Annotated in this window: 101 protein-coding genes (1 of these 101 only partly in view); 56 read left to right on the top strand and 45 right to left on the bottom strand. The window is 73.5% G+C overall.

Translation table 11 applies throughout. From position 1 onward, the window contains the following. Positions 1-396: the 3' end of a bifunctional NAD(P)/FAD-dependent oxidoreductase/class I SAM-dependent methyltransferase gene (locus MTP10_RS35710; RefSeq protein ID WP_310715435.1), read on the top strand. The gene continues 1,185 nt to the left of window position 1, outside the view; only the last 396 of its 1,581 coding nucleotides appear in the window; the start codon falls outside the window, past its left edge; its stop codon occupies positions 394-396. A gap of 14 nt (positions 397-410) precedes the next feature. On the opposite strand, the gene MTP10_RS35705 is transcribed toward MTP10_RS35710, so the two are convergent. The 3 genes from MTP10_RS35705 to MTP10_RS35695 all read right to left on the bottom strand — a co-directional run bounded on the left by MTP10_RS35705 (position 411) and on the right by MTP10_RS35695 (position 2,993). After that, on the bottom strand, positions 411-1,004 hold the full coding sequence (locus MTP10_RS35705) for a TetR family transcriptional regulator (RefSeq protein ID WP_310715433.1): 594 nt from the start codon (positions 1,002-1,004) through the stop codon (positions 411-413). Between the two features lie 26 nt (positions 1,005-1,030). Further along, on the bottom strand, positions 1,031-2,035 hold the full coding sequence (locus MTP10_RS35700) for an aldo/keto reductase (RefSeq protein WP_310715430.1): 1,005 nt from the start codon (positions 2,033-2,035) through the stop codon (positions 1,031-1,033). 67 nt (positions 2,036-2,102) lie between these two features. Then, complete coding sequence (locus MTP10_RS35695; RefSeq protein ID WP_310715428.1) at positions 2,103-2,993, bottom strand: MurR/RpiR family transcriptional regulator; 891 nt, start codon at positions 2,991-2,993, stop codon at positions 2,103-2,105. A gap of 122 nt (positions 2,994-3,115) precedes the next feature. Here MTP10_RS35695 and MTP10_RS35690 point away from each other — a divergent pair, with 122 nt between their 5' ends. Genes MTP10_RS35690 through MTP10_RS35680 form a run of 3 tightly spaced genes read left to right on the top strand, consistent with a single transcriptional unit; the run spans position 3,116 to position 6,173 of the window. Then, complete coding sequence (locus tag MTP10_RS35690) at positions 3,116-4,510, top strand: MFS transporter (RefSeq protein ID WP_310715426.1); 1,395 nt, start codon at positions 3,116-3,118, stop codon at positions 4,508-4,510. Beyond that, on the top strand, positions 4,507-4,962 hold the full coding sequence (locus MTP10_RS35685) for a GAF domain-containing protein (protein WP_310715424.1): 456 nt from the start codon (positions 4,507-4,509) through the stop codon (positions 4,960-4,962). The genes MTP10_RS35690 and MTP10_RS35685 overlap by 4 nt, the downstream gene beginning before the upstream one ends. Continuing rightward, on the top strand, positions 4,959-6,173 hold the full coding sequence (locus MTP10_RS35680) for an amidohydrolase family protein (protein WP_310715422.1): 1,215 nt from the start codon (positions 4,959-4,961) through the stop codon (positions 6,171-6,173). Before MTP10_RS35685 ends, MTP10_RS35680 begins: the two co-directional genes overlap by 4 nt. A gap of 39 nt (positions 6,174-6,212) precedes the next feature. On the opposite strand, the gene MTP10_RS35675 is transcribed toward MTP10_RS35680, so the two are convergent. After that, positions 6,213-7,688: a PLP-dependent aminotransferase family protein gene (locus tag MTP10_RS35675; RefSeq protein ID WP_310715419.1), complete on the bottom strand. Its 1,476-nt coding sequence runs from the start codon at positions 7,686-7,688 to the stop codon at positions 6,213-6,215. A gap of 97 nt (positions 7,689-7,785) precedes the next feature. On the opposite strand from MTP10_RS35675, the gene MTP10_RS35670 reads away from it, so the two are divergent. Both MTP10_RS35670 and MTP10_RS35665 read left to right on the top strand, forming a co-directional pair. Continuing rightward, a complete protein-coding gene (locus MTP10_RS35670; protein WP_310715416.1) occupies positions 7,786-8,676 on the top strand; it encodes a DMT family transporter in 891 nt (296 codons plus the stop codon). Between the two features lie 203 nt (positions 8,677-8,879). Further along, the gene (locus MTP10_RS35665) at positions 8,880-9,167 is read left to right on the top strand and encodes a YciI family protein (RefSeq protein ID WP_310715414.1); all 288 of its coding nucleotides are present in this window, start codon (positions 8,880-8,882) and stop codon (positions 9,165-9,167) included. A 673-nt stretch (positions 9,168-9,840) separates the two neighbouring features. On the opposite strand, the gene MTP10_RS35660 is transcribed toward MTP10_RS35665, so the two are convergent. From MTP10_RS35660 to MTP10_RS35650, 3 genes are read right to left on the bottom strand one after another with little or no spacing between them, the layout of a single operon-like run. Continuing rightward, positions 9,841-10,338 carry an SMI1/KNR4 family protein gene (locus MTP10_RS35660; protein WP_310715411.1) on the bottom strand — a complete coding sequence of 166 codons (498 nt, stop codon included), beginning with the start codon at positions 10,336-10,338 and terminating at the stop codon, positions 9,841-9,843. A 28-nt stretch (positions 10,339-10,366) separates the two neighbouring features. Beyond that, the gene (locus MTP10_RS35655; RefSeq protein ID WP_310715409.1) at positions 10,367-16,795 is read right to left on the bottom strand and encodes an RHS repeat-associated core domain-containing protein; all 6,429 of its coding nucleotides are present in this window, start codon (positions 16,793-16,795) and stop codon (positions 10,367-10,369) included. Positions 16,796-16,829: 34 nt separating this feature from the next. Next, positions 16,830-20,297 carry a LamG-like jellyroll fold domain-containing protein gene (locus tag MTP10_RS35650; protein WP_310715407.1) on the bottom strand — a complete coding sequence of 1,156 codons (3,468 nt, stop codon included), beginning with the start codon at positions 20,295-20,297 and terminating at the stop codon, positions 16,830-16,832. A 235-nt stretch (positions 20,298-20,532) separates the two neighbouring features. On the opposite strand from MTP10_RS35650, the gene MTP10_RS35645 reads away from it, so the two are divergent. Next, complete coding sequence (locus MTP10_RS35645) at positions 20,533-21,738, top strand: sensor histidine kinase (RefSeq protein ID WP_310715405.1); 1,206 nt, start codon at positions 20,533-20,535, stop codon at positions 21,736-21,738. Further along, on the top strand, positions 21,735-22,418 hold the full coding sequence (locus tag MTP10_RS35640; RefSeq protein ID WP_310715404.1) for a response regulator transcription factor: 684 nt from the start codon (positions 21,735-21,737) through the stop codon (positions 22,416-22,418). The genes MTP10_RS35645 and MTP10_RS35640 overlap by 4 nt, the downstream gene beginning before the upstream one ends. Positions 22,419-22,422: 4 nt before the next feature. Here the strand turns inward: MTP10_RS35640 and MTP10_RS35635 are convergent, their stop codons facing one another. Further along, a complete protein-coding gene (locus MTP10_RS35635; RefSeq protein ID WP_310715402.1) occupies positions 22,423-22,920 on the bottom strand; it encodes a MarR family transcriptional regulator in 498 nt (165 codons plus the stop codon). Positions 22,921-23,059: 139 nt separating this feature from the next. Here MTP10_RS35635 and MTP10_RS35630 point away from each other — a divergent pair, with 139 nt between their 5' ends. Then, positions 23,060-24,253, top strand: a complete 1,194-nt coding sequence (locus tag MTP10_RS35630; protein ID WP_310715399.1) for an FAD-dependent monooxygenase — start codon at positions 23,060-23,062, stop codon at positions 24,251-24,253. A gap of 14 nt (positions 24,254-24,267) precedes the next feature. Here MTP10_RS35630 and MTP10_RS35625 read toward each other — a convergent pair whose 3' ends face one another. Beyond that, complete coding sequence (locus tag MTP10_RS35625) at positions 24,268-24,870, bottom strand: TetR/AcrR family transcriptional regulator (protein WP_310715396.1); 603 nt, start codon at positions 24,868-24,870, stop codon at positions 24,268-24,270. Positions 24,871-25,022: 152 nt separating this feature from the next. Here MTP10_RS35625 and MTP10_RS35620 point away from each other — a divergent pair, with 152 nt between their 5' ends. After that, entirely contained in the window at positions 25,023-25,898 is an 876-nt protein-coding gene (locus MTP10_RS35620; protein ID WP_310715393.1) for an NAD(P)-dependent oxidoreductase, read from the top strand. On the opposite strand, the gene MTP10_RS35615 is transcribed toward MTP10_RS35620, so the two are convergent. Further along, complete coding sequence (locus MTP10_RS35615; protein ID WP_310715390.1) at positions 25,895-26,485, bottom strand: PadR family transcriptional regulator; 591 nt, start codon at positions 26,483-26,485, stop codon at positions 25,895-25,897. The two genes, MTP10_RS35620 and MTP10_RS35615, sit on opposite strands and share 4 nt — an antisense overlap. Before the next feature lie 92 nt (positions 26,486-26,577). Between MTP10_RS35615 and MTP10_RS35610 the strand changes: the two genes are divergently transcribed. Both MTP10_RS35610 and MTP10_RS35605 read left to right on the top strand, forming a co-directional pair. After that, positions 26,578-27,171, top strand: coding sequence for a hypothetical protein (locus MTP10_RS35610; protein WP_310715387.1), 594 nt, complete (start codon positions 26,578-26,580; stop codon positions 27,169-27,171). 11 nt (positions 27,172-27,182) lie between these two features. Next, positions 27,183-28,556 (top strand): carotenoid oxygenase family protein, encoded by a 1,374-nt coding sequence (locus tag MTP10_RS35605; protein WP_310715385.1) that lies wholly within the window; start codon positions 27,183-27,185, stop codon positions 28,554-28,556. 22 nt (positions 28,557-28,578) lie between these two features. Here the strand turns inward: MTP10_RS35605 and MTP10_RS35600 are convergent, their stop codons facing one another. The 5 genes from MTP10_RS35600 to MTP10_RS35580 form a co-directional block, all read right to left on the bottom strand. Beyond that, positions 28,579-29,184: a response regulator transcription factor gene (locus tag MTP10_RS35600; RefSeq protein WP_310715382.1), complete on the bottom strand. Its 606-nt coding sequence runs from the start codon at positions 29,182-29,184 to the stop codon at positions 28,579-28,581. 44 nt (positions 29,185-29,228) lie between these two features. Beyond that, a complete protein-coding gene (locus MTP10_RS35595; protein ID WP_310715379.1) occupies positions 29,229-30,359 on the bottom strand; it encodes a histidine kinase in 1,131 nt (376 codons plus the stop codon). A gap of 23 nt (positions 30,360-30,382) precedes the next feature. Then, complete coding sequence (locus tag MTP10_RS35590) at positions 30,383-31,105, bottom strand: ABC transporter permease (protein ID WP_310715376.1); 723 nt, start codon at positions 31,103-31,105, stop codon at positions 30,383-30,385. Further along, on the bottom strand, positions 31,105-32,091 hold the full coding sequence (locus MTP10_RS35585; protein WP_310715375.1) for an ABC transporter ATP-binding protein: 987 nt from the start codon (positions 32,089-32,091) through the stop codon (positions 31,105-31,107). The genes MTP10_RS35590 and MTP10_RS35585 overlap by 1 nt, the downstream gene beginning before the upstream one ends. 68 nt (positions 32,092-32,159) lie before the next feature. After that, positions 32,160-32,813, bottom strand: a complete 654-nt coding sequence (locus MTP10_RS35580) for a TetR/AcrR family transcriptional regulator C-terminal domain-containing protein (RefSeq protein WP_310715372.1) — start codon at positions 32,811-32,813, stop codon at positions 32,160-32,162. An 80-nt stretch (positions 32,814-32,893) separates the two neighbouring features. Between MTP10_RS35580 and MTP10_RS35575 the strand changes: the two genes are divergently transcribed. Beyond that, the gene (locus tag MTP10_RS35575) at positions 32,894-34,402 is read left to right on the top strand and encodes an FAD-dependent monooxygenase (protein WP_310715370.1); all 1,509 of its coding nucleotides are present in this window, start codon (positions 32,894-32,896) and stop codon (positions 34,400-34,402) included. An 84-nt stretch (positions 34,403-34,486) separates the two neighbouring features. Here the strand turns inward: MTP10_RS35575 and MTP10_RS35570 are convergent, their stop codons facing one another. Then, positions 34,487-35,608, bottom strand: coding sequence for an FAD-dependent monooxygenase (locus MTP10_RS35570; RefSeq protein WP_310715368.1), 1,122 nt, complete (start codon positions 35,606-35,608; stop codon positions 34,487-34,489). A gap of 63 nt (positions 35,609-35,671) precedes the next feature. Here MTP10_RS35570 and MTP10_RS35565 point away from each other — a divergent pair, with 63 nt between their 5' ends. From MTP10_RS35565 to MTP10_RS35555, 3 genes are all read left to right on the top strand, one after another. Then, positions 35,672-36,124, top strand: a complete 453-nt coding sequence (locus tag MTP10_RS35565) for a MarR family transcriptional regulator (protein WP_310715366.1) — start codon at positions 35,672-35,674, stop codon at positions 36,122-36,124. A 307-nt stretch (positions 36,125-36,431) separates the two neighbouring features. Then, entirely contained in the window at positions 36,432-37,637 is a 1,206-nt protein-coding gene (locus MTP10_RS35560) for a cytochrome P450 (protein ID WP_310715364.1), read from the top strand. After that, complete coding sequence (locus tag MTP10_RS35555) at positions 37,634-38,323, top strand: TetR family transcriptional regulator (RefSeq protein ID WP_310715362.1); 690 nt, start codon at positions 37,634-37,636, stop codon at positions 38,321-38,323. Before MTP10_RS35560 ends, MTP10_RS35555 begins: the two co-directional genes overlap by 4 nt. 23 nt (positions 38,324-38,346) lie before the next feature. Here MTP10_RS35555 and MTP10_RS35550 read toward each other — a convergent pair whose 3' ends face one another. Beyond that, entirely contained in the window at positions 38,347-38,715 is a 369-nt protein-coding gene (locus MTP10_RS35550) for a DUF4180 domain-containing protein (RefSeq protein WP_310715359.1), read from the bottom strand. A 5-nt stretch (positions 38,716-38,720) separates the two neighbouring features. Beyond that, entirely contained in the window at positions 38,721-39,182 is a 462-nt protein-coding gene (locus tag MTP10_RS35545) for a helix-turn-helix domain-containing protein (RefSeq protein ID WP_310715355.1), read from the bottom strand. Between the two features lie 89 nt (positions 39,183-39,271). On the opposite strand from MTP10_RS35545, the gene MTP10_RS35540 reads away from it, so the two are divergent. The 3 genes from MTP10_RS35540 to MTP10_RS35530 are packed head-to-tail and all read left to right on the top strand — an operon-like array spanning position 39,272 to position 41,159. Then, positions 39,272-40,156 (top strand): NAD-dependent protein deacetylase, encoded by an 885-nt coding sequence (locus MTP10_RS35540; protein ID WP_310715353.1) that lies wholly within the window; start codon positions 39,272-39,274, stop codon positions 40,154-40,156. A 5-nt stretch (positions 40,157-40,161) separates the two neighbouring features. Continuing rightward, positions 40,162-40,575 carry a YchJ family metal-binding protein gene (locus tag MTP10_RS35535; RefSeq protein ID WP_310715351.1) on the top strand — a complete coding sequence of 138 codons (414 nt, stop codon included), beginning with the start codon at positions 40,162-40,164 and terminating at the stop codon, positions 40,573-40,575. 8 nt (positions 40,576-40,583) lie between these two features. Then, positions 40,584-41,159: a TetR/AcrR family transcriptional regulator gene (locus MTP10_RS35530; protein ID WP_310715348.1), complete on the top strand. Its 576-nt coding sequence runs from the start codon at positions 40,584-40,586 to the stop codon at positions 41,157-41,159. A 35-nt stretch (positions 41,160-41,194) separates the two neighbouring features. Here the strand turns inward: MTP10_RS35530 and MTP10_RS35525 are convergent, their stop codons facing one another. From MTP10_RS35525 to MTP10_RS35515, 3 genes are all read right to left on the bottom strand, one after another. Continuing rightward, positions 41,195-41,971 carry an ABC transporter permease gene (locus MTP10_RS35525; RefSeq protein WP_310715346.1) on the bottom strand — a complete coding sequence of 259 codons (777 nt, stop codon included), beginning with the start codon at positions 41,969-41,971 and terminating at the stop codon, positions 41,195-41,197. Between the two features lie 29 nt (positions 41,972-42,000). Continuing rightward, positions 42,001-43,551, bottom strand: coding sequence for an ABC transporter permease subunit (locus MTP10_RS35520; protein ID WP_310715343.1), 1,551 nt, complete (start codon positions 43,549-43,551; stop codon positions 42,001-42,003). Positions 43,552-43,637: 86 nt separating this feature from the next. Beyond that, positions 43,638-44,567: an ATP-binding cassette domain-containing protein gene (locus tag MTP10_RS35515; protein WP_310715341.1), complete on the bottom strand. Its 930-nt coding sequence runs from the start codon at positions 44,565-44,567 to the stop codon at positions 43,638-43,640. Positions 44,568-44,688: 121 nt separating this feature from the next. Between MTP10_RS35515 and MTP10_RS35510 the strand changes: the two genes are divergently transcribed. After that, positions 44,689-46,248, top strand: coding sequence for a sensor histidine kinase (locus MTP10_RS35510; protein WP_310715338.1), 1,560 nt, complete (start codon positions 44,689-44,691; stop codon positions 46,246-46,248). Further along, complete coding sequence (locus MTP10_RS35505) at positions 46,245-46,955, top strand: response regulator transcription factor (protein ID WP_310715336.1); 711 nt, start codon at positions 46,245-46,247, stop codon at positions 46,953-46,955. The genes MTP10_RS35510 and MTP10_RS35505 overlap by 4 nt, the downstream gene beginning before the upstream one ends. On the opposite strand, the gene MTP10_RS35500 is transcribed toward MTP10_RS35505, so the two are convergent. Beyond that, positions 46,932-47,330, bottom strand: a complete 399-nt coding sequence (locus MTP10_RS35500; RefSeq protein WP_310715333.1) for a DUF6069 family protein — start codon at positions 47,328-47,330, stop codon at positions 46,932-46,934. The genes MTP10_RS35505 and MTP10_RS35500 overlap by 24 nt on opposite strands. 131 nt (positions 47,331-47,461) lie before the next feature. On the opposite strand from MTP10_RS35500, the gene MTP10_RS35495 reads away from it, so the two are divergent. Further along, positions 47,462-48,601, top strand: coding sequence for a histidine kinase (locus tag MTP10_RS35495; RefSeq protein ID WP_310715332.1), 1,140 nt, complete (start codon positions 47,462-47,464; stop codon positions 48,599-48,601). Next, positions 48,589-49,242 carry a response regulator transcription factor gene (locus MTP10_RS35490; protein WP_310715331.1) on the top strand — a complete coding sequence of 218 codons (654 nt, stop codon included), beginning with the start codon at positions 48,589-48,591 and terminating at the stop codon, positions 49,240-49,242. Before MTP10_RS35495 ends, MTP10_RS35490 begins: the two co-directional genes overlap by 13 nt. A 108-nt stretch (positions 49,243-49,350) precedes the next feature. Here the strand turns inward: MTP10_RS35490 and MTP10_RS35485 are convergent, their stop codons facing one another. Further along, complete coding sequence (locus tag MTP10_RS35485) at positions 49,351-50,655, bottom strand: aminotransferase class III-fold pyridoxal phosphate-dependent enzyme (protein WP_310715330.1); 1,305 nt, start codon at positions 50,653-50,655, stop codon at positions 49,351-49,353. 115 nt (positions 50,656-50,770) lie between these two features. On the opposite strand from MTP10_RS35485, the gene MTP10_RS35480 reads away from it, so the two are divergent. Genes MTP10_RS35480 through MTP10_RS35460 form a run of 5 tightly spaced genes read left to right on the top strand, consistent with a single transcriptional unit; the run spans position 50,771 to position 55,655 of the window. After that, complete coding sequence (locus MTP10_RS35480; RefSeq protein WP_310715328.1) at positions 50,771-51,664, top strand: fumarylacetoacetate hydrolase family protein; 894 nt, start codon at positions 50,771-50,773, stop codon at positions 51,662-51,664. 9 nt (positions 51,665-51,673) lie between these two features. Then, positions 51,674-52,768, top strand: coding sequence for an AraC family transcriptional regulator (locus MTP10_RS35475; protein WP_310715326.1), 1,095 nt, complete (start codon positions 51,674-51,676; stop codon positions 52,766-52,768). 36 nt (positions 52,769-52,804) lie between these two features. After that, positions 52,805-53,686, top strand: a complete 882-nt coding sequence (locus tag MTP10_RS35470; RefSeq protein WP_310715325.1) for a BadF/BadG/BcrA/BcrD ATPase family protein — start codon at positions 52,805-52,807, stop codon at positions 53,684-53,686. Beyond that, positions 53,683-54,918: a hypothetical protein gene (locus MTP10_RS35465; protein ID WP_310715324.1), complete on the top strand. Its 1,236-nt coding sequence runs from the start codon at positions 53,683-53,685 to the stop codon at positions 54,916-54,918. The genes MTP10_RS35470 and MTP10_RS35465 overlap by 4 nt, the downstream gene beginning before the upstream one ends. Continuing rightward, on the top strand, positions 54,915-55,655 hold the full coding sequence (locus MTP10_RS35460) for an SIS domain-containing protein (protein ID WP_310715323.1): 741 nt from the start codon (positions 54,915-54,917) through the stop codon (positions 55,653-55,655). The genes MTP10_RS35465 and MTP10_RS35460 overlap by 4 nt, the downstream gene beginning before the upstream one ends. Here the strand turns inward: MTP10_RS35460 and MTP10_RS35455 are convergent. From MTP10_RS35455 to MTP10_RS35430, 6 genes are read right to left on the bottom strand one after another with little or no spacing between them, the layout of a single operon-like run. Beyond that, a complete protein-coding gene (locus tag MTP10_RS35455) occupies positions 55,652-56,965 on the bottom strand; it encodes a transcriptional regulator (RefSeq protein ID WP_310715321.1) in 1,314 nt (437 codons plus the stop codon). The two genes, MTP10_RS35460 and MTP10_RS35455, sit on opposite strands and share 4 nt — an antisense overlap. 8 nt (positions 56,966-56,973) lie before the next feature. After that, complete coding sequence (locus MTP10_RS35450) at positions 56,974-57,780, bottom strand: amidohydrolase family protein (RefSeq protein ID WP_310715320.1); 807 nt, start codon at positions 57,778-57,780, stop codon at positions 56,974-56,976. Then, positions 57,777-58,514 (bottom strand): amidohydrolase family protein, encoded by a 738-nt coding sequence (locus MTP10_RS35445; protein ID WP_310715319.1) that lies wholly within the window; start codon positions 58,512-58,514, stop codon positions 57,777-57,779. Before MTP10_RS35445 ends, MTP10_RS35450 begins: the two co-directional genes overlap by 4 nt. Continuing rightward, positions 58,498-60,105 (bottom strand): heparinase II/III family protein, encoded by a 1,608-nt coding sequence (locus tag MTP10_RS35440; protein WP_310715318.1) that lies wholly within the window; start codon positions 60,103-60,105, stop codon positions 58,498-58,500. The genes MTP10_RS35445 and MTP10_RS35440 overlap by 17 nt, the downstream gene beginning before the upstream one ends. Further along, positions 60,105-61,103 (bottom strand): Gfo/Idh/MocA family oxidoreductase, encoded by a 999-nt coding sequence (locus tag MTP10_RS35435; protein WP_310715315.1) that lies wholly within the window; start codon positions 61,101-61,103, stop codon positions 60,105-60,107. Before MTP10_RS35435 ends, MTP10_RS35440 begins: the two co-directional genes overlap by 1 nt. Then, positions 61,087-62,379 (bottom strand): extracellular solute-binding protein, encoded by a 1,293-nt coding sequence (locus MTP10_RS35430; RefSeq protein ID WP_310715314.1) that lies wholly within the window; start codon positions 62,377-62,379, stop codon positions 61,087-61,089. Before MTP10_RS35430 ends, MTP10_RS35435 begins: the two co-directional genes overlap by 17 nt. A 197-nt stretch (positions 62,380-62,576) precedes the next feature. Between MTP10_RS35430 and MTP10_RS35425 the strand changes: the two genes are divergently transcribed. The 3 genes from MTP10_RS35425 to MTP10_RS35415 are packed head-to-tail and all read left to right on the top strand — an operon-like array spanning position 62,577 to position 65,848. Continuing rightward, entirely contained in the window at positions 62,577-63,464 is an 888-nt protein-coding gene (locus MTP10_RS35425; RefSeq protein WP_310715312.1) for a sugar ABC transporter permease, read from the top strand. Further along, the gene (locus tag MTP10_RS35420) at positions 63,461-64,294 is read left to right on the top strand and encodes a carbohydrate ABC transporter permease (RefSeq protein ID WP_310715309.1); all 834 of its coding nucleotides are present in this window, start codon (positions 63,461-63,463) and stop codon (positions 64,292-64,294) included. The genes MTP10_RS35425 and MTP10_RS35420 overlap by 4 nt, the downstream gene beginning before the upstream one ends. A gap of 30 nt (positions 64,295-64,324) precedes the next feature. Continuing rightward, positions 64,325-65,848 carry a hypothetical protein gene (locus MTP10_RS35415; protein ID WP_310715308.1) on the top strand — a complete coding sequence of 508 codons (1,524 nt, stop codon included), beginning with the start codon at positions 64,325-64,327 and terminating at the stop codon, positions 65,846-65,848. A gap of 58 nt (positions 65,849-65,906) precedes the next feature. Here the strand turns inward: MTP10_RS35415 and MTP10_RS35410 are convergent, their stop codons facing one another. After that, positions 65,907-66,314, bottom strand: a complete 408-nt coding sequence (locus tag MTP10_RS35410) for an ester cyclase (RefSeq protein ID WP_310715306.1) — start codon at positions 66,312-66,314, stop codon at positions 65,907-65,909. A gap of 132 nt (positions 66,315-66,446) precedes the next feature. Here MTP10_RS35410 and MTP10_RS35405 point away from each other — a divergent pair, with 132 nt between their 5' ends. Further along, positions 66,447-67,109 carry a LysE family translocator gene (locus tag MTP10_RS35405; RefSeq protein ID WP_310715304.1) on the top strand — a complete coding sequence of 221 codons (663 nt, stop codon included), beginning with the start codon at positions 66,447-66,449 and terminating at the stop codon, positions 67,107-67,109. Between the two features lie 116 nt (positions 67,110-67,225). Continuing rightward, positions 67,226-67,891, top strand: coding sequence for an alpha/beta fold hydrolase (locus tag MTP10_RS35400; protein WP_310715303.1), 666 nt, complete (start codon positions 67,226-67,228; stop codon positions 67,889-67,891). A gap of 133 nt (positions 67,892-68,024) precedes the next feature. Here the strand turns inward: MTP10_RS35400 and MTP10_RS35395 are convergent, their stop codons facing one another. Further along, entirely contained in the window at positions 68,025-68,666 is a 642-nt protein-coding gene (locus tag MTP10_RS35395; protein ID WP_310715302.1) for a LysE family translocator, read from the bottom strand. Positions 68,667-68,771: 105 nt separating this feature from the next. On the opposite strand from MTP10_RS35395, the gene MTP10_RS35390 reads away from it, so the two are divergent. From MTP10_RS35390 to MTP10_RS35345, 10 genes are all read left to right on the top strand, one after another. Beyond that, positions 68,772-69,761 carry a pirin family protein gene (locus MTP10_RS35390; RefSeq protein WP_310715301.1) on the top strand — a complete coding sequence of 330 codons (990 nt, stop codon included), beginning with the start codon at positions 68,772-68,774 and terminating at the stop codon, positions 69,759-69,761. A 2-nt stretch (positions 69,762-69,763) separates the two neighbouring features. Then, entirely contained in the window at positions 69,764-70,084 is a 321-nt protein-coding gene (locus tag MTP10_RS35385) for a tetratricopeptide repeat protein (RefSeq protein WP_310715300.1), read from the top strand. A 181-nt stretch (positions 70,085-70,265) separates the two neighbouring features. After that, complete coding sequence (locus MTP10_RS35380; RefSeq protein WP_310715299.1) at positions 70,266-71,507, top strand: hypothetical protein; 1,242 nt, start codon at positions 70,266-70,268, stop codon at positions 71,505-71,507. Positions 71,508-71,574: 67 nt separating this feature from the next. Continuing rightward, positions 71,575-72,978: a diaminobutyrate--2-oxoglutarate transaminase family protein gene (locus tag MTP10_RS35375; protein ID WP_310715297.1), complete on the top strand. Its 1,404-nt coding sequence runs from the start codon at positions 71,575-71,577 to the stop codon at positions 72,976-72,978. Further along, complete coding sequence (locus MTP10_RS35370) at positions 72,975-74,531, top strand: pyridoxal-dependent decarboxylase (RefSeq protein ID WP_310715296.1); 1,557 nt, start codon at positions 72,975-72,977, stop codon at positions 74,529-74,531. The genes MTP10_RS35375 and MTP10_RS35370 overlap by 4 nt, the downstream gene beginning before the upstream one ends. Continuing rightward, positions 74,528-76,390 carry an IucA/IucC family protein gene (locus MTP10_RS35365; RefSeq protein WP_310715295.1) on the top strand — a complete coding sequence of 621 codons (1,863 nt, stop codon included), beginning with the start codon at positions 74,528-74,530 and terminating at the stop codon, positions 76,388-76,390. Before MTP10_RS35370 ends, MTP10_RS35365 begins: the two co-directional genes overlap by 4 nt. After that, positions 76,387-77,763 carry a SidA/IucD/PvdA family monooxygenase gene (locus MTP10_RS35360; protein WP_310715294.1) on the top strand — a complete coding sequence of 459 codons (1,377 nt, stop codon included), beginning with the start codon at positions 76,387-76,389 and terminating at the stop codon, positions 77,761-77,763. The genes MTP10_RS35365 and MTP10_RS35360 overlap by 4 nt, the downstream gene beginning before the upstream one ends. After that, positions 77,760-79,565, top strand: coding sequence for an IucA/IucC family protein (locus tag MTP10_RS35355; protein WP_310715293.1), 1,806 nt, complete (start codon positions 77,760-77,762; stop codon positions 79,563-79,565). Before MTP10_RS35360 ends, MTP10_RS35355 begins: the two co-directional genes overlap by 4 nt. Then, a complete protein-coding gene (locus tag MTP10_RS35350; RefSeq protein ID WP_310715291.1) occupies positions 79,562-80,923 on the top strand; it encodes a glutamine synthetase family protein in 1,362 nt (453 codons plus the stop codon). Before MTP10_RS35355 ends, MTP10_RS35350 begins: the two co-directional genes overlap by 4 nt. 65 nt (positions 80,924-80,988) lie before the next feature. Continuing rightward, on the top strand, positions 80,989-81,492 hold the full coding sequence (locus MTP10_RS35345; RefSeq protein WP_310715290.1) for a GNAT family N-acetyltransferase: 504 nt from the start codon (positions 80,989-80,991) through the stop codon (positions 81,490-81,492). 64 nt (positions 81,493-81,556) lie between these two features. Here MTP10_RS35345 and MTP10_RS35340 read toward each other — a convergent pair whose 3' ends face one another. The 3 genes from MTP10_RS35340 to MTP10_RS35330 all read right to left on the bottom strand — a co-directional run bounded on the left by MTP10_RS35340 (position 81,557) and on the right by MTP10_RS35330 (position 84,394). Further along, positions 81,557-82,294 carry a VOC family protein gene (locus tag MTP10_RS35340; RefSeq protein WP_310715289.1) on the bottom strand — a complete coding sequence of 246 codons (738 nt, stop codon included), beginning with the start codon at positions 82,292-82,294 and terminating at the stop codon, positions 81,557-81,559. Between the two features lie 63 nt (positions 82,295-82,357). Next, positions 82,358-83,479 (bottom strand): virginiamycin B lyase, encoded by a 1,122-nt coding sequence (locus MTP10_RS35335; RefSeq protein WP_310715288.1) that lies wholly within the window; start codon positions 83,477-83,479, stop codon positions 82,358-82,360. A 327-nt stretch (positions 83,480-83,806) separates the two neighbouring features. Next, complete coding sequence (locus MTP10_RS35330) at positions 83,807-84,394, bottom strand: hypothetical protein (protein ID WP_310715287.1); 588 nt, start codon at positions 84,392-84,394, stop codon at positions 83,807-83,809. A 425-nt stretch (positions 84,395-84,819) separates the two neighbouring features. On the opposite strand from MTP10_RS35330, the gene MTP10_RS35325 reads away from it, so the two are divergent. The 3 genes from MTP10_RS35325 (at position 84,820) to MTP10_RS35315 (ending at position 87,045) form a co-directional block, all read left to right on the top strand. Continuing rightward, a complete protein-coding gene (locus MTP10_RS35325; RefSeq protein WP_310715285.1) occupies positions 84,820-85,401 on the top strand; it encodes a hypothetical protein in 582 nt (193 codons plus the stop codon). A gap of 5 nt (positions 85,402-85,406) precedes the next feature. Next, positions 85,407-86,468 carry a hypothetical protein gene (locus MTP10_RS35320; RefSeq protein WP_310715284.1) on the top strand — a complete coding sequence of 354 codons (1,062 nt, stop codon included), beginning with the start codon at positions 85,407-85,409 and terminating at the stop codon, positions 86,466-86,468. A gap of 154 nt (positions 86,469-86,622) precedes the next feature. Next, positions 86,623-87,045: a spore-associated protein A gene (locus MTP10_RS35315; protein WP_310715283.1), complete on the top strand. Its 423-nt coding sequence runs from the start codon at positions 86,623-86,625 to the stop codon at positions 87,043-87,045. On the opposite strand, the gene MTP10_RS35310 is transcribed toward MTP10_RS35315, so the two are convergent. Next, positions 87,023-87,319 (bottom strand): hypothetical protein, encoded by a 297-nt coding sequence (locus tag MTP10_RS35310; protein WP_310715281.1) that lies wholly within the window; start codon positions 87,317-87,319, stop codon positions 87,023-87,025. The genes MTP10_RS35315 and MTP10_RS35310 overlap by 23 nt on opposite strands. A gap of 66 nt (positions 87,320-87,385) precedes the next feature. Beyond that, a complete protein-coding gene (locus tag MTP10_RS35305) occupies positions 87,386-87,931 on the bottom strand; it encodes an XRE family transcriptional regulator (RefSeq protein WP_310715280.1) in 546 nt (181 codons plus the stop codon). Between the two features lie 58 nt (positions 87,932-87,989). On the opposite strand from MTP10_RS35305, the gene MTP10_RS35300 reads away from it, so the two are divergent. Further along, on the top strand, positions 87,990-89,150 hold the full coding sequence (locus MTP10_RS35300; RefSeq protein ID WP_310715279.1) for a pyridoxal phosphate-dependent aminotransferase: 1,161 nt from the start codon (positions 87,990-87,992) through the stop codon (positions 89,148-89,150). Between the two features lie 38 nt (positions 89,151-89,188). Here the strand turns inward: MTP10_RS35300 and MTP10_RS35295 are convergent, their stop codons facing one another. The 3 genes from MTP10_RS35295 to MTP10_RS35285 are packed head-to-tail and all read right to left on the bottom strand — an operon-like array spanning position 89,189 to position 90,542. Further along, the gene (locus MTP10_RS35295; protein WP_310715277.1) at positions 89,189-89,683 is read right to left on the bottom strand and encodes a VOC family protein; all 495 of its coding nucleotides are present in this window, start codon (positions 89,681-89,683) and stop codon (positions 89,189-89,191) included. Then, entirely contained in the window at positions 89,683-90,189 is a 507-nt protein-coding gene (locus tag MTP10_RS35290) for an SRPBCC family protein (RefSeq protein ID WP_310715276.1), read from the bottom strand. The genes MTP10_RS35295 and MTP10_RS35290 overlap by 1 nt, the downstream gene beginning before the upstream one ends. Next, entirely contained in the window at positions 90,186-90,542 is a 357-nt protein-coding gene (locus MTP10_RS35285) for a metalloregulator ArsR/SmtB family transcription factor (RefSeq protein WP_310715275.1), read from the bottom strand. Before MTP10_RS35285 ends, MTP10_RS35290 begins: the two co-directional genes overlap by 4 nt. A gap of 274 nt (positions 90,543-90,816) precedes the next feature. On the opposite strand from MTP10_RS35285, the gene MTP10_RS35280 reads away from it, so the two are divergent. Continuing rightward, a complete protein-coding gene (locus MTP10_RS35280; protein ID WP_310715273.1) occupies positions 90,817-94,218 on the top strand; it encodes a BTAD domain-containing putative transcriptional regulator in 3,402 nt (1,133 codons plus the stop codon). Between the two features lie 2 nt (positions 94,219-94,220). Here the strand turns inward: MTP10_RS35280 and MTP10_RS35275 are convergent, their stop codons facing one another. Further along, positions 94,221-96,551 carry a DPP IV N-terminal domain-containing protein gene (locus tag MTP10_RS35275; protein ID WP_310715272.1) on the bottom strand — a complete coding sequence of 777 codons (2,331 nt, stop codon included), beginning with the start codon at positions 96,549-96,551 and terminating at the stop codon, positions 94,221-94,223. A 246-nt stretch (positions 96,552-96,797) separates the two neighbouring features. On the opposite strand from MTP10_RS35275, the gene MTP10_RS35270 reads away from it, so the two are divergent. Together MTP10_RS35270 and MTP10_RS35265 are read left to right on the top strand one after the other, a co-directional pair. Beyond that, the gene (locus MTP10_RS35270; protein WP_310715270.1) at positions 96,798-97,259 is read left to right on the top strand and encodes a pyridoxamine 5'-phosphate oxidase family protein; all 462 of its coding nucleotides are present in this window, start codon (positions 96,798-96,800) and stop codon (positions 97,257-97,259) included. A gap of 48 nt (positions 97,260-97,307) precedes the next feature. Next, positions 97,308-98,159 carry an alpha/beta hydrolase gene (locus MTP10_RS35265; protein ID WP_310715269.1) on the top strand — a complete coding sequence of 284 codons (852 nt, stop codon included), beginning with the start codon at positions 97,308-97,310 and terminating at the stop codon, positions 98,157-98,159. Here MTP10_RS35265 and MTP10_RS35260 read toward each other — a convergent pair. Next, the gene (locus MTP10_RS35260; RefSeq protein ID WP_310715267.1) at positions 98,141-99,457 is read right to left on the bottom strand and encodes an NAD(P)/FAD-dependent oxidoreductase; all 1,317 of its coding nucleotides are present in this window, start codon (positions 99,455-99,457) and stop codon (positions 98,141-98,143) included. The two genes, MTP10_RS35265 and MTP10_RS35260, sit on opposite strands and share 19 nt — an antisense overlap. Before the next feature lie 97 nt (positions 99,458-99,554). Here MTP10_RS35260 and MTP10_RS35255 point away from each other — a divergent pair, with 97 nt between their 5' ends. After that, a complete protein-coding gene (locus MTP10_RS35255; RefSeq protein ID WP_310715265.1) occupies positions 99,555-100,046 on the top strand; it encodes a MarR family transcriptional regulator in 492 nt (163 codons plus the stop codon). Between the two features lie 62 nt (positions 100,047-100,108). Here the strand turns inward: MTP10_RS35255 and MTP10_RS35250 are convergent, their stop codons facing one another. Further along, positions 100,109-100,618, bottom strand: coding sequence for a MarR family transcriptional regulator (locus tag MTP10_RS35250; protein ID WP_310715264.1), 510 nt, complete (start codon positions 100,616-100,618; stop codon positions 100,109-100,111). Between the two features lie 56 nt (positions 100,619-100,674). On the opposite strand from MTP10_RS35250, the gene MTP10_RS35245 reads away from it, so the two are divergent. Next, positions 100,675-101,394: an SDR family oxidoreductase gene (locus tag MTP10_RS35245; protein ID WP_310715263.1), complete on the top strand. Its 720-nt coding sequence runs from the start codon at positions 100,675-100,677 to the stop codon at positions 101,392-101,394. Between the two features lie 30 nt (positions 101,395-101,424). Here the strand turns inward: MTP10_RS35245 and MTP10_RS35240 are convergent, their stop codons facing one another. From MTP10_RS35240 to MTP10_RS35230, 3 genes are all read right to left on the bottom strand, one after another. Further along, a complete protein-coding gene (locus MTP10_RS35240; protein WP_310715262.1) occupies positions 101,425-103,701 on the bottom strand; it encodes an excinuclease ABC subunit UvrA in 2,277 nt (758 codons plus the stop codon). Between the two features lie 99 nt (positions 103,702-103,800). After that, complete coding sequence (locus tag MTP10_RS35235) at positions 103,801-104,262, bottom strand: MarR family transcriptional regulator (protein WP_310715260.1); 462 nt, start codon at positions 104,260-104,262, stop codon at positions 103,801-103,803. 41 nt (positions 104,263-104,303) lie between these two features. Next, positions 104,304-105,647, bottom strand: coding sequence for an NAD(P)/FAD-dependent oxidoreductase (locus MTP10_RS35230; protein ID WP_310715259.1), 1,344 nt, complete (start codon positions 105,645-105,647; stop codon positions 104,304-104,306). Between the two features lie 195 nt (positions 105,648-105,842). On the opposite strand from MTP10_RS35230, the gene MTP10_RS35225 reads away from it, so the two are divergent. From MTP10_RS35225 to MTP10_RS35210, 4 genes are all read left to right on the top strand, one after another. Then, on the top strand, positions 105,843-107,915 hold the full coding sequence (locus MTP10_RS35225; protein WP_310715258.1) for an AAA family ATPase: 2,073 nt from the start codon (positions 105,843-105,845) through the stop codon (positions 107,913-107,915). Further along, entirely contained in the window at positions 107,912-110,500 is a 2,589-nt protein-coding gene (locus MTP10_RS35220) for a LuxR C-terminal-related transcriptional regulator (protein WP_310715257.1), read from the top strand. Before MTP10_RS35225 ends, MTP10_RS35220 begins: the two co-directional genes overlap by 4 nt. Positions 110,501-110,596: 96 nt before the next feature. Further along, positions 110,597-112,114, top strand: coding sequence for a sugar ABC transporter ATP-binding protein (locus MTP10_RS35215; protein WP_310715256.1), 1,518 nt, complete (start codon positions 110,597-110,599; stop codon positions 112,112-112,114). Then, entirely contained in the window at positions 112,114-113,136 is a 1,023-nt protein-coding gene (locus tag MTP10_RS35210; protein WP_310715254.1) for an ABC transporter permease, read from the top strand. Before MTP10_RS35215 ends, MTP10_RS35210 begins: the two co-directional genes overlap by 1 nt. Positions 113,137-113,229 lie beyond the last annotated feature (93 nt).

Here is a 113,229-nt window from a genome sequence, read left to right as displayed (position 1 = left end):
CACGCCGCCGCCGCGGGCGTCGCCGACCGCGTCGAATGGGTCCAGGCGGACCTGCGCGAGCACGAGCCCGCGGAGGGGGCGTACGACCTGGTGTCGTCGCAGTTCATGCATCTGCCGGGCGAGATGCGGCGGCGGCTGTTCGCCCGGCTGGCCGCCGCGGTCGCGCCGGGCGGGACGCTGCTGATCGTCGGGCACCACCCGAGAGACCTGCGGACCACGGCGAACCGCATGCACTTCCCGGACATGATGTTCACGGCCGAGGAGGTGGCGTCGTCGCTGGACCCGGCCGCGTGGGAGGTGCTGGCCGCCGAGGCCCGCCCGCGCCCCGCGGTGGACCCGGAGGGGCGTGACATCACCCTCCACGACGCCGTCCTCGTGGCCCGCCGCCGCCCCTGAGCGCCGCCCCGGGGTCAGGGGGCCCGCAGGCCGCGGATCACCAGGTCGACCAGGGCCGTGAACTCGGCGTCGATGCCGGGCCGGTCCCACTCGCGGGCGTAGGCCGGGTCGTGGAAGCGGCCCGAGGCGTCGAAGACCGCGCGTGCCAGCACCTCCGGCGTCGCGCCCGCCGCCGCGAAGTCCCCCCGGTCGAGCCCCTCGCGAATGATCTCCGCGAGCTGTCCCGTGAGGTCGGCGCAGTGGCGGTCCACCACCGCGCTGCTCTCCCCCACCAGCACCATGTACGTCGCGAACAGCTCGGGATCGTCGCCGACCTTGCGGCGCTTGGCCGAGAACAGCTCGGCCAGCCAGCGCCGCAGCCGCTCCTCCGGGGCCCCGGAGCCGGCCGCGACGCCCGACAGCGACGCGGACGTCCGGTCGAGCCAGCGCTGGGTGACGGCCTCGCGCAGCGCCGTCTTGGTGCGGAAATGGCGGTAGACGCTGCCGTGGCTGACCCCGAGCGCGCGGGCCACGTCGACCACGGTCGCCTTGGCGGGGCCGTGGCGGCGCAGCACCTCCTCGGTGGCTTCGAGGATGCGCTCGGCGGTGAGGACGTCGATCGTGGCCATGGTGACGACCGTACCTGGTGCGGGCGTCAGCGCTCGCTGTCGAGGAAGGCCATCTGCGTCTCCGGGTAGCGCTCGCCGGCGGCGGCGTCGGCGGGCACGGCCCGCTCGACGGCGGCGAGGTCGGCCTCCTCCAGCGTGATGTCCAGCGCGCCGAGCGCCTCGGCCAGCCGCTCGCGGGTGCGGGAGCCGACGAGCGGCACGATGTCCTCGCCGCGCGAGAGCACCCAGGCGATGGCGATCTGCGCGACCGTGACGCCCTTGCGCTCGGCGATCTCGCGCAGGGCCTCGACCAGGCCGAGGTTGTGGCGCAGGTTCTCGCCCTGGAAGCGGGGCGAGTGCGCCCGGAAGTCCCCGGCGGACAGCGTCCGGTCCGGCGTGAAGTGGCCGGAGATCAGCCCCCGCGACAGCACGCCGTACGCGGTGACGCCGATGCCCAGCTCGCGCGTGGTGGGCAGGATCCGCTCCTCGATGCCGCGGGAGATGAGCGAGTACTCGATCTGCAGGTCGGCGATGGGCGCGGTGGCGGCGGCCCGGCGGACGGTGTCGGCGCCGGCCTCGGACAGCCCGATGTGGCGGACGTACCCGGCCTGGACGAGCTCGGCGATGGCGCCGACGGTCTCCTCGATGGGGACGTCCGGGTCGACGCGCGCGATCCGGTAGACGTCGATGTGGTCCACGCCGAGCCGCTGGAGCGAGTACGCGGCGAAGTTCCGCACCGCGGCGGGGCGGCCGTCGTAGCCGAGCCACGCGCCGTCCGGGGCGCGCAGCGCGCCGAACTTGACGCTGATCAGGGCCTGATCACGCAGCCCGGCCGGAGCCGTGCGCAGCGCCTCGCCGATCAGCATCTCGTTGTGGCCCATGCCGTAGAAGTCGCCGGTGTCGAGCAGGGTGACTCCGGCGTCGAGGGCGGCGTGGATCGTGGCGATGGACTCGCCGCGGTCGGCCTCGCCGTACAGGGCGGACATGCCCATGCAGCCGAGCCCGAGGGCGGAGACACGTGGTCCGGTCGATCCGAGTGTACGAGTGAGCATGAGGACTCCTTGCGGATGTGCTGCCGTCGTCAGTCCCTACCCACTATGGCATTACAGATGACAGATTTCAATTTTTGTCAGTTGGTGGTGGAGCGGGCCGGCGATGCAGCAGCCCGAACCTCGACCACATGGCCTCGGCCGCCTCGATGGAGGCGCCCGTGTGCGCCGGGTCCACGGCGGCGAGCTGCGTGACCAGCGCCTGCGCCACCGCGATGCCCGCGGTCAGCGACGGGAAGAACGCCTCGCCCTCCGCCGGCACCATCACCACCTCCTCGGCCGCCGCCGCCAGGGCCGGGCTCGCCGCGTCGGTCAGCGCGAAGACCCGCGTCCCGCGCGAGCGGGCCTCGTGGGCGGCCAGCACGGTGCTCTCGTACAGCCGCCAGAAGCTGATCGCGATCAGCACGTCCTCCGGGCCGAGGGCCGCCACGGCGTTGGCCGGCCCGGCGTCTCCCGCCGTGACGGCCGCGACCGGGTAGCCGGCCAGCCGGGCGTTGTGCGCGAGCGCCAGGCCCACGGCCGCATAGCTGCCGTCGGCCACCACGACGGTGCGGCGGGCGGCGGCGACGGCCTCGGCGATCGTCAGCAGCACCCTCTCGTCCAGCCGCCGGGCGAGCAGGGCCAGCCCGTCGAGGTCGCGGCGCAGCGAGCGGGAGCTGGGCGAGCCGGCGCCGGCGTGCTCGGCGGCGACCTGGCCGGCGCTCAGCGACGACAGGTAGCGGGCGCGCAGCTCCTGCTGGAGCGCGGGCCAGCCGGCGAACCCGAGCGCCTGCGCCGTGCGGGTCACGGTCGCCACGTTGACCCCGGCGAGCTGGGCCAGCTCGGCCGCCGAGCCGTAGGAGGCGCGGCGCGGCTGCGACACCAGCACGTCGAGCACCGCCGCCGCCTTGGGCCGCAGGCCGCGCCCCGGCACCCGGGCGCGCAGCCACTCGTCGTAGGTGTCGGTGCTGGGGTCCGTCACATGATCCTCCCTCGGCAGGGAGTCATGGTACGCGTTCGTAACAGCGAAAAAATGCAACAGACATTGCATACATGGAGATTTGCACTATACGTTGCCATAAATCACCGACCAGGGAAGGTGCCATGACCCTGCTCACCCGGCTGGACCGGCTCCCGCTGAGCCGTCCCCACTATCTCCTGCTGCTGATAGGCGGCCTCGGCTACACCTTCGACGGCATGGACTCCGCGGTGGTGGCGTTCCTGCTGCCCAGCGCGCAGCAGGAGTGGGGCCTCGACAACGGCCACCTCGGCCTCATCGGATCGGCCACGCCGTTCGGGTTCCTGTTCGGCGCGACCGTGGCGGGGCTGCTCGGCGACCGCATAGGCCGCAAGAAGGTCATGATGTACGCGTTGGCGTTCTACGCGGTCTTCTCCGTGATCGCCGCCGCCTCGCCCAGCTACGAGGTGTTCCTGGGGGCCAGGGTGCTGGCCGGCGCGGGGGCGGGGGCCGAGAGCGCGATCATCGCGCCGTTCCTGTCCGAGTTCGTGCCCGCCAAGCGGCGCGGCTGGTTCATCGGGGCCCTGGCCGGCTTCTTCTCGTTCGGGTTCGTGATGGCGGCGCTGATCGGCCGGTTCGTGGTGCCCACGATGGACAGCGGCTGGCGGATCGCCCAGGTGCTCACCGCGGTGCCGATCCTGATGCTGCTGTGGTGGCGGCGCTCGCTGCCCGAGTCACCGCGCTTCCTCCTCCAGCAGGGCCGCCACGACGAGGCCGAGACGGTGGTCGCCGACCTCGAACGGCGCGTCGAGCGGGCCACCGGCCGGCCGCTCCCGCCGGTGCCCGAGGACGACGGCACGCCTCCGGCGTCCGAGACGCCGAAGGTCAACCTGATCAGCGCCCTGCGCTTCCTGTGGAGCCCGGCCATGGCCCGGCGGACCGCCGTGATCTGGCTGATCTGGTTCGTGATCACGTTCTCGTACTACGGGTTCTTCTCCTGGATCCCGACGCTGCTCGTCCAGCGCGGCATCACCGTCACCAAGAGCTTCGAATTCTCGATCATCATCTACCTGGCGCAGATCCCCGGCTACTTCTCCGCCGCCTGGCTGTCGGAGCGGCTCGACCGCAAGAACACCATCGCGATCTACCTGGCCGGCTCCGCGGTCAGCGCGTTCTGGCTGTCGCAGATGGACAGCCCGGCCGCCATCACGCTGGCGGGCGCGGTCCTGTCGTTCTTCCTGAACGGGACGTACGCGGGCGTCTACTCCTACACCCCCGAGGTCTTCCCCACCTGGATCCGCGCCACCGGCACCGGCCTGTCCAGCGCGTTCGGCCGCGTGGGCAGCATCCTCGCCCCCACGATCATCGGCCTGTCGGCGGCGAGCCTCGGCTTCGCGGGCGTGTTCGGACTCACCACCGCCGTCCTGGTGGTCGGGGTCGTCTGCGTGGTCGTCTTCGGCCTGGCCACCGCCGGCCGTTCCCTCGAAGACTTGACCGAGCGGGGCGAACCCGCCGAAACCGCCAAGGAGGTGCGGTCATGACGGACCTGCGGGACGTGGAGGACCGGGTGCGGGAGGAGGTGGGCGTGCGGCTGTTCACCGTGCTGGCCTGGATCCCCGAGCGAAGCGCGCTGCGCCGCGTCCACAGCAGCCACCCGGAGGAGTATCCGGTGGGCGGCGAGAAGACCGTCGAGGTCGCGCGGGGCTGGCTGGCCCGGTGCGTCGAGGCGCGGCTGCCCTACCTCGGCCCGGACCGGGCCGCGGTGCGGGAGATCTTCGCCGACCACGAGCTGATCGAGAGCCTCGGCTGCGGCTCCGTCATCAACGTGCCCGTCGTGGACGGGGGAAGGGTTCTGGGTGTGCTGAACATCCTCGACGCCGAGGGCAGCTACGACGAGGAGTCGGTCGCGGCGGCCGAGTCGCTCGCGCCGCTGGCCGTGCCCGCCCTGCGCGCCGTCGCCGGAGCCGGCGGGCCCGCCGGAGGTGCCGCGTGAGCCTGCTGCTGCGCGACGCGCTCCTCCTCGACGTGGCCACCGGCGAGTACGCCGAAGGCGACCTGCGCTGCGAGGACGGCCGGATCGCCGAGACCGGGCGGGGCCTGCGGGTGCCCGACGGCACGCGGGTCGTCGACCTCGCCGGCGCCCCGGTCGTGCCCGGCCTCATCGACGCGCACGTCCATGTCACCGCCTCCACCGCCGACCTCGGGGCGCTGCCGTCCATGGCCCCGTCGTACGTGGCCGCGCACAGCGCCCGCATCATGGGCGGGATGCTCGACCGCGGCTTCACCACGGTCCGCGACGCCTCCGGCGCCGACTACGGCCTGGCCGACGCGCAGGCCGAGGGGCTGATCCGGGGGCCGCGGCTGCTGTTCTGCGGCCGGGCGCTGAGCCAGACCGGCGGCCACGGCGACCTGCGCGGCCGCGGCCGCAACGACCGGGACGACCAGCCGTGCTGCGCGGGCGTCGGCCGGATCGCCGACGGCGTGGACGCCGTCCGCGCCGCCGCGCGCGACGAGCTGCGCAAGGGCGCCCACCACATCAAGGTCATGGCCTCCGGCGGCGTCGCCTCCCCCACCGACCGGATCGACTCCACGCAGTACTCCATGGACGAGCTGCGCGCGATCGTCGAGGAGGCCGAGGCCGCCAACCGCTACGTCGCCGCGCACGCCTACACCGCCCGCGCCGTCAACCGGGCCCTGGAGGCCGGGGTGCGCTCCGTCGAGCACGGCAACCTGATCGACGACCGCAGCGTCGAGCTGTTCCTGCGGCACGACGCCTTCCTCGTGCCGACGCTGGTCACGTACTGGGCGCTCAAGCAGGAGGGCAGGGCGTTCGGCCTGTCGGAGGGGAGCTGGCGCAAGGTGGACGAGGTGCTGGACGCCGGCCTGCGAGCTCTGGAGCGGGCCGCCCGCGGCGGGGTCCGGCTGGCGTTCGGCACGGACCTGCTGGGCGGCATGCACCGGCACCAGAGCCACGAGTTCCGGCTGCGGGGCGAGGTGCAGCGGCCCCTCGACGTGCTGCGGGCCGCCACGGCCGGGGCGGCGGAGCTGGTGGGCATGGCCGGCGAGATCGGCACCCTCTCCGTGGGCGCGCACGCGGACCTGCTGGTCCTGGACGGCGACCCGCTGCGCGAGCTGGGCGTCCTCGCCGAGCCGAAGCACCTGCGGTACGTGGTCCAGGGCGGCGAGGTGGTCGCCTCAGCCTGACCGCCGAAGGCGAGGGCGTCCCCGTTGTCGCGGCTTGTCTCAGCGGCCGGTGAGGAGGTCGGCGATCGCGGCGACGCCCCGCCCGATGGCGTCCTCGCGGACGTTGCCGAAGCCGATGACCAGCTCGGGAGGCCCGGCCCGCGGCGAAGGCGCCGGAGCCGCCCGGTAGCCGCTCATCCCGTACAGGCCGACCGAGCGCTCCCGCGCCGCGCAGACGACCGCCTCCTCCGTCACCGTCTCCGGCAGCCGCGCCACCGCGTGGAACCCGGCCGCCAGCCCGCGCAGCTCGACGCCCGGGGCGTGGCGGGCGAGCGCCGCCACCAGCGCGTCACGGCGGCGGGCGTAGACCGCGCGCACGCGGCGCAGGTGCCGGTCGTAGCGGCCCGAGCGCATGAGGAGGGCGAGGGCGAGCTGGTCGAGGCCGGGAGAGCCGCGGTCGGCGAGGTGCTTCTCGGCGGCGACCGCGGGAGCCAGGTGCGGCGGGCACAGGATCCAGCCGAGCCGCAGCACGGGCACCAGCGCCTTGCTGACCGAGCCGAGCGCGACCACGTGGCCGGGGGCCAGCCCCTGCAGGGACCCCACGGGATCCCGGTCGTAGCGGAACTCGGCGTCGTAGTCGTCCTCGATGATCGTCGCCTCGCACTCCCTGGCCCACGCGACCAGCTCCAGGCGCCGGGCCGGGGCCAGGGCGACGCCGGTGGGGCACTGGTGCGCGGGGGTGAGCACCACCGCGCGGGCGCCCGTCGCGGCCAGGGCCCGGACGTCCACGCCGTCCTCGTCGACCGGCACGGCCACGGTCTCCAGGCCCGCCCGCGCGGCGAGGAGCCGCTGGTCGGGGTCGCCCGGGTCCTCGACGGCGACGAGCCGCACCCCCCGGTCCGCCAGCACGCGCAGCACGAGGCCGTAGCCCTGCGCGAACCCGGAGCAGATCACCAGCCGCTCCGGCGCGGCGACCGCGCCGCGCACCCGGCCCAAGTACGCCGCCAGCACAGCCCGCAGGTCCGCGTCGCCGTAGGAGGCCACGGGCGTCTCCCCGGACGCCTCCGCAGATGTCGCTCCGTAGGGCGCGCCGTAGCCGAGCCCGGAGTCCGGCATGATCCGGGTGGCCTCGCGCAGCGCCCACAGCCAGTCCTGCCGGGGGAAGCTCGCCAGGTCCGGCACGCCGGGACGGAAGTCGACGGCCGGCCGCGGCGGTGGTCCCGGAGCGGACGCCGGTCCCTTCGCCGCCGGGGGCGGGATCGGGGCGCACGCGGCCACCCGCGTGGCTGAGCCGGCCCGCGTGACCAGGTACCCCTCGGCCTGGAGCTGGGCGAAGCAGTCCACGACGAGCCCGCGCGAGACGCCGAGCCCACGGGCCAGGACGCGGGAGGAGGGCAGCCGCTCCCCCGCCGCCAGCCGGCCCGCCCGGATCGCCTCGCGCAGCTCGCGTTCGAGCTGGGCGCGCAGCGGCTCGGCGCTGTCACGGTCGAGGCGCAGGAGTAGTTCGGGTCCCGAACCGGTCCACTCCACAGACATGGAACTGGAGCTTATCCGCGTACCGGTTGCCCGCCTAGCGTTCGGCTGGAGGCCGGGGTCAGAAGGCCCTCCGCTGACTGACGTGAGGTGGTGTCGCGTGAACGCACGTGCGTGGGTGGCCTTCGCGGCCGTGTCGCTCCTGTGGGGCATGCCGTACCTGCTGCTGAAGGTGGGGATGGACGGCGGGATGCCGCCGGGGTTCCTCGCGTGGGCGCGGGTGGTGCTGGGCGCGGTGACGCTGCTGGTGCTGGTGCCGGTGAAGGAGGTGCGGGCGGCGTTCCGCGGGCGGCTGCGATGGCTGGCCGCGTTCGCCCTGGCGGAGGTCGTGGTGCCGTACCCGCTGATCGCGGTGGGCGAGCGGCACGTCTCCTCCTCGCTCGCCGCGACGCTGATCGCGGCGGCGCCGCTGTTCGTGGCGCTGCTCGCCCTGCGCTTCGACGCGGCCGAGCGGGTGGGCGGGCGGCGGCTGGCCGGGCTGCTCGCGGGCCTGGGCGGGGTCGCGGCCCTGGTGGGGGTGGATGTCACGGGACGTCCGGACGAGTTGCTCGGCGCCGCGGCACTCCTGGGCGCGGCGTTCAGCTACGCCGCCGGACCGATGATCTTCAAGCGCCGGCTGTCCGACCTGGACCCGCGCGCGTCGATGGCCGCGGTGCTGGTGCTGTCGTCGGTGCTCCTCGCCCCGGTGGCGGTCCTGGACCCGCCGCGGGCGATGCCGTCCGGGCCGGTGGTCGTCGCCGTGGTGGTCCTCGGCGTGCTGTGCACGGCGGTGGGCATGGTCTGGTACGGCGTCCTGGTCGCCGAGGCGGGCCCGGCGCGGGCCCTGGTCATCACGTACGTGAACCCGGTCGTGGCGGTGGTGCTCGGCGTGGTCGTCCTCGGCGAGCAGCCGGGCGCCGGGATGGCGATGGGCCTGCCGCTCATCCTGCTGGGCTCGTGGCTGTCGACGTCCGGGCCGCGGCGGGTCCCCGTGACGGCCGCCCGGACGTGACGGCCACCCGGACGTGACGGCCACCCGGACGTGACGGCCACCCGGACGTGACGGCCTCCTCCACGCCGGCCACGCGACCCGGCGCCGCACCGTCAGGAGCGGCGGCCATCGGTACGCCGCCCCCATCCGCGACCACCGCCGCAGGACCCACCTGCCGGCCGGGTCATGATCTTCCGACGTCCCCCGTCTGTCACACTTTGATCATGTTCGTTGTCACAGTGACCTACACCGCGCCCCTGGCTGAAGTGGACCAGTGGCGGCCGGCCCACGGCGACTGGCTGAAGGACCTCATCGCCCGACGGCTGCTTCTCGTGGCCGGGCGCCGGGTTCCGCTGACGGGCGGCGTCTATCTCGTCCCCGACATGACCGCCGAAGAACTCGACCGCATCCTCGCCACCGATCCCTATGTCGTCAACGACGTCGCGACCCACGGTGTCGTGGAGTTCACGCCCCTGCTGGCCGCGGCCGGCCTGGAGAGCCTGAAGGTCTGAGGACCCGGCCGGGAATTGTCGGTGGCGTCCGGCATCATGGCTTCCGGACCGAGATGTTCCTCAGTACTGTCCGGCCAGGCGCATGAGGACCGTCTTCCCGGGTAGGTCATCCCGGCTCACAGCGCGTGCATCACCGCTCGCGCCAAGATCTTGAAAGGGCTCCCATGACAGCCGACCAGTCGCTCATCTGCCCTAGCTGCCAGGGCGTGGTCGTCGCCGCGCAATCCGCCTCCTACACGCCCGCTCGCGGACGGCTGATCGTCACCAATGGTTACTGCCGAGGCGACTGCTCCGACGCCACGCAGGCCCCCGAGCACGACAAGCCCGCCCAGCCCACGGCAGGCTCCCACCGGTCGACGCCCGCCGAAACGGTTTCAGCGCCGCTGTAGCCCGGCGACCGGCCCGCGCTTCGAGCGCGCCAAGAGACCACCAGAAGACCTCGGCCGCCGGTGCGGCCGAGGTCTTCACGTATGCCCTGAAACGAATATCTGCTGCGCCGCTAAAGGATCCGCCTTGGCTGCGGCCTCACGCCGATGCCCATCTCCCTGGCCTGCTCCCCCGGGTCGCTTGTCGCCCTCGAACGAAGGCTGTGACAGGCTGCCGCGACCTTCTTTCCTGGCCGCTGACGAAACCGTCGACGTAGGCGCACCTGCCACGTCGAGGACTCGTGTGATCATTGATGCAGGGACCGCAGCCAAGACGAATACCAATCGCAGAAGCCCGGTCCCGGGACAAGTGTGTCGTCGACCATGAGATGGTCGAACCACACCTGGCCGGGCCTCGCGCCGGTGACGACGAGACGGGCGAACGAACCGCAGCCCATATCAGAGAGGATCATAGAGCCGGTTACGACGCGATCCTCGTCGTAGTCCTCGCCGAGCTCGTCCCGGCCGACGGCTGTCGTGTGGGGGAACGGGGTGGCCAGGAAGCCGGGCCTCCAGGCCTCGTCTTTCGGCCCGTACGAGCGCTCCAGCTCCCACAAGCCATGGAATGGCCCCGCTCCTCCGTTCCCGACCTCGGTGACGAACGTTCGATAGGACTCCGGCAACGTGACGGCGAACTCACGCTCGAAAGCGACGACCCGTTCCAGGGGAAGCGCCGGACGGATCTCATGTCCCAGGGCCGTGAGTCGGGCGCGGATCTGTTCGCCGTCCCAGCGTGAACTGGCCATGTCTTCCCTTCCCGGGCATTTCTCTCGGCTAACGGAAGAAGGTGATTCTGAGTTTATTGGCGATCACCTCGCAACTGTTGCACGGCCCGATGGGCTCCCCGTGCTTGGGATGGTCCGCGGCCGACCTCACGACCACCGCGGCGGCGTCCGCTCCTGTGGGATCCTCTCCGTCCTCGATGGCCTTGGAGACGCAGATGGCGAACCCGCAGCTCCCATGTCCTCTTCCCCGCGCCCCTGGAGGCACCGAGTCCAGTATCCGCTTCACCGCGCCGTTCAGCGTAGGCGACTCACCACGGGCGCTGAGGGCCGAATAGACCTTTCCGTTACGGAGCACGATCGCCTCCGCGACGGCTCCCCGTTGACTGTTGGAGAGCACCGTCGCCCCATCGGCGCTGGCGCGGGCCGCAGCCCTGACCCTCGCCGCCCTGCCTGTCGTGGTGAGGCCGTTGCCACCGGTGGCCGCGCCGCCGCCGCGTCCCAGGGCGCTCCTGGCTCTGCTGGCTGCCTTGCTCGCCGCTCCGGCGACTACTCTGCCGGTCGCGGTGGTGGCGAGTTTGCCTAGTGCAGCGCCCACTCCCTTGCCGACGACGCCGCCTGCCGCGCCCGAGATGGCGCCGACCGCTGCCGACTTGAACGCTCCTCCGGCGGTCCATTCGTCGCGCGGTGTCGAGACCAGGTAGCCCGCCAGGTTGCCTGCCGCTCCGCCCGCGGCGGCGCAGCCGATGCTGCCGGCACCGAACGTGGCCGCTTCGCAGCCGGCGGTGACGACGATGGCGACGGTGACGTTGACGATGGTGGCCTTGTGCTCGTGCCAGATCTTCTTGGCCTTGCAGCCGAAGCTCCACCGGCCGCAGTGGGGCGGGTTGCTCGGCGGGGGAGGTGGCGAGTAGGACCCCCCGCCGCCGCCACCGCCACCACCGCCGCCACCGCCACCGCCACCGCCGGAGGGCCGGTTGCACGGGTTGGAGGCGATGATCCCGCACTGGGTGCCGCCGTCGTACATCAGGCCGGTGGGGTCGGAGCCAGTCACCGGGTTGTTGTCGGCGTAGGCGTAGCCGTTCCAGCTCTGCGGGTCCGAGGCGTCGAAGACGGGGTCGACGGAGATGAAGCGGCCCGTCTCGGCGTCGTACTCGCGGGCGCCGAGGTGGGTCAGGGCGGTGGCCTCGTCGATGACGCCGCCCACGAAGCCCTTCTGACCGGGCCAGGACGCCGGTGCGACGCCGCGTTGCTGCCCGAACGGGGTGAAGCGGCGGCGGGTCGTCGCCTGCGTGGCGGTGTCGTCGACGGAGGAGTCGGCGGTGCCGTGGTGGTCGGCGCCGAGCCAGGTGACGCCCTTGCCGGTACGGGCGGCGATGGCCTGCCCGGCGAAGTCGTAGTAGCGGGTCGCGCTCTTGGCACCGGTCTTGGTGTCGAGCCGGATCTCCATGCCGGCGACGTACAGGGTGGTGGAGGTGGGGTCGCGGCGGATGAGCCGTTCACCGCCGGCGTCGTAGACGAAGGTGCTGACGCCGGAGGGATCGGTCGACTTCGCGAGGTGGCCTTCGACGTCCCATTCCAGCAGGCGGCCCGAGCCGCGTTCGGTGGTGTTGCCGGACTTGTCGTAGGTGTAGGTGTCGATCTGGCCGTCGCGCGGACCGCCGTCGTACGCGACGGAGCTCAGCGTGTGCGGTTGCGGTTTGCCGGGTCCGGCATAGGTGTAGGTCTTGGTGATGTCCCCGGTCGCCTGGTGGTCGATCTCCTTGGTGCGGTTGCCGACGCTGTCGTAGGCGAAGGACTGCCAGTAGGGCGCGGGTCCCCCGACGATGCTCTGCGAGGGTGCGGTGGCGCAGTCGTCGGTGGAGGTCCAGGCGTCGGTGAGGCGTTGCAGCCAGTCCTGACGGAAGCACTGCACGTCTGGTGTCTGGCCGGAGGGCGTGTCGGCGATCTTGGTGATGTTGCCGGACGGGTCGTAGGTGTAGTGGGTGTCGGCCACCGAGATCGGAGCGGTCTCCCGCTCGAACACCGAACGCGCGAGCCGGTTGGTGCCCTCCTCGTAGAAGTTGGTCTGCTTGACGCGCTTCAGGCCGGTGCTCATCGTCATGTCGAGGACCTGGCCGAGCTTGCCGTAGGTCGTCGAGGTGACGTAGTTGGTCAGGCCCCGCATCGTGGTCGGGTTGCCGAGCTGGTCGTAGTCGTACAGGATCGTCTCGCCGAGCAGGCCACCCGCGGCCGGCAGCACGGTGCGGTGGACGGTGCCGTCGGGGTTGTAGTCGGTCGTGGTCTTGTACGTGTCGGCCAACCCGCCTTCGGCGGCGGGTATGACGGTCTGGGTTCCGGTGGGCCGGTAGGCGTTGTCGTAGCCGGTGACCGAGCTGGTGTAAGCGTCCATGGCGCCGGTGGCCGCGTTCTTGACGTAGCGGGTGGAGCCGGTGGGCTGGCCCTTGACCACGGTGCCGTCGGGCAGCTTGTCGAACGTCCACTCGGCGAGCTTGGTGCCCGCGGCGGAGGTGCCGGCGTATTCGGCGGTCTTGCGGCCGAGTGCGTCGTAGGTGAGGAACAGACTGGAGCCGCGGGCGTCGGTGACCGTCGTGAGCAGGTCGTTCTTGTCGTCGTAGGTGAGCTTGGCGGTGCCCTTGTCGGGGTCGTCGACCTGGACCATCCGGCCGCGCAGGTCGTAGTGGTAGGTCCAGACGTTGCCCGCGGTGTCGGTGACGGTGGCGGGCTGTCCGGCGCGGGTGTAGGTGTACTTGGCGGCGTCGTAGTCGCCGGTCGGGGCGTCGCCCTTGTACTGGCGGACCTCGGTCGTCTCGCCCTGCCCATTCATGATCTTCGTGATGGGGGTGGAGCCGGCGGGCGGGTCGACGCTGATGCGGTCGCCGCCGTACGTGGTGGTGGTGCGCCACTGCTCGGTGCCGCGCTTGCGGAAGATCTGCGCGGTCGGCCACTCCATGCCGTTGAAGACCGTGACGTTCTGTCCGGGGACGTCGTCGTCACTGGCCGGAGTCCAGAGCGTGCTGCCCGGGTCGCCTTCGGTGTAGTAGTCGGCGTTGGTCTTGTAGACCAGGCCACGGGTGTCGTAGAGGGTGTCGTTGATCAGCCGGCCGCCGCCCGGCGCGGGCTCCTGCTTCTGCCTGGGGCGCAGGAGTCCGTCGTAAAGGGCGTATCCGGTGGTGTAGGTGGCGCCGTCGGCGCGCAGCGTCGAGGTGGAGACGGTGGTCGGACCGTCGGCTCGGATCTGGTAGCCGAACTTCATGTTCGGGGTCGAGGCGTAGCCGGTCCTGGCGTGGCCGGGCAGCCAGACGCCGGTCAGCCGGCCGAGCGGGTCGTAGGCCAGGTCGGCGCGCTTGCCGTTGGCGTCGGTGGTCGCGGTGGCCAGGCCCCAGGCGGGCTCGATCTCGGTGGTGGTGACGTGACCGAGGGCGTTGGTCTCCTGCTTGGCGGTGACCAGGCCGGTGGCCGGGGTGTAGGAGGTCTTCGTGGTGGTGCCGTTGGGGTCGGTGACCACCAGCGGGCGGCCGTAGACGTCGAAGGTGGTCGAGCCGGCGGTGACGTACTGCGGTCCGCCGTTCCAGGAGCCGAGCTTCTCGGTCCTCGTGACATCGCCCTTGGACGGTGCCGCGCCGAAGGTACCGCCGTCGTAGTACTTGCGGACGTCGGAGGTCACGTCGGCCGGCCGGTCGGGAGTGACGGTGCACGCCTTCGTGACGGTCTCGACGCGGACGGCGTAGGAGATCATCCAGCGGGCGGCGTCGCGGGCGTAGGTGGTGCGGACGCAGCTGTCGTCGTCGGCGGTGGCCTGGTCGCCGAGGTCGTCGACCTGGGTGGGCAGGCCGTCGCCGTTGTAGTCGGTGTCGGTCGTGTTGTACCGCCAGCCACCCGACGCCAGCGCGGTGCGGGTGCGCTCCTTGTCCTCGCGCACCATGCTCGCCGTGGTGGTCCCCCACGAACGCACCCGCTTGGCGGTCTGCTTCGTCCAGTAGCCGGTGATCGTCCCCGTCATGGCTGGCCCGGTGGGGCCGTCGTAGCGGATCTCCTCGCGGACGCGGCCCTGCAGCGGCTCGGCGTCGTCGACGGCTGTCCCCGTGGAGTCGGTGACCTTGACGTCGCGGGTGCCGCCGCCGGACTGCTCGTCGCCGTCCATGCCGCGGAAGTAGGTGAACTCGGCCTTGGAGCGCTGCTCCCCGGGGGCGCCGCGCAGCACCCGCACCTTGCCGTAGCCGCGCCACTGCGACCAGGTCTTGTACTTCTCCTTGGTCAGTCCGTCGTCGTCGTCGTGGTGCCAGGCGCCGCCGCCCAGGTACTCGTACGTCTCCAGCGTGTCGGGGGCGCCGCCGGTGCGGTCGATCTGCTGGACCTGGGTGACGACGTACTTGTGGAACCAGTCGAGCTTGGGCGAGGTGGCGCCCTCGGGCGACCAGTACTGCGGGTAGCAGCGGCGGGTGTTGGAGTCCGGGTCGGGGGTGTTGCCGGCGGTGCAGTCCTCGTCGGAGTAGGTGACGGACAGGGCGCCGCCGGTCTCGTTGTCGATCGCCGAGATCCGCCACTTGGTCAGCGGCGGGCGTCCTTCGAGCGCGTCGACCCGGTTGGGTCGCTGGACGCCGGCGAACTTCACCGGCGGCAGGGACGCGGTCCCGCCGACCTTGCCGGTGTGCTGGATCCCGGCCAGCCACAGCGCCGGCGCCGTGCCGTCGCCGGGCGCGCGCATCTGCTGGTCGAGGGTCCAGGTGTCGACGTCCTTGTACGCGCTGCCGGACAGCACCTGCGTGGTGACGGCGGCCAGCCGCTTGCGGGTCCAGAACGTGGGCGAGTACCGGTCGAGGCACTTGTCGCCGGAGTCGCAGTTCTGGTCGTAGGGGACGTCGGGCCAGTACTTGGCGTTGTCCTTGGTGAACTTGCTCTCCGCGCAGTCGAAGCTCGACGTCGCGATGCACCGCTCCTTGGCGTCGAAGACCACCCTGGCCGGGGCCGAGGAGGAGAAGATCGCGTCCGAGCGCTGCCCGTAGTCGATGCGCTTGAGGTAGCCGCTCCGGTCGTAGGCGGTGGGGGTGCCGTTCGGGACGCCGTCGGTCAGGGTGGTGACGTCGCGGCGGTAGTAGTTGGTCTCGCGGCCGTACCAGAAGGTGCTCACCGTGCCGTGCGGGTCGACGACGTAGTCGAGGTTCCACCGCCACGCCTGCTGACACCAGGAGTCGGAGAAGGAGTCCTGGTGGCAGGGCTCGCCGGAGTCGTCGCCGAACACCGGGACGGTCCACGTGGACTGTGTCTCGGCGCCGCCCTTGGTCCAGCCCGGCAGGTGGTTGCGGCCGAAGTAGTACTGGGTGCCGTCGGGGGTGGTGACGCGCCAGTACTCGCCGTCCTTGTCGCCGTTGTCGGCGCCCGACAGCTTCTCGATCTTGGAGCCGTCGTCGTCCTTCGGCTGCCAGGTGCCGGTCGCGTCGTCCAGCACCAGCTCGGTGGCCTGGCCGTTCAGTGACAGGGTGGCGTTGTCGTTGCCCCAGCACTGGTCGTTGCGCTTGGGGGTCACGCCGTCGTCGGCGCACGCCTTGTACCGGCGCTCGACGAAACCGGGCCAGTAGTCGAAGCCCTCGCCGATCCAGGACGCCTGGTTGTTGGTGGCGACCGTACGGCCGTCGATGCTGCCCGAGGAGTAGACGAAGCCGATGTTCGGGGTCGGGCCGCCCGGTGTCGGGGGCAGGCGCAGCGGATAGGACCAGGAGAACGCGCCGCTCTGGTTGCTCACGTTCCACGTCGCCGACGGCGACAGCGACGTCGCCTCGTACGTGCCCGCGGAGCCGGACGGCGCGGCCTCCGCCGCCAGCGTGGTCGCGCCCGCCGCGAGGTCGACGTCGGCCGCCAGCCGGCCCGTCTTGACGTCGTTGCGCGTGGGCAGCGGCGTCCGGGTCTGGCACTCGGGCCGCTCCGGAGTGGTGGCCGCGCACGCGGGCAGCTCGACCAGGCGTAACCGCGAGCCCCAGTCGCCGCCGTAGGCGTACCGGAAGCCGGAGTAGTCCACCTCGACCGCCATCCGGGCCGGAGCGGACGGCCTCAGCCGGAGGCCGAGCCCGTCGATGCGGGACCTGGCCGCGGTGGGCGCGTCCAGCGTCCGTACCTCGACGGCGGGGGCGGCGCCGGCGGTGGCCGGCGCCTTGCCGTTCTTCTGGACGGCGGCCGGTCCCAGCCAGATCGGGAGCTGCCCTGCCCGCGCCTTCGCGGAGCCGCCACCGGCCGCGGTCACCGCCGTACCCGGCCGCGGCCAGGTCACCGCGGGCGCGCCCTTGAGGTCGTACGCGGCGCCCGGATCCGTCAAGAGCCCCTGTGCCTTGACGGCATGACCGGGTACGGCATGCTGCTCCTGGACCTGGTGCCATGCCGGGTCGTCGTCGCTCGCCTGGGCGGCGATCGGGCTGAGCAGCGTGGCGGGCACCACGACGGCCAGGAGTGCGGCGATCTGGGTCCAGCCTCGCCTCGAACCGAGCACGGCTTTCCTCCGGTTTGTGATCATGGGAACGTGGTCAGCCGTCGATGGGCAGGTTCATCGCGATGTTGACGACCTGCCGGTCGGTCAGGGTGCCGGTGTAGACGCGGACGTCGTCGATGTCGCCGCCGAAGTAGTCCACGGCGGCGCTGTTGTACCTGGCGCGGCCGATCTGCAGCGCGCCCGCCGCCCAGCCGCCGGTGACGGGGCGCTGGTCGTTGAGCTGACCGTTGACGTAGAGGCGGATCTGCTGGGCCTGCTCGTCGTACACGCCGGCCAGATGGGTCCAGGTGTTGAGCACCGAGCAGTCGACGGGCTCGGCCGAGCTGGCGCGCGTCAGGGTGCCGCTGGAGGCGCTGGAGCCCGTCGCGAACGACCAGCGCGGCACCGCGACGCCGTTCTCGGGGATGAGCCGGTAGCCGAGGTAGAAGGAGCTGTAGGCGGCTCCGTCCTGGGCGAGGACGGTCATCGCGCGGCTCGGCAGCGCGCAGGTGTCGTCGCCGGCCAGCCGCACCCAGGCTGTGACCGCGTAGCTGTGGTCGGTGCGCAGCGGCGCCGACGGGGTGGCGGCGTAGCCGGTGGTGCCGTTCAGGCTGAGCGCGCCGCCGCCGTCGAAGCCGTCGCCGGCCCACGTGGCGCCGCCGGCGAGGGCCGCGGGCCAGCGGCTGTCGGTCGTGTTGACCGCGGTGGTGCCGGTGGTCTCGTCGAGCTTCCACCAGCCGCGCTGGATGGGCGGCTGCTTGGCCATCGCGGCGATCTCGTTGCCGAGGGCGGGGTCGTTGACGGTGCGCGGGTCGTCGGACAGCTCCCGCTTCCAGATCTTCACCTCGTCGATGTCGCCGGCGAAGTTCTCGATGTAGGCGCCGCGCGACTTCACCCGGCCGAGTTGCAGCGGGCCGGTCGCGTCCCACGGTTTGTACGGGAAGGCGCCCGTCGTCGTCTGCGGGATGCCGTTGACGTACAGGCGCAGCTGCCGCTCCGGCGCGTCCCACACCCCGGTCAGATGCGTCCAGATCCCGGTCGTCGGCTCGGTGTCGCCGATCGCCCGCACGATGGTCTTGTCGTCGACGTCGGCGTCGAACTTGCTGAAGATCCACCGCTTGGAGCCGGAGGAGTAGTAGAGCTGGAAGCCCGTGCCGCGCACGGCGTCCTGGCTGACCACCGTGGAGTTCTTGCTCTTGTCGTTCAGCAGCACCCAGGCCGAGACGCTCATGCTCCGGTCGGTGTGCACCACCGGGCCGTCCGTGCTGCCGTAGCCGGTGCCGCCGTCCAGGTGCAGGCCTCCGGCCACCCGCCCACCGGCCCAGTTCGTGCCGCCGGCCAGCGTCGCGGGGTGTGTCGTCGCTCCGGAGTCGGCCGCCGTGGAGCCCGCGGTCTCGTCCAGCCGCCAGTGCCCCTCGGGGCCGAACCCGGCGTTGACGTAGAAGCTGTAGACGGCGGGGGTCTTGCCGACGTTGCCCGCCCGGTCGACCGGGTAGACGTACAGGGCGTTGAGCCAGTCGTGGCGGGGCGCGAGCCGCACGTTGACGCTCGTCTGCCCGGCGGGGATCGCGATCTGGGTGGCGGGGGTGGCCAGTGCCGGGTCGTCGAGCGCCCATCGGAAGGCCGTCACGTCGCTCTCACCGTCGCCGGGGGCCAGCGTGAATCCGCCCGCCCAGCCCACGCTGCCCTGCCAGGAGTCCGGGGTGTCGGCCGGGTAGTCGAGGGAGCTGACCTTGGGCAGGGTGGCCGGGTCGATCGTGTCCACGGTGAACTCGCACCACTTGCTCCACGCGCTGGAGTCCGTGCCGTCGTAGGCCCTGACCTTGTAGCCGTAGGTGTGGCCGGTGGTGAGCCCGGCCAGCTTGACCGAGTGGTCGGTGGCCGAGGTGGTGTACTTGTAGGCGGTCTTGCCGTCGCCGGGCATGGTCGAGGTGATGTCGTCCCACGCGCCGGTCGCGGTGTTGTAGTGGTGCAGGACGAACTCGGCCCGTACGCCGTCGTTGGCCTTGTCCGGGTCGTAGATCTTGGCCTTGAGCTGGAGCGGGTTGGCGGCGTCGCCGGCGTTGACCGCCGGGCGGGCGGATCCGGTGGCACAGGGGGTGGCCGGGTAGGTGCCGATGCCCGAGGGCGCGGCCGGCGGGGTGTTGTAGTCGATGACGAGCTTGGGAGAGGTGCCGAAGCCCTTCCACCCCCACACGCCGCTGCTGGTGTCGTTGGAGTCCCGCAGCCCGAACGTCGTGTTCGACCAGCCGGCCTTGGCGGCCTTGACGATCGCGCCGGTCACGTTGAACTCGATGCCCTTGTCCGGGCAGGAGGAGCTGTAACCGGCGTCGGAGGCCACGCTGTCCTGGTGGTCGATCCAGGACGGCTGATGGCTCCAGTTCGTCGAGCTGGCGATGCCGCCGGTGAGCCAGAGCTGCACGGCCTGCGGGCTGGAGGTGCAGCCCCAGGACTTGACCTGCGTGATGCGGAACGTGGCCTTGAGGATGTGCTTGCCGTTGACGTTGTCGGAGTCCATCCGGAAGAACGACCGCTTCAGGCCGCTGCCGTAGTTGCCCGCCTCCGGCATGTGGCTGGAGTTCCAGTACTCCTGGGACGGGTAGGCCTGGTCCACGTACGTCCAGGCCAGCTTCGACCCCGACCACTGCGGATCGATGTACACCGGGAAGGTGGTGTCGGGAGCGGTCAGCAGCTTCTTGTCCGGCGTGAGCGCGATACGGTCCTGCGCCACGTCGAGGCCCATGACCGCCTGCCTGCCCTCGCGACGCGGCCCCGCCACCAGCGACGACGGCGCGGCCGCCGTCCCGGAGGAGTCCCACATGCGCGGCGGCGGCGCGTGGAAGAGCTCCGATCCCGCCGGCGTCACGGCGCTCAGGCCGCCGGTCGCCGTCCTGCGCACCGTCAGCCCGTTCGCGCGCATGCCGAAGTCGAGCCTGTCCAGCGCGGGGTTGGCGGCGGCGTCCCGGTTCTTGACCACGAGCACCTCGGAGAAGCCGAGCACCGACGCGGTCACCTTCAGGTCGACGCCGGGAAGGACCTCGCCGTACGTCGCCGTGTCGCCGTCCAGCGCCGGCTTCGGCAGGCTTCCCGGCCACGTCATCGCCACCGAACGGCCGCCCTCGCCGAGGGCGGCCAGGGCGGTCGTCCCGCCACCGGAGAAGGTGAGATCCAGCGGGGTCGCCGTGGTGTGGACGGTTCCGTCCGCCGCGAAGACCAGTGTCGTGTCGACGTCGGCCCAGCCGCCTCCCCGCCGTACCCGCTCGGGCAGTGCCGAGGTCTGTGAGGTGAAGGAGCCGTCGGGATTGGCGAACACCTGACGGTTCTCCGTACGCAGCGACAGCACCTCCACCCGCTGCTTGCTGCTGCGTGCCTGGTCCAGGGCCTCCGCCTCGGTCCGTGGCGGCGGGTCCGCCGTCGCGGCCAGCGCGGCGGGTGCGGCGTGCAGGACGCCACCGGCGGCCAGGCTGCCGGCCCACAACGACATGACCACGGCGAGGAGCGCGCGGGGGGTGCGGCGGCGCATGAAGTCTCCTGAGGATCTGCGTCCGGTGATGATCTCGGCTCGCACCATCTAAGGAAATTTCGGATTTGAGAGCGTCAACCTGAGACATGAAGATCACTGAAACGTCCGCCGTACGGCCAGGCCGGAAAGGTCAACCGGCTGCGGTACGGCGCCCGCTCGGCTACCGCCCAGGTTGTAGCGGCTGTCAGCCGGGCGACTGATGAGGAACCCGGTCGACGGCGGCTACCATGCGCTGATGCGCGCAAAGGTGGTGTCGTCCCTCAGACGGCTCGCCATGGCGAACCCCTTCCTCACCGACCTGATCTTCAGCGTCATCGTGGCCGGCATCACCGTGGCCTTCGGGTTCGTCCTGTCCGGGGATGCGGCCGAGCTGGGCTACGCGCAGCGCCCGCTGGACGCCGTCGGCGTCGGGTTGACGCTGGTGACCAACCTCGCGCTGGCGTGGCGACGGCGCACGCCGCTCACGGTGCTGGGGATCTGCTGCGCCACGGCGATCGTCCTGCACGCGGCCGGCTACGATTCCAGGCTGAACGAGGCGCCGCCGCTGCTGGCCCTCTACACCGTGGCGAGCCGGTCGCGCCCGCTCGTGTCGATCCCGTGCACGCTGCCCGTGGCCGTCTCCTGGTGGCACGCGGCGTTCCTCGCCCCGCCCGAGTTCACGGGAATGAACATCGCGCAGGCGAGCCTCCTCATCGCCGTCGCCTGGACGTTCGGCAACAGCACCAGGATGCTGGTCGAGCGCAACAGGCGGCTCGGCTACCTCACCGAACGGCTGCACCACGAGCAGGACGAGAAGGCGCGCCGCGCCGTCACCGAGGAACGGGTGCACATCGCCCGCGAGCTGCACGACGTGGTCGCCCACCACATGTCGGTCATCGTCATCCAGGCGGGGCTCGCCCGCTACGTCTTCGCCTCCGACCCCGCGACCGCGCGTGGCGCGCTCACCACCATCGCCGACACCGGCAGCGAGGTCATGGGCGAGATGAGACGGCTGCTGTCCGTCCTGCGCATCGACCCCGACGACGAGGCCGACGGCTACGACCCGGCACCCGGCCTGCAACGGCTCGGACCTCTGGTCGAACGGGTGCGCTCGGCGGGTGTGCCGGTCCAGGTCTCGATCACCGGCGCCGTGCGCCCGCTGCCGTCCGGCATCGACCTGTGCGCGTACCGGGTCGTTCAGGAATGCCTCACCAACGTGCTCAAACACGCGGGCCCCGCAACGGCGCGGGTCTCACTGACGTACGGCGCCGAGCTGGAGTTACGAGTCTCCGACGACGGGGGCGGGACGGCCGTCAAGGCCAAGGAGGGCGGTCACGGCTTGATCGGCATGCGCGAACGCGTCAAGCTCTACAAGGGAACGATCACAGCCGGAGCCGGGCCGTCGGGCGGATTCGAGGTCGTGGTCACCCTGCCCCTGTCCTCCACGGAACCGGACACATGATCAAGGTAATGGTCGTCGACGATCAGATTCTCGTCCGTGCCGGACTGACGGCGCTGCTGCGTGCCGTGCCCGAGCTCGACGTCGTCGGCGAGGCGGCCGGCGGCGAGGAAGCCGTCTCCCTGGCGGCGGAGACCCGCCCCGACGTGATCCTCATGGACATCAGGATGCCGGGCATGAACGGCGTCACGGCGACCGAGCGCATCCTGTCCGCGGACGGCGACCACCGGCCGCGGGTGCTCATCCTGACCACGTTCGACCTCGACAAGTACGTCTACAACGCCCTGCGCGTCGGCGCCTCGGGCTTCCTGCTCAAGGACACCCCGCCGGAACGGCTCATCGCCGCCATCCAGACGATCGCCTCCGGCGACATGCTCTTCTCGCCCAGCGTCACCCGCCGCCTCATCGAGGCCTACACCCATCGGACCGTCCCGGCCGCCGCCCCGCCCTCTCCCGCGCTGGACCTGCTCACCGCCCGCGAGAGCGAGGTGCTCAAACTGGTCGGGCACGCTCTGTCCAACGCCGAGATCGCCGCCCTCCTGAGCGTCAGCGAGGCCACCGTCAAGACGCACCTCAACCGCGCCATGGCCAAGCTCGGCCTCGGCAGCCGCGCCCAGGCCGTGGCCCTGGCCTACGAGTCCGGCCTCGTCGTCCCCGGCCAGGAGACGCCCTCCCCAGGGTGACGGCTCAGGTGTCGTCAAGGGTGGCCAGGTGGGCCGTGACGTCGTCGGCGAAGCGGGCCAGCAGGCGGCCGAGGTCCTTGCGGTCCTGCTCGGGCCAGTGGGCGATGGCGCCGGTGAACCAGCCGATGAGCGTGCGCGCGTAGCGGTCGGCGGCCGCCCTGCCCTCGTCGGTCGGCTCGATGAAGCTGACCCGGCGGTCATGCGGGTCGCCGATGCGGCGGACCAGGCCGCGCCGCTCCAGCTGCTGGACCTGCCGCGTGACGTGCGGCTGGACGAGCTGCATCTTCTCCGCGATCTCGCTGATCCGCAGCGGAGCGCCGGCCAGGTGCACGGAGACGAGGACGGAGAAGGCCGGCCGATCGGCCTCGATCCCGGCCGCGTCCATGGCGTGCTCGGTCAGGCGGCCGCGGCTGATCGCGGTGCTGAGCTGCGCCAGGCGGGGCATCACGGCCAGCACCTGGTCGTCGTCCCCGCCGACGGGGTCTTGGGGTCCGGCGTTCATCGCAGCTCCCAGTTGCATACTTAAAACATGTATCTATATGGTGGTCCGTGGTGGTGCTCACGGCCGCACCGCGCTCGCAACAAGGATACCTAAAGCATGCATCTATCGCTGCCGCAGGCCGAACAGGAAGGATCCCCCCATGAAGCGCAAGATCCTCATCTCCGGGGCCAGCATCGCCGGCCCGTCGCTCGCGTACTGGCTGGACCGCTACGGCTTCGAGGTCACCGTCGTGGAGAAGGCCTCCCACCTGCGCGGTGGCGGGTACGCCATCGACATCCGCGGGACCGCCCGCGACGTCGTCGAGCGCATGGGCCTGCTGCCACGTCTGCGCCCGCTGCACGTGAACACCCGCCAGATCACCTTCCTCGACCCCGGCGGCGCCGTCCTCACCAGCCTGCGCCCGGAGGCGCTCACCGGCGGCGCCGAGGGCCTCGACCTGGAAGTACGCAGGGGGGACCTGGCCGACTGCCTCTACGGCCTGGTCAGGGACAAGGTCGAGTTCCTGTTCGGCGACTCCGTCGCCACCCTCGACGACCGCGGCGGCCACGTGGAGGTCACCTTCGACAGCGGCCTCCGGCGCACGTTCGACCTGGTGATCGGCGCCGACGGGCTGCACTCCAATACCCGCGGCCTGGCCTTCGGCCCGGAGGAGCGCTACCACCGCTACCTCGGCTTCTGCTTCGCCGGTTTCACCATGCCCAACGACTTCGGTCTCGAGCGTGAGGGAGTGCTGTGGAACGTTCCGGGCCGGGCCGCCGCCCTCTACGCGCACGAACCCGGCGAGCCGATGCACGGCTTCCTGACCTTCGCGCGGGACGAGCCGCCCTTCACGGCCTTCCGCACCCCGCAGGCGCAGCGCGACCTCGTGGCTGCGACGTTCTCCCACACGGTGTGGGAGATTCCGCGGATGGTGACGGCGATGCGCGCGGCCGACGACCTGTTCTTCGACGTCGTCAGCCAGATCCACATGCCCGCCTGGTCCACCGGCCGCGTCGCCCTCGTCGGCGACGCCGCCTACGCGACGTCGTTCATGTCGGGTCAGGGGTCGAGCGTGTCGCTCGTGGGCGCCTACGTCCTGGCCGGCGAGCTGGCCACCCACGGTGACCACGTCACCGCCTTCGCGGCGTACGAGAAGACGGTCCGCGACTTCGTGGAGCGGAACCAGGCCCTCGCGACGGAGGGCGGCGGCGTGGTCGCCCCGCGCACCCGGCAGCGCCTCGACGAGCGGAACGCGGTGCTGCGCGGCCGGACGGCGCTGCCGTCCGGCGCCGCAGGCGGCGCCGCGCACACCGCCGTCGTCCTGCCGGACTACGAGCGCGCCCTCGGGGGCTGAGCCGGCCCGGCAGGTCAGGCGTGTGGCGGGATCGTGGCGGCGTCCAGGAGGGGGGCCAGTTCGCGGGTCACGGTCGTCAGGGCGCGCACGTCCCGCTCCGCCCGCGCGATGAGGATCGCCCCCTCCAGCGCGCTGATCATCAGGGTGGCGAGCGGCTCGGCCCGCTCCTCCGGCACGCCCATGCCGGCCAGGGCCCGCGCCACCGGCCCGGTCCAGCGGGCGAACGCGGCCGCGGCGGCGGCCCGGGTCGACTCGGCCGCGTCCGCGCAGTCCACGGTGGCCGCGGCGACGGGGCAGCCGCCCGCCTCGAACCCGGCGGAGCCGTACTCGTCGATCCACTGGGCGGCCATCGCGGCGAACAGCCGGCTCGGCGACGGCTCCGGCATGGCGGCGAGGAACCGGGCGACGCGGCCGGCGGCGTAGCGGCCCGCCCAGTCCACGGCCTCGTTGACGAGTTGCTCCTTGCCGCCCGGGAAGTAGTGGCGGAGCGAGCCCCGGGGCGCCCGCGCGTGGGCGGCCACGTCCCGCATTCCGGTGGCGGCCACCCCGTCACGGCGGATGAGCTGCGCCGCGCTGAACACCATCCGCTCCCGCGGCCCCCGCTCCGCACGCGCCATCCCGGCCTCCCGCCTCGGCCAAGCGTTCCGGAACCGGCCCACCTCTGGGCAGCCCCTGGGAGCACAGCCTACCGGTCCCGCCCTATGACGCTTGTCATAGGCGGTCTATTATGACAACTGTCATATACCGAGAGGTCAGGCGGTGGTGCTGCGTGGACGTCGGGTTCATCGGCCTCGGGGTCATGGGGCAGCCCATGGCGCTCAACCTGGCCCGCGCCGGGACTCCCCTCGTGGTGTGGAACCGCACCCCGGCCAGGGCCGAGCCGCTGCGCGCGGCCGGCGCGGACGTCGCGTCAGGGGCCGCCGAGGTGTTCGGACGGGCGCGGGCCGTGATCCTCATGCTGTCGGACGAGGCCGCCGTGGACGCGGTGCTGTGCCGGGGCACGCCGGACTTCGCCGCCCGGGTCGCGGGACGCGTCGTCGTCCACATGGGAACGACGTCGCCCGGCTACTCCCGCGACCTGGAGGGGGACGTGCGGGCGGCGGGCGGCGGCTACGTCGAGGCGCCGGTCTCCGGCTCCCGCGAGCCCGCCGCGGCCGGGCGGCTGGTGGCCATGCTCAGCGGGGAGCGCGCCGACGTGGAGGAGGTGGCGCCGCTGCTGGGGCCGATGTGCCGGGAGACGTTCGCCTGCGGGCCGGTGCCGAACGCGCTGCTGACGAAGCTGGCGGTGAACCTCTTCCTCATCACCATGGTCACCGGCCTCACGGAGGCGTTCCACTTCGCCGACCGGCACGGGCTGGACCGGCGGCGGTTCGCCGACATCCTGGACGCCGGTCCCATGGCCAGCGCCGTGTCCCGGATGAAGGCGCCCAAGCTGCTGGCCCGGGACTTCGGGGTGCAGGCGGCGGCGCTGGACGTGCTGAAGAACAACCGGCTGATCGCCGAGGCGGCCCGGGCGTCAGGTCTGGCCTCGCCGCTGCTGGACGTGTGCCACGACCTGTTCCGCGAGACCGTGGACCTGGGACACGGCGGGGGCGACATGGTGGCGGTGCTGCACGCGATCGAGGCCCGTACCAAGGCGGTCTAGGGCTGCGCGCGGTCCGTGGCAGGCGGCGCGTCAGTGTCGCCCCGCCCGGAGCGATCGCCGGGAGCGGGCAGCCGGGCCAGCTCGGCCGCGGCCCACTCGGCCCACTCCTTGCGCATGGCGAAGAAGCGCCGGCCGTACTCCATGGTCAGCCGCCCGTAGAACGACAGGTTGTCCTCGCCCCACGTCACCTGCTCCTGGAGCGCGGCCAGCTCGTTACGTCGCTCCCCCATCAGGGCGGCGCGGTCGCGCAGGTACGCGCGGGCCTGCTCGGGTTCGAGCTGACCGAGGAAGAACACGCGCAGAAGCGTGCCGTCACGCTGCGCCGGCTTGGGCGTCTCCTCGACCAGCCACCGGCGCAACTCCTCGCGGCCGGCGGCGGTCGCCCGGTACTCCTTGCGGCCGCGGGGCCCCTCGGCGGCGACCTCGATCAGGCCGTCGGCCGTGAGCTTGGCCAGCTCGCCGTACAACTGGCTCTGGGTCGCCGACCACACGTTGGCGAGCGAGATCTCGAAAAGCTTCATCAGGTCGTACCCGCTCGCGCCGTCAAGCTCCACGATCAGGCCGAGCACCGCATGCCGCAGACTCATACCTCGAACCATACCGTTCTAGGTTGACATGTCAAAAGTGGAAGGTCTAAGTTCGACGTGTCTAAGTTGGAATGTCACCGAGAGGCGGCGTCATGCTGAAGTACTACGGCCGGACCTTCCTGCCCTGGATCGCCCTGGCGATCGTGAGCGATTTCGGCGCCCTCGCAGGAGCGATCGCGGGCCTCGTCGCCGCGGTCGTCCTGCTCGCCCTCGACCGGCTGCGCTCCGGGATCGCCTGGGACGCGCTCATCCTGGAGACTTCGACCACCGTCTACATGGCGCTGCTGACCGCGCTCTCCTTCGCGGCCCCCGGCTCGCCGGTGCTGGGCTACGGGGCGTCGCTGGCCATCGCGTGGCTCGCCGTCACCGCGTGGGGCACCCTGGCCGCCGGCCGCCCGTTCACCGCGGGCATCGCCCGCCGCCAGGTCGCCCCCGAGATCGCCGCCATGGAGGGGTTCCGCCGGGTCAACGTGGTCATCACCACGGCCTGGGCCGCCGGCTTCACCGTCACCGCGATCGCGCTGGCCTGCGTGCAGCACTGGGCGCCGCACTCCACCGCCGTGCTGGTGGCCTGCAAGATCGCCGGCTTCACCCTGCCCGCCGTGTTCACCGCGCGCTACTCCGCCAAGGCCCGCGAGCGCGCCACGGCCGCCGCCACCACCGCCGCCGCCCAGCCGAGCCTGTGAGGAGCCCCGAGATGTCCGAGTCGAACGAAACCTCCCCGTCCGCGTGGCTGGACGGCCACCTGGCCCCCGTCCCCGACGAGATCGACGCGACCGGGCTGCCGGTCGAGGGCGCGCTGCCGCCCGAGCTGACCGGCCGCTACTTCCGCAACGGCCCGAACCCGCTGCCGGGCACGCCGTCGGCCCACTGGTTCACCGGGGCCGGCATGGTCCACGGCGTGCGGCTGCGCGACGGCCGCGCCGAGTGGTACCGCAACCGCTGGGTGCGCACCACCGAGCTGACGGACGGCGCGCCGTTCGTGCGCGCCGACGGCAGCTTCGACCACGCGGCCGTCCCGGCCAACACCCACGTCGTCCCGCACGCCGGGCGGATCCTCGCACTGGTCGAGACCGGCCTGCCGTACGAGCTGACGCCCGAGCTGGACACGGTCGGCCCGTGCGACTTCGGCGGGCTGCTGACCGGCGGGATGACCGCCCACCCCAAGGAGGACCCGGTCACCGGGGAGCTGCTGTTCTTCGGGTACGGGCTCGTCCCGCCGTACCTCACCTACCACCGGCTGTCGGCGGACGGCCGGCTGGTGGAGAGCCGCGAGGTCGAGGTGCCCGGCCCGACGATGATGCACGACTTCGCCATCACCGCGAACCACGTGGTCTGGCTGGACCTGCCGGTGGTCTTCGACATGGCGCTGGCGCGCCGGGGCGGGGGCATGCCGTTCCGCTGGGACGACGGCTACGGGGCGCGGCTCGGCGTGATGCCGCGCGCCGGCGGCCCGGCGCGCTGGTTCGAGGTGGACCCCTGTTACGTCTTCCACGTGGGCAACGCCTACGAGGACGAGGCGGGGCGGGTCGTCGTGGACGGGGTCCGCTACCGGCCGGAGGAGTTCACCGCGTTCTGGCCGAGCATCGGCGGGCCCTCCGCCGGCACGCCGGCCACCGGAGGCGCCCCGGTCGCGGCGGCGGCCACGGGGCATGCCCGGCTGCACCGCTGGACCCTCGACCCGGCCACCGGCGCCGTCAAGGAGGAGCCGATCGACGACCGGGCCGTGGAGTTCCCCACCCACGACGAGACCCGCACCGGCCGCCCCCACCGCTACCTCTACACCGTCGCCCGGGACGCGATCGTCAAGCACGACCTGCGCTCCGGCTCCTCGACCGCGCTCGATCTGGGCGCGGACCTGGCGCCGGGGGAGGCGGTGTTCGTGCCGGCCGAGGGCGCCCGCGCGGAGGACGAGGGCTGGCTGCTGTCGATCGTGTCCGACCGGGCCGGGCACAGCTCCGAGCTGCTGGTCCTGGACGCCGCCGACCTGTCCCGTACGGCCTCGGTACGGCTGCCGCGCCGCGTCCCGGCCGGCTTCCACGGAAGCTGGATCCCCGACCCCGCGACGTAGCCGCCGGGAAGCCCGGCGCGCGTCAGAGCCAGCCGCGCTCCTCGGCGATCAGCGCCGCCTCCGCCCTGGTGGCGGCGCCGGTCTTGCCGATGGCCGCCGACAGGTGGTTGCGCACGGTCCCGTTGGACAGGTGCAGCGCCCTGGCGATCTCCGACACCGTGCCGCCCTGCCTGGCCTCGCGCAGGACGTCGCGTTCCCGGGCGGTCAGCGGGCTGGCGCCGCTGGCCAGCGACTCGGCGGCCAGCGCCGGATCGACCACGCGCAGTCCCGCGTGGACCCGGCGGACGGTGTCCACCAGGTGCTCCGGTGAGGAGTCCTTCACCACGAAGCCCGACGCGCCGTTGCGCATGGCGCGGGCGAAGTAGCCGGGCCGCCCGAAGGTCGTGCAGATCACCACCCGGCACGACGGCACCAGCGCGCGCACCCGCTCGGTGACGTCCAGGCCGTCCATGCCGGGCATCTGCACGTCGATCAGCGCGACGTCGGGGCGGGTGCGCGCGACGGCCTCCAGCGCCTCCTCGCCCGAGCCGGCCTGCGCCACCACCTCGATGTCCGGCTCCAGGCCGAGCATCGAGGCCAGCGCGCCGCGCACCAGCGCCTGGTCGTCGGCCAGCACCACCCTGATCACGCCCGCTCCTCCCGCCGGCCCCGGATCACGCCCGGGAAACCCGCTCACGGACGGCTCGCCCGCAGCCGGAAGCCGCCCTGCGGCAGCGGGCCCGCCTCCAGGCTCCCACCGACGGCCCGCAGCCGCTCGCCGAGCCCGGCCAGGCCGCTGCCCGCCGTCCCCGCCTCGGTGCCGCCCCCGTGGCCGTCGTCGCGGATCTCCAGGCTGGAGGCGTCCAGGCGCACCTCGCAGCGGGTCGCGCCGCTGTGCCGGATGACGTTGGTGACGCCCTCCCGCAGCACGTACGCGAACGGCTCCCGGAGGTCCTCGGCCACCTCCTCCACGCTCGACGGCAGGACGGCCGCGATGTCCGCGGCGCGCAGCGCCACCCGCACCCCGCTCAGCTCCGCCATCAACGAGGGCCTGCGCACGCCCGACACGGTGGCGCGGATCTCCGCGTGCGCCTGCCGGGAGAGCCGCTCGACGTCGCGCAGCTCGGCCAGCGCCTGATCCGGGTCGGCGCCGCGCTCCAGCAGGCGGCGGGCCAGCCCCGCCTTGGCGGTGATCGCGGTGAGGCTGTGGCCCAGCACGTCGTGCAGGTCGCGGGCCAGCCGGGCCCGCTCGGCGGCGGTCGCCAGCGCCTCGATCTCCTCGTTCGCCTGGCGGAGCTGCACGAGCAGCCGGACGAGCAGCACCACGGCCACGGGCGCGAGCGTGTCGGCGAGCACGGACGGCACGGCGCCCCACACCGCCTCGCCCGCCGTGGCGTACAGGATCAGCAGCCGCGCCGCCGCGGCGGCCACCGCCAGCAGCAGCCCCCAGAGGGCGGGCAGCAGCCACACCGCCGCCGCCAGCGCGTACGCGAGCGCGCCGAGCGGGGCGTGACCGGCCGGGTCCTGCCGGACGAATGTCAGGGCGACGGCGAGGGCCAGCAGCCAGGCGAGCACCGCGACCCGCTCCCTGGGCGGCCGGCCGACGCCGTACGCCATGGTCGTCACCCAGCTCGCCCCGTACACCAGCATGAGGGCGAGCGCGAGCGGCCCGCCGTGCCCACGCCCGCGCAGCAGGTCCCACAAGGGCCAGACCAGGAACGCGACCAGCACGAGCAGGCCGCGCGCCTCTCTCCATCCCCGGCCGGGGCGGCGCGGCGACCACGCGGGCCACGCCGCGAGCCCGAAGGGTCGCTGCCGGAGCATGATGTCCACCTCGCCGGGGGTCGTCAGGAGCGTGCGCTGTCGCGACGGTACCGGGCCGCCACGGCGACGCCCAGCACCACCGTGTACGCCGCCAGGACGGCCGTCGCCTCCCCCACCCGGCCGCCGCCGGACAGGGCCGCCCCGTGACTGATCTCGGCCAGCCAGTAGCTCGGCAGCACCCTGGCCACGGCCGCCAGGCTCTCGGGGAAGGCGCTCACCGGCACCAGCAGCCCGCCGACGAAGCTGAGCAGCAGCAGGACGCCGCCCTGGTAGGCCTGCAGGCCGCGCGGCGTGGACAGCTGTCCGACGAGCAGCCCGAGCAGCGCGAACGGCACGGTGCCCAGCCACACGCCGAGCACGGCCAGCGCCCAGCCCGCGGCGGACAGCCTCACCCCGGCGGTCAGCGCCGCCGCCAGCGAGACCCCGGCCACGGGCGGCAACGCCACCAGCATGGCCACGGTCCCCTTCGCCAGGAGGTAGCCGACGCCCGACAGCGGGGTCAGCCGGAGCTGGCGCTGCCAGCCGGCGCCGCGCTCGACGGCGGTGCGGGCGCCGGTGTCCAGCGCCGCCTTGAACGCGCCGAACGCGGTCAGCCCGCCCATCAGGTACGCCGCCGGGATCTGCTGGGACCGGTAGACGTACGAGAGGAGGAGGAACAGGCCGACCGGCAGCCCGACCGAGAAGGCCAGGAACCGGGGGTCGCGCAGGACGCGCCTGGCCTCGAAACGCAGGTATCCCGCCTTCATCACACCGCTCCTCTCACGCGCGCCCGCTGCGGCGCCGGTTCCTCGGTCAGCAGGACGAACGCCTCCTCCAGGCCCGGGGCGCGCACCTCGATGTCGCGGGCGGCGGGGAAGCGGGCCAGCAGCGCCCGCAGCGCCGCGTCGGAGTCGGAGCAGCTCAGCGTGGCGCGTTCGCCGTCCAGCTCGGCGGAGGCGACGCCCGGCAGACCGGACAGCAAGCCGGCCAGGTCCTGCCGCCCGGTGGCGGACCCGGTGGCGGGAACGGTGGCGGGAACGGTGGCGGGGGCTGTGAGGGGCACGGTGGCGCGCAGGATGCGCCCGCCGACGCGTGCCATGACCGCGGTCACCGGCCCGTCGGCCACGATCGCGCCCGCGCGCATGAGCACGACGCGGTCCGCGTGCGTCTCGGCCTCTTCCAGGTAGTGGGTGGCGAACAGCACGGTGCGCCCGGTCCGCGCGTACTCCCGCATGGAGTGCCAGAACCCGCGCCGGGCGGACACGTCCATCGCGGAGGTGGGCTCGTCGAGCACGAGCAGGCCGGGGTCGGGGGCCAGCGCCATCGCGAGCCGCACCCGCTGCCGCTGCCCGCCGGACAGCGCCGCCGCGCGCCGCCCGGCCAGGTCCTCGACCCCGGCGAGCCGCAGCGCCCGCTCCACCGGCATCGGGGCGCGGTGCAGCGAGCAGATCATCGCCACCGTCTCGTGGACGGTGGCGTCGTCCGGCAGCGCCGCCTCCTGGAGCATCACGCCGACGGCGCCGCCGGCGACGGCCTCGCGCGGCGGCCGGCCGAACAGGGAGACCTCGCCCGCGTCGGGGGTGGTGAGGCCGAGCAGCATGTCGACGGTCGTGGACTTGCCGGCGCCGTTCGGGCCGAGAAGGGCGACCATCTCGCCGGGCGCCACGAGCAGGTCGACCCCGGCGACGGCCGGCCGTCCGGCGTAGGACTTGCGGAGGCCGGACGCGGCCACCGCGTGGGGAATGGATGTCATGCGGCCAGCCTGGCCGGTGACGCGCCGTACTCCCTGTGCCACCTGTCAGGGTTCGCCCGTGACAGGTGTCACCCCTCCCCCGCGCCGCCGCGGGATTTCGCGGAATGCAGCGTGCGCAGGCCGGTCAGCATGATGGTCAGGCTGTAGCCGAAGTCCTCGTCCGGGGTGGCGCCGGCCGTGTGGCGCTCGCGCAGGGCGCGGGCCAGCACGGGGAAGGGGAAGCTCTCACTCGTCACCGCCCGCGCCTCGTCCGCGGGCTCCGGCCGCGACTGCTCCTCCAGGGTCCGCCCGACGACGAAGTGGACGAGCGCCCCCGCGGCCCGGGAGGCGTCCGCCAGCCCGAAGCCGGCCTCGTGCAGCACCTCGGTGATCCGCTCGACGAACGTCCCCAGCGCGACGGCGCGCGTGACCACCGCGCCGGCCGCCACGCGCGCGCCGTCGCGATGGGCGAGCAGCGCCTGGCGCAGCGCTCCCAGGGACTCCTCCAGCCACCGCCACCACGGCTCGCCGGGGCCCGGGCGGCCGAGCCCGGCGGCGGCGGGAGCGAGCATGACGTCCACGATCTGGTCGAGCAGCGCCCGCTTGTCGGCGAAGTGCCAGTACAGCGCCGGGGCCCGCACGTCGAGCACCGACGCGACCCGCCGCACGGTCAGCTTCTCCAGCCCGTCCTCGTCCAGCAGCCGCAGCGCGGCCCGGGCCGCGGTGTCCTTGTCGATCGGCACGCGCGCCGGCCTCCCTCCCGTCGTCCGGCTTGACACTTTAACAAGTTAAAGGCACGGTGATTCTTTAACAAGTTAAGGAGGTGGCGTCGTGGACGGCCGAGGTGATCGTGGTGGGAGCCGGGCCGGTCGGCCTGAGCCTGGCGGCTGAGCTGCGCCTGGCCGGCGCCGAGCCGCTGGTGCTGGAGCGGCTGGCCGAGCCGTCCGGGCAGCGCAAGTCCCGCGGGATCGGGCCGCTGGCCGCGGAGGCCCTGCGGCGGCGTGGGCTGGGCGCGCGGCTGAGCGCGTACCAGCCCGAGCGCGGCGCCCAGAAGAAGCGCGAGCACGGCAGCGAGAAGGACCACTTCGCGTGGATCCACAAGATCGACCCGTCGCTCCAGGAGGAGCCCGGCCGGCGCGGCATCCTGATCTGGCAGCCGGACCTGGAGGCGGTCCTCGGCGGTCACGCCGCGGGGCTCGGCGTGACCGTGCGCCGGGGGCACACCGTGACCGGGCTCGCCCAGGACGAGGACGGCGTGACCGGCACCGTCGCCACCCCGGACGGCGGGCGGCGGCTCAGGGCGGCCTACGTGGTGGGATGCGACGGCGGGCGCAGCACCGTGCGCAAGCTGGCCGGGTTCGCCTTCCCCGGCACGCCGCCGCTCATGACGGCCCGCCAGGCGCACGCCGGGGTCGGCGACCTCGGCGCGCTGCCGCCCCCGGGCCGCCTGCCGGGCGGCATGCTCCTCCACGGCCCGGGCGGCATCGGCACGTTCGACTTCGGTGACACCCACGAGCGTCACGAGGGGCCCGTGACGGTGGAGGAGCTGCGGGCCAGTGTCCGGCGCGTGGCCGGCGCGGAGGTGACCATCACCCGGATGGACGGCGCCCTGCGCTTCACCGACCAGGCCCGCCAGGCGGAGACGTACCGGCTGGACCGGGTCCTGCTGGCCGGCGACGCCGCCCACGTCCACAGCCCGAACGGCGGCCAGGGGCTGAACCTCGGCCTCATGGACGCGGTCAACCTCGGCTGGAAGCTGGCCGCCCAGGTGCGCGGGACCGCTCCGGAGGGGCTGCTCGACAGTTACACCTCCGAGCGGCATCCCGCCGGGGCCGCCGTGCTGCACAACACGCGCGCGCAATCGGCGCTGATGCTGCCGGGGCCGCACACGGACGCGTTGCGCGACATCGTCGCGGACCTGATGGACATCCCGGACGTCAACCGCTACTTCGGCCAGCTGCTGTCGGGACTCGCGACGCGGTACGCCTTCCCGTACGCGACGCCGGACGCCCACCCGCTGACCGGCACGCACGTCCCGGACCTCCTGCTCACCCTGGAGACGGACGTCGGACGGGAGGTGCCCCTCAGCGGGCTGACCACCGGCGGGAGGCCACTGCTGGCCGCTCCGGCGGGCGACCCGGCGGTCGGCGTGGCGGCCCGCTGGCGGGACCGGGTGGAGGTGGCCGAGGTCACCTCCGTCGGCCATCCGTCGCTGGCGGCCGCGCTGGTCCGTCCCGACGGAGCCGTGGCTTGGGCCCGCGTCCCCGGCAGGCCGTCCGACATCGCCCTTCTGGAGGCGGCCCTGCGCACCTGGTTCGGCGGCCCGTCGTGAGACGGCCCGCTGTGAGATCGTCGTCGTCACCGCCGGTACGGCGTCATACCGGCGGATCGTCCAGCCGTCTTCTGACGCCCGCTCTCAGGGGGAAAGGGCGGTGAGGCGGTTGCTGAAGCGGGCGAGCATCCCGCTCTGGGACGTCTCGGAGAACATCCGGCCGATGAACGGCGGGATCCGCCAGTTGGCGGGGCTGCGCCTGGCCAGCCTGGACACCAGATTGACGTGCGGGTAGCGGGCCCGCTCGTAGGCGCGCAGCCGTTGCGCCGGGTCGCCGCCCTTGGCGAGCTCGCGCCCGAGCACCCACACGTCCTCCAGGGTCTGGTTGGCGCCCTGTCCGAGGGTGGGCGGCATGAGGTGGGCGGCGTCGCCGAGCAGGGTGACGCGGCCCTTGCCCCACTCCCGGCGTACCTTCTGCCAGTGGTGGCCGAAGAAGTCGAGGTCGTCCTCGTTCGCCTGGGCGAGCAACTCGGGGACGGGGGACGCCCAGCGGCCGAAGCGGCGCCTCAGCTCGTCCAGAGGCGCGGCGGGGCGCGGGTCGCCGGAGGACCAGCGCACGTCGAACCACCACTGGAGCTTGCCGTCCCCGGCGGGGATCATTCCGCACGCCCCCTCCTTTCCGGTGATCATGAGGTGGAGGTGCGTACGGGTGAGGTCGATGTCGATCCGGCTCAGGGCCTGCCAGGTGCCGAAGGTGGCCGTCCGGATGGGCACGTCGCCCCACAGCTCGCGCCGGACGACCGAGTGGTGGCCGTCGGCTCCGATGAGCAGGTCCCCTGTGATCGTCGAGCCGTCGTCGAAGGTCGCCGTGACCCCATCGCCGTCCTGGGTCACTTCTCGGCAGCCCCTGCTGTAGCTGATCAGGTCGCCGGGCAGCCCCTCGGACAGCCGCTCCAGCAGCAGACGGCGGGAGACCGACTTGTTCGGGAAACCGTAGAGCGTGGCCGCATGGGCCATGTCGGAGCTGAGCCGCAAGCGGCCGTCGGCTGTCAACGCGTCGATCCGGTCGAACCGGCCACCGACGCCGTCGAGGCCGACACCGAGGTCGTGCAGCACGGCCGCGCCGTTGCTGAAGATGCTCAGCCCCGCGCCGCCCGTCCGCAGGGCCGGCGCCTGCTCGAAGATCCGCACCCGGTGCCCGGCGGCCAGCAGGCTCCGCGCGACAGCCAGGCCGCCCACCCCGGCGCCGATGACAAGAACGTCCATTTCATCTCCATATCGAAGTAACTTCGATTCGAAGATACATCGATATGAAATACATTGGGTCGAGTGACCGACAAGCACCCAGAAGAGGATGTCTTCCGCGAGTTCCTGATCGCGGTCATGCTGCACATCGAGGCGATCGCCGACCGGCTCGGCGTCCACCATGTGGACGTGGCCGCCCTCATCCTGCTGGAGATGCGCGGCCCGCTCCCCGTGGGGGCCATCTCCGAGGAGCTGGGGCTGCCGTCCGCCTCCGCGACCCGGCTCATCGACCGCCTGGAGAAGGCCGGCTATGTGCGGCGGGTACGCGGCGAGCGCGACCGGCGCATGGTCACCGTGGAGCTGATACAAGACGGCATGGCCGACTACCACGCCACCCGCATCACTTCCGAGCGGCACCTGGCGGAGATCCGCGAGCACTACACGCCGGAGCAGGTGCCGTTGATGCTGGGCATGCTCACCGGCGTCGCCCGGGCCTACCGCTCGGCGACCAGGGAACTGCGCGAGCAGTCCGGCTGAAGCGCGCGGCCCTTCACTCCCGTGGGGACCTGCCTTCCTCACATAGGGGGGCCAAGACGGCGGTTGGCCGGTGCGGTCGATCTCGTCGACGAAGGCGAGGACCCGGGCGTTGACGCGCTCGGGGAACTCGCCGTTGAAGGCGTGGGAGGCGTCCGGCCACCGTTCGACGACGCCTCGGGCGAGGCAAGCGGCGGGCACGCAGGGCGGCCTTGCCCGGATCGTGGATGATGCTGCGCCCGGCGATGTCGGTTGACGGAGTTAAGTCACATGGCTTAGATGAAAGGGTCGGCCCGAGCGAGGAGAACCCGTGAGCGACGTCGTCCCGGACTACCCCTTCCGCAACCCCTCCGCGCTGGAGCCGCCGCCCGAGTGGGCGAGCCTGCGCGACGGCTGCCCGGTCGCGCCGATCCGGCTGGCCAGCGGCGACCAGGCGCTGCTGCTGACCCGCTACGACGACGTCCGCCAGGTGCTGTCCGACCCGCGCTTCACCCGGCAGCTCGACGCCGGCGACGCCGCCCGCGTGACGGCCAACGAGTCCGGCGGCGTGTTCGGCCGCTCGGACACGGCCTCCTCGGCCGGCGGCGAGGCGCACATGCAGTGGCGGCGCCTCGTGGGCAGGGCGTTCACGGCCAAGCGCGTGCTGGCGATGCGGCCGCGCATGGAGGAGATGGCCGGGCACCTCGTCGACGCCATGGTGGCGCAGGGGTCGCCGGCCGACCTGGTCGCGGCGCTGGGGTTCCCGCTGCCGGTGTGGGTGATCTGCGACCTGCTGGGCGTGCCCGACTCCGACCGCGACCGGTTCTCGTACTGGTCGGACACCATGCTCAGCATGACCCGGTACGGGCAGGAGGAGATCGACGCGGCGCAGGCGGAGTTCGACGCGTACCTGTCGGCGCACGTCGCCGCCAAGCGGGCCGAGCCGGGCGGCGACCTGCTCAGCGAGCTCATCGGGATCGTGGACGCGGCCGACGGGCGGCTGACCGAGCCGCTGCTCGTGGGCACCGCCCGCGGCCTGCTGGTGGCCGGCCACGAGACCACCGCGAACATGATCGGCAAGATGGCCGCGATGCTCCTGTCCGACCGGTCCCGCTGGGAGGCGCTGCTGGCCGAGCCGTCGCTCGTCCACCCGGCGGTGGAGGAGGTGCTGCGCTTCGACGCCAACCCCGGCTTCGGGATGCCGCGCTACCTGACCGAGGAGGTGGAGGTGGCCGACCGCAAGCTGCCCGCGGGCACGACGGTGATCTGCAGCATGGCCTCGGCCAACCGCGACGAGCGGGCCTTCGAGCGCGCCGGCGAGATGGACCTGCGCCGCTCCCCCAACACGCATCTCGCCTTCGGTGTCGGCCCCCACTCGTGCCTCGGGCAGGCGCTGGCCCGCACCGAGCTGCAGACCGTTCTCGACGTGCTGCTGCGGCGGCTGCCGGGCCTGGAGCTCGCGGTCCCGGCGGCCGAGCTGGCGCCCCGCGAGGGGCTGCTGGTCGGCGGGTTGCGGGCGGTCCCGGTCCGGTGGTGAGCACTGCGGGCACGGCGAGCACCGGCGGCCCCGCCCGTACGCGCGGCAGGCCCGAGCGCGGGGCGGGCACCCGCGAGCGGATCCTGGCGGCGGCCGAGCGGCTGTTCGCCGAGCACGGCATCGCGGCGGTCTCCAACCGGCAGATCGGCGAGGCCGCCGGCCAGTCCAACAACTACGCCGTCGGCTACCACTTCGGCACCAAGACCGACCTGGTGCGGGCCGTCCTGCGCCGCCACAACGGCGGCATGGAGGAGCGACGGGCGCGCATGCTGGAGTCCGTCGGCGACGACTCCGGCGTGCGGGAGTGGGCGGCCTGCCTGGTACGGCCGGCCACCGACCACCTGGCCTCGCTGCCGGCCCCCACCTGGTACGCCCGCTTCCTGGCGCAGGCCGACACGGAGCCGACGATGCGGGCGGTGGTCATCGAGGAGGCGGTCGCCACGCCGTCGGTGGGGCGGATCGTGGAGCACCTGTTCCGGCTGGTGCCGGGGGTGCCGGAAGCCGTCCACCGGCAGCGGACCGACATGTGCCGGGTGCTGGTCGTCCACATGCTGGCCGAGCGGGAGCGCGCCCTGCACGAGGACCCGGCGGCCGACCCGGTGACCGTGTGGCGGGACACGGCGACCGCCCTGGTGGACGCGCTGACCGGCCTGCTGGCCGCTCCGGTCACGCCCTCCGCCGCCTAGATCCGCCGGGACCGCGCCCGGCTCTACGCCTGGCCCAGCCGTTCGCGCAGGGCTTCGAGGTCGGGGACGAACCAGACGTGCCCGCCGCGGTTGCTCTCCACCACGAAGTCGCGCAGCGCGGTGCTGGCCTCGACGTGCCGGGTGATGTCGCCGACGACGGCCACGCCCAGCCGGTAGTTCGCGAACTTCTGCAGGATCTCCCCGGCGACGCGGGTGCGCAGCCGGAAGAAGCCCTCCCCGAGCCGCTCGGCCGGGATCGCCACCCAGGCGGCCTGGCAGGAGAACGCCTCCCCGAGGAGGTCCACCGCCTCGCGCTCGCCGCGCAGGGGCTCGCCGTCGGCGGCGCACACGAGAACGGGCGTGCCGGCGACATGCTGGAGGGTGTCAGGCAACGGGATCAGGGCTCCTCGTCCACGAGCAGGTTGATGATTTTGAGGAGTTCGGCGGTGCCGTCGAGGCCGCCCAGGACGATGACCTTGAGGCTGGCCCGTTCCTCGTCGTAGACGGTCTCGACGCGCAGCGGACCGCCGTCGCGGGGACGGCTCCCGGCCGCCGCCATGACGGTGTTGGCCAGCCGGATGACCGCCTCGCGGCCGATGCCGTCGATCCGCACGATGGCGGACGTCTCGGCGTGGGGTCCGCCGCGGGCGGGAGTCGTGGCCGGGCGCCCGGTGAACGCCTCCAGGTCCTCCGCGGCGATCCGGTACTGCCGGCCGATGCGGGTGGCCCTGAGCCGTCCGTCGCGGACGTAGCCGCGCACGGTCTTGACGTGCAGCCCGAGCACCTCGGCCACCCGCTCCACCGAGTAGTACCGCTCCGCCATCGCCACCCTTCCCTCGAACTCCCTATCGCTCCCCAATTTAGCACCTTTGAGGGAGTTGCAAGGCCGAAGATCGGCTGCGCAGAGCCGCCGTCGAGGCACTCCCCCGCATCGGGCACCATGGACCGGTGACCGTGAGCGCAGAGGACCGCGAGACGGCGCCGCTCGCCGCCCTGGCCGAACTCGTCGCCGGGGGCGGCCTGGTGGTGCTGAGCGGGGCGGGGCTGTCGACCGAGTCGGGCATCCCCGACTACCGCGGGCCGACCGGCCGGGCTCAGCGGGCCGACCCCATGACGTACCAGCGGTTCGTGGGCAGCGCCGAGGCGCGGCGCCGCTACTGGGCGCGCAGCCACGTCGGCTGGCGGCGGATCGGCGAGGCCGCCCCCAACTCCGGCCACCGGGCGGTGGCCGACCTCGAACGGCGCGGCCTGGTCGACGCCGTCATCACCCAGAACGTCGACGGCCTGCACCAGGCGGCCGGCGCACGGCGGGTCGTCGAGCTGCACGGCGGCCTCGACCGGGTGGTGTGCCTGTCGTGCCGGCAGCGCACGCCCCGCATGGAGCTCGACCGGCGCCTGCGCCGCGCCAATCCCGGCTGGGCGGCCGCCGCGACGGCGATCAAGCCCGACGGCGACGCGGACCTCACCGACGAGCAGGTCGCGGGCTTCCAGGTGGTGGACTGCACGGGCTGCGGCGGGCTCCTCAAGCCGGACGTGGTGTTCTTCGGCGAGAACGTGCCGAAGCCGCGGGTGGACGAGTGCTTCGCGCTGGTGGCGGGGGCGCGGGCGCTGCTGGTGCTCGGGTCGTCGCTGGCGGTGCGGTCGGGGCTGCGGTTCGTCGGCCGGGCCGCCGAGCTGGGCATCCCGATCGCCATCGTCAACCAGGGGCCGACGCGCGGCGACGCCGAGGCCGCGGTGCGGCTGGACGCGCCGCTCGGCGCCACGCTCACGGCGCTGACGACTTGCCTGCCCCCCTCGGACGGCGCTCTCGTCCCTGCCGTCCCGGCACAATAGGGGTCATGTCCCGTCGCGAACCCGCCGGCTGCCCGTGCGGCCTGCCGGCCCCCTACCGTGACTGCTGCGGCCGCTTCCACCGGGGCGAGGGCTCGGCGCCCACGGCCGAGCTGCTCATGCGGTCGCGGTTCGCCGCGTTCGCCGTGGGCGACGAGGCGTACCTGCTGCGCACCTGGCACCCGGCCACCCGGCCGGCGCGCCTCGACCTGGACCGCGGGGTTCGGTGGGTGCGGCTGGAGATCCTGGAGACCGTCCGGGGCACGGTCCTGCACACCGAGGGGGCCGTCCGCTTCCGCGCCCACTACGTGCGGCGCGGGCGCGAGGGCTCCATGGAGGAGCACAGCCTGTTCGTCCGGCTCGACGGGCAGTGGGTGTACGAGGGACCGCGCGACGACGGTCCGCCGGCGCGGCGACTATAATAAGTCAGGTGACCAACTCAGTTAAGGGCGCCGGGGGCGGCAAGCGGGAGCGCCTGGCGACCGCGGCGGCCAAGGTGCTGCACGAGCAGGGTGTCGAGAAGACGACGCTGGCCGACATCGCGCGCGAGGCGGATGTGCCCGTCGGCAACGTCTACTACTACTTCAAGACCAAGGACCAGCTCGTCGAGGCCGCCATCGACGAGCACGCCGGGGCGCTGCGCGGCCTGCTCGACCGGCTCGACGGGATGCCCGGCCCGGCGGAGCGGCTCAAGGCGCTCGTGCGCGGCTGGGTGGACCAGCGCGACGTCGCCGCCCGCTACGGCTGCCCCACCGGGACGCTGGCCTCCGAGCTGGACAAGCGGGCCGACGGGCTGGACCAGGCGGTGGCCGCGCTGATGCGGGAGCTGCTGGACTGGATGGAGCGCCAGTTCGCCGCCCTGGGCCGCGCCGACGCGCGCGAGCTGGCCGTCGCCCTGCTCTCCTCCTACCAGGGGATCTCGCTGCTCACCAACACCCTGCGCGACCCGGCGCTGATGAAGGCCGAGGGCGACCGGCTGGAGCGCTGGATCGACGGTCTCGCCTGACGGCGCCGCACCCCGCCGGAGGCCCCCTGGGCGCGTCAGGCGTCTCGTACGCGCAGCAGCACGCCGCCGCCCGCGAGCGCCGCGACGGCCCACGCGGCGAGCACGCCGAGGCCCGCCCACGGACTGAGCGGCAGACTCGCCAGGTTCGTGGTGGCCTGGATGGACATGCCCGCGTTCGACGGCGACAGCCGCCACAGCGCCAGCTGCCAGTCCGGGTCGGCGACCATGAGCGGCAGGATCGCCGACACGTACAACAGCCCGAGCACCACCCCGATGGCCGCCGCCGAGTCCCGCACGGCGAGCGCGATCCCCAGGCTCAGCAGCGCGACCAGCGCCAGGTACAGGACCGACCCGGCGGCGGCCCGCAGCGTCGGCCCGTCGGCGAGCGACAGCGGCGGGTGGCCGTTGGCGGCGGTGAAGCCGCGCCCGGGCAGGATGAGCCGCCCGGCCAGCAGCGAGGCCAGCACGGCGAGGGCTCCGGCCGGCACAGTCACGCCGATCAGCACGGCCGCCTTGGCGGCCAGCACGGCGCCCCGGCGCGGCATCGCGGTGAGGGTGGTGCGGATCATGCCGGTGCCGTACTCGCCCCCGACGACGAGGACGGCCAGCACGGCGACGACCGCCTGCCCCACCTGCACCCCGGCGAGCGCCAGCTTGACCGTGTCGTGGCCGCAGCCCGCGGCGCCGCAGGTCACGCTCGCGCTCACCCCGGCGGCCGCCGCCGCCGTCAGCGCGACCAGCGCCGGCAGCAGCCGGCCGACGCCCGTCTCGGTGCGCAGCTTCGTCCACTCGGCCCGCAGTTCGCGCCTCATCCACCCTCCTCGGCCCGCCGGCCCGCGGCTCATGCGTCCCTACTGTTCAGGCGGTGGGCGGCCAGGGCGAGCGCGAGCACGGCGTAACCGCACAGCACCGCCAGGCCGGCCCACGGCGCGAGCGGGTAGTAGCCCGCCGACGGCACGTAGTTGGCCAGGACCTGCGGGTAGGCCGGGATGCTCTGCTGGATCGCGAACCCGGCCGCCGGAGTCAGCCGCAGCAGCCACCGCGCGGCCTCGTCCGGCAGGATCGACGCGGTCGCCAGGAGATGCGGCACCACGACGACCACGACGGCGGCCGTGATCGCCGCCGTGCCGCGCCGGAACAGCGCGCCCAGCGCGAGCGCCAGGACCGCGGCGGCGGCCATCAGCAGTGCCACACCCGCCACCACCCGGACCTGCGTCAGCCAGGACACCGGCAGGACGATGTTGCCGTTGTCGCGCAGGATGCCCGTGCCCAGCGGCACCGTGACGGCGGTGGCCGCCAGACCGGCGGCGAAGGTCACCCCGGCGATCACGACGGCCTTGGCCGCCAGCGCCCGTCCACGCCGCGGGACCGCCAGCAGCGTGGTCCGGATGAGCCCGCGCCGGTACTCCGACGTGACGGACGTGACCGCCACGACGATCACCACGATGAGCGCGGTCACCACACCGGTCAGGGTGTTCTCGACGCTCTGCCCGTCGGTGGCCGGCGCGATGTCACCGACGCCGACCACGGTGTACGTGCCGCCGGACTGCCGGAAGCCACCCGGATGGTGGATCGCCCCGCCGGGCTCCCGGACGGCGCCGATGTCGTCGCCGCTCCACGCCTCGCCCGTGACGCGGCCCGACAGGCCGACCCGGTCGAAGACGGCGGTGGTCTCGGAGAAGCGGACCTGCTCGATGCTGCCGCCGAAGTCGGCCCGCTGCACGGTCAGGTCGCCGGGCGAGGCGGCGAACATCCCGATCTCGGCCGTGGCCGGCAGCCCGGCGAGCCGTGCCGTCCCCACCTTGGTCCACCGCTCGCCGTCGGCGGACTCGTACCCGGTGACGTCCTCGCCCGAGCGGACCAGCCGCAGCCAGCGCGGCGACGACGCCGACACTCCGCCCGGCCGGCCGGCCGTGTCGTGGGTGAAGTCGTCCTGCATCCGCACGCCGTGACCGCCCGTCGCCATGACGGCCGCGTACGTCGAGCCCTGCCGGACGCCGTCCTTGATGATGAGCCCGGCCTTGGCCCACGGCACGACCCGGTTCTCGACCCGCCGGACGCCCTGGACGAGGTCCGGCAGCCGTACCTGGCCCGTCATGGACGTGAGGCGGGCGGTGACGGAGCCGTCGCCGGTCAGCGTCCGATGGGCGAAGAAGAAGTGGTCGGTCACCGCCTCGCCGCCCGGTCCGACCGGCGGGGCGGGGCAGGCGTCGTCGGGACCGCCGCACGACGTGTGGCTGCCGGTCGCCGTCATCAGCCCGAGCAGCACGGTGACCAGGGCGGCGGCGGCCATGCCGGCCACCCAGCCGCGGACCGTGCGGAACTTCGTCCATTCGGCCAGCACCGCCCGCCCGAACCCGCCACCCCGAGCGGAGTCTCTGCCCGCCCTCATCGCGCCGCTCCCGCGACCTGCCGGAGAGCCTGTCGCGGCGCTCACCGCGTCGCTTCCGCGACCTGCCGGGGAGTGTGTGCCCGCGCTCATCGCGCGGCTCCGCCGGCCGACGCGCGGAACTCGACCGCGTCGCGGGTCAGCTCCATGTACGCCTCCTCCAGCGTCGCCCGGTGCGCCGACACCTCCGAGAACGGCACCCCGCCGGCGTTGAGCAGTCCCACGACGCGCTCGGCCGGCACCCCCGAGACCGTCACCGTGTCCTGGCCGGACACGGCCACGACGGCGCCCGCCCCGGCCAGCACCGTCATCGCCGCGGTCCGGTCGGAGGTGCGCAGCGTGACCCGGCCGTGGGAGGCGGCGCCGACCAGATCGGCCACGGCGGCGTCCGCCACCACCCGGCCACGGCCCACCACCACCACGTGCCCGGCGGTGTCCTCCAGCTCGCTCATCAGATGGCTCGACACCAGCACGGCCCGGCCCTCGCCGGCCAGCGAGCGCAGCAGCCCCCTGATCCAGACCATGCCCTCGGGGTCCAGCCCGTTGAACGGCTCGTCCAGCATCAGCGTCGGCGGGTCGCCCAGCAGCGCCGCCGCGATGCCCAGCCGCTGGCGCATCCCGAGCGAGTACCCGCCGGCCCTGCGCCGCGCCGCCGGACCCAGCCCGACCAGGTCGATCACCTCGTCCACCCGCCGGGCGCCCAGCCCCTGCGAGTGGGCCAGCCACAGCAGGTGGTGGCGGCCGGTGCGGCTCGGCTGCAACGCGCCCGCGTCCAGCAGCGCGCCGACGTGCCGCAGCGGCTCACGCAGGCTCCGGTACGGCCGGCCGCCGACCAGCGCGCTGCCCTCGTCGGCGGCGTCCAGACCGAGCACCACCCGCATGGTGGTGGACTTGCCCGCGCCGTTGGGGCCGACGAACCCGGTGACCCGTCCCGGTGACACGGTGAACGTCATGCCGTCCAGCGCCAGGGTCGTGCCGTACCGCTTGCGCAGGCCGGCGACCTCGATGATGGTTTCCATGGCACCGCAGGCTAGGCGGCGGCGCCGGGCGGGCGCGTCACGCGGGGGAGCCATCATCACCGGTGTGGCATCCCTCGATCGAGGGATGCCACGAACCTGGACGACCAGGACAATGACCAGGGTGGACGGAACGCATGACCAGCCGAAGCGACTCCCCCGGCCGGGAGCCGCGGCCCCGCCGGGCGCCGCCGCCTCGCCGGACGCCGCGGCCTCACCCGCCGTGAACGGACCGGACGCGGACCGGCCGGACGGTGGCCGCGTGGTCGAGGACCGGTCCGCGGCACGGGGGTCGTGGGCAGGGCGGTCGTGGGTAGCGTGGTTGTGGGCAGGGCGGTCGTGGGGGGAGCGTCTCAGCGGGCCGTACGGGCCGGTCGTGGTGGGGGCGTTCCTGATGACCGGGGCGCTGGTGGAGTCGACGGCACACGCCGTGAGCCCGGCGCTCGCGCTGACCACCGACCGGCCGCTGTTCCTCATCGTGTACGGGCTGCTGGCCCTGGCCACGACGCTGCCGGTGGTGGCGCTGCGGGGGCAGCCGGTGGCGGCCGGGCTGGCCGTCTCGGCGGCGGGCGTGCTGTCCCTGACGGCGTTCCAGACCATGACCGTCGCGGGCGCGGTCGCCCAGCTCCTCACCGGTTACCGCCTCGGCCGGGCGGCGCCGCGGCTCGTGGCGGTCGCGCCGGCGGTGCCGTTCCCGCTGCTGGCGCTGATGGGCCAGGCCCAGGGCGAGGCGCGGCTGCTCACGCTGGTGCTGGCCTCTCTGGCACCGGCCGCGGCGCTGGCCGGCATCGCGCGGCGGGCACGCGGCGAGGCGCGTGAGAGCGCGGCGGCCCGCCAGGTCGCCACCGAAGGGCTGCTGGAGCACGTGGCGCGGGGCGAGCGGGCCCGCATCGCCCGCGACCTGCACGACGTGGTGGCCCACCACATCTCGATGGTGGCCGTGCAGGCCGAGACGGCCCGGCTGGCCACACCCGGCATGCCTCCCGCGGGCGCGGAGCGGCTGACGGCCATCGGCGACACCGCCCGCGCCGCGCTGACCGAGATGAGGCGCCTGCTCGGCGTGCTGCGGGAGGACGCGGGCGCCGCCCCGGGGGTTCGCAGTCCGCAGCCCGGCCTGGGGCTGGGCGAGCTGAACGAGCTGCTCGACGCGGCCCGCGACGCCTCCGGAACGGGGACGCGCCTGATCCTGCGGGGCCGTCCCGTCCGGCTGGATCCGGGTGTGGAGCTGACGGCGTACCGGATCGTCCAGGAGGCGCTCACCAACGCCCGCCGGCACGCGCCGGGGGCCGCCGTGGACGTCGAGCTGCACTACACGGGCGAGGTGCTGCGGGTCCGGGTCCGCGACAACGGGCCCGGACCGGCACACCATCCCCCGCCGCCGAATGTCGGGCACGGCGCGCCGACCGGCCAGGGACCGAGCGGGCACGGACCCGGCGGGCATGGGCCGGCTCGTCATGGGCCGGCCGGGCATGGGCTCGCCGGGCATGGGCTCGCCGGGATGCGGGAGCGGGCGGCGGCCGTGGGCGGGCGGCTCACGACCGGGCCCGCGCCCGGCGGCGGCTTCCTCATCGAAGCCACTCTCCCCGGCGCGGCCCCGGACCCGGGCGAGCCTCGAGGAGGCGTGGGCAGGCGGGCGGGGACAGGTGCCGGCGTGGTGGTCGGGAACTGGGGTGCGGGCGGATGACGGATGCCGGCCTCTCCCCCGCCGTGCGCGTCGTCGTCGCCGACGACCATCTCGTCGTCCGCACCGGGTTCGCCGAACTGCTCGCCACCCAGCCGGACTTCGAGGTGGTCGGGACCGCCGCCGACGGCGCCCAGGCCGTGCGGCTGTGCCGTGACCTGCGCCCCGACGTGGTTCTCATGGACGTCCGGATGCCGGGCATGGACGGCATCGAGGCCACCCGCCGCCTGGCCGCGGCCCCCGGTGAAGGGCCGCGGGTGCTGATCCTGACGACGTTCGACCTGGACGAGTACGTCTACGACGCGCTGCGCGCCGGGGCCAGCGGGTTCCTGCTGAAGGACGTCACCGCCGAGCGGCTGTTCGACGCGGTCCGGGTGATCGCCGCGGGCGAGGCGCTGCTGGCCCCGGCGGTGACCCGGCGGCTGATCGGCGAGTTCGCCCGGCTCCAGCAGGGGCCCGACGCCGGGTCGGCGGCGGTGCTGGCCACGCTCACGCCGCGCGAGACGCAGGTGCTGCGGCTCATCGCCGAGGGCCTGTCGAACCCGGAGATCGCCGCCCGGCTGACCGTCACGGAGGAGACGGTGAAGACGCACGTGAGCCGGGTCCTCGGCAAGCTCGGGCTGCGCGACCGGACGCAGGCGGTGGTCGCCGCGTACGAGACGGGCCTGGTGGTCCCGGGGGCGCGGTCACGTCCCCAGGGAAGTGGTTGATCGGCGCCCCAGCCCCGGGAAGAGCACGGCGGCGACGGCCAGGTGCAGAAGGACCAGCGTCAGTGTCGCGGCCGGGCCCACGGCGCCGCCGAGCGGCCCGAGAAGGGAGACGATCAGCACGACCAGGGCCGTGATCGTCCAGAGGCGGCCGGGCCTGGCCGAGAACCGCTCCAGGGCGGCCAGCAGCGCCCAGCCCGCCAGACCGGCCAGCAGGCTCGCCAGGGCGATGGTCACCGGGCCGACCGTCTGGGTGACGCCGCCCTGCCGCACCGTCAGCACGACGCCGGCCAGAGGTACCGCCAGGCACCACACGGCCAGGGCGGCGGCGGGTGCGCCGATCACGGTGACAAGGAGTCTCTTGGTGAAGGTGTTCACGCCGTTCAGCGTGGCCGGGGGTGCCGTGCCGCCGCATCGGGCCCGCGGTCGCGCCATGTCCTTCTCCGGAGGGGAGCGCCTCCTCCTTTGGTAGGTGCCGGCGGTGCCGTACCGGGGGCTAGCCTGACCCGATGACCGAGCGCCGGCTCCACAGAATTGTCACTGCGGCGATCGTGGTCGCCGGGATCGGCGGACTCGCGGCCTTGACGCTCCGGGGGCAGGCCGGCACGTCCTCGGCCATGCACGTTCTGGACATCGCGGTCGCGGCCGTGAGCGTGGCCGCGGCGGTCGCCCAGCTGTGGTGGCCGATGGCCGGCGCGCTGGTCGCCACCCTCCTCGCGGTCGCCTCGCCGGTGGCCACCCCGGCGGCGACCCTGGGGGCGTTGCAGGTGGCCCAATGCCGGCGCTTGCCCGTCGCGGGCGCGGTGGCGGCGGCCGGCGTCGCGATGCACCTGGCGCAGGGGCTGTGGCGGCCGAACACCGGCATCTCCCTCGGCTGGTGGCTGCTGCTGATCTCCGCCGCGTACGGCGCGATGCTCGGCTGGGGCGCCCTGGCCCGTTCCCGCCGCGCGTTGCTGATCTCGCTGCGCCAGCGAGCCCGCCGTGCCGAGGCCGAGCAGGGCAGGCGGGTGGCCGAGGCGCGGATGGCCGAGCGCCGCAAGCTCGCCGGGGAGATGCACGACGTGCTGGCCCATCGACTGTCTCTGGTGGCCACCCACGCCGGCGCGCTGGAGTACCGCCCGGACTCCTCGCCGGAGCAGCTCGCCCGTGCCGCCGGGGTGGTTCGGGCGGGAGTCCACCAGGCGCTGGAGGAACTGCGCCAGGTGATCAACCTGCTGCGCGAGGACGGCGAGGGGGAGGACGGCGGCCCGGAGCCTCAACCCACGCTGGCCGACCTGCCGCGCCTGGTCACCGAGGCACGCGAGGCCGGAGAACAGGTCCGGCTGCGCGATGAGGTCGCCGATGCCCCCGCCCTCCCGGCCGCCACCGGCCGGACCGCCTACCGCGTCGTGCAGGAAGCGCTGACCAACGCCCGCAAGCACGCCGCCGGACAGCCGGTCGAGGTGCTGCTGCGGGGCGGTCCCGGGGCGCGGTTGCTGATCGACGTTCACAACCCGATGCCCGAGGCCGGTGCGGCGCCGACCTCTCCGGGCAGCGGCACGGGTCTGGTCGGGCTGACCGAACGCGTACGGCTGGCCGGGGGGCGGCTGGACCACCAGGTCGTCGACGGGCGGTTCCGGCTGCGGGCCTCGTTACCATGGCCTGCGTGATCCGCGTTCTCCTGGTGGACGACGACGCCCTGGTCCGTGCCGGGCTGTCCATGATGCTGGACGGCGCCGCCGGCATCACCGTAGTCGGCGAGGCCGCCGACGGCCGGGAGGCCGTCGCGGCGACCGACGCCCACGCCCCCGACGTCGTCCTGATGGACCTGCGGATGCCGCACGTGAACGGCATCACCGCCACCCGCCGTTTACGCGAGCGCGCCCGCCCGCCGGAGGTGATCGTGCTGACCACCTTCGACACCGACGAGAACATCCTGCACGCGCTGCGCGCCGGCGCCAGCGGCTTCCTGCTCAAGGACACCCCGCCCGCGCAGATCGTGGAGGCGGTCACGCGGGTCGCCGGGGGCGATCCGATCCTGTCCCCGCGGATCACCCGCAGGCTGATGGACCGCACCATCACGCAGGCCGGAGCCTACGAGCAGGCCCGCGCCGCGCTGGCCGCGCTCACTCCACGCGAGTTGGAGGTGGCCCTCGCGATCGCACACGGCCGGACGAACGCGGAGATCGCCGCCGAGCTGTTCATGGGCATCACCACGGTGAAGGCCCACGTCTCCAGCATGCTCACCAAGCTCGGCCTGGACAACCGCACGCAGATCGCCCTGCTCGCGCACGACGCCGGCCTGGCCTGACGCGCTCACCCCGCGCCGGCCATGCCGACGCGCTGGGGACCGCCCTGACTCAGGTCACCGCCGCGCCGAAGCCGCCCGTCCGGCACCCTCAGCCGGAGGGGCACGCACTCAGCCGAGCGCGATCGACCGGAGCGCGTCCTCGAAGACGTCGACGGTGGCGGCGACGTCGGCCTCGGTGTGCGCGGTGGACAGGAACCACAGCCCCCGCGGCACCATGTTGACCCCGCGGTCGAGCAGCGCGGCGTGCAGGCGGCCCATCATGGCGCGGTCGGTCCTGGCGAAGTCACGATAGTCGCGCACCGCGGGCCGGTCCGTGAAGTACGTCTGGAAGACCGGGCCCGGCCCGTCCACCAGCATCGGGACTCCCACCTTGGCGGCGGCCTCGCGCAGGCCCGTCATGAGCTGCCGGCCCCGGGCGTGAAGGGTGCCGTAGACCTCCTCGCGCTGCTCGTCCAGGATGCGCAGGGTGGCCTCGGCGGCGGCGATGCCGACGGGCTGCGAGTTGAACGTCCCCGCGTGCGCGACCTTGCCCGAGGAGATGGCGTCCATCACGAACGCCCGCCCGGCCAGCGCGGACACCTGCATGCCGCCCGCCATCGCCTTGCCGAAGACCGACAGGTCGGGGCTGACGCCGAGGTACTCCTGGGCGCCCCCGGGGGCGAGCCGGAAGCCGGTGATGATCTCGTCGAAGATCAGCAGGCTGCCGTGACGGTCGCACAGCTCGCGCACCGCCTGGAGGTAGCCGGGGTCCGGCTCGATGGCGCCGGTGTTGCAGAGCACCGGCTCGGTGACGACGGCGGCGATCTGCCCCGCGTGCAGGTCCATGAGCCGGGTCAGCGACTCCAGGTCGTTCCAGGGACAGATCACCAGGTCGGCGGCGGGCGGCTGGCCCGCGGTCCCGGGCACGGCGCGGGGCCGGTCGTGCGGCCCGGCGTCGTCCAGGGGCGGGTGCACGCTGTAGAGGACCGGGTCGAGCCAGCCGTGGTAGTGGCCCTCGAACTTGAGGATCTTGGGGCGTCCCGTGAAACCCCGCGCCAGCCGCCAGGCGGCGTGTACGGCCTCGGAGCCGACGGTGTTGAAGCGGACGCGCTCGGCCGAGGGCACCATCGCGCACAGCCGCTCGGCGACGCGGGCCTCGGCCGCGTGCTGGGCGGAGTACACGATGCCGCGGGCCACCTGCGCGGTGACGGCGTCGACCACCGCGGGCGGGCAGTGGCCGAGCAGCGCCGGGCCCTGGCCGAGCACGTAGTCGAGGTAGACGTTGCCGTCGACGTCCCAGAGCCTGGCTCCCGACGCCCTGTCCACGTAGAGCGGCACGCCCGCGGTCCGGCGGGCGTCGCTGGAGACGCCGCCGGCGATGTAGTGCTGGGCGGTGGTGTAGAGGTCGCGGCTGACGTCCAGAATCCGGGTCATGCCGACCATCAAACGGTGCCAGATCGCCCGGCGACAAGAAAGACAGCAAGAAGCGGGTCGTAAGCGCAAATTTCGATGCTTGTGGAGGTCGTGGGCCCTTGATGGGCTTACGGACATGTTTCTTGGACGCATTCGGCGTACCCCCTCCAGCCCGGTCGAGCTGGTGGCCCGGCGCGCGCCCGGCGAGCTGGTGAGCCTGGCCGGCCTCGCGCCAGAGCTCGACCCGGCGCCCGGCCCGGCGCCCAGCCGGGAGCTCGGAGCGGACCCGGTGGCCGCCCTGGACCTGTTCGGGCTCGACCGCCTGAGCGAGCTGGCGGCCGGCCGCGGCGGCCCCCTCCTGGACGAGAGCGCGGTGCTCTTCGAGCCGCCCGTGGCCACCTGCACGAAGATCTGCTGCCTGGCGCTGAACTACCAGGAGCACGCGGACGAGAGCGGGCTGGAGGTTCCGCCGGAGCCGGTGCTGTTCTTCAAGCCGCCGTCCGCGCTCGTGGGCCACAACCACCCGGTGCTCCCCCCGGCCCGCACCCGCCATCTGGAGCACGAGGTGGAGCTGGCCGTGGTCATCGGCAAGGTGACCAGGGACCTGCCGGCCGAGCGGTGGCGCGAGGCCGTCGCCGGGTACACGGTGATCAACGACATGACGGCGCGCGACCTGCAACTGGCCAACATCGCCCGCAACGTGCCCTGGGACCAGTCCAAGGGCTTCGACACCTTCGCGCCCGTGGGCCCGTACCTGGCGACGGTGGACGAGGTGCCCGACCCGCAGGCGCTGGAGCTCACCCTGGAGGTGGACGGCCAGGTCAGGCAGCGGGCCAACACCAGGCAGATGGTCTTCGGCCTGCCCCGGCTCATCGCCGACCTGTCCGACGGGATGACCCTGATGCCGGGCGACCTCATCGCGACCGGCACCATCGCCGGCATCGCCCCGCTCAAGGACGGCGACACCATGCGCGCCACCGTGGAGGGAATCGGCACACTGATAAATACGGTCAAATTCCGGTCAGCCTAAAATGGGGGCATGACATACGCTATGGCCGCCCTGGTGGACATCGACGACTTCATGGTCTCGGAGCAGGTCCGAGGGCGGCCATGGGCACAGCGCCAGCTCCGGCACGCCGACCAGGCGGTGCGCGCCGCCGCCCGGGGCCGTCCGGGGGCGACCTGCCACCCCCGGCCGCCCGAGGAGTGGCTCGTCATGCTGACCGGGGCCGATCCCGCCACGCTGATGTCCGACGCGGCCGCGCTGGCGGAGGACGTCCGCGCCGCGATCGTCCGGGAGACCGAGTGGACCGCCACCGTCAGCCTGGGCTTCCCCAGCGTGGGCTCGGTCGCGGCCGAGCGGGACGCCCGGCGGGTCAACGGCTACAAGCTCGTGCTCGGCGGCGACCGGGTGATCGAGCCGCCGTCCGCCGGCCCGGTGGCCGCCGCACCTCCCGTGCGGATAGAGCGGGAGCTGACCAGGCGTGTGCGCGCGGGCGACCGCAACGGCGCGGCGGGGCTGCTGGCGAGCTGGGTCGACAGGTGCGCCCGCGACGCCGACCCCGAGACGCTGCGCAACTGGCTGATCGGCCAGTTGCTGTTCGTCGTGGACGTGGCCAACCGCGCCACGCTGGCCGACGGCTCGACCGACTGGGTCATGACGTGCGCCCGGCTGCCCATCGAGGACATCGTCACGGTCGGCGACATCCACGAGCGCTCCTACCTGCACATGTGGCTGCGTGACACGCTCGGGCGGCTGGTGCCCGAGCCGCCGCGCAGGGACGTGCTCGCGCTGGCGGAGGCGTACATGGACGAGCACTACACCGATCCGGAGCTGCGCCTGGCGACGGTGGCGGAGGCGGTCAGCGCGAGCCCGTTCTACATCTCGCACCTGTTCGCGGAGAAGCGCAGGACGACGTTCCTGCGCCACCTGACGGGGCTGCGCCTGCGGCACGCGCGCCGGCTGCTGTCCACCTCCGGCCTGCCGGTGGACGTGATCGCCACGCGCACCGGCTACCCGACCGCGAAAGCGCTGCGTGGCGCGTTCCGGCGGCACGTCGGCTGCTCCCCCACGGAATACCGCAGGGCCGGGTTCCGGCCCGACCGTGACAGGCCCGACCGTGACCACGCCTGACCGTGACCAGGCCCGATCGTGACCAGGATGGTGCTGATGGACTTGGCGATAGACGGCGGACAGACGGGCCTGCGGCTCGGCCTGGCCGAGCGGGGCAGGATCAAGGAGATCCGCGAGCTGCCCGGCCTGTCGTACGCGGAGGGCTCCCCGGTCAAGGCCGTGCTGGAGCGCATCGGGACGGGATGGGGCGAGCTCGGCACCGTCTGCCTCGGGCTGACCACGATCCTCGACGACGCCGGCGAGCTGGCCGGCCACCTGCTCCGCATCGCCCGCCGCGTGCTGATCACCACCGATGTGGTCACCTCGCACGCGGGCGCGTTCGCGGGCGGCAAGGGCGTGGTGCTGGCCGCGGGCACCGGAGCCATCGCCCTGGGCGTGGGGGACGGCATCCGGCAGGTGGACGGCTGGGGCTACCTCTACGGCGACGCGGGCAGCGGCTTCTGGATCGGCCGCCGCGGCCTCGACGCCGCCTACCGGGGCTTCGACGGTCGCGCGGAGCCCGGCCCGCTAACCGAGCGCGCGCAGGACGTGTTCGGCGACCTGGCGGGACTGCCCGAGCGCCTCTACCTCGCCCCGGACGCGGTGGCGCGCATCGCGCGCTTCGCCGTCCACGTCCTGGAGCTCGCGGAAGACCGTACGGCCCGCGCCATCGCCGAGGAGGCGGCCCGCGAGCTGGCGGGCACGGTGGCGGCGGCGGCCCGCTGCTTCCCGGAGGGCGCGGCGGTGCCCGTCGCGTGGACCGGCCGCCTGCTGCGCGACGCGGGGCTGCGCGCCGGCTTCGAGACGGAGCTGACCCGGCTGCTTCCCCGGGCGGCGCTCCGGCCCCCCGCGGGGGACAGCCTCGCGGGCGCCGCCCTGCTGGCCGCCTCAGCCGTACCCGGCCACTACCAGACGATGATCAGAACGGCGGAACGATGAGAGTGGGTCACGGCACCACCGATCTGCCCGTGCCGGACGGCACGCCGATGGGCGGTTACCTCGACCGGCCAGGGCCGTCAGCGGGCCTGGCCGATCCGCTGACCGTGAGCGCGGTGACCTGGTCGGACGGCGAGCGGCGGTTCGCGCTGGCCACCGCCGACGTCATCTGCGTCAACGAGGACCTGGCCAGGCGGGCCAGGTCGGCGGCCGGATGCGAGCTGTGGCTGGCGGCGAGCCACACCCACTCCGGGCCCGAGACCGGCTGCGTGCCGGGCGGCGGGCCGACGCCCGAGCCGTGGCTCGACCGGATCACCGAGGCGGTCCGCACGGCCGTACGGCGGGCGATCGACGGGGAGAGGCCGTGCGAGGGCACGGTGCACCGCGGCGAGCTGCACGGCGTCGGCGCCGACCGGAGCAGGCCACGGGCGCCGGCCGTGGTGCCGCTGGACCTGGTCGCCGTGCGCGACGGCGGGCTCGCCGGGGTTCTGGTGGTGCTTCCCGTGCACCCCACCGTGCTGCCCGCGACGAGCCGCCTGGTCAGCGCCGACCTCGTCGGAGCCGTACGCAGGAGTCTGCGGGAGCGGCTCGGCGGGAAAGGCTGGGTGACGGGCGCCACCGGCGCGGGCGGCGGCATCAGCCCCCGCCACACCAGGCGCGGCCAGGACGCGGCGGAGCTGGAGCGCCTGGGCGCGCTCGTCGCGGACCGGTGCGCCGAGCTGCTGGCCGGTCCGGGGACCCCGCTCTGGGGAGCCGGACCGGCCGGCGGGCGGATCTCCTGGGCCACGCGGCGCCTGACGCTCGAACCCGCCGCCACGACGGCCGACGAGGGCGCGCTGACCGCCGGGTACGAGCGGGCCGTGGCGTCGGGCGATCCGGTCGCCACGCGCCTGGCCCGCAGCCGGCTCGAAGGGGTGCGCGCCCGGACCTCGCCACCCGCCCGCACGGGCGTGGACGTGAACGTCGCCCGCCTGGGCGTGCTCGCCCTCGCCGGGCTGCCCGGCGAGCCGTTCCTCGCCGTCGCCGGGCGCATCGCCGGGCGCGACGCCGGGCGCGTCCCCGACGGTCCAGGCGAGCCCACCGTGGTCCTGGGCTACGTCAACGGCTATCCCGGATACCTGCCGACCGCCGGCGCCTACCGGCGCGCCGAGTACGAGGTGCTGGCCAGCCACGTGGCCGCGGGCAGCGCCGAGCTCATCGCCGACACCGCACGACACCTGCTGGAGGAAGTGTGATCGACCAGGGCGCGTACGCGCTGATCGCCCGATCGGCCGTGGACCGGCTGCTCACCGCGGAGCGCGACGCGATCGAACGAGCCGGCGCGCTCGTCCACGCCGCGTTGCGGGCGGGCGGGGTGCTCCAGGCGTTCGGCACCGGCCATTCGAGGTCCGTCGCCCTCGAACTCACCGGCCGGGCGGGCGGCCTGGTGCCGGCCAACCAGCTCGGCATCCGCGACCTCGCCTACTACGGCGACGCCTCACCGCGGGACATCCTCGACCCGAAGATCGAGCGCGAGCCCGGCCTGGCCGCGCGCGTCTGGGCGCTGGCCGACATCCGGCCCGAGGACATCTTCGTGATCATCTCGAACTCCGGCGGCAACGCGGCGATCGTCGAGATGGCCCGCCTCGCCGTACGGCACGGGCACCAGGTGATCGCCATCACCTCCCGCGCGCACACCGCCGAGGTGGCCGTCGAGGAGCGGCTGGCGGACCTGGCCCAGGTGGTCATCGACAACGGCGCGCCGTACGGCGACGCCGCGATGCCGCTGCCGGGCGGCGGCACGGCCTGCGGCGTCTCGACCCTCACCGGCGTGCTGGCCGCGCAGCTCCTGGTCGCCGACGTCGCCGGCCGCTTCGTCGCCGCCGGGGAGCCGCCGCCCGTCTTCCGGTCGGCCAACACCCCGGGCGGGGACGCGCACAACGACCGGCTGCTGGAGAGGTACGGCTCCCGCGTGCGCCTCGGCGACGCCTAACCCCGCACGAGCCGGTACGGCTGGCGGGGCCGGCCGGCCTGGGTGCCCTTGACCGGGGGCAGCGGCCAGGCCAGCCCCTCCTCCGCGAGGCTCTGCAGGACCCTGCGGGCGCTGCGCGGGGACAGCGACAGCACCTCGGCCACGATCTCGGCGTCGACCACCATCGTGTCGCCGTCGTCGAGGCTCTCCACCAGGCGGTCGAGCAGTTTGGCCGCCTTGGTGGCGACGACGGGCCCGCTCTCCTGCGGCCTGCGCCGGCGTACCGGCAGCGACAGCACGGTGCCGTCCGCCCCGACCAGGTACGCGGCGGCGGCCCCCGCCTGGCGCGCCTTCTCGACGGCCGCCAGCGCGTTGGCGTCGGCGTCGCGAGCGGTGCTGCCGAGCCCGATGCCCACCTCGACGGCCACCCCGGCGTCGGAGTGGATCCGGTCCATGAACGGCGCCACCCTGAACCCGTCGGTGGCCTGGCCGAGGGCGCCGACGGTGGCGGTGACCACGTAGCCGTTCTCGTCCCGGGGCACGACGGTGGCGCCCATCAGCCGCGCGTCGGCGAGCAGCGAGCGGTGCAGGGACAGCTTCAGCTCCTGCTGCCAGTAGTTGCCCGGCCCGGAGTAGGCGGGCTTGGCGGAGGCGGCCAGCTCGACGACCACGATGGCGATCTGCGCGTCCTCCAGCCTGCTGCCGGTGCCGAGCAGGGCGGCGGTGTTGAGCGCGAGGCGCAACGTGTGGGAGGTCGGCAGCAGGCGCAGCACGGGCACCCCGGCGGCGGTCAGCCGGTTGGAGACGCTCCTTATCGTGGTGAGCGCCGCGGTGGTCTCCCCCTGGCGGTAGAGCTGCTCGTGGAAGGCGCTGAAGCCGCGCGCCGACTCCGGCCGGTCGTACTCGGACAGGTGCACGCCGCCGGTGCTCACCCCGATCTCGGCGTACGCCTCGTCCACGTCCGCGGCGGGCAGCGAGTCGATGCTCACCCGGGCAGGGTCGATGCCGTGGGTGAGCACCCCGCGCAGCAGGCTGGCGTACAGGCTGGCGCCGCTCATCGGCACGAACGTGGCGGGGATGGGCAGCTCGCCCGCCTTCCTGGCCAGGTCGTGCTGGAGCGGCCCGGTGAACAGCACCACGTCGATGCTGTCGGCGATCTTCGAGAACTTCTCGAAGGTCTCCTGCTCCTCGGCGTGCGGGGCGCCGACCAGCCGCCAGTCGGTCGCGGCCGGGAGCTCGGCGCCGATCATCATGATCTGCTCGACGAGATCGTGCGGTCCCACGACCCCGATCGCCACCCGTGACCGCGTTTCGGAACGCAGCCGATCCATGATCTTGATCACCCCAGTCCGGATCTCCACTGCAGCAAGCGGGTCATCGTCGCACCGAGCACCGCGGCCTGGTCCCCCTCCGCAAGACCACTGAAGATTACCCTCCCCAGCGATATCCGAAGATCGATGAAGGGGAAGTCGGACCCGTAGACCACCCGGCCGGTCCCGACCTCCCGCACCATCCTGGCGATGTCGGGACCGGTGTTGTAGGACCCGCACACCTCCAGGATCACCCCTGGACGCCGCTGCGCCACCTCGATGGCCCGCTCGAAACCGAGCGGGGTGGCGCCCGCGTGCCCCGCGATGATCACCGCGTCGGGGTGCTCCGCCGCGACGGCGTCCACCTGGTCCAGGTCGTTGTACGGGGAGCCGTCGTAGGTGTGGGTGAGCACCGGGCAGCCGGTGCGCTGCGCGAACTCCCACACGCCGGCGTAGCGCCTGCCGGTGAGCGGGTAGTCGTGCAGGTCGGGGTGGAGCTTGATGCCGCCGAAGCGCGGGTCGTCGCCCCACCTGGCCAGCTCGCCCGCGGGATCCTGCCAGGGGTTGACCGTCAGGTATCCGGTGAAACGGCCCGGCGCGCGGTCCACCGCCTCGGCGGTCGCGGCGTTCCCCGCCGCCGCGTCGAGCTGGATCGCCAGGTGGCTGGAGAGGACCGCGTGGGCCACTCCGCACCTGTCCATCACCCTGACCATCGCCTCGGGGGTCGGCTCGGGGATGAAGAACAGGCTGTAGGGGCCGGTGTGCGCGTGCGCGTCGACGATCCGGACGCCGCTCTGCGGGCGCCGCCGCCACAGCGCGGTGGTGATCGCGTTCACGCCGCCCCCACGGGCAGCAGCCCCAGCAGGGTGCCGGCGGCGATCGCCGCCACGGCCCCGTCGTCGAGCTCCGCCCACAGCAGGCGGGTGACCGCCTCGGCGGGGTCCCTGAGCGGCGCCCCGGTGCCGAAGACGAGGCGGCGCTCGCCGTACCTCTCGACGAGCCATTCGAGGCCGCAGTGCGAGGACAGGTTGGCCAGCCCCAGGTACACGTTGCCGGTGCGCGACAGCACCCCCGCCACCTGCCTGAGCTGGCGGTAGCCGAGCGCGCCGACCACGATCCGCAGCTCCGGGTGCGCGGCGGCGACGGACTCCACGGCGGGCCACGCGGTCTGGGCCGCGTCCACGAGCAGCGGCAGCCCGGCCTCGGCGATCGCGCCGAGCATGGTCGCGCAGTCGGCGCCCGCGAGGTCGTAGCCGTGGTCGGCGGGGTAGGCGCGGACGGCGCACACCCCGCCCTCCAGCGCGGCGCTCACGAACTCGGCCGGGGTGCCGGTCTCCCCGCAGGTGTCGGGCAGCATCACCCAGCAGGGACGCAGCCGGGGCTGCCCGGCGACCAGGCCGAGCAGCTCCCTGTTGCCCGTCGCCGGGTCGTGCAGCCACGACAGGGTGTGGCTGACCACGGCCTCGGCGATGCCGAAGCGGTCCATCCTGTCCAGCGCCTCCGTGATCGAGCCCGTGCCCGTGTCCCTGCGGGGGTGGCGGCCGAGCATCGCGTCAGCGTCGATCAGCATGAACCGTCCAATCGTCGGGGACGGAGGGTGGCTCGTCCCGGTAGGGGAAGATGCCGACGGTGAACCTGCCGTCGGCGCGCCTCAGGCCGAGCGAGTGGATCTCGCCGTACTCGGCGGTCCTGGTGGCGGGGTCGGGGATCCTGGCCGGGCCCGTCCCGTACAGCACCTCGTCGGGCGGCTCCAGGGGGACCACGAGGATTCCCGGGCCGCGGGTGCCCGCGAACCCGCCGTCCCGCTCCGTCCACGGTGACAGGCCGTGGATCTGCCAGACCGCACCGGCGCCGAACCCGTCGGCGTCGATCCGGTCGGTGACGACCCAGTACGGGGCGTCGCCCTTGACGAAGACGATCTCGCGATCGTGCCGCGCGCCGTAGCCGTGGTGGTGCCCGGCGAAGACGTCGGCCCGCGCGGAGACGGAGAACCGGTCGCAGGCGGCGCGGCGGTCCTCGGTGTACTCCTCGCCCGGCACGAGCAACGTGTTGTGCGCCCTGGTCGCCTGGTACCAGTCGTGGTAGCCGGGGTCGTCGTAGGACGGCGGGCCGCCCCCCTCCCAGGCCAGCGGCACGCCCCAGCCCGTCAGCACGAAGTCGAGCGCCGCGTGGTGGCTGTGCGGTTCGAGCTCGTGGCCGACGTACGGGCCGTAGTTGACGACGGTGTGGAAGTCGCCGTGGCGGAAGGTCGCGTAGCCGCTGGCCTCCAGGTTGTGGGAGCCCTCGACCGGCTCGACGCCCTCGGGCCAGATCAGGCCGCTGTCCTGCAGGTGCGGCACCCAGCCGCCGGAGGTCGTCAGCACGCTCAGCCAGTGGTACATGGCCCGGCGGCGCGGGTGGGCGGCCAGCGAGGGCTCGACGGCCACGGCCCGTTCCAGGTTGTCCAGGCACATGAGGTGGTAGCTGGGCGAGCGCTCGTGGTGGCCGCCGTCGGGGCGCACGTCCCGGTCGAGATGCTCCAGGATGCGGGCCATGGCGACCTCGGCCCACCGCCCCGCCTCGGGGAGGTCGGCGAAGACCCTGGCGGTGTGCAGCAGCTCGCACGCGGCGACGAACTGCCAGTTGCCGTGGCGGAACGCGTCGTGCTCCTCCGCGGTCCACCTGGCGCCGCCGACGACCGTCTTCATCATCCGCAGCCAGCACCCGTCGCTCAGCGCCGGCTCGCCCGCGAAGACGGCCAGCGCCTCGGTGACGTACATGGCGCGGGCGCGGACGCCGAGGGAGTACCAGATCACGTCGAGCCCCGGCCAGTCGCCCTTGACCCGGTCGCGGTCGTCGTACCACTGGCGGAACAGCCGGTCCCACTCGGCGGCGTAGCGGGGGTCCCCGGTCTCGGCGTAGGCCGTGATCAGCGGGGACATCCAGCGCAGGTAGTGGAAGCCGTACAGCAGCGAGCGGCCGTGGCCCCTGTCCAGGAAGTCGACCTCGACGCCGAGCAGGGCGTCCGCCCCTTCCGCGCCCAGGGCCGCCGGGGCCGGCCGCCGCCACCGCCAGGCCCTGGCCTCGGCGACGCCGCCCGTCCCGAGCGCGTCGAGGAGCGCCTCGTCGGTGATGTGCCGCATGCGCGTGGGGTGCACGTGCGGCGCCTTCTCCACCGACATCACAGCCGCACCGGCCGTCCGGTACGGGCTGATTCGTGCGCCGCGGCGAGCACGGCCGTCACGTCCCGTGAGCTCTCCACGCTGACCAGCGGCTCGGCGCCGGTGCGGGCGCAGTCCACGAAGTGGTGGATGGCGTCGCGGTAGGCCCCCGCGGGGATGCCGTGCACGACCCGCTGGAGCATGTTGCGCGGGTAGGAGTAGGACTTCTCGGTGGCGAGCTGGATGTTCTCCTTCTGCCGGTCGAGCTGGATGACGCCGGACTCGCCGGCCACGGTGACGTAGCTGTCGACCATGGTCGGGAAGGTGTTCGGGTAGATCCAGGCCGACTCGAAGGTGGCGACGGCGCCCCGGCTGAAGCGGGCCTGGATCTGCATCGCGTCGGGGGTGTCGATGCCCATGCCGCGCAGCCTGCCGTGGCGGGCGGTGGCGAACACCTCCGCCACGCGGTCGTCGTAGAGCCAGGTGACCAGGTCGATGTCGTGGCTGGACAGGAACCAGGCGCAGGTCGTCCGGTCGGCCCAGCCGATCATCTCGGTGGGCACGTGGATGGTGTCGTTCTTGCGGGCGTAGCCCACGACCGGCTCGCCGATCAGCTCCATCTGCTGCTTGGCCTGCGCGTACGCGGGCACCCAGCGGTGGTTGAACAGGCACATCGCGGTGACGCCGGCCTGCCGGATCGCGGCCACGGAGCGGTCCGCGTCCTCGACCGTGGTCGTGAAGGGCTTCTCGACCAGGATGTGCACGCCGGCCTCCGCCGCCGCCACCATCACGTCCGCGTGCAGGTGGTCGGGGGTGGTGATCGACACGGCGTCGACCGTGCCGGAGGCGAGCAGCTCCCGGTAGCCGGGGTAGACGGCCGCGTGGGGTGCGGCGTCGAGGGCGCGGCGGGCGACGGCGGTGATCTCGGCGTCCGGGTGGGCGGACAGGACCTCGGCGTGGCCGCGCCCCATGATCCCGGCGCCGACGATCCCGACTCTGAGCTTAGGCAAGTGCGTCATCCCATTGCTTCTCTGCTGCGTCGAGCGCCTCCTTGGCGCTCTTGGATCCCTGGAGGAAGGCCCTGACCGCCTCGGCCAGCGACTCCGCCAGCTCGCCGTCCTTGGAGGTGCCCAGCGGGACGTACTCCAGCTTCGGCAGGCCCGCGACGATCACCCGCCGGGCCACGGCCATCGGGTCGTCGCCGCCGGTGCCGGCGAAGAAGGCGTCCTTGGTGGAGGAGACCGTCGAGGGGTAGATCGGCACCAGCTTGCAGAAGGCGAGCTGGTTGGCGCCGTTGGTGAAGAACTTGACGAACTCGGCCGCCGCCCGCTGGTGCTTCGACGCCTTGGGGATGGCCACGGTCTGCTGGGCGAGCAGCAGGTATCCGCCGGTCTTCGTCTGGACGGGCTCGGTGACGACCAGGTCCTCGTAGACGTCGGGGGCGTTCTTCTGGATGTTGACCAGCGTCGCCGCCGTCGCGCTCGCCCCCATCGCGAGCTGGCCGTTCTCCAGGGTCTGCGGGTAGTTCCTGACGTCCTTGGAGACCGTTCCCGGCGCGAGGCCGTGCTTGTCGTAGCTCTTCTTGAACGACTCCAGCAGCTCGGCGACCTCGGGGGTGTTGAACGCCGCCTTCTTCTTGTCGGCGCTCAGCAGCTCGACGCCGTAGTAGCGCAGCACGGCGGCCGCGTTGGGGCCGGGGACGTCGTTGCTGCCGTAGACCTTGGTCTCGGCGTAGACCTTGTCGGCCAGCTCCAGGGCCTCGGCGTAGGACTTCGGCGGGGCCTGCTCGTCGAAGCCGGCCTTGCTGACGACGGACCTGCGGTAGATGCCCACGGGCGTGCCGCCGTTGTACCAGGGCACGGCGTACAGCTTGCCCGACACGCGGAGCGGCTCGATCAGGTTCGGCTGGAAGTCGGCCAGGTCGGCGGGCTTGAACAGCCCGTCGAGCGGGGCCAGCGACGGGGCGAACCTGCCGAGGTCGGACGAGGCGAGGTTGACCGCGTCGGGGACGTCGCCGCTGGCGACCGCCCCGAGCAGCTTGGTGGCGATGTCCTGCCCGGGCACGTCGACCCACTTGACGGTGACCTTGGGGTGGTCCTTCTGGTACTGGGCGATCAGCCCGTCGACGTAGGCGCCGAAGTTCTTCTTCAGGTTGATCGTCCAGAACTCGACCTCGCCCTCGAACGGCTGGTCGTCCACCGCGGTGGACGTGCCGCCCGACGTTCCGGCGACGCAACCGGACGACATGAGAGCCAGCGCCAGCGCGCCCGCCCCTAAGGTTCTTCTCCTCGACACCGGGACCCTCCTGACAACTTATGGCCGTCCCTAATCATTCTTTTCGGCACCTTGTCATCCGAGAGCTGGGACGTCAAGAGGGGCATTTGTGTGCTCTTGACGGTCCAGAGGGGCGTATATAGGCTGCGGTCCAAATTCCGGCCAACTCTTATCGAGACTCTGGACGTCACTATTAAACGGCGAAGGATGTGAGGCCGGTGGCCACCAGCCGGATCCCGGGGCAGCGCTGGTACACGCCGTACCTCTTCCCGTTGCCGGCCCTGATCCTGTTCGGGGTCTTCTTCGCCTGGCCGGCCGTCACCGCGCTCCAGCTCTCCTTCACCGACTACGACGGGGTCAGCCCGCCCGTCCTGACCGGGCTGGACAACTTCGGCAGGATCCTCGGCGACGCCCGGTTCTGGACCGCCCTGCGCAACTCGCTGGTGTTCCTCGCCGGGCTCTTCCCGCTGCTCGTGGTGCTCCCGCTGCCGCTGGCCGTGCTGGTCAACCAGAAGCTGCCCGGCATCAGGACGTTCAGGATGCTCTACTACCTGCCGGTCGTGACCTCGATGGTCGCGGTCGCGGTGGCCTGGAACTACGTCTTCCACCAGCAGGGCGTCGTCAACTGGCTGCTCACCGGCTTCGGCGTCCTGGACGAGCCGATCCAGTACCTCCTCGACCCCGTCTGGGCGCTGCCCGCGCTGATCCTGGTCGAGGGCTGGAAGAACATGGGCGTCTACATGATGGTCTACCTGGCGGGCCTCCAGACGATCCCGTCGGACCTCTACGAGGCCGCCAAGATCGACGGCGCCAACGGCTGGCACCGGATGCGGCGCATCACCGTCCCGCTCATGGTCCCCTACATCGCGGTCACCATCACGATGGCCATGCTCGACGCGATGCAGGCGTTCACCACCGTCTTCGTGATGACCAAGGGCGGCCCGCAGGACGCCACCCTGATGCTCGGCTACTACATCTGGTCCGAGGCGTTCGAGAAGTACGACATGGGCTACGCCAGCGCCGTCGGCCTCGTCCTGTGGGTGCTGCTGATCGTGATGGCCCTGCTCAACTACCGGCTCACCAGCGGAAAGAAGGACGAGCGTTGACCCGGAGGCTCGGCTGGTGGACGCGGCGCGTCGGCATGTACGTGCTGCTCACGGCGATCGCGCTGGTGTTCGTCGGCCCGTTCCTCATCCTGCTGTCGGCGGCGTTGAAGCCGTCGGGCCAGGCCGTCTTCTCCTTCCCGCCGGACATCATCCCCCGGCCGCCCGTGCTCACCTGGGCCAAGGAGGCGTGGACGGCCATCCCGTTCCCGCGCTACCTCCTCAACTCGATCCTCCTCGTGGCCGTGATGGTGCCGGTCTACATCCTCGTGTCGGCCCTGTGCGCGTACCCGCTGGCGCAGATGGTCTTCCGCGGCCGGAGCCTGATCTTCTTCGCGATCCTCGCCACCATGTTCATGCCCGGCGAGGTCATGCTGCTGCCGAGATTCCTGGTGGTCTCCCAGATCGGGATGGCCGACAGCTACCTGGGAGTGATCCTGCCGGGCCTGCTGTCGGCGTTCGGGATCTTCCTGCTCCGGCAGACCTTCGCCGGGGTGCCGCGCGAAGTCGTGGACGCCGCCAGGACCGACGGCTGCCACGAGCTGCGCATCTTCTGGCACGTCATGCTGCCCGCCGCCCGCCCCACCCTGGCCATCCTCGGCGTCTTCGGCTTCATCTCGGTCTGGAACAGCTTCATCTGGCCGATGGTGGTGCTGAAGGACTCCTCCCTCTATCCCATCTCGCTGGGCATCGCCTACCTGGCCGGGATCACCGGCACGGACGTCCGCAGCCTGGCGGCGGGCACGATCATCTCGATCCTGCCCGTGGTCGTCTTCTTCATGATCATGCAACGCCACGTCCTGGAAGGCATGCGCGGCGCGGTCAAGAGCTGACGCCGCCTGCCGCTCGTGAAAGGGTCACACATGCTCACTCGCCGGCAATTCGGCCTCGGCGCGCTCTCCCTCGGGGCGCTGACCGCACTGCCCGGCACGGCCCGCGCCGCGGCCGGCCACGACTACACCTCGCGCGAGACGTTCGACCAGTTCGACAAGCTGTTCCACGAGAGCGGCGCCGTCGGTCAGCCCACCGACACCAACGAGGCCGGCGGCCTCGGCTGGGGCGCGTCCTACGTGCTGGCCGCCTACGTCAGGATGTACGAGGCCTACCGCGACACCGCCTACCTGGACCGGCTCATCCACAACGCCGACCTGGTGCTGGCGGGCCGCGACTCCGAGCGGGGCGTCACCGACTACCGCGGCCTGTCGCTGCCCGCCTGGCGCAGCATCGTCTACAGCGCCGGCGGTGTGAGCCTGCTCGACGCCGCCGGGCAGCCGCTCCTGGAGGTGCGCAGCGCGCTGGCCAACGTCAACGACGCCGTGGCCACCGTACGAGCGGGCTCCTCGGAGGGGCGTTTCACGCTGGAGGTGCGCAATCCGGTCAAGGCGAAGGTGTCCACCTTCACCGACCTGACGATGGACCCCGGCAGCCCCGACTACGCCGTGAAGCGGATCCTCGACGCCTACCCGTCGCCGACCATGGTGACGGCCAAGGACCTGCGGCCCTCGCCCGCGGGGGCCGCGACGCCGGCGCAGGGGGCGTTCAAGCTGGCGGCCGCGCCGGTGATCTTCGCGGTGCACACCGGCATGATCACCTACCCGCTCGCGTCGTTCGTCCGGATCGTCCGCCGCGACCCGCGCCTGCTCGCCGACGCCCGCTACCGCGCCAAGGCCGCCGAGTACCTGGAGGCGTGCCAGGCCGCCGCGGCCGCGCACGACCCCGAGTGGATGGCGGGCGGTTACTACATCTGGCCCAAGGGCATGCCCGTCCCCTACGACGGCGTCGAGCAGCCCATCAACCAGAGCGTCGCCCTCGGCCAGACCTACGCGGAGCTGGCGGCGGCGACCGGGGACTCGCACTTCCGCGACCGCACGCGCCGTCTGGCCGCGACGTTCGCCCGCGACCTCAAGGTCAACGACAAGGACGCCTACACCTGGCCGTACTGGCCCGGCTTCGGCAAGCTCTACAGCGGCTACACCAAGGCCGACGGCGTCTCCGAGTGGACCCCGTCCTACGGCTCGCCGCCCAAGGGCGCGCAGCAGGGCGAGGACCTCAGCCACGGCGGGATCGACATCGAGTTCGCCGCCGCCGCGCACCGATGGGGCCTCGGCTTCACCGGCAGGGACATGGTCCGCTTCGCCCGCTCCTACACCAGGAACATGGCCACCACCGACAACGGCGTCGCCACGACCTTCCTGAGGGTGGACGGCAGCGGCGGCCTGGCCCCCGCCGGCCAATATCTCCAGGCGCCGCGCTTCATGCCGGTCGCCCGGTGGGACGAGGCGCTGTTCCCGCACGCGCTGGCGGTCTACGCCGACCACGCCGTCGAGTCGCAGTACGGCTCCACCCTGCTCTCGGTCGCCTACCTCAACTGGCAGGGCCGCAGGTAGCCGGGCACGGAAGGGGCTCGCCGCGTGATCGACGGCGAGCCCGCCGGCCGTTCGCCGGTCAACCCATGCCGAGGCTCTGGGCGAAGGTCCGCACGTCGGAGATCACCCAGTACTCGGCTACCCTGCCGCCCTCGACGCGCAGGATGTCGTGCCCGCTGAACGCGACCCGCGTGCCCGCGGGCGCCGTGGCCCCGTCCAGACCGCCCCGATAGGACCCGGCGAACGTCCAGCGGGCGGCCACCGTGTCGCCGTCCACGATCGGACCGACGTCGAGGGTGACCGTGACGCCCGTGAACGGGGCGTGCCCCTGGGCGAGGACGGCGGCCAGCTCGGCCGCTCCCCGGACGTCGTGCCCGGGCCAGTGGCCGACGAAGCCGGGAGTGACGAGGTCGTGGGCCAGCGCGAAGTCCCCGGCCCACATGTCCAGCAGCCAGCGTTCGTACAGCTTCCTGATGCCGTCGTTCATGGATGACTCCCGGGATCGTCCTGGATGGCCGGTCCCCTCCTACCCTCCGGGGCCGGGGCGTGCGCCCGCGTGCCCGCCGTGTCGCAGAAAACCTGATTGCGGGGGGAACGCCCGTCCCGGCATCATCCCGGCATGGATCTCCTCGCCTCCCTGCCTGCCTTCGCCGTCGCCGTCGTGCTCATCTCGGCCTCGCCGGGCCCCGCGATGGCCCTCATCCTGCGCCGAGCCGCGGTGCGGGGGCTCTCCGGCGCGGTCCCCACGGTGCTCGGCCTCGAAGCAGGGCTCTACGTCTGGGCGCTGTGCGCCGCCGCCGGCCTGGCCGCCCTCGTCGCCGCCTCCGAGGTGGCCTTCGTCGTCCTGCGCGTGGTGGGCGCCGCCTTCCTGCTGTACCTCGGGGTGAAGTCCTGGCGGTCGGCCTGGCGCGGCCGCGCCACGACCGCCGCCACGGAGGAGGCGGAGGTGGAGGAGGAGCCCGTGGCGGCGTCCGGCCGCGGCGCCTGGTGGAAGGCGTTCGGGGAGGGCGCCGTCGTGATGCTGGCCAACCCGAAGGCCGCCGCCTTCATGATCGCCTTCTATCCCCAGTTCGTCCCGGCCGACCGGCCGCTCCTCACCACCACCGCCCTGCTGGCCCTGCTCCAGGTGGCCATGGAGACGGTCCTCTACCTCTCGCTGGCGGCGGTCGTGGGCCGCGCGGGCGCGTGGTTCCGCCGCCCGGTCGTCCGCCGCCGCCTGGACGCGGTGAGCGGGACCGTGCTCGTGGCCCTCGGCCTGCGCGTCGCCATCGAGGGCCGCTGACCGGCCTTCCATAACTGTGGCTTCTGGTAGCCATCCCGAACATCTCTTGGACTTCTGACTCCCCGCCGGGCACCCTGGACACAGATCCACCGGAACCTCGGCAGGGAGCACCCATCATGGCCACCTTCGTCCTCGTCCCCGGCATGTGCCACGGCGGCTGGAGCTTCGAGCCGCTCACCGAGCGGCTGCGCGCCCTCGGCCACCGTGTCCACGCCGTCACGCTCAGCGGAGTCAGCGAGCGCCGCCACCTGATGGCCGGCGGGGTCAACCTCGACACCCACATCCAGGACGTGACCGCCCTCCTGGAGGCCGAGCAGGTCGAGGACGCCGTGCTCGTCGCGCACAGCTACGGCGGCATGGTCATCACCGGGGCCGCCGACCGCGCCCCCGGCCGGGCCGGCTCGCTGGTCTACATCGACGCGGTCGTCCCCTCCGACGGCGACTCCTGCTGGTCCCTCGTCCGCGACGAGGAGCGCCGGTGGTACACCGACGTGGACGAGACCGGGTTCGGGGTGCGCCCGCAGCCCTTCTTCGACCCGCGGGCCACGCCGCACCCGCTCGCCTCGGTCCTGCAGCCGCTCCGCCTCACGGGCGACCTCGCGCACGTGCGCCGCAGGGACTACGTGTACGCGGCGGGATGGGACGGCGAGTCGCCGTTCACCGTCTTCCACGAGCGGCTGCGGCAGGACCCGGCCTGGACGGCCCACGCGGTGAACGGCCGCCACAACCTCATGCGCGACGCCCCGGACGAGCTGCTCAAGATCCTGCTCGACGCGGCCTGATCTGCGAGGCGCGCAGCAGCGTGGCGGGGACGAGCGCGGCGAGGGCGGTCCGCCACGGCACCACGTCGCGGGTCCGCGCCGGGGACAGCAGCACGGCCGACCGGACCGCCGGCGCGCCCGAGCCGGACGCCCGTCAGGGACGGTCGCCGGTGGCGATCTTGAGGCCCAGGCCCAGGAGAACGGACCCGACCAGGCGGTCCAGGATCTTCTCGAAGCGGCGATGGCCGACCAGCCGGGCGGTGTGGTGCGCAGTGATCGCGAAGGCGAACTGTCCGGTCAGGTTGGCCGTGGCGGCGATGAGGGTCAAGCCGATGATCACGGGGATCGCCGTGCCGTCGTGGGCGGTGACGAACTGCGGCAGCAGCGCGGTGAAGAAGGCCGCGGCCTTGGGATTGAGCAGGTTGGTGGTCAGCCCCTGGCGGAACAGCGCCGGGGACGAAGCGGGCGCCGGCGGCGCATCCGCGGCCGGCTCCTTCGGCTCCTTCGAGCGCCACGACCGCCAGAGCATGCGGGCGCCCAGGTAACCGAGGTAGGCGGCTCCGGCCAGCTTGAGCACGGTGAACGCGATGGCGGAGGCGGCGAGGACCGCGGAGATGCCGGCGCCGGCCGCCAGCCCCCAGAGCAGCAGGCCCGCCGCGCTGCCCAGGCCGGTCCGGACTCCGGCGCCCCACCCCTGGCGCATCGCGTTCCGTACCACCAGGGCGGTGTCGGGCCCAGGCGTGATCGTGATCATCCCGACGATGGCCAGATAGGCGAACAGCGCCTCACGCGTCATGATCCCAGCCTAGTGTCCGGGTGATCGGCGAGAGGCGGGAATGCCCGAGGGGGGTGGGGTGTTGAGCCGGGCATCAGTTGAATTTTCAACGAACCGGAGGGAATCATGCCCGCCATCACCGCCGACACGCTGACGCTGCCGCGCATCGCCGTACCCGACCCGGCCGCCGTCGCACGGCGGCCCGTGCGGTCGGTGACGACCGCGCCGAGCGGGTTCGAGGGCGAGGGCTTCCCGGTTCGGCGCGCGTTCGCCGGGGTGCCGCAGTCGCTGCTGGACCCGTTCATCCACATGGACCAGATGGGCGAGGTCGAGTACGCGCCCGGCGAGCCCAAGGGCACCGCCTGGCATCCGCACCGCGGCTTCGAGACCGTCACCTACATCATGGACGGCATCTTCGAGCACCAGGACTCCAACGGCGGCGGTGGCACGATCACCGACGGCGACACCCAGTGGATGACCGCGGGGGCGGGGCTGCTGCACATCGAGAAGCCCCCGGAGCACCTGGTGGTCTCGGGCGGCCTGTTCCACGGCGTCCAGCTGTGGGTCAACCTGCCTCGCGCCCACAAGTTCCACCTGCCCCGCTACCAGGACATCCGCGGCCGGCAGGCGGCGCTGCTGGCCTCGGCCGACGGCGGCGCGCTGCTGCGGGTGATCGCCGGTGAGCTGGACGGGCACGCCGGTCCCGGCATCACGTTCACCCCGATCACGATGGTGCACGCGACCGTGAGCCCCGGCGCGCGGCTGGAGCTGCCGTGGAACCCCGGCTTCAACGCCCTCGCGTACGTGCTGGCCGGGAACGGCTTCGCCGGTGAGGAGCGCACGCCGGTGCGCAAGGGGCAACTGGCCGTCTTCGGCCCGGGCGGCGCGCTCACCGTCGCCGCCGGCCCGGCCCAGCCCCAGGCCGAGCCGAACCTGGAGGTGCTGCTGCTGGGCGGGCAGCCGATCCGCGAGCCGGTCGTGCACTACGGCCCCTTCGTGATGAACAACCGCGCCGAGATCATCCAGGCGATGGAGGACTACCAGGCGGGCCGCCTGGGCGTCGCCCCCGCCGAGCGCCTTCCGCACACCGACGGGCCCGTCCCGGGACAGGAGTGACCATGCAGATCGAGACGACGGCCGAGGAGTACGAGCGGGCCCGCCTGTTCTTCGACTCGCAGGACTACATCGGGGCCGCGCGCATCCTGGCCGGGGTGGTCGCGGCCGCCCCGGAGAACGTGGCGGCCCGGCTGCTGCTGGCCCGCGCCTACTACCACTCCGCCCAGCTCGGCCGGGCGGAGGCCGAGCTCCGGCTGGTCCTGGAGCGCGACCCCGCCGAGGGGTACGCGTACCTGCTGCTCGGACGTACGCTGCAACGCCGCAACAGGCCCCAGGACGCCGAGCCGTACCTGCGTCTCCATGCGGCGATGACCGGCGAGTGACGCCCCCGGCCTGAGGAACTGCCCCTCCTCAGGTCACGGGGTCACCTTCCTGGCCGGACCGCCGGGAGCGGGCGAACGCCTTTACGATGTAGATCAGGGAATTGGGAGCTTCTGCCGCCTTGCCAGGGCATGATCCGGAGTTTAGGTTAGGCTTACCTAATACTTCGGAGGCAGAAGCTCCATGTCCGTGCAGTTCCCGCCCTCCGCCGCGCCGCGCTCCGCCTACCCCGCGGATGTGCTCCCCGCCCGGCTCCGCCGTCTCCTCCTCCACCTCGCCGGCTCCGGCACCCCCGTCTCGGCCTACGTCTACGACGGGGAGGTGGCCGCCGAACGGGCCCGCGAGCTGCGGGCCTCCTTACCGGAGTGGGCGGCCGTCCACTACGCCGTCAAGGCCAACTCCTTCCCCGGCGTCGTCGCCGCCCTCGCCCCGCACGTGGACGGATTCGAGGTGGCGTCGCGGGCCGAGCTGGACCTCGCCCTCGGCGCGCGTCCCACGACGGGCGCGCCCGCTCCCGTCGTGGCCGCCGGACCCGCCAAGTCACCACCGTTCCTGGCCGCGCTCATCCGGGCCGAGGTGGAGGCGATCAACGCCGAGAGCCTGCTGGAGCTGCACCGGATCAGCCGCATCGCCGTCGCCGAGGGCCTGCGCGCCCGGGTCACCCTGCGGGTGAACCCCGCGACCATCCCGGTGACCGGCTCGCTGCGGATGGGCGGCGTGGCGTCCCAGTTCGGGGTGGCCGAGCCCGACGTGCCGGACGTGCTGCGCGAGGCGCTGCGGCTGCCCGGCCTGGACGTGGCCGGCTTCCACGTGCACGCCGCCTCCGGCAACCTCGACGCCGACGCCCACGCCGCCTACCTGCGCTGGTGCGTCGAGTGGAGCACGCGCACCGCCCTGGCCTGCGGCGTCGACCTGCGGCTCGTGGACGTCGGCGGCGGCATCGGCGTCGCGTTCGAGGGCGAGAAACCGTTCGACGTGGCCCGCTTCGGCGAACTGGCCGCCCAGGTGGAGCCGCCGCCCGGCGTGAAGGTGCTGCTGGAGCCCGGCCGCTTCCTGGTCGCCGACTGCGGCTGGTACGCCGCCGAGGCGATCGACGTGAAGACCTCGTACGGGACGACGTTCGTGCTGATCCGCGGCGGCATCAACCACTTCCAGCTCCCCACGTCGTGGGACATCGTGCACAACATGGCGGTGCTGCCCGTCGAGAGCTGGCCCGAGGACTGCCCGCGTCCGGCCGCCGCCGGGACCGAGGTGACCGTCACCGGCGAGCTGTGCACCCCCGAGGACACGCTGCTGCGCGACGTGCGGGTGGACCGCGTGCGCGCCGGCGACCTCGTCGTCTTCCCGTACGCGGGCTCCTACGGCTGGGAGTTCGCCATGCACCGCTTCCTCGGCCACCCCGTCGCCGAACGCCACCTGCTCTGAACCTTCCTCGAAACCCTGCCCCCATGCCCTGTCCCACGTGTCCTGTCCCCCCATGTCCTGGAGACCCATGACCGCGCATCCGGCCGACCTGGCCCCGGACTCCGCCCTCGACCCCTCTCCCCTCTCCGGTGCGGTCCTGCGCCGGCAGCGTGACCGCGAGTCGTCCGCCCGCACCTACGCCCGGTCCTTCCCGATCGTCCCGGTACGGGCGGAGGGAATGGTGATCGAGGGCGCCGACGGCCGCCGCTACCTCGACTGCCTGTCGGGCGCGGGCACCCTCGCCCTCGGCCACAACCACCCGGTGGTCCTGGAGGCCATCCGGCGCACGCTCGACAGCGGAGCCCCGCTGCACGTCCTCGACCTGGCGACACCGGAGAAGGACGCGTTCGTGGAGGAGCTGTTCGCCACGCTGCCCCGCGGGTTCGCCGACCGGGCGCGCATCCACTTCTGCGGGCCCGCCGGCACCGACGCCGTCGAGGCGGCCCTGAAGCTCATGCAGACCGCGACCGGCCGGCGCGGCCTGCTCGCCTTCACCGGCGGATACCACGGCATGACGCTCGGCGCGCTGGCCGCCACCGCGAACGTCGCGGTCAAGGAGCCGGTGGCGGGCATCGCGGCCGACGTGACACGGCTGCCGTACCCGTACCCGTACCGCTGCCCGTTCGGCGTAGGCGGGCAGGCGGGCGCGGAGCTGTCGGCGGCGTACACGGAGCGGCTGCTGGACGACCCGGCGGGCGGCGTCGTGCCGCCCGCCGCGATGATCGTGGAGGCGGTGCAGGGCGAGGGCGGCGCGGGGCCGGCCCCGGACTCCTGGCTGCGCGAGATGCGCCGCGTCACCGCCGAGCGCGAGATCCCGCTGATCGTGGACGAGGTGCAGACCGGCGTCGGACGTACCGGGGCGTTCTGGGCGGTGGAGCACAGCGGGATCGTGCCGGACGCCATGGTGCTGTCCAAGGCGATCGGCGGCAGCCTGCCGCTGGCGGTGATCGTCTATCACGAGGACTACGACGGCTGGCTGCCGGGCGCGCACACCGGCACGTTCCGCGGCAACACCCTGGCCATGGCGGCCGGCACGGCGACGCTGCGGCACGTCGCCCGCGAGGGGCTCGCCGGGCGGGCCGCCGCGGTCGGCGCCCGGATGCTGGAGCGGCTCGGCGCGCTGCGGGACGAGCTGCCGGTGGTCGGCGACGTGCGCGGGCGCGGCCTGATGATCGGCGTCGAGCTGGTCGACCCGACGGGGACGCCCGACGCGTGCGGCGCCTTCCCCGCGGCGCCGCGGACGGCGGCCGCGGTCCGCGCGGCGTGCCTGGAACGCGGGATCATCGTGGAGCTCGGCGGGCGGTACGACTCCACGGTGCGGCTGCTGCCGCCGCTGGTCATCTCGGACGAGCAGGCCGAGACGGTCGTGGACCGGCTGGCCGACGCGATCGCCACGGTGACGGCTCCCCGCCTGGCCGGGCGGCCCGCATGACGAACACTCTCCGGCAGGACGGCGCCGCCACGCCCCCACGAACCGACGCCGCCACGCCCGCACAGACCGGCACCGCCACGCCCGCACGACTGCTGTCGCGGGCGGGCGGCGAGGAGCTGGAGCGGGCGGTGCGGGTCGTGCTGGACGGACTGGCCGCCGGGACGGCGCGGCGCGGCGGGCCCGTACCCGCCGGGCCGCCGCGGGAGCTCGCCGCGCACGTCGCCGGCGCCTTCGCCGGGACGCGCGGCGAAGAGGCCCTGGGCCGCCTGACCGAGCTGCTGGCGTACGGCGGGGCCGACCCCGCCGACCCGGCCTGCGCCGCGCACCTGCACTGCCCGCCGCTGGCCGTCGCCGTGGCCGCCGACCTGGCCGTGTCCGCGCTGAACCCGTCCCTCGACTCCTGGGACCAGGCTCCCGCGGCGACCGAGCTGGAGACGCTGCTGGTGAGGGAGCTGGCCGGGCTCGTCGGCTACCCGGGCACCGCCGCGGGCGTGCTGACCTCCGGCGGCACCGAGTCCAACGTCATGGGGCTGATGCTGGCCAGGGACCGCGTCCTGGGCCGCGCGACCGGCGGCCGGATCGAGCTGGCCGGGGTGCCCGGGAACGGGCCGCGCCCGAGGATCTTCGCCTCGGCCGCCGCGCACTTCTCCGTCCGGCGGGCCGCCGCGCTGCTCGGGCTCGGCGAGGACGCGGTCGTCGCCGTCCCCGTGGACCGGGCGCTGCGGATGAACCCCCAGGCGCTGGCGAGCGCCCTACGGGACCGGGCCGGGCGCGGCGAGCTGCCGGTGGCGGTGGTGGCCACGGCCGGCACCACCGACACCGGGGCGATCGACCCGCTGCCCGAGTGCGCCGCCTTGGCCGCCGAGCACTGCGCTTGGCTGCACGTGGACGCCGCCTACGGAGGCGGGGCGCTGCTGTCGGACCGGCTCGCGCCGCTGCTGGCGGGCGTCGAGCTGGCCGACTCGGTGTCCCTGGACTGGCACAAGCTGGGCTGGCAGCCCGCCGCCGCGGGCGTCTTCCTGGTACGGCGGGAGGAGACGTACGCCTCGCTGGCCCGGCGCGCCGCCTACCTCAACCCGGCCGACGACGAGGACGCGGGATACCCCAGCCTGCTGGGACGGTCGCTGCGCACCACGCGCCGGGCCGACGCGTTCAAGATCGCTGTGACGTTGCGGACCCTGGGGCGGGACGGCCTGGGCCGCCTGGTCGACGCCTGCCACGACCTGGCCCTGGCCGGGGCGGCGGCGGTGCGCGCCCATCCGCGTCTGGAGCTGCACGCCGAGCCGGTGCTGACCGCCTTCCTGTTCCGCTACCTGCCCGCGGACCCGGCCCGCGCGGACCAGGTCAACGCCGCCCTGCGCCGCCGGCTGCTGCGCGAGGGGCGCGCGGTGATCGGCCGCACCGAGCTGCCCGCCGATGGGCCGCCCGGCGACGGGCCGGGGCGTGTCCGGCTGAAGCTGACGCTGCTGAACCCGTACACGACGGCCGCCGAGGTGGAGCGGCTGGTACATGTGGTGGCCGCGGCCGGCGAGGCCGAGGAGGCGGTGCTGTGAGCGCCGCCGAACCGCTCGACCACCCCGACGCGTCGCGGGCCGGGGAGGCGGCCGCGACGGAGACGCTGCTGCGGGCGTACGTGCGCGACCTGGCGATCCCGGTGCCCGCCGCCGAGGAGGAGCTGATCCTGGACTTCCCGGCGACCGGGGTGCGGCTGCGCGTCCCCGTACGGCACCGCTCCCCGACCGGCTGGCACCGCTTCGGCGAGCCGCTCCTGGCCGGCGGCGCCCCTGAGACCGCGGCCATGGAAACCGCGGCCCCGGAGACGGCGACCTCGGAGACGGCGGCCCGGGCCGGGGCGACCCAAGCCGGGGTGGCGCCGGCCGGGGTGGCGCTGGTGGCGGCCGTCGTGGTGCGGGAGACGGCCGTGCTCGCGGGGCTGCCCGCGCACCGGGTGTCCGACGCCACCGCCCGCGTGCTGGACTCCGCGCGCCGCACCACCGCCCATCTGGCCGCGCGCCGCGCCGAGGGGCCGGACGCGCCGGAGGCGGCCGGGTTCCTCGACGCGGAGCAGGCGCTGCTGCTGGGCCACCCGTTCCATCCCGCGCCCAAGAGCCGTGAGGAGGCGTCCACCGGCGACCTGGCCGAGTACTCGCCCGAGCTGCGCGGCTCGTTCCCGCTGCACTGGTTCGCCGCCGCGCCCGGCGTCGTGACCGGCGAGAGCGGGGGCGGCGGCATCGATGAGAGCCGGGGCGCCCCGGCCGAGCTGTGCCGGCGGATCGCCCCGGCCGGGCTCGACCTGCCGGAGGGCTGGGTGCCCGTGCCCGCCCACCCGTGGCAGGCGCGCGAGGTGCTGCGCCGCCCGCGGATCGCGGCCCTGGTCGAGGCGGGGCTGCTGCGGCCGCTCGGGCCCGCCGGCCCGGCCTGGCATCCGACCTCCTCGGTCCGGACGGTGTACCGGGCGGACGCGGAGGCGATGCTGAAGCTGTCGCTCGGCATGCGGATCACCAACTCCCGCCGCGAGAACCTGCGCGGCGAGCTGCGTCTCGGCGTCCGGGCCGCCCGCCTGCTGGCGGCCGGGCCGGCGGAGTGGCTGCGCGCCGAGCACCCCGCGTTCGGCGTCCTGCGCGACTTCGCCTGGGTGTCGGTGGGCACGGACGACTCAGGCGCGGAGAGCGGGCTGGAGACGGCGATCCGCGACAACCCCTTCCGGACCGGCGCGGATCGGGCGCTGTGCGTCGCCGGGCTGATCGCGGAGCGCACCGGGCCGGGCGACGGCTCGCCACCGCGCCACCGCGCGCTGCTGTCCGCCGCCGTCGGCCGAGCCGCCCGCGCGCTCGGCCTGTCCACCGCCGAGGCGTCCGCGCTCTGGCTGGCCCGCTACCTCGACGTGCTGGCCGTCCCGCTCATCCGGCTCCAGGCCAGGTACGGCGTCGCCCTGGAGCCGCACCACCAGAACACCCTGGTGGCGCTCGACGCCGACGGCCTGCCCCGGGCCGGCTGGTACCGCGACAGCCAGGGCTACTACGTGGCCGCCTCCCGCGCCGGCGAGCTGGAGCGGCTGGTGCCGGGCCTGGCCGACGGCGTGGACCTGGTCTTCGACGACGCGTTCGTGGACGAGCGGGTCGCCTACTACCTGGGCATCGGCAACCTGCTGGGCCTGGTCGGCGCGTTCGGCGCGCTGGGCCTGGCCGCCGAGGAGGACCTGCTGCGGGTGGCGCGCGCGGCGCTGGAGCGGCTGCGCGCGGCCGAGCCCGGCGCCAAGGGCCTGCTCGGGCTGCTGCTCGACGCGCCGTCACTGCGCTGCAAGGCCAACCACCTCACCTGCGTGGACGGCCGGGACGAGCTCACCGGCGACGTCCACTCCCAGTCCGTCTACATCGACCTTCCCAACCCCCTCTCGGAGGTGCAGCGGTGACCGCCCCCTACGATCTGGCCGGTGTCGGCATAGGCCCGTTCAACCTGTCGCTGGCCGCCCTGTGCGACGGCGTGCCCGGCATGCGGACCCTCTTCCTCGACGCCAAGCCGGCCTTCTCGTGGCACCCCGGCCTGCTGGTGGAGGGCACGGTCCTGCAGGTGCCCTTCCTGGCGGACCTGGTCACCATGGCCGACCCGACGAGCCCCTGGTCGTTCCTGAACTATCTGCGCCGGCACGACCGGATGTTCCCGTTCTTCTTCTCCGAGCGCTTCCACATCCCGCGCCGCGAGTACGACCACTACTGCCGGTGGGTGGCCGAGCGGCTGCCGTCGTGCCGGTTCGACGCCGAGGTCACCGCCGTGGAGTGGGACGGGACGGCCGGGGCGTTCGCGCTGACGTACCGATCGGCCGCGGGAGTGGTCTCCCGCGTCCTGGCCCGGCAGGTGGTGCTGGGCGTGGGCACCTCCCCGGTCGTGCCGGAGCCGCTGCGCCCGCTGCTGGGCGAGGCGCACGCCGGGCGGGTGCTGCACAGCGCCGACTACCGGGCCCACCGGTCCCGGCTGGCCGCCGCGCCCGACGTCACCGTGGTCGGCGCCGGGCAGTCGGGCGCCGAGGTCGTGCTCGACCTGCTGCGCCGCCAGGACGGCCGGGGGCGCGGCGGGCCGTACGTGCGCTGGCTGGCCCGTACCCCGGCGTTCGCCCCCATGGAGTACTCGAAGCTGGGTCTGGAGCACTTCACCCCCGACTACGTGCGGTACTTCCGCCACCTGCCCGAGGCGGACCGCGAGCGGCTCGTCCGCGAGCAGTGGCAGCTCTACAAGGGCGTCAGCGCGGAGACGCTCGGCGACATCCACGACGAGCTGTACGAGCGGACCATCGGCGGCGCCGAGCCCCGCGCGGCGCTCCACCCGGGGGTCGAGGTGGTGGAGGCGTCCGAACGTGACGGCGGCTACGTGCTCGGCTGCCGGCACGCGGAGCACGGCACGTCGTTCGAGGTGCGGACGTCGGCCGTGGTGCTGGCCACCGGGTACGCGGCGGCCCGGCCCGCGTTCCTGGAGCCGATGGCCGAGCTGGTCGACTGGGACGACCGGGGCCGCTACCAGGTGGACGGCGATTACCGGGTGGCGCTCGACCCGAGGGTGCCGGGGGCGCTGTACGTCCAGAACGCGGAGCTGCACACGCACGGGGTCGGCGCGCCGGACCTGACCCTGGGAGCGTGGCGGGCGGCGACGATCCTCAACGCGGCGGCCGGGCGGACCGTGGTGCCGCTGCCCTCCCGGACCGCCTGGACCACCTTCGGCGCGCCGGAGCCGGCACCCCCGGCGGATCCCGGGTCGCCGGTGCTCGCCCGGTCCGAGGAGGGCGGCCGATGAGCGGGGACGAGCACGGCGCCTGGCGGCGGGCGTGGGCGGAGGCCGGACGCCGGCTGCTGGTCAAGGCAGTGGAGGAGTTCGCGTACGAGGAGCTGCTGGTGCCGCTGGCCGGGCCCGGGCCGGACGAGTACCGGCTGGAGCTGGGAGGCGGGGTCCGGTGGACGTTCCGGGCGGCGCGCGGGTCGTTCGGCTCCTGGCGGGTCGAGCCCGGGACGCTTCGCCGCCCCCCCGCCGGTGACGGCGTGGCCGGGCCGGAGCTGCTGCTGCTCGACGCCCGTGCCGTCCTCGGCTGGGACGGGCCCACCACCGCCGAGGCGCTGCGCGAGCTGACCGCCACCCGCCGGGCCGAGGCGGAGACCCTGTCCCGCGCGCTGCCCGCCGCCGAGCTGGCCGACCTGGACCACCTCGACCTGGAGGCGCACCAGCACGGGCATCCCTGCATGCTGCTGAACAAGGGCCGGCTCGGGTTCGCCGCCTCCGACGCCGCCGCCTACGCCCCCGAGGCCGCCGGGGCGGTGCGGCTGAGGTGGGCGGCCGTGCACTCCTCGCTCGCCGCGTACTCCGGCGTGCCGGGGCTGGACGCGGCGACGCTGCTGGCGCAGGAGCTGGACGAGGCGGTCCGCAAGGAGTTCGCCGTGGCGCTGGAGGAGGCGGCGGCGCGCAGCGGGCTGGACCCGGCCGCGTTCACCTGGCTGCCCGTCCACCCGTTCCACTGGGACGAGGCGGTCGAGCCGCTGTTCGCCCCGTACCTGGCCGACGGCCGGATCGTGCCGCTCGGCGAGGGCCCGGACCGCTACCGGCCGCTCCAGTCCATCCGGACGCTGGCCAACCTGGACCGCCCCGGGCGGCGCAACGTCAAGGTGCCGCTGCTCATCCGCAACACGCTGGTCTGGCGCGGCCTGTCCACGGAGCCGACACGGTCCGCGCCCGATGTCAGCGCCTGGCTGCTGGCGCTGCGCGAAGCCGACCCGTACCTGCGTGACGAGCTGCGCTTCCATCCGCTGGGCGAGGTCGCGGCCGTGGCCGTGCGCCATCCGCTGTACGCGGCCGTGCCCGACGCCCCGTACCGCTACCACGAGCTGCTCGGCGCGGTGTGGCGCGAGCCGGTGACCGGGGTGCTGCGCGACGGCGAGCGGGCGCGGACCATGGCGGCGCTGCTCACGGTCGGCTCGGACGGCCGCGCGCTGGCCGCCGAGCTGGCCGGGCGCTCCGGCCTCGCGCCGCGCGACTGGCTGGCCCGGCTCTTCTCGGCGCTGCTGCCCGGCCTGCTCCATCACCTCTACCGGTACGGCGTGGCGTTCTGCCCGCACGGCGAGAACACGGTGATCCTCTACGACGCCGCCGACGTGCCCGTGGGGGTGGCGGTGAAGGACTTCGCCGAGGACGTGAACCTGCTGCCCGAGGACCTGCCCGCCTACGCCGGTCTGTCCGCGCGGGCCCGGGAGGTGCTGCTGCGCTGGCCCGCGGGCGAGCTGGCGCACTCGCTGCTCAGCGCCGTGTTCGCCGGCCATTTCCGGTTCTTCGCGCCGCTGGCCGAGGAGCACCTGGGCGTTCCGGAGCGGGAGTTCTGGCGGATGGCGCGGGAGGAGATCGAGCGCCACCACGCGCGCTTCCCCGAGGACGCCGGCCGGGCGGAGGCGTTCGGGCTGCTGGCGCCCTCCTTCGACCGGGTGGCGCTCAACCGCGAACAGCTCCTCGGCGGTGGCTTCCACGACCGGGCCGAGCGCGACGAGGGCTTCGACGTCGTCCACGGCACGGTTCCCAACCCCCTCGCCGCTCCTGCCTCCAGGGAGGACCGATGACCACGCTCACGTACGAACGGCTGCGCCAGGAGGCCGAGGCCGGGCAGGTGGAGGAGGTGATCGTCGCCGTCCCCGACCTGCAGGGGCGGCTGCAGGGCAGCCGCCTGTCGGTGCCGTACTTCCTGGAGGAGGTGGCGCGGCACGGTTTCGGCGCGTGCGTCTACCTGCTGGCCGCCGACGTGGAGATGAACACCGGGCCGGGGTACGCGATCGACGCCTGGGACTCGGGCTTCGGCGACCTCGTGCTGCGGCCCGATCCGGGGACGCTGCGGCTCCTGCCGTGGGACCCCGGCACGGCGCTGGTCGTCGCCGACGCCGTCTGGCCGGGCGGGGAGCCGGTCGAGGTGGCGCCCCGCCGGGTGCTCCGGGCACAGCTCGACCGGCTCGCCGAGCACGGCCTGGTCGCGCTGGCCGGCACCGAGCTGGAGTTCCTCGTGTTCCGCGGCTCGTACCGCGACGCCTGGGAGCGCCGCTACCACGGCCTGGAGACCGGCACCCGCTACAACGTCGACTACGCGCTGCACGGGCTGTCCGACGTCGAGCCGGTGGTGCGCCGGATCCGCCGCGAGATGGTCCGCGCCGGGCTGCCGATGGAGACGGCCCGCGGCGAGTGCCACGCCGGGCAGTACGAGATCGTGTTCCGCTACGACGAGGCGATGGCCACCTGCGACAAGCACGTCCTGTTCAAGAACGGCGCCAGGCGGATCGCGGAGCAGGAGGGGGTGGCGCTCACGTTCATGCCCAAGTTCGACGAGGGCGAGGGCAACTCCTGCCACGTGCACCTGTCGCTGCGCGGGACGGACGGCTCGCCGGTGTTCGCGGACGAGAGCGCCGGCGACGGCGGCATGTCGGCGCTGTTGCGGCACTTCGTCGCCGGGCAGCTCGCCTGCCTGCCGGAGCTGACGCTGCTCATGGCGCCGAACGTCAACTCCTACAAGCGGCTGCGGCCCGGCGCGTTCGCTCCCACCGGGATCGCGTGGGGCAGGGACAACCGTACGTGCCCGATCCGGGTCGTCGGCTCCGGCCCCTCCCTGCGCCTGGAGCACCGGGTGCCCGGCGGCGACGCCAACCCGTACCTCGCCGTGGCCGCGATGATCGCGGCCGGCCTGTACGGGATCGAGAACCGGCTGCCGCTCCCCGCCCCGCACGCCGGCAACGCGCTGGCCGACCCGTCGGTGCCGCGCCTGCCCGCGACGCTGGGCGAGGCGCTGCGCCGCTGGGAGGAGGGCGGCCTGGCGGCCAAGCTGTTCGGCGACGCGGTGGCCGGCCACTACGCCGCGGCGGCGCGGGCCGAGCTGGCCGCGTTCGAGTCGGCGGTCACCGACTGGGAGCGGGTGCGCGGCTTCGAACGCCTGTGATCCAGCTTGGCCGGTGCTCCAGGAGGGGCGCCGGCCGCGTGGACGGGGTCCCTAGGATCACGCGTATGGAAGAGACGATCACGTACCTGGAGATGACCGCACCCGAGCAGCTCGTGCCCGGCCGCGAGGTGGACGGTCTCACCCTGGAACGGGTGGACAGCACCTGCCGCGACCTCGCGCCCGTGCAGACGCGGATCGGCGCCCCGTACGGCTGGCGGGCGGCGCGGCTCACCCCGGAGGAGTGGCGGCGCAAGCTGGAGAGCGACCCGTTCGACTACTACCTGATCCGTCACAAGGGCGAGATCGCCGGCATGCTCGTGGTGCACCCGCAGGACGGGGGCGACATCGAGATCGAGACGTTCGGACTGGTCCCGGAGTTCGTCGGCCAGGGGCTCGGCGGGCACGCGCTGACGCTGTGCGCGCGGCAGGCGTGGGCGACCGCACCGCGCGACGGCGGCACGGCCCGGCGCGTGTGGCTGCACACCTCCAGCGCCGACAACCCGGCCGCCCTGCCGAACTACCGGGCCCGCGGCTTCCGCCCGTACCGCACGGAGACCCAGCACCCCTGACCCTCCGGCCCCCGCGGCGCCGCCGAGGACGGCCGCCGCCGGCCGCAGGTGCAGAAGCTTCGCGTCAGCCCCGTCCGAGGACGCAGAACTCGTTGCCCTCCGGGTCGGCCAGGACCTTCCACGGAACGTCGCCCTGGCCGACGTCGGCGGCGGTGGCGCCCAGAGCCAGCAGCCGGGCCACCTCCACCTCCTGATCCTCCACGGGGTCCGGCAGCAGGTCGAGATGGATGCGGTTCCGCCCGCTGTTCACGCCGGGCGTGCGAAGGAGCTCCAGATACGGGCCGACGCCCTTGGCGGAGCGCAGCACCGCGTGATCGTCGGTGACCTCGTGCAGGGTCCAGTCCACCGCCTCGTCCCAGAAGCGGGCCATGGCCCGCGGATCGGCGCAGTCGACCACCACCGCGGCGATCGGCCCGGTGTCCCGGTAGACCGGTCGAGGCTCCAGCACGCAGAACACGTTGCCCTCCGGGTCGGCCAGGACTGTCCACGGGACGTCGCCCTGGCCCACGTCGGCGGGCGTCGCGCCGAGCTCCTTCAGGCGCGCGACCAGCTCCGCCTGATGGGCGGCGGAGGTGGTGGCCAGGTCGAGGTGCACGCGGTACTTCACCGTTTCGGGGTCCGGGACGGTGACGAGGTCGACGTAGAAGGCGTCGGGGTCCGGCCAGTCGAAGCCCTCGGGTTGGAGGTTGGTCACGCCGGGTCCCTCGCTGGAGACGCTCCAGCCGAGCGCCTCCGCCCAGAACCGGCCGAGCGCTGAGTCGTCCCGAGCCTTGAAGTTCACCTGAACAAGTCGCAGCGCCATGCCGACGATCATATGCCCGGGCGGCCGTTCCCGGATGAGGGGAACGGCCGCGGGCGGGCTTGGTCAGGGAGTCACAACGGCGAGCTGGGAGACGTAGTCCTCGGTGGCCCACAGGTTGTCGTCAGGCCCGTCGGTGATGTCGAACGGCCCCGAGACGCTGGTCGGCAACGCGTACTCATTGATCGTCCCCGAGGTGGTGGTGCTGGCGACGTTGCCGGCGGTCTGCTCGGTGAACCACAGGTTGTCGTCCGCTCCGACGGTGATGCCCCACGGGAGGCTGTTGGGGTCGGAGAGCGTGTACTCGGTGAAGGTGCCGGTGGTGGTGACGTTGCCGACCTTGCCGTTGGCGTCGGTGTACCAGAGGTTGCCGTCCGGGCCGGTGGTGATCCCGATGGGGACAGCGCTGGACGGGGCGGTGAACTCGGTGATCGTTCCGCTGGTGGTGATCTGCCCGATGCTGCTGGAGAACGACTCGGTGAACCACAGGTTGTCGTCCGGGCCGGCGGTGATGCGCATCGGATAGACGCCGCTGGTGGGCAGCGGGTATTCGGTGATCGTCCCGCTGGTGGTGATGCGGCCGATCTGGTTGGCGATCGTCTCGACGAACCACAGGGCGCCGTCCGACCCGACCGTGATACCCCAGGGGTAGGCGTCGCTGGTGGGCAGCGGGTATTCGGTGATCGTCCCGCTGGTGGTGATGCGGCCGATCTGGTTGGCGTTCGCCTCGGTGAACCACACCGCGCCGTCCGGGCCGGTGACGAGGTGCGCCGGCTGGGAGTCGCTGGTGGGGATCGAGTACTCGGTGAACAGGCCCGCTGTCGTGACTTTTCCGATCTTGTTGGCGTAGTTCTCGGCGAACCACAGGTTGTCGTCCGGGCCGGTCGTGATCCCGATGGGGGCCGCGGGGGTGGTCGGTATCGCGATTTCGCTGATCGACGGCGCCTGCCGGGCTTCGGGCGCGAGCCTGTCCGGGGCGGTGTTGCGGGGCGCCGGAGGGAAGTGGCACTTGATGCGCCGGTGGTTCGGCATCTGCTTGAGCTTCAGGCAGATCGTCACCCAGGGCCGCGGAGGCGACGGCGGGCGCGGCGGGGCGGTGGACGCAGATACGTCCATGGGGGCACTTGCCGCCAGGGCCAGAGCCATGACCATGAGCGGGTAGCCCAGGCGCCGAGTCAGACGAGGCATGACATCCCTTCCAGAACAAGAGCGAACAGGGAACGCGGGTGGACCGCCGGTCACCGTTGCGTCGTCGGGATCTGCGGCATCGGGCCGCCGTCTGCGGATGCGTCCGGCATCGGCGCGCATGCTGGTCCGGGTCCTGCTCCAGGCCGTGGTGTCGCCTCAGGTGCGGCCCCCGCGACCCCAATATCTCCCACGGCCGCCGTTCGGCTTCGGCCTTCTGTGTCTGTGGCCCGTCATGGAAGCGCCAACTCGGTGGGTGGAGAGCGCCTTGATCGGTTCAAGGCCACCGTCGGATGCGCGCTGTGCGCCGCGCAGGAAGGGACGCGCCGCTCAGGCGACCGAGTGGGTGACGGTGCCGGTGTAGGCGCCTGCGACGGCGGAGGCCGGGACGGTGATGACGAGCGTCGGCTGCCAACTCGTGGATTGAGTGGTTACTGCCGCCTTGCGTCCGCTGAACGCGGTCACCGGCGCCGTCAGAGCGGCCTTCTGAGCGGCGGTGGCCTGGCCGGGGGCGCGGCTGCCGCCGCCCGATGCGGCGGTTGCGGGGCCGGACCAGTAGGAGACGTCGGCGGTCGTGATGGTCTGCGCCGGTGTTCCGGCTCCGGTGGTGAAGCTCGTGGCCGACACGGTCGCCGTCCAGGGGGGAACCCCTGCCCGGCTGTCGGACACGGTCACCGTCCCCAGCAGGGCGCTGATGGTGGCTCCCAGTGCGGCGCTGCCGAGATCCACCGAGGCGGGCACGGTGATCGTCAACGGGTCCGCGTGCCAGGCAACCGTCGCGAGGGGCACGAACCCGGAGGCCGAGGCGGCCGAGGAGGCCGAGAGCGCGGGCGTGTCGAGGGCGAGCAGCACGACGAGCGACGTCGTCAGCGGCAAGAGCGTTCGCGCGACGTCGCGGTTCGCACGGCTCGTCTTCATGTCGATTCCTCACACATCCCTCGGGGCGCCGCGGGTGGGGCATCTCTTCGACGGGCGGAAAGACCGATGGCAGCTTAGATCACATGATCCACGCCAGGTCCTGCGACCTCGTCCATGGACGGCAAATCCGCGGTAAAGACCACGACATGCACCAGTCACGCCCGGTCGCCCGAACACGCCGCGCCGGCCTCGCCTCAGCCGCTCCGGCTGAGAGGCCGCGCGCATGCACCAGATCTTCCGTACTGTGCGGGTCCGCGCCTTCCGCCGGATATCGGTAACCACGATGACTGCCAAAAAGTCACCATATGGTCGCCAAGACTTGGCGTATGTCTCCCTCGGGCAGGCCTCTCCTCAGTGATCGCTACGGAGAATGTGCGCTCATAGGGACCGGCCACAAGGCAGGCGCTCAACGAGGGAGATCACCCGTGTCCAAGAGCCGTCTCGGCATCGTCCTGACAGGTGCTGCCAGCCTCGCGGCGGCCCTGACGGTGGCCCCGGCCGCACAGGCCACCACCTGTCCTGCGTCCACCACCTGCTCCACGACGGTGACCTTCACCGTGACCGCCGCAAGCGGGCTGACGATCACCGTGCCGACCAGCCAGGTCAACGTCGGGAGCGGTACGCCGGGCACTCAGATCAGTGGAAGCCTCGGCACGGTCACGGTGACCGACCAGCGCGCCGCCCTCAACGCCACCTGGGTGGCGTCGGCGGTCGCCGCGACGGGCGGCTTCACCACCGGCGGCGGCACCACCGCCGAAACCATCCCCACCAGCGCCGTCCTGTACTGGTCCGGCCCGGCGACCGCCACCACCGGCACCGGCACCCTCGTCCCCGGCCAGATCAACGCGGCCGCCGCGCAGTCACTGGATGTCTCGCGCACCGCTTTCAGCAAGACGAGCGGCTCCGGTGACAACTCCGCCGCCTGGAACCCGACCATCGTGATCAACGTCCCGTCCCAAGCGGTAGCGGGCACCTACACCGGCACGGTCAACCACTCCGTCGCCTAACTCGCATGCCCACCACCCTGCTCCCCCGGCCCCTCCGCGCGATGCTGCTGGTGCTCATCGCATCCGCGATGCTCGGCACTCCGGCGATCGCGCAGACAGGCCGGGGAGAAACGCGTCCCAGCGGCAAGAACAGCATCGGCATCAGGTTGCTGGAGATTCCGGCCAACCGGGTGGACGACCCGCGCTCGCACGCCTACATCGTCGACCACGTCAATCCCGGCACCACCTTCACCCGGCACATCGAGGTCTACAACGCCTCGCGCGAACCCCAGCGGGTGCGGCTGTACGCGGCCGGCGCCGGTATCAGCCGCGGCCGTTTCACCTTCGCGCCGGAACGAACCGCCAACGAGCTGAGCTCGTGGATCACGCTCAACCACGCCACCGCCGTCCTGCCCCCACACGGCAGGGCACCGGTCAAGGCCACCGTCGCAGTGCCCGCATGGGCTCCCGAAGGCGAGCGATACGCCGTCATCTGGGCAGAAGTCTCCGCCCCCGGAGCAAGCCGGCAGCAGGGCATCACCCTCGTCAACCGCGTCGGGATCCGCACCTACCTCGACGTCGGCCCCGGCGGGGAGCCGCCCACAGACTTCAAGATCGGCGAGATCGTGCCTCAGCGGACCGGCGACGGGCAGCCAAGAATCGAGGCCACCGTCGCCAACACCGGCCAGCGCGCCATCGACCTCGAAGGCCGGGTGACCATGTCGGGCGGGCCGAGCTCACTGAGCGCCGGCCCCTTCCCCGTGGAGCGCGGCACCACGCTGGCCCCCGGCCAGCAGGGAAGCGTCTCGATCCTGCTGGGCCGGGACCTGCCCGACGGGCCGTGGACGTTCAGCCTCACCCTCGAGAGCGGCCGGATCGAGCACACCCAGACCGGGACGCTCACCTTCCCGCGGAAGCCGGGAACGTGGGGCCTGGCGGCCTCGATGGACTCCCCGCTGTCCCTTCTCCTCGCACTCGCCGGCGCGGCGACCCTCGTCACCGCGGTGACCCTGCTCGTCGGCTTCCGCCGTTTCCGCGCGCGCCGCAAGCGCCCGGCCACACCCTTCCTCCGTGGTGACCTCGCCTGACGGCCCCCTGGATCGCCTCCAGCCGGGCACGGGGGGACAGACAACGACGAGGGACGCGATCTGTGCGAACCATCACATCCCGCACAACTTGCGGGTAGCGGCCGTGCATCCGGTGATATTCATGATCATATTGTTGGAGAGCGAAAGGATATTCGTGCGCATACGCAAGCTGGCAACCCTCCTGGCCGGCGCGTCCCTCGCCGCCACCACCACGCTGGTGGCGGGCGCCGCTCCGGCCGGCGCGACCGGACCCTGCGGCAGCAGCTACTCCCGGGTCGGGGTCTACGCCATCTCCAGAGGAGACGGGACCCGCACCGGCACGCTGGAGGTGTACTACAGCTCCAGCACCGGAAAGAACTGCGCTCTGACGTACGGCTACGGCGCCTACGCCGATACCAAGAGCTGGAAGAGAGTCACGATCTCAAGAGGTGACGGCAGCGGGGAGGACACCGATGCCGGGCAGTACAAGACCTACGCCGGCCCGGTGTACGTCTCGGCGCCCGGCCAGTGCATCGACGTCGCCGGAACGGTGCCGGACTGGGTGACCCGCGAGCTCAACAACGTGCACTGCGGCTGATCCGCTGCCGACCCCACCGGGCGCCCCCAGAGGACATGCGGGGATCGCCGAGCGCATCCACGCCTGAGGTGCGACAGCGCCCCGGCCCGCACGAGGCGGGCCGGGGCGCCGGGTCCCACGCCCCGCTGCCGTACGTGGCGAACGGCGCGTAGACCTCCGACTCCCAGGAGAGGGCGCCCAGCCCGCCGAAGCTCTTCAGACCGGTGACGAACGCCCGGAGCGAGTCGCGGACCTGGGCCGGCTTGTCGAGTGGCCCGCCGTACTCGACCTGCATGACCGGTCTGCCGAAGGACGTCCGAGGCGGATCTCTCCTCGCCCACGCCCTGCCCCAGCGCGCGGGTCAGCTCTCCGGGTGCACCATGAGAAGGACGGCGCGATTGTCCGCGGCGTGACCTCGGTACAGGTGCGGGCGAGCGGCATCGAACCGGATGGAATCGCCTTCGGCCAGGTCGGTGGGGGAATCGGCCGGGCCGGTGGTGACGCGTCCGTTGGTGAGCACGAGGCATTCCTCGACGCCGGGCAGGTGGGCGTCTGAGTGCTGGGTGCTCCCGGCGATGGCGACGTCGTAGACCTCCACGGTGCCGCGCAGCCTGATGCGGTGGAGCAGACGCGCGCTGACCGCATCGCCCTCCACCTGCGGCCGCCTGTCACCGGCGCGTACCACCTCCACCGTCGAGGCGGGCGTTTCCAGCAGCTCACCGAGGGACGCCTTCAGCGCGGTGGCCAGGGCCCACAGGGTGCTCAGGGTCGGGTTGCCCTGGCCCTGTTCGATGCCGTGCAGCGTGGTCTTGCTGATGCCACTGGCGGACGCCAGGTCGGCCAGCGATGTTCCGGCCGCCGTGCGCAGCCGGTGCACGTTCCGCCCAACGACTTGCGTAAGATCCATGCGTATCAGCATAGTGAGATAGCTGTACCAGTAAAATGATGCCGACTTCGGAGGCGACATGACAGTGACGCGGCTGCGCGACATTCCGGGCATCGGCGTGGACACCGTTGGTGACGCGGCCGACGCCGTGGCCGACCCGGAGTTCCTGCGTCTGGAGAATCTCGACACCGACCTGCGGCCGCCCGCCGTCGCCATCGCCGCCACGCACGCCGCCATCGACGACGACGCGGCCAACAGCTATCTGCCCTTCCAGGGGCGTCGCTCTCTTCGCGCAGCCGCCGCGGCGCACGTCGGGCGCATCTCAGGGCGCCACTATGACGCCGACACCGAGTGCGTCAGCGTGGCCGGCGGGCTCAACGGCATCCTCAACACCCTGCTCGCCACCGTGGAGCCCGGGCAGGAGGTCGTCCTGTGCGACCCGGTCTACGCCGGCCTGGTCAACCGGGTCCGGCTCGCCGGCGGCATCCCCCGCTTCGTCCCCGCACAGCCCACCCCGGACGGCTGGACCATCGACGCCGAACGACTCGCCGACGCCGTCGGACCCGACACGGCGGCGGTCCTGATGATGGGGCCGGTGATGCCGACCGGCCTCGTCCTGGACGACCGCCACTGGTCCGCCCTCGCTGACGCCTGCGAACGCCACAACGCCTGGTTGATCTACGACGCGGCCATGGAACGCATCCGCTTCGACGGCCGCCCCGCCAGCCACCCCGCGGCCCACGAGGGCCTGGCACGGCGTACCATCACCGTCGGTTCGGCCGCCAAGGAGCTGCGGCTCATCGGCTGGCGCGTCGGCTGGGTCGTCGGCCCTGCCGACATCATCGCCGACATCCGCCTGGTCGGCTTGACCAACGTCGTCTGTCAGGTCGGCCTGGCCCAGGACGCCGTGGCGGCCGCACTGGACGCGCCCGACGCCGATGCCGACGTCGCCGCCGCCACCGCCGAATGGCAACGGCGCTGCGAGGTGGTCCTGCACCAGCTCGCCGCCTACCCGGCCATCCGGCCGCACGGCGGCTGGTCACTCCTCATCGACACCAGACCCCTGGAACTGACCGCTGTCGAACTGTCCCGCCGCCTGTTCGACCGGTCCAAGATCGCCGCCACCCCCATGGACGGCTGGGGTCCCAGCGGACGGCACTACCTGCGACTCGTGTTCGCCAACGAACCCGTCGAACGCCTCACCAGCCTCGGCGACCGCTTCGGCCTGGCCGTCCGATGACAGGCAAGCGAACAAGCCTGGCCGGCGCCGTACGACGCCTACGCGCTCTCGGGCATCGGGGAGCGTCCTTGGATGCGCCAGGGCATGTGCTGGAGAGTCCAGGTGTTGCCGTCCGGATCGGCGAAGCGAGCGTAGTAGACGCCGCCCAGGTCCTCGATCGGACCCACGTCCGCACCGCGCTCGAGGAGTGCCTTACGGGCCTCCTCGATGTCACTCACCACCAGGTGCAGGCCGCGCAACGTGCCGACCGGCATGTCGAGGGACGAGATGCCCTCGGTCAGGGTGATCGAGCAGGCCGAGCCCGGCGGGGTGAGCTGAACGATGCGAACCCCGTCCGAGGGCCGCACGTCGACGTCCACGTGGAAGCCGAGGCGGTCGGCGTAGAAAGCCTTGGCCCGGTCGATGTCCGTGACCGGCACCGGGACGAGTTCGAGGAGAAGCGCACCGGGATGGACGGGCGGTCCAGTGAGGCCGGCCGGGATATCGGCGGTGTCGGCCGGGATTTCGGTCCGCGTGGGCTGGGTGTCGGTCATTACAGTTCGCCTTTCGAGGTCGTCTCGTTGAGCATCTCGGCGAGACGGTCGTACGCCTCGCCCGCGCCGCGTTCCATGGGGGTACGGAGCACGCTGTCGCGGACCTCCCGCGAGGGGTAGCGCACTGTGGTGGTCATCGCGGTTCGGCCGTCCCGCTCGTCGAAGACGGTGGTGACGAGGGCCTCACCTGCGTCCCAGCCGTCATGGACCTCGCTCTGGACCAGCCGGCCGGGCGCATCGACCTCGCGGAACACCCCGCGTTGGCCCAACTCGGCACCGTCCGGCCCGCGCGACACGAAGCGCCAGACGCCGCCCGGGCGCAGGTCGATCTCACAGACGACGAGGTGCCAGCCGCGCGCGCCGTGCCACCGCCGGAGCAAATCGGGCCGGGTGAACGCGTCGAAGACGAGCCGGCGGGGTGCGGCGAACGTCCTGGTGAGTACGAGGTCGGTGTCGGACACCGCCCGTACCGTCAGGCCTTCGGTCTGCTCCTGCCGCGACATCATGGGCTTTCCCGTTCTACGGTGTCCGGTCCGCCGGACTCGAGCTCGCCGAGCAGGTCGTCCAGCCTCTGATAGCTCTCCTCCCAGTAGGAGCGGTAGTTCGCCAGCCACTCCATGGCGTCCTTGAGCGGGCCGGCCTCCAGCCGGCGGGGCCTGCGCTGCGCGTCGCGGCCACGCGAGATCAGTCCGGCCCGCTCCAGCACCCGCAGGTGCTTGGAGATGCCCGGCTGGCTCATCGCGAACGGCGCAGCCAGCTCGGTCACCGTGGCCTCGCCCTCCATCAGCCGGGCCAGAATCGCTCGCCGGGTCGGGTCGGCCAGCGCGGCGAACGTCGCGTCGAGAACGTCGGCAGCCATGTTGATCACCCTTCGGTTTTATAACTGAATGGTTTTGTACCGTACCGGGTTCGGCCTCGTCAAGAGATTCGGTTCAGTGCCCCAGCTGACGGGTGATCATGGTTTCGCCTGTGCGGTCGATGACAGGCGGCACACGAGCGGACGGTTTCCAGGAACGTGATCCGGTCGGGGTCGATCCCGGGCGTGGTGGCGGCGGTGCAGATCAGGGTGCATGACGCCTCACCTCGTGGGGCGCGTCGTCCGCGCGGAGGCCCGGGAAGGGCAGAATCGGGGCGTGCGGATCGGGATGCTGGGGCCGTTGGAGCTCCGGGCGGATGACGGGACCCCTGTCGAGGTGGGCGGGGCGCGGCTGCGGGCGGCGCTGATCGTCCTGGCGCTCTCCCCCGGGCAGGTGGTCCCCATGGCGCGGCTGGTCGACGGGGTGTGGGGTGAGCGCCCACCCGCCGGAGCGGTCAACGCGGTGCAGGCGCTGGTGTCGCGGCTGCGCCGGGCGCTGCCCTCGCTCGCGATCGAGTCCCACCCCGCCGGCTACTTCCTGGCTGTCGAGCCGGACGCGGTGGACGTCGTGCGGTTCGAGCGGCTGGCCGCGGCGGGGCGTTCCGCGGCGGCGGGCGACCCGGCCGGCGGGGCGCGGATCCTGCGGGAGGCGCTGGCGCTGTGGCGCGGTCCGGCGCTGGTGGACGTGGCGGGGGCGGACTTCTTCGCCGCGCCGGTCGCCCGGCTGTCGGAGCTGCGGCTGTCGGTGCTGGAGGATCGGGTCGAGGCGGATCTCCGCGTGCCGTCCCTCGACGGGGCGGGTGCCGCGCTGGTCGTGGAGCTGACGTCTCTGGTCGCCGAGCACCCGCTGCGTGAACGGCTGGCGGGGGCGCTGATGCGCGCGCTGTGCGCGACCGGGCGGCGGGCGGAGGCGCTCGCCGTCTACGAGCGGGCGCGGCGGGCCCTCGCCGAGAACCTGGGCACTGATCCGTCGCCCGAGCTGTCGGCGCTGCACACCGCGATCCTGCGCGGCGAGGTGGCCGCAGCACCCGGAGCCCCTGCCGCGGCGGACGTCGCGGCAGGGGCTCCGGGCGCTGCGGTGCGGACGAATCTGCGGGTGCCGCTGACCGGGCTCGTCGGGCGGGAGAACGACCTGAAGCGGGTCGGCGACCTGCTGGACGGGCATCGGCTGGCCACGCTCACCGGCCCCGGCGGGTCGGGCAAGACGCGGCTGGCCGGCGAGGCGGCCCACGCGTTCCTCGACCGGCGGCCCGGCGGGGTGTGGCTGGTGGAGCTGGCGCCGGTACGGGAGGCGGCCGAGGTTCCGCGGGCGGTGCTGGCCGCGCTGCGGATCGGTGAGCAGGCGTGGGGAGGGCCCGTGCCCGAGGGCGACCCTGCCGACCGGCTCGTGGCCGCACTCCGAACCCGGGACCTGCTGCTCGTCCTGGACAACTGCGAGCACCTCGCCGACGCGGTGGCGGCGCTCGCCGACCGGCTGCTCGGCGAGTGCCCGCAGCTGCGGATCCTGGCCACCAGCCGCGAGCCCCTGGGGCTGACCGGCGAGGCGCTGTGGCCGGTCGAGCCGCTCGCCCTGCCGCCGGAGGACGCGGGCGCCGCCGAGGCGATGAGGTACCCGGCGGTCAGGCTGCTGGGTGAGCGGGCGCGGGCGGCGAACCCCGGGTTCGAGGTGAACAAGGGCACGGCGGCGGCCGTGGTGCGGATCTGCCGGGCGCTGGACGGCATGCCGCTGGCCATCGAGCTGGCGGCGGCACGGCTGCGCACGATGACCGCCGAGCGGCTGGCCGAACGGCTCGGCGACCGGTTCCGGCTGCTCACCGGCGGCAGCCGGGTCGCGCTGCCCCGGCACCGTACCCTGCGGGCGGTGGTGGACTGGAGCTGGGACCTGCTCTCGGACGAGGAGCGGGCGCTGCTGCGGCGGCTCGCCGTCTTCTCCGGCGGCGCGACACCGGAGGCCGCCGAGCAGGTCTCCGCGGACGGCGGCACTACACCGGAGGCCGCCGAGCAGGTCCGCGCGGACGACGGCGCCACACCGGACGCCGCCGAGCGGGTCCGCGCGGACGGCGGACTCGTCACCGGGCGGGCGGTGGGAGAGGCCGGGGGTGGTGAGCGGGTGCTCGGGCTGCTGTTCGGGCTGGCCGACAAGTCGCTGCTGGTGGTCTCCGACGACGAGGGACCGCGGTTCGGGATGCTGGAGACGATCCGGGAGTACGCCCTGGAGCGGCTGCGCGAGGCCGGCGAGCTGGAGCGGGTGCGCCGCGCCCACGCGGCCTGGTTCGCCGCGTTCGCCGAGGCCGCCGACCCCCGTCTGCGCCGCGCCGGCCAGGCCGTGTGGCTGCGGCGGCTCGCCGCCGAGCGCGCGAACGTGGACGCCGCCGTGCGCGACGCCCTCGCCGCGCGCGACCACGCGACCGCGGTACGGCTGGTGGCGGCGATGGGCTGGTGCTGGTTCCTCGACTGGTCGCTGAGCGGCCACAAGGCGGAGGGGGCACGACTGGCCGCCGAGGTGCTGGCCATGCCCGGCCTGGGCCTCCCGTACGAGGGCCCGGTCGAGGGAGCGGTGGAAGGAGTGTCGGAAGGAGCGGCGGACGGCAGGGTCGTGGCGGCGGCCTGTGCCGTCGCCGCGCTGTTCGAGCTGAACGGGCACGGTGACGAGCGGCGGGCCGGGGAGTGGATCCGGGCGGCCGAGGGGATCGCTGCGCGGACGTGGTGTCCCCACCCGCTGGCCCGGCTGATCGGGCCGCTCAGCCGCATGCCGGCCGACTCCGGCGCCTTGGAGGCGGGCGCGTTGGAGGGGCTGTTCGCCGACGAGGACCCGTGGGTGCGGGCCATGGCGCGGATGAACCAGGCCCTCACCTGGATCGAGGCCGGGCGCCGGCACGGTGAGGCGGAGGCGGCGCTGGAGAGCGCCCTGGCCGGGTTCCGGGCGATCGGGGAGCGGTGGGGCGTCTCCTCCGCGCTCACGGCGCTGGGCGGGCTGGCCTCCTGGCGGGGCGACCTGGAAGGGGCGGCGGGTCGTTACGAGGAGGCGATCGCCGTGGTCACCGAGGTGGTGCCCGGCGAGGACGTGTGGCAGATGCGGCTGAAGCTGGCCCACCTGCGGTGGCTGGGCGGCGACGCGGACGGCTGCGCGGCGGCCCTGGCGCGGGCCGAGCGGGACACCGAGCGGATCGGGCTGCCCGACGGGCGGGTGGCGGTCGCGTACACCAGGGCGGAGCTGGCCCGCTGGGCCGGTGACCACGGCGCGGCCCGCGCGTACCTGGGCCGGGCCGAGGACCTGGCGCGGGGCATCCCGGTGAGCTGGGGGTTCCGGGCGATGGTGCTGGACTCGCTGGCGTACCTGGACGCGCTGGCCGGTGACCTGGAGTCGGCGCGCGCCCATCGCGCGGCCGCGCTGCCCTGGGCGTTGCGGTCGATGAGCGCCCCGGCGGTCGGGCTGCTGCTGGTGGGCGTCGCCGACCTGGCCCTGCGGCGCGGACGGCCGCGCGAGGCGGCGCGGCTGCTGGGGGCGAGCCGCGCCGTGCGGGGCACGCCGGATCTGTCGCAGCCCGACGCGGCGCGCGTGGAGGCGGCCGTCCGGGACGCGCTCGGCGACGCGGGGTACGCCGAGGCCGAGCGGGGCGGCAGGGACGCGACGATCGCGACGGTGCGGGAGCTCGTCGCCCCCACCCTGACCCCCTGAGGCTAGCTGCCCGGGGGCACCGGGGTGAGGCGGTGGTCCCGCGGCGGCTCGACGCCGAGCAGGTGCCGTACGAGGAAGTCCCACTTGCGGCGGTTGACGTAGTGCTCGTACCCGGCGAACACGTGGTCGGCCCCCGGCACCACCAGCAGCTCGAAGTCCTTGTCCGCGGCGATGAGCCGCTCGGCCAGGCGCAGCGTCTGGTGCGGCGAGACCTGCGTGTCGAGGCCGCCGTGGACGAGCAGCAGCCTGCCGGCGAGCCGGTCGGCGAGGTCCACGTTGGACGCGGCGGCATACGTCTCCTCGTCGTACGGCCCGTTGTACGCCTCCGTCGTGCCCGGATCGCCGAACCGGGCGTCGTGCGGACCGGCTTCGGCCACCCCCACCGTGAAGACGTCCGGATGGCCGAGCATGGCCCGGACGGCGGCGTGACCGCCCGCGGAGATGCCGAACACCCCCACCCGATCGAGGTCCATCCACGGGCGGTCCGCGCCGAGCTCGCGGAGGGCGGCGACGTGGTCGTCCAGACCGCCGTCGCCGAGCCGCCGGTACGACGCGTCGTGGAACTCCTTGCTGCGCCCCGGCGTCCCGCGCCCGTCGAGGGCGATCACGACGAACCCGAGCGCCGCCACCGCCTCGGCGTCGTAGCCGTGCCAGCCGGGGTCGAACGAGGGGCTCACCCGGGTCACGGCCGGGAAGGGGTACAGGTGGTGCAGCACCGGATACCGCCGGGCGGGGTCGAACCCGTGCGGCCGGTGCAGCACCCCGTACACGTCGGTCCGCCCGTCCGCCGCCTTGACGCGGAATCGCTCGGGCGCGCTCCAGCCGGCCGCGACGAGCCCGGTGATGTCGGCGCGCTCCAGCTCGACCAGCACGCTCCCGTCCCGGCCGAGCACGCGGGTCACAGGGGGCGTGCCGGTGGTGGAGGCGGTGTCCACGACGTACCCGCCGCCGGGCGGCACGACGGCCGCGTGGTCCAGGTCGTCACCGGTGATCCGCTCCACGCCGGAGCCGTCCAGCCCGGCCCGGCACACGGTACGGCGGTACGGGTCGTCGGGGACGAGCCCGGAGGCGGTGAAGGTGACGACCCGGCGCGCCTCGTCCACGTGCAGGATCTCCTGGACCGCCCACTCCCCCGACGTCACCTGGTGGCGGAGCTCGCCGGTGCGCGCGTCGTACAGGTAGAGGTGGCCCCAGCCGTCACGCTGCGAGTACCACAGCACCTCGTCCCCGCCGGAGTCCCCGCCGGACAGGACGCGCACGAGGTGGGGCCGGTCGAGCCGCTGCGCCGGCTCCACCCGCGTGGCCCCGCTCTCCTCCACCAGGGTCGTCACCTCGCCGGTGGCCGGGTCGAGCCGGCGCAGCCGCAGGGTCCGCGCGTCCCGGGAGCGGCTCAGGTAGTGGACGGCCGAGCCGTCCTCCGACCACCACGCCCATCTCAGCAGGATCGGCGACATCGTCGGCATGGCCTCAGGCTCCGCGCGGGCGGGCACGGCCGCGCCCGTGGCCACGTCGAGCACGACCAGCTCGGCCTCCGGAAGCCTCTCGTCACCGGGGTACGGCTGGCGCAGCGTCACCAGCCGCGGCTCGCCGCCGTCCGCCGGCGCTGCCTCGACCAGGTGCGTGAGCCGTACGCCGTCCTGGACGGTGCGGTGCGTCAGCACGCGGGTGGAGTCGGGGGACCAGGCCACCGCGGGAGGCGCGTGCGGCAGGCCGAGGCGCTTAAGGAACGGGGAGTACATGAAGAAGTCGGGGCTCGCGCCGTAGTCGTGGCCGGCGTCGCCGTCGGAGGTCAGCGGCCGTTCCCCGCCGTCCTCCAGGGAACGGACCCACAGGTCGTGGCCGCGGCGGAACACCGCGAGCCGCCCGTCGGGCGAGCGCGCCTCCAGGGGGCCGGTCGGCGGCGGGCCCGGGACGCGCTCGCACGCCGAGCCGTCGGCCCGGCACCGCCAGCGCTCCCCGAACGCGTCGAACTCGACATCCCCGCTCCCCCCGTCGTCCCCGCCCGGCGGGCCGGTGAGGACGTCGAGGGCGGCGATCGGCAGCGCGCGGGCGTCCACCTGCTGTCCCGACGCCTCCGCCAGCGCGGCCGCGACCTTGTCGTGGTCGAACGCGGGCTGCCGCGTGCCCGCCTCCGGGTCCACGAGGACGAACCGCGTGCCCTCGGCGGCGTCCACCGCGTACCAGAAGCGGGCTCCCCCGTCGATCCACCGGGGCGTGATCTCGCCGCCGCGGACGAGCCGGCGGCGGTTGTGGCGGAGCAGCAGCTCGGCGGCCTGGTAGGCGGACGCGTCCAGGCGTGCCGGGGTGCCGGGCGAGATGTGGGGCGGCGTCATGGCGGTCGTTCCTCTCCTGCGGGGACCGCGTCGTGTCCGCGGCCCCCTCTGGCGGGTCACCGTGATGCTCGCGGAGGCCGCCGACAGCCGCCTGAGCGATCGTTGACAGATCGCTGACACGCACGCGCGGCGGCGGGCGGGGGCCGTGACATGCGCTCGCGCGGACGGTGAGCGGGAGCCGTCACATCCGCCCGCCCGGATGTGCCAGAGTCATGACGGCACACGCGCGTGAAGGAGAACACACCGATGACCCCGGCTCCGCCCCGTACCGCACTCCGGCGCAAGCAGGACGTCCTCGACCGGCTCGCCGGTGACGTCGACGCCTGGGTGTCCACCGCCGGCCCCGACGGCTGGCAGCCGCACCTGGTGCCGCTGTCGTTCCTGTGGGACGGCGCCACCCTGCTCCTGTCCACGGCGGCGGACAGCCCCACGGGCCGCAACCTGCGGCACAGCGGGCGGGTCCAGCTCGGGCTCGGCCACACCCGCGACGTGACCGTGATCGAGGGGTCCGTCGAGACCGTGCCGCCCGCCAAGCTGCGGGAGGAGGAGGGCGACGCCTTCGCCGTCAAGACGGGCTTCGACCCGCGCGCGCTCTCGACGCCGTACCTCTACTTCCGCGTCACGCCGCTGCGGATCCTGGCGTGGCGGGAGGAGAACGAGCTGAAGGGCCGCGAGCTGATGCGCGAGGGCCGCTGGACCGTGGCCTGAGGCACCGTACCCGCGTCTCCGGGGCGGCGGCCTCTAGGATGGCGCGTCATGACCGTTCCAGACGTCTTCCAGCTGCGCAGGGACTCGGCCCTGCGGGCGGCCCGGCGCCCCCGGGGGCCGGAGCTGGCCGCCGTCGGCGACGTGGAGGGGCCCGGCGGGCTCCGGCTCCGCCACTACCGGCCCTCCCCCGAGGCGCGGCCGCTGGTGGTGTTCCTGCACGGCGGGGCCTGGGTGATCGGCGACCTGGACACCCACGACCGCACCTGCCGGCGCCTCGCCGCGCGCTGCGACGTCGAGGTGCTGGCCGTGGACTACCGGCGCGCCCCCGAGCACCCCTACCCCGCGGCCGTGGACGACGCGGTCGCGGTGCTGCGGTGGGCCCGGCCGGCGGCGGTGGCCGGTGACAGCGCGGGCGGGTACGTGGCGACGATGGCGTGCCTGCGGCTGCGGGACGAGGGCGGGCCGCTGCCGGCCGCGCAGATCCTCATCTGCCCGAACACCGACCTGACGCTGTCGATGCCCAGCGTCGCGGAGAAGGGGTCCGGGTACGGGCTCGACGCCGGCTTCCTGTCCTGGGCGGTGAGCCAGTGGACGTCCGGCCCGGAGGTCCGTGACGATCCGCGGGCGAGCCCTCTGACGGCCGCGGACCTGCGCGGCATGCCGGACAGCGTCGTCGTCACGGCCGAGCACGACCCGCTGCGCGACGAAGGCGACGCGTACGCGCGGCGGCTGGCCGAGGCGGGGGTGCGGGTGACGCACCGGCAGGAGCCGGGGCTCGTCCACGGCTTCATCCAGAACATGGACCTCACCTCGCCCGAGGCCGCCGCCGCCCACGAGCGGCTCTTCCGGGACATCGCCGGCATGCTCGGCGGCCGGGACAGTCACTCGGCCCCGCGGTAGGCGTACAGGTCGTCGACGAACTTGCGCTTGAGGGCCGGCACGCGGTCCACCACGGTGAAGTAGCCGCGCATCCCGGCCAGCAGGGCGCGGCCGATGACCGGCTTGTGCGCGGCGCCGTCGCCGTCCATGCGGCTCAGCGAGTCCTTCACGCGGGCGAAGCCGTACGGGATCATCTGGCGTTCGTAGGCGGCGACGGCGTCGAGCACCGGCTTGCCGCCGGCCAGCTCCCGGCACAGCAGCATGGCGTCGCGCAGCGCGGTGTTGGCCCCGACGCCCTGGCCGGGGGTCATCGTGTGGATCGCGTCGCCGAGCAGCGTGACGTTCGTGGTGGGCCAGGGGTCGACCGGGACGGAGGTGCGGATGTTGATCGGGAAGCAGCTCCCGGGGTCGGCCAGCGTGAACAGGCGGCGCAGGTCCGGGTGCCAGTCCCCGGTCATGCCGAGGGCGACGTCCACGAGGTCGGCGCCCCGCAGGTCCATGATCCCGGCGGGGAAGCGGGAGGCGGCGGCCGACAGGCCCCAGTTGATGTAGTCGCGTGTGTTGTCGTAGAGCAGGCCCGGCCAGCGCTCGATCAGCTCCCGTTCGCTGCCGCCCACGTCGTGCTTGATCCCGCCCTCGCGGCCCCACTTGAACTCCATGACGTGCCAGATGCAGAACATGCCCCTGGGCGCGAACATCGCCGAGATGCCGTAGAACATCTCCGGCGTGAGCAGCCGCCGCGTCTCCTCGGTGATCGGCACCTTGGCGGAGATGGCGATGATGCCGCTGTCCCTGATCTGGGCGTGCGGGAGGTACTGCCGGCGTACGCGGGAGCCGGTGCCGTCGGCGGCGACGAGCACGTCCCCGGTCGCGCTGCCGCCGTCGGCGAAGAAGGCGGTGACGGTGCCGTCGGCGTTGCGCTCGTAGCGGGTGAACTCCTTGCCGAAGTGGACGACGTCCTCCATGCCGGTCAGCAGCACCTGGCGCAGCGTCATCCGCGACACCGAGCGCTCGGTGTCGACCGGGTCGTCGTCCTCGGGGCGGAGCGGGAAGGACGCCGTGGTGCCGCGCTTCTCGGTGAGGACGTTGAAGAAGCGCGGGGCGCGGGCGCAGGTGGCGGCGAAGGTGTCGAACAGCTCGGGCGGCAGGCACTCCTTCAGCGCCCGGTTGCCGGTGGGGTCGATGCCGACGCGGTAGCCGTGCAGGCCGTCGGCGCGGGTGCGGTCGCGCTCGTAGACGGCCACGGGGACGCCGGCCCGGCGCAGGCCGTGGGCCAGGCACATGCCGCCGGTGCCGGCGCCGATGATGATGACACGCATGACAGGTCCTCTCCGAGGCACAAGGGAAGGGATTCGTCTCGTTCGTCATGTATCTTGATGTTCGAGACGTCTTTATCTTGAAGTTCGAGAGGCTTGAATGTCAAGGAGAATTCCGGGCGAGCTCCGCGACGCCGTCGGTGAGGAGATGCGGCTGATGCAGGCCGCGGTCGACTCCTTCGACGAGGCGGCCGCCGGCGTCCTCGGCGTGAACCGTACGGACCTGAGGTGCCTGGAGATCCTCGCCCAGGGCCCGGTCATCCCGAGCGTGCTGGGGCCGGCGCTCGGCCTGACCACGGGCAGCGTCACCGCGATGCTCGACCGGCTGGAGAAGCTCGGCTACCTCACCCGCTCCCCCGACCCCTCCGACCGCCGCAAGGTCGTCGTGCGGATCACCGAGGAGGCCGGCGCCAGGACGTGGGACCTGTACGGCCCGTTCGTCGCCGAGGGCGAGACCATGATGGAGGACTTCACGCCCGAGGAGCTGGAGCGGGTGGCCGCCTTCCTGCGCCGCTCACGCGAGATGTACGAGCGGCACGTGGAGCGGGTGCGCGCCCAGCCGTCGGCAAGACGGCGGGGCGCGCGCCGGTAGCCGCACCACGCGGAGGGGGCGCGCCCTCGCGCCGGAATGGTGGTGCCCGGCGGCACGCCGCGCTACAGCCCCTGTCGTCGCCGCACGTCGGTCGTGAGCTTCGCCAGCAGGCGCACGAGCGTGGCCCGTTCGTCCTCGGACAGGCCCGCGACCAGGCCGGCCTCACGGCTGAGCACCGAGTCGACCGATCGCTCGATCAGCGCGTGTCCCTCGTCCGTCAGCGACACGTCGACGCTCTTGCGCCCCGTCGCGCCCGATGCCCGCCGCACCAGACCGTCACGCTCCGCGCGGGCGACGCGCTGGGAGATCGCGCCGGCCGTCACCAGGGTGCGGCCGGCCAGCTCGCGGGTGGACAGCGTGTACGGCGGGCCTGAGCGGCGGATCACCGACAGCAGGTCGAGCGTGGCCGCGTCGATGCCGGCCGCGCGCAGGACACGGACGCGGTCGTCGGCGAACATCTTCGCCAGCCGCCAGATGGGCGTGACGATCTCGATGGAGTCCGTGGGCGTGCCCGGACGCTCGCGCTGCCAGGCCGCCGCGATCTCCGCCGGCTCGGCCGGGTTGTCGGTCACTGTCGGCCCTCCGCTATGTTTAGACCTAAACGATAACACCGCCCGAGGGAGGAAGCGTGACCAGAACTGTCCTCGTCACCGGAGGCACCAGCGGCATCGGGCGCGCCGTCGCCGCGCTCTTCGCGGCCGACGGCGCGGAGGTCCACATCACCGGGCGGCGCCCCGACACCGTCGAGCCGGCCGCCAAGGAGCTGGGCGTGCACGGCATCGCCTGCGACGCGACCATGCCCGACCAGGTCGCCGAGCTCGGCGCGCGGCTGGACGGCCCGCTCGACGTGCTCGTCAACACCGCCGGTGGACTGCCGGAGACGCCCCCGGCCGGGATGCCGCCCCTGGAGGCGCTGGCCGCCGAGTGGCAGTCGAGCGTGTCGACCAACCTGTTCACCGCGGTCCTCACCACCGCCGCGGTCCGCGACAAGCTGACCGCGGGCTCCTCGATCGTCAGCATCGGGACGATCGGCGCGGAACGCCGCGGCGGCTCCTACGGCGCGGCCAAGGCGGCGCTGGCCGCCTGGAACGCCGCGCTCGCCGCCGAGCTCGGCCCGCGCGACATCACCTGCAACGTCATCTCCTCCGGCTACGTGACCGGCACCGGCTTCTTCGGCGGCGGCATGACGGAGGCGCGCCACCAGGCGCTCGTCGAGGAGACGCTGCTCAAGCGGCCGGGCACGCCCAGCGACATCGCGCAGACCGTCTTCTTCCTCGCCTCGCCCGGTGCGCGCCACATCACGGGACAGACCATCCACGTCAACGGCGGCGCCTTCACCACACGCTAGCCTCAGCCGTTGGTTGACGCCACGGGGCGCTCAGGACACGTAGAGCCGCAGGTGATCGGCCGTCAGGGAGGTGCCCGTGGCCACCAGGTCGGCCGGGGTCCCCGAGAACACCACCTGGCCGCCGTCGTGGCCGGCTCCCGGTCCCAGGTCCACGATCCAGTCGGCGTGGGCCATCACCGCCTGGTGATGCTCGATGACGATCACCGTGTTGCCGTCGTCCACCAGCCGGTCCAGCAGCCCGAGCAGCTGGTCCACGTCCGCCAGGTGCAGGCCGGTGGTCGGCTCGTCCAGGACGTACGTCGTGCCGTTGCGGGCCATGTTGACGGCCAGCTTGAGCCGCTGCCGCTCGCCGCCCGACAGGGTGGTGAGCGGCTGCCCGAGCGTGAGGTAGCCGAGGCCGGCGGCGGCGAGCCGGTCGAGGATCGTCCGCGCCTGGCCGGAGCCGAAGAACTCGAGCGCCTGCGCCACCGGCATGGCGAGCACCTCGCTGATGTCGCGGCCCCGCAGCCGGTACGCGAGGACCTCCGACGTGAACCGCCTGCCCTCGCACTCCTCGCACACCGACGCCACCTCGGCCATCATGGCCAGGTCCGTGTAGACGAGGCCGATGCCCTTGCAGGCCGGGCAGGCGCCCTCGGAGTTGGCGCTGAACAGGCTCGCCTTCACCCCGTTGGCCTTGGCGAACGCCGTCCGGATCGGGTCGAGCAGCCCCGTGTAGGTGGCCGGGTTGCTGCGGCGCGACCCGCGGATCGGCGACTGGTCGGCGACCACGACGCCCTCGCGTCCCGCGACGTACCCGTGGATGAGCGAGCTCTTGCCCGAGCCGGCCACGCCCGTGACGACGGTGAGGACGCCGAGCGGGAGGTCCACGCTCACGTCGCGCAGGTTGTGCCGCGTGGCGCCGCGGACGGGCAGGTGGCCGGTGGGGCGGCGGGCGTCCTGGCGCAGCTTGACGCGGTGGCTGAGGTAGCGGCCGGTCAGCGTGCCGGAGGCGCGCAGCCCGTCGAGGTCGCCGGCGTAGCAGACGTGGCCGCCCTGGGCGCCGGCGCCGGGGCCGAGGTCCACGACGTGGTCGGCGATGGCGATGGTCTCCGGCTTGTGCTCGACGACGAGCACCGTGTTGCCCTTGTCGCGCAGCCGCAGCAGCAGGCCGTTCATGCGCTGGATGTCGTGCGGGTGCAGCCCGGCGGTCGGCTCGTCGAAGACGTACGTGATGTCGGTGAGGCTGGAGGTGAGGTGCCGCACCATCTTGACGCGCTGGGCCTCGCCGCCGGACAGGGTGGAGGACTCGCGGTCCAGGCTCAGGTAGCCGAGACCGATCTCGACGAGCGAGTCCAGCGTCTCCAGGAGCGTGTCGAGCAGCGGCTTGACCGAGGCGTCCCGGATGCCGCGGACGAACGCGGCCAGCTCGTCGATCTGCATGGCCGAGCAGTCGGCGATGCTGCGTCCGGCGACGAGGCTGGCGCGGGCGGCGTCGTTGAGCCGGGTGCCGTCGCAGGCGGAGCAGGGGGCGAGCTTGACCGCCCGGTCGGCGAAGGCGCGCGCCGCCGTCTGCATCGACTCGCGGTCCTTGGCGAGGTACAGGCGCCGGACCTTGGTGACGAGTCCCTCGTAGGTGAACGTGTTGGAGCCCATCTTGATCTTGGTGGCGGGCTTGTGGAGGAAGTCCTCCCACTGCTCCGTGGTGTAGTCGCGCAGCGGGGCGTCCGGGTCGAACAGACCGGTCTTGGCGTAGAGCTGCCAGTACCACGTGTCCTTGGCGAAGCCCGGGGCCTTGATCGCGCCCTCGTTCAGGGACAGGTCGCGGTCCACCAACTCGTCCACGTCGATCTCGGAGGTCTTGCCGAGCCCCTCGCACACGGGACACATGCCCTCGGCCCGGTTGAAGCTGAAGGCGAAGGGCGGGCCGGCGTGCGGCGCGCCGAGACGGCTGAACATGATCCGCAGCATGGTGTGGCAGTCGGTGGCGGTGCCGACGGTCGAGCGGGCGTTGGCGCCCATCCGCTCCTGGTCCACGATGATCGCGGCGCTGAGGTTGCGCAGCGCGTCGACGTCCGGGCGGGCCTGGGAGGGCATGAAGTTCTGGAGGAACGCGGTGTAGGTCTCGTTGATGAGCCGGCGGGACTCCGCGGCGATCGTGTCGAAGACGAGCGACGACTTGCCGGAGCCGGAGACGCCGGTGAACACCGTCAGGCGCCGCTTGGGGATGTCGAGGGAGACACCCGCCAGGTTGTTCTCCCTGGCGCCGCGCACCTGGATGACGTCGTGGCTGTCGGCGGCCAGCTTGCTGGGGAGGGAGGAAGGCATGCCTGCAAGTGTGTCATTGACCTCCCCGTTGAGACTTTCGGCGCGGGCACCAGGAAAGATTGGTGCCGAACCCTCAAACCGGAGGGACGCCGGGAAGAGTCAGGGTCTGAGACGGGCCAGGGAGTCGGGGGTGAGGCGGGCGGCGAGGGCCTCCAGCAGGGCCGTGACCTCCGTGACCTCGGTGTGGCCGGCGGGTTCCGCGCCGCCCAGCGCGAGCGCCAATGCGGGCTCGATCGGCGCCGCGCGCACCTCGGCCACCCGGTCGGACAGCTGGGGCGCGTGCCTGATCACGGTCCTGCGCCGGTCGCGGGGGTCGGGCTCGGTCACCACGGCGCCCGCCTCGCGCAGGCGGGCCACGGAGGCCGACACGGCGCTCTGCGGCAGGCCGGTGCGGGCGACGATCTCGCCCACCGAGGTGTCGGGATGGCTCCGGACGTCGCTGACGACGATGAGGACGGTGCGCACGCTCGTGGTCTGCGGCCCGATGCCCTCCGTCGGCATGGCCTCCTCGCCGATCTTCATCAGCGTGCGCCCCAGCAGGAACAGGTCCACAGCGTTCATGCCCCCACAATACATCAAATCTGATGGGTTGCCGCGTCCTGTCACACCGGCGGCCGCGAGGGGGCGGGAGAGTGCTCGGGCGGCGGGTCGATGCCGAGCTGCTCGGCGCGGACGAGCCCGGCCGCGGCGTCGGGGACCAGGCCGAGGCTGACCGTGTTGCGGCCGAGCAGTGCGTTGAGCGCCCAGTCGGTGGCCACGCGCAGCCGGTTGCCCGCGCCGGGCAGAGCGTACAGGTGGTAGCCGCCGGTGACGGCCTTGGCCGGTGGACCGGTGACGGGCAGGCCGAGCGGCGCGGCGGCGGCCTGGGCCCCCCCGAGGGCCGCGACGGTGCCGAGGTCGCGGTGCCGGTACGGCCGGGCCCTGCCGTGTCCCAGGCTCGCCGCGACGTTGCGTGCCGCGGCCCGGCCCTGGCGCATGGCGTGCTGGGCCGTCTGCGGGCACACCGAGCCGGGGCGGCCGAGGTCGGGCACGGCCGCGGCGTCGCCCAGCGCGAAGACGTCCGGGTGCCCCGGCACGGCCAGGCCGGCGCCCACGGTGAGCCGGCCCCTGTCCAGGGACAGCCCCAGGTCCTCGACGAGCGGGCTGCCGGTGACGCCGGCCGTCCACACCAGCAGCCGGCACGGCACCGTGGTGCCGTCGCTGAGGTGCGCGGTGTCGGGGGTGAGCCGGTCCACCAGGGTGCCCAGCCGCACCTCGACGCCGCGCGAGCGCAGGACGGCCAGCGCGTGCTGCGACAGGCGCGGCGGCAGATGCTCCAGGACGCCGTGGCCGTGCTCGACGAGGATCCAGCGGATGTGCTCGGCCCGCAGCCGCGGGTAGGCGCGCAGCGCGGACGCCATGAACAGCCGCATCTGCGCGACGTACTCCGTCCCGGCCAGCCCCGCGCCGACCACGACGAACGTGGTGCACGCCTGCCGCTCCGGCCCGTCGGGCAGGCCGTCGGCCCGCTCCAGCTGGGCCAGGACGCGGTCGCGCAGGTACACCGCCTCGATGAGGGTCTTGAAGCCGTGGGCGTACTCGCGCAGCCCCGGGACGTCGCGGATGCGGGTGACGCTGCCCGGGGCGAGCACCAGGCGGTCCCAGGAGAGGGTGGACAGGCCGCCGTCGTGGTGGCGGACGGTCACCGTGCGGCTGCCCAGGCCGGCGCCGGTGACCTGACCGGTCCACAGGCGGGTGCGCCGCAGCGACCGCAGCGGCACGGCGATGTCCGTCGGGTTGACGGTCCCGGCGGCGACCTGCGGCAGCAGCGGCGTGTACAGGTGGTAGTCGGTACGGCTGACCAGCACCAGCTCGGCCGCGCCGGGCGGGAGCAGGCTCTCCAGGCCGCGCAGGCAGTGGTAGCCGCCGAACCCCGCTCCGACGACCACGATCCTGGGCTTGGGCATCGTTTCCTCCCTCCGGGTGCCTGGCCGTCCCGTGGCCGGTTCAACCCCGGCTTGGGCGGATCCATGGCGGCCGTTGGCGTTTCCGGGGCCACCCGCGGGAGGTGACGACGGGCGGGGTTCTAGGCTGGAAGGCATCGACCGGCCTGCTCAGCGGGAAGCCTTCCCGGAGGCGCCGGCCGGTGGAGCAGTCAATCCATGGCCGTGGTGAGCGAGTCCACGTTCGTCGGCCGCAGGCACGAGGTGGCCGCGGCTCGGAAGGCTCTTGCCCGGGCCCGGCTGCTCACGCTGACCGGCACGGGAGGCGTCGGCAAGAGCCGCCTGGCGCTCAAGGTCGCCGCCACCCTGCGCGGCGGCTTCCGCGACGGGGTCGAGGTCGTGCAGCTCTCCTCCCTGGCGGCCGGCGAGCTGCTGGCGCCGACGGTCGCCGCGGCGCTGGGGCTGCGCGACGGCGACTCCGACCCCATGGCGCTGCTGGAGGACCACCTGGCCGGGCGGCGGATGCTGCTCGTCCTCGACAACTGCGAGCACCTGCTGGACGCGTGCGCCCGTTTCGCGGCCCGGGTGCTGCGCGAGGCGCCGAGGCTGCGGCTCCTCGTCACGAGCAGGCAGAGGCTGGGCGTGTACGGCGAGCACGTGCTCCCGGTTCCGTCCCTGCCGGTTCCGGACCCGGGGCTGCCGCCGCACGTCATAGCCCGGCACGACGCCGTGCGGCTGTTCGCCGACCGGGCGGCCGACGCCTCGCCGGGGTTCCGGCTGACCCGGGAGAACGCCGCGGACGTGGCCATGCTCGCCCGGCGCCTCGACGGGCTGCCGCTGGCGATCGAGCTGGCGGCGGCCCGGCTGCGCACGGTGCCGCTGGACCGGCTGGCGCGCGAGCTGGACGAGCGTCTTCAGGCCGTGACGTCGCCGGCCACGCTGCCGCCGCGGCAGCGGACGCTGCGCGCGACCATGGAGTGGAGCTACCGCCTGTGCTCGGCCGGCGAGCAGCGGCTCTGGGCCCGGCTCTCGATGTTCCCCGCGGGGGCCGGCCTGGAGACGGCCGAGGCGGTGTGCGCCGGCGGCGAGGTGGACGGGTGCGAGGTGCTCGACCTGGCGGCGGGGCTGGTCGACAAGTCGATCCTCATCGGCGAGCAGGCGGAGGGCTGCGTCAGATACCGCATGCTGGACACCATCCGCGCGTACGGCTGCGAGCGGCTGGCCGGCGACGAGGAGCGGGACCTGCGCGAGCGCTACATCGGCCACCACCGGGACCTCGTGGCCCGCAACCGGATCCACGAGACGGTCCCCGACCAGCTGGAGCGCTACCGGCTGCTGCGGCGGGAGCTGCCCAACCTGCGCGCCGCGATCGAGACGTGCCTCGGCGGGCCGGGACCGCCCGCCGTGGGGCTGGAGATGGCCGCGTCGCTGTGGTCGTTCTGGCTGCTGTCCGGCTCCGCCACGGAGGGACGGTACTGGCTGGAACGCGGCCTGGAGCGGGTGACCGCGCCGGGCCGCGGCCGGGCGACGGCGCTGTGGGTGTACAGCATGCTGGCGCTGCGCCAGGGCGACCCCGCCGCGGCGGCGCCCCGGCTGGAGGAGTGCGGGGCGCTGGTCCGGCGCGAGGGGTTCGCGGACGTGCTCCCGTACGCGGTGCGGACCAGCGGCGTGGCCGCGTTCTCCGCCGGCGAGCCGGGGCGCGGGCTCGCGCTGCTGGAGGAGTCGCTGGCGCTGCACAGGGCGGCGGGCGACCTCGACGGGGTGGCGTTCAACCTGTACTACGTGGCGGCGTACGGGGCGAGCCAGAGCCCCGGGCGGGCGGCGGAGTGCGGCGAGGAGATGCTGGCGCTGTGCGAGGAGCACGGGGCGCCCGTGACCCGCTCGTACGCGCAGCTCGTGCTCGGCATCGTGCTGTGGAACCTCGGCGACCTGCAGCGGGCCGAGGAGCTGGTGGGCGAGGCGGCGGAGTTCACCCGCGACATCGACGACAAGTGGTGCCTGACGCAGTGCGTGGAGGTGCTGGCGTGGGCGGCGGGCGCCCACGGCGACCACGGCCGGGCGGCCCGGCTGCTGGGCGCCGCGCACGCCCTGTGGCAGTCCGTGGACGCCTCCCCGTTCCGGCTGTCGTACCACGCGCCGTGGCATGAGCGGTGCGTGGCGCGGGCCCGGCGCGCCCTCGGGGTCCAGGCGTATCAGGCGGCGTTCCGGGAGGGCGCCCGGCTGGGTCTCGATCCGCGGCCCCTCGCAGGTTCCGGCAGGCCGGGGGCTCATCACGCGTCCGGGAGGGTATGACTGAACCCGACATGGCCACGGGGGCGACGACGCGACGGGCAACGGGGAACCTGCCCGTCGAGTTGACCAGTTTCGTGGGGCGCCGGCAGGAGCTGACCGAGGCGCGGCGCCTGCTCTGCGCTGGGCGGCTGCTGACGCTGACCGGCGTGGGCGGCGTCGGGAAGACGAGGCTGGCGCTGCGGCTGGCCGCCGAGACGGCGCGGAGCTTCCCTGACGGGAGCTGGCTGGCCGACCTCGCCCCGCTGGCCGCCGGGGAGCTGCTCGGCGAGACGGTCGCCCAGGCGATCGGCTGTCCCCGCAACGACCTGGAGGGGCTGCGCGAGCACCTGCGCGGCCGGCGGACGCTCCTGGTGCTCGACAACTGCGAGCATCTGCTGCCCGAGTGCGCCGCTCTGGTGGGCGAGCTGCTCGCGGCCGGGCCCGGCGTGCGGATTCTCGCCACCAGCCGGCAGCCGCTGCACGTGGCCGGCGAGAGCGTGCTGGAGGTGCCGCCGCTGACGGTGCCGGGCGCCCCGGGTGCCGTACCGGCTGCCCCGGGGGCCGCGCCGGAAGCCCTGGAGACCGCGCCGGACGGGCTGCCCGGTCCGGCGCTCGCCCCCGTCGCTGGACCGGCGTCCGGAGCGGCCCCCGAACCCGCGTCCGGCACGAGATCCGGAGCGGCGTCCGGAGCGGCGTCCGGTGGGCCCGGGGTGGTCGCGGCCGGCGCCGGGACGGACGGGGAGGCGGGCCCCGGGGCCGGCCTCGGGCCGGCGCCGGAGGTGCTGTCGGAGGCGGTCAGCCTGTTCGCCGACCGGGTGACGGCCGTGGTGCCGGACTTCACGGTCGACGCGGGCAACAGCGTGGCGGTGACCCGGCTGTGCCGGCGGCTCGACGGGATCCCGCTGGCCATCGAGCTCGCGGCGGTCCGGATGCGCGTGCTGTCGGTCGAGCAGATCCTCGACCGGCTCAACGACCGGTTCCGGCTGCTCACCCAGGGCAGCCGGGTGGCGATACCGCGCCAGCGGACGCTGCGGGCGCTCGTCGACTGGAGTTACGACCTGTGCACGCCCAGGGAGCGCGCCCTGTGGCGGGAGCTGTCGGTCTTCTCCGGGGGCTGGGACCTGGAGGCGGCGCAGCGGGTCTGCGCCCCGGACGAGATCGCCGGGGCGGCCGTGTCCGACGTGCTGACCGAGCTGGTCGACAAGTCGATCGTGCTCCGCAGGGAGCAGGATCCGGCCCTGGCGGGCCTGCCGCCCGGGGAGCACGGGTACGGTGCCCGCTACGACATGCTGGAGACGCTGCGCCAGTACGGCGAGGAGCGGCTGGCCGAGTCGGGCCGGCGCACGGCCCTGCGGCTGCGCCACCGCGACTGGTGCCGCGAGCTGGCCGAGCGGGCCGAGGCCGAGTGGTTCGGCGAGCACCAGATGCGCTGGCTGGCCCGGCTCCGCCTCGAACAGGCCAATGTGCGCGCCGCCCTGGAGTTCTGCCTGAGCGAGCCGGGGCAGGCGTGGGCCGCGCTGGAGATCGGCGCGGCGATGTGGAGCCACCGGCTGTCGTGGACGTCGCCGAGCGAGGGGCACCACTGGCTGGAGCGGGCACTGGCCGCCGAGACCGCGCCCGGCTCCGCGCGGGCCAAGGCGCTCTGGGTGGACGCCTGGCTGGTGCTGCTGCGGGGCGACGCCGCCGCCGCGCGGCCGCTGCTGGAGGAGTGCCGGGCGCTGTCCGAGCGGCTCGGCGACGAGGCCGATCTGGCCGGGGCGGTGCACATCACCGGGTTCGCGGCGCTGCTCGCGGGCGCCTTCCCGCGCGCCTTCACACTGCTGGAGGAGGCGCTGGAGCGGCGGCGGGCGCTCGGCCACCGGGGCCACGCCTGGGTCACGCTGCTCCAGCTCGCGATGGCCGCCGTGTTCATGAACGCTCCCCGCTCGTCCGCGCTGTGCGAGGAGGTCCTGGAGACGGCCCGGCGGGAGCGCGCCGAGTGGTCGGTGTCGTACGGGCTGTGGATCGTGGCCCTGGACCGGTGGCGGCTGGGCGACGCGCCGGCGGCCGCCGCCATGATGCGCGACGCGATCCGCGTCAAGGTGCGCTGCCACGACCACCTCGGTCTCGCCCAGTGCCTGGAGGGGCTGGCGTGGATCCTGGCCGGCGAGGGGGCGCGGCCGCGCGCCGCCGAGCTGCTCGGCGCCGCCCACATGGTGTGGCGGTCGATCGGGACGTCGCTGTCGGGGCTCGGCCACCTGGCGGGCCTGCACGACCGGTGCGAGCAGCTGCTGCGGCGCGGGCTGGGCGACGAGGGCTTCACCGCCGGCTTCCTGCGCGGCTCGGAGCTCACGCTGGACGCCGCGGCGGCGTACGCGCTGGAGGACGGGCTGCTGCTCGACGCCGGTGACGCCGAGCAGGAGCCCGGTGTCGCGGCCGTGCTGACCCGCAGGGAACGGGAGATCGCCGAGCTGGTGGCCCGGGGCCTGAGCAACCGGCAGATCGCCGAGACGCTGGTGATCGCGCAGCGCACCGCCGAGAACCACGTCGAGAACGTGCTGCGCAAGCTGGGCTTCACCTCGCGCGCGCAGATCGTCCGCGCCTGGAACACTCGTCAGGCCGGCTGAACAAGCCCTTGACCTTTGGTTCAGTACGATGAACGGAACATCGGACGGGCCGTCGCAGCTTGCCCGCCGGGCGATCCGAGCCCCGCGGAGGGGCCTGTGCACGACTGCGCCAGCCACGATCTCGGCAGGGCCGAGCCGGAGCCGCTTGTCCGTGTCCGCGGGCTGCGCAAGCGGTTCGGCGGCATCCCCGCGCTCGACGGCGTCGATCTCGACCTGGCCCGCGGCAGCGTCCTGGCGCTGCTCGGCCGGAACGGCGCGGGCAAGTCCACCCTGATCAAGATCCTGGCCGGCGTGCACCGCGCCGACGCCGGGGAGGTGACGGTGGCCGGGCACCCGCTCGGCGGCCGGGCCGCGGCCGGCCGGATGTCGTTCGTCCACCAGGACCCCGGCCTGGTCGACTGGATGACCGTCGCGGAGAACGTCGCCCTGGGCGCCGGTTACCCTCGCCGCGGCGGCCTCATCTCCGGACGCGGGACGCGCGTGCGCTGCGCGGTGGCGCTCGACGCGGTCGGCGCCCGGGTGGACCCCGGCGAGCGGGCGGGCGATCTCACCCGGGCCGAGCGGGCGCTGGTCGCCGTGGCCCGCGCGCTGGCCCGCGACACCGAGGTGATCGTGCTGGACGAGCCGACCGCGAGCCTGGGCGCGGCCGACCGCGACCGGCTGTTCGGCGTGCTGCGCGGGCTGCGCGACCGTGGCCGCGGCGTCGTGTACGTGAGCCACCGGCTCGCCGAGGTGCGCGAGCTGGCCGACAGCGTGGCCGTCCTGCGCGACGGGCACCTGGAGCGCGCCATCGTGGCGGGCGAACCCATCGACCACGACGACCTGGTGCGCGCCATCGTGGGCGGCGAGCCCGCCGTCCACCGCCGGCCGCGCCGGGAGCCGGGTGAGGTGGTGCTGAGCGTGCGCGGCCTGCGCACCGCGCTGGCCGGTCCGGTCGGCTTCGACCTGCGGGCCGGCGAGGCGATCGGCCTGACCGGGCTCGCCGGCGCGGGACACGTGGACGTGGGGCGGGCGCTGGCCGGCGTGCGGCCCGTCCTGGACGGGCGGGTGCTGCTGGACGGGCGGCCCTACCTGCCGGCGTCGGCGCCGGAGGCCGTCGAGGCGGGTGCCGGTCTGGTCGCGGGCGACCGGCTGGAGGAGGGCGCCGCCCCCGGGCTCACCGTCCGGGAGAACGTCCTGGCCAACCCGCGCCTGCGCGGCGGCTCACCGCTGACCTGGATCGGGCCTCGCGAGGAGCGGGCGCGGGCCGCGGGCCTGCTGGCGCGCCTCGGGGTCCGTCCCGCCGACACCGAGCTGCCGTTCACCGCGCTGTCGGGCGGCAACCAGCAGAAGGCGCTGATCGGCCGCTGGCTGTGGACCGGACGGCGGGTGCTGATCCTGGAGGAGCCGACGGCCGGGGTGGACGTCGCGGCCCGGCCCGAGATCTACCGGCTGCTGGACGCCGCCCTGAGCGCCGGCCTGGCGGCCGTGCTGGTCTCGGCCGACGCCGAGGAGATCACGCACGTGTGCGACCGCGCGCTCGTCCTCACGCGCGGCGCGGTGACCGCCGAGCCGGCCGGCGACGCCCTCACCGTCACCGGGCTCACCCGCGCCGTCACCGGGACGAGCCGCTGATGGCCGCCGGAGGCCGGGCACCCCGGCGCCGGTCCGCGCCCGGCAGGCTCGTCGGCGCCTACGGGCTGCTGGCGCTGGCGGTCCTGCTGTTCGGCGTGTTCTCCCTGGTGCTGCCCCAGACCTTCCCCACCCTGGCCAACCTGCGGGTGGTGCTGTCCACGAACGCGATCACCGCGATCCTGGCGCTGGGCGCGATGGTGCCGATCGTCACGGGCAAGTTCGACCTGTCCATCGGGTACGGGATCGGCCTCTGGCACGTCGTGGCGCTGAGCCTCATCGTGTCGGCCGGCTGGCCGTGGCCGCTGGCCTGCGTCGGCGTCCTGGCGGGCGGGGCGCTGGCGGGGGCGGTCAACGGGCTGCTCGTCGAGTTCGCCTGCATCGACTCGTTCATCGCCACCCTCGGCACCGGCAGCGTGCTGTACGCGATCACGGGGTGGGTGACCGGGGGCGCGCGGATCGTGCCGGGCCCCGGGGGGCTGCCCGGCGGGTTCACGAACCTGACCGACGCGACGGCGCTGGGGCTGCCCCTGCCCGCGCTGTACGTCGCGGCGCTGACGGCGGCGCTGTGGGTGATCCTCGAACGCCTCCCCCTCGGGCGCTACCTGTACGTCATCGGCTCCAACCCGCGGGCCGCCGAACTGGCCGGCATCCGCACCCGCCGCCACGTCTGCGTGGCCTTCACCGCCTCCGGGCTGGTGACCGGCTTCGCGGGCGTCCTGCTCGCCGCCCAGAACCAGATCGGCAACCCGAGCGTCGGGCTGGACTACCTGCTGCCGGCGTTCACCGCGGCGCTGCTCGGCTCGTCCGTGATCCGGCCGGGCCGGCCCAACCCGCTGGGCACGGTGGTGGCGGTCGCCATCCTGGCCGTCGGCCTGTCGGGGCTCGGGCAGCTCGGCGCGGAGTTCTGGGTGACTCCGCTGTTCAACGGGCTGACGCTGCTCGTGGCGGTGGGCCTCGTCGGCTTCTCTGCCCGGCGGCGGCTGCGCGCCCGTCCCCCGGCGGAGAGCCGGGGAACCCCATGAGCCCCGCCCCGCCCGTGGGCGCCGGCCGTTCCAGGCGCGCCGCCGCCCGGCCCGTACGCGCGACCGCCCGGCCCGTACGCGCGACGGCCCGGC

It is taken from the genome of Nonomuraea sp. 3-1Str (assembly GCF_031570565.1).
Classification (GTDB): Bacteria; Actinomycetota; Actinomycetes; order Streptosporangiales; family Streptosporangiaceae; genus Nonomuraea.
Note: the sequence above shows the minus strand (reverse complement) of the source record. Positions and strands in the feature narration are given on the sequence as shown.

Coding starts and splice junctions, on each gene's coding strand:
- MTP10_RS35705 (WP_310715433.1), bottom strand. CDS start 1,004: ATGGCCACGATCGACGTCCTCACCGCCGAGCGCATCCTCGAAGCCACC.
- MTP10_RS35700 (WP_310715430.1), bottom strand. CDS start 2,035: ATGCTCACTCGTACACTCGGATCGACCGGACCACGTGTCTCCGCCCTC.
- MTP10_RS35690 (WP_310715426.1), top strand. CDS start 3,116: ATGACCCTGCTCACCCGGCTGGACCGGCTCCCGCTGAGCCGTCCCCAC.
- MTP10_RS35685 (WP_310715424.1), top strand. CDS start 4,507: ATGACGGACCTGCGGGACGTGGAGGACCGGGTGCGGGAGGAGGTGGGC.
- MTP10_RS35675 (WP_310715419.1), bottom strand. CDS start 7,688: ATGTCTGTGGAGTGGACCGGTTCGGGACCCGAACTACTCCTGCGCCTC.
- MTP10_RS35665 (WP_310715414.1), top strand. CDS start 8,880: ATGTTCGTTGTCACAGTGACCTACACCGCGCCCCTGGCTGAAGTGGAC.
- MTP10_RS35660 (WP_310715411.1), bottom strand. CDS start 10,338: ATGGCCAGTTCACGCTGGGACGGCGAACAGATCCGCGCCCGACTCACG.
- MTP10_RS35650 (WP_310715407.1), bottom strand. CDS start 20,297: ATGCGCCGCCGCACCCCCCGCGCGCTCCTCGCCGTGGTCATGTCGTTG.
- MTP10_RS35645 (WP_310715405.1), top strand. CDS start 20,533: ATGCGCGCAAAGGTGGTGTCGTCCCTCAGACGGCTCGCCATGGCGAAC.
- MTP10_RS35640 (WP_310715404.1), top strand. CDS start 21,735: ATGATCAAGGTAATGGTCGTCGACGATCAGATTCTCGTCCGTGCCGGA.
- MTP10_RS35635 (WP_310715402.1), bottom strand. CDS start 22,920: ATGAACGCCGGACCCCAAGACCCCGTCGGCGGGGACGACGACCAGGTG.
- MTP10_RS35630 (WP_310715399.1), top strand. CDS start 23,060: ATGAAGCGCAAGATCCTCATCTCCGGGGCCAGCATCGCCGGCCCGTCG.
- MTP10_RS35625 (WP_310715396.1), bottom strand. CDS start 24,870: ATGGCGCGTGCGGAGCGGGGGCCGCGGGAGCGGATGGTGTTCAGCGCG.
- MTP10_RS35615 (WP_310715390.1), bottom strand. CDS start 26,485: ATGAGTCTGCGGCATGCGGTGCTCGGCCTGATCGTGGAGCTTGACGGC.
- MTP10_RS35610 (WP_310715387.1), top strand. CDS start 26,578: ATGCTGAAGTACTACGGCCGGACCTTCCTGCCCTGGATCGCCCTGGCG.
- MTP10_RS35605 (WP_310715385.1), top strand. CDS start 27,183: ATGTCCGAGTCGAACGAAACCTCCCCGTCCGCGTGGCTGGACGGCCAC.
- MTP10_RS35595 (WP_310715379.1), bottom strand. CDS start 30,359: ATGCTCCGGCAGCGACCCTTCGGGCTCGCGGCGTGGCCCGCGTGGTCG.
- MTP10_RS35590 (WP_310715376.1), bottom strand. CDS start 31,105: ATGAAGGCGGGATACCTGCGTTTCGAGGCCAGGCGCGTCCTGCGCGAC.
- MTP10_RS35585 (WP_310715375.1), bottom strand. CDS start 32,091: ATGACATCCATTCCCCACGCGGTGGCCGCGTCCGGCCTCCGCAAGTCC.
- MTP10_RS35570 (WP_310715368.1), bottom strand. CDS start 35,608: ATGGACGTTCTTGTCATCGGCGCCGGGGTGGGCGGCCTGGCTGTCGCG.
- MTP10_RS35535 (WP_310715351.1), top strand. CDS start 40,162: ATGTCCCGTCGCGAACCCGCCGGCTGCCCGTGCGGCCTGCCGGCCCCC.
- MTP10_RS35525 (WP_310715346.1), bottom strand. CDS start 41,971: ATGAGGCGCGAACTGCGGGCCGAGTGGACGAAGCTGCGCACCGAGACG.
- MTP10_RS35520 (WP_310715343.1), bottom strand. CDS start 43,551: ATGAGGGCGGGCAGAGACTCCGCTCGGGGTGGCGGGTTCGGGCGGGCG.
- MTP10_RS35515 (WP_310715341.1), bottom strand. CDS start 44,567: ATGGAAACCATCATCGAGGTCGCCGGCCTGCGCAAGCGGTACGGCACG.
- MTP10_RS35505 (WP_310715336.1), top strand. CDS start 46,245: ATGACGGATGCCGGCCTCTCCCCCGCCGTGCGCGTCGTCGTCGCCGAC.
- MTP10_RS35495 (WP_310715332.1), top strand. CDS start 47,462: ATGACCGAGCGCCGGCTCCACAGAATTGTCACTGCGGCGATCGTGGTC.
- MTP10_RS35490 (WP_310715331.1), top strand. CDS start 48,589: ATGGCCTGCGTGATCCGCGTTCTCCTGGTGGACGACGACGCCCTGGTC.
- MTP10_RS35485 (WP_310715330.1), bottom strand. CDS start 50,655: ATGACCCGGATTCTGGACGTCAGCCGCGACCTCTACACCACCGCCCAG.
- MTP10_RS35480 (WP_310715328.1), top strand. CDS start 50,771: ATGTTTCTTGGACGCATTCGGCGTACCCCCTCCAGCCCGGTCGAGCTG.
- MTP10_RS35475 (WP_310715326.1), top strand. CDS start 51,674: ATGACATACGCTATGGCCGCCCTGGTGGACATCGACGACTTCATGGTC.
- MTP10_RS35470 (WP_310715325.1), top strand. CDS start 52,805: ATGGACTTGGCGATAGACGGCGGACAGACGGGCCTGCGGCTCGGCCTG.
- MTP10_RS35465 (WP_310715324.1), top strand. CDS start 53,683: ATGAGAGTGGGTCACGGCACCACCGATCTGCCCGTGCCGGACGGCACG.
- MTP10_RS35455 (WP_310715321.1), bottom strand. CDS start 56,965: ATGGATCGGCTGCGTTCCGAAACGCGGTCACGGGTGGCGATCGGGGTC.
- MTP10_RS35445 (WP_310715319.1), bottom strand. CDS start 58,514: ATGCTGATCGACGCTGACGCGATGCTCGGCCGCCACCCCCGCAGGGAC.
- MTP10_RS35440 (WP_310715318.1), bottom strand. CDS start 60,105: ATGTCGGTGGAGAAGGCGCCGCACGTGCACCCCACGCGCATGCGGCAC.
- MTP10_RS35435 (WP_310715315.1), bottom strand. CDS start 61,103: ATGACGCACTTGCCTAAGCTCAGAGTCGGGATCGTCGGCGCCGGGATC.
- MTP10_RS35415 (WP_310715308.1), top strand. CDS start 64,325: ATGCTCACTCGCCGGCAATTCGGCCTCGGCGCGCTCTCCCTCGGGGCG.
- MTP10_RS35410 (WP_310715306.1), bottom strand. CDS start 66,314: ATGAACGACGGCATCAGGAAGCTGTACGAACGCTGGCTGCTGGACATG.
- MTP10_RS35405 (WP_310715304.1), top strand. CDS start 66,447: ATGGATCTCCTCGCCTCCCTGCCTGCCTTCGCCGTCGCCGTCGTGCTC.
- MTP10_RS35400 (WP_310715303.1), top strand. CDS start 67,226: ATGGCCACCTTCGTCCTCGTCCCCGGCATGTGCCACGGCGGCTGGAGC.
- MTP10_RS35395 (WP_310715302.1), bottom strand. CDS start 68,666: ATGACGCGTGAGGCGCTGTTCGCCTATCTGGCCATCGTCGGGATGATC.
- MTP10_RS35390 (WP_310715301.1), top strand. CDS start 68,772: ATGCCCGCCATCACCGCCGACACGCTGACGCTGCCGCGCATCGCCGTA.
- MTP10_RS35385 (WP_310715300.1), top strand. CDS start 69,764: ATGCAGATCGAGACGACGGCCGAGGAGTACGAGCGGGCCCGCCTGTTC.
- MTP10_RS35380 (WP_310715299.1), top strand. CDS start 70,266: ATGTCCGTGCAGTTCCCGCCCTCCGCCGCGCCGCGCTCCGCCTACCCC.
- MTP10_RS35375 (WP_310715297.1), top strand. CDS start 71,575: ATGACCGCGCATCCGGCCGACCTGGCCCCGGACTCCGCCCTCGACCCC.
- MTP10_RS35370 (WP_310715296.1), top strand. CDS start 72,975: ATGACGAACACTCTCCGGCAGGACGGCGCCGCCACGCCCCCACGAACC.
- MTP10_RS35355 (WP_310715293.1), top strand. CDS start 77,760: ATGAGCGGGGACGAGCACGGCGCCTGGCGGCGGGCGTGGGCGGAGGCC.
- MTP10_RS35350 (WP_310715291.1), top strand. CDS start 79,562: ATGACCACGCTCACGTACGAACGGCTGCGCCAGGAGGCCGAGGCCGGG.
- MTP10_RS35345 (WP_310715290.1), top strand. CDS start 80,989: ATGGAAGAGACGATCACGTACCTGGAGATGACCGCACCCGAGCAGCTC.
- MTP10_RS35340 (WP_310715289.1), bottom strand. CDS start 82,294: ATGGCGCTGCGACTTGTTCAGGTGAACTTCAAGGCTCGGGACGACTCA.
- MTP10_RS35335 (WP_310715288.1), bottom strand. CDS start 83,479: ATGCCTCGTCTGACTCGGCGCCTGGGCTACCCGCTCATGGTCATGGCT.
- MTP10_RS35330 (WP_310715287.1), bottom strand. CDS start 84,394: ATGAAGACGAGCCGTGCGAACCGCGACGTCGCGCGAACGCTCTTGCCG.
- MTP10_RS35320 (WP_310715284.1), top strand. CDS start 85,407: ATGCCCACCACCCTGCTCCCCCGGCCCCTCCGCGCGATGCTGCTGGTG.
- MTP10_RS35310 (WP_310715281.1), bottom strand. CDS start 87,319: ATGCAGGTCGAGTACGGCGGGCCACTCGACAAGCCGGCCCAGGTCCGC.
- MTP10_RS35305 (WP_310715280.1), bottom strand. CDS start 87,931: ATGGATCTTACGCAAGTCGTTGGGCGGAACGTGCACCGGCTGCGCACG.
- MTP10_RS35300 (WP_310715279.1), top strand. CDS start 87,990: ATGACAGTGACGCGGCTGCGCGACATTCCGGGCATCGGCGTGGACACC.
- MTP10_RS35295 (WP_310715277.1), bottom strand. CDS start 89,683: ATGACCGACACCCAGCCCACGCGGACCGAAATCCCGGCCGACACCGCC.
- MTP10_RS35290 (WP_310715276.1), bottom strand. CDS start 90,189: ATGATGTCGCGGCAGGAGCAGACCGAAGGCCTGACGGTACGGGCGGTG.
- MTP10_RS35285 (WP_310715275.1), bottom strand. CDS start 90,542: ATGGCTGCCGACGTTCTCGACGCGACGTTCGCCGCGCTGGCCGACCCG.
- MTP10_RS35275 (WP_310715272.1), bottom strand. CDS start 96,551: ATGACGCCGCCCCACATCTCGCCCGGCACCCCGGCACGCCTGGACGCG.
- MTP10_RS35270 (WP_310715270.1), top strand. CDS start 96,798: ATGACCCCGGCTCCGCCCCGTACCGCACTCCGGCGCAAGCAGGACGTC.
- MTP10_RS35265 (WP_310715269.1), top strand. CDS start 97,308: ATGACCGTTCCAGACGTCTTCCAGCTGCGCAGGGACTCGGCCCTGCGG.
- MTP10_RS35260 (WP_310715267.1), bottom strand. CDS start 99,457: ATGCGTGTCATCATCATCGGCGCCGGCACCGGCGGCATGTGCCTGGCC.
- MTP10_RS35255 (WP_310715265.1), top strand. CDS start 99,555: ATGTCAAGGAGAATTCCGGGCGAGCTCCGCGACGCCGTCGGTGAGGAG.
- MTP10_RS35240 (WP_310715262.1), bottom strand. CDS start 103,701: ATGCCTTCCTCCCTCCCCAGCAAGCTGGCCGCCGACAGCCACGACGTC.
- MTP10_RS35235 (WP_310715260.1), bottom strand. CDS start 104,262: ATGAACGCTGTGGACCTGTTCCTGCTGGGGCGCACGCTGATGAAGATC.
- MTP10_RS35230 (WP_310715259.1), bottom strand. CDS start 105,647: ATGCCCAAGCCCAGGATCGTGGTCGTCGGAGCGGGGTTCGGCGGCTAC.
- MTP10_RS35225 (WP_310715258.1), top strand. CDS start 105,843: ATGGCCGTGGTGAGCGAGTCCACGTTCGTCGGCCGCAGGCACGAGGTG.
- MTP10_RS35220 (WP_310715257.1), top strand. CDS start 107,912: ATGACTGAACCCGACATGGCCACGGGGGCGACGACGCGACGGGCAACG.
- MTP10_RS35210 (WP_310715254.1), top strand. CDS start 112,114: ATGGCCGCCGGAGGCCGGGCACCCCGGCGCCGGTCCGCGCCCGGCAGG.